Genomic DNA, 81,326 nt, shown 5'->3' with positions numbered 1-81,326 from the left:
CTACACTGACCGGTGCTCACAGGTGAGGAATTTCAACGAGCACACCTGGGGACGTTCGATGAGCGCAATCACGACAGGATGTCGCTGACCGTGTCGGTGTCGGCCAGCAGTGTGAGAACCATGTCTTGACCTAGCAGGGCCCAAATGTCGTAGAACTGCCGTCCGATCCGCGGCAACCCTTGCACGGTGGCGCGGCGGTCCGGGTCGACCACAAAGTTGTTGACCCGGAACAGTTTTTCTATCAACGTGCGGCCCGGGTGCAAGACTGTGACTTCGAATGGAGTCAAGTCCTCCCAATCGCCGTCAATCAACCCCTGCAGCACCCGAGACAACAGAGACTCCACAGTGGCGCTCACCGCGGGCCTGGGGCCACCGGACTGACCCAGCTCGATGAGAACCGATGTCGGGTCGGCAAGCCCTACGGCACTGTTGCTGTAGCCCAACGGCAGTTCGAGATGAGCATGGCTGTGCAACGTCCCGAGGTCTCCACCCGATTCCCGCCCTGTGCATTGACCGCCTGTGGTGGACGCCGCGGTTTCCAGCATGGTCTTAAGTGCCTTCTTGGCGGTTCGCTTCGACGAATATTCACCAACCACCAACAGATCAAGGTCTTCGGAGAACCGTTCGATTATCCGCAGCTTTTCCAGGCTGGTTCCGCCCTTGAACACGACCTCTTCGGCGTGGCTGGCCATTACCGTGCGTAGCACTTCGCAGATCCAGTAGTCCTTCTCCACAGCCAGCGGCTGTACCCCCAGGCGTTCTGCGGCTGCAGCGATTGTCGCGGTGAATACTTCGGGATCTTCAGCGCGCCACAATGACACAGTCAGGCAGCCAAACCTGCCAAGGCTCGCGCCTCGGTGCGCGGGTCGGCGGCGGGCACCTTCTCGGCCAATTCCACCAGACCGGCCTGGGTCAGCAGGTGGCGCAGCCGGGCCCGCGCCGAGGCTGGCTCAGTTTCACTGGCCCCAGCCAGCCGTGAGGCATCGATACCGCCTGAGCTAATCAGCTCCTGGAGCCTACTCATGGCTTCCTGCGGTCCAGTCTCGATGACGCGGTCCCACCCGTCGAGCACTTCCAGTGCAGCCACCTCAGTCTGGCTCAGTGCGTAATCGGCGCGGCCGCGGCGAGCCGCCCGGTTCACGAACCGCAGGGTGCCGGCATCGGTTGGTGGGCGGGCCGGCACGGCGTACTCGGCCCAACGGGGAATCTGGGTGGACAGCCTCAGCGCGTTTGCGGCCGACAACCCGGCCGGCCCGATACCTGGCTGGCCGGTCAACTGTGCGGCCAGGGCCGCCGGTGACGGCGGCGCCATACCCAGCGGCGTCTTGGTTCCGCGCCAGTACAGGCCCTTGCGGATATGTCGCAGCTCCCCGTGCTGCACAAGATCGGCGAGCAGATGCTGGGTAGTTGAGTCCGGCGCGTCAATGTCAGCCCTCTTCCAGAACCGGTTACGGGAATTCAGCACGGCGCTGCGGGCAGCCTGGGCGCCACGGCGGTCGTAATGAGTGGGCATCGACATTCACCTCCTTCTCTTGCAACTTCTCTGCAAGACAATACGAGAATCTTCCTATTCCCGCACCTACACGCACTCTCACCTGTGCAAATCGGGCGAATATTGTCGCCGCCACCGGCGCTTGGGTCGCCGCCATCACAAGTCGTAAGGCAGTCCCGGCCGCGTTGGTGCTCATCGCTTTCGTGCCGTTTGCGCCGCTGACACTGTTCGCGCTCGGGCTCGCGTTTTAGTTAATCTCCAGGTGCCGCGCGATTTCGGTGCCGATGCGCGCTCGGGGTTTGGTCGGTGCGGCGGCGGTTGGACAGGAAACGCTGATCGCACAACTCACAGTCGCCGCGCTGCACGATTCACCGATGAACCAGGCGAAAATCTGGCTGGCCGTCCGTCCAGTAGCGGCAGCGAGCTCAGGATTCACTGGGAACAGCGCCGGGAGTGTCCCGGTAGCGGCGAAGCAGAAATCACGCCGATGACCGCGGAGATCGAGATGCCCAACCGGTGGGGACGACGGCTGCGCTACGCCTTCGCCGTCGTGCTTTTGATGATGGCTTTGATCGGATTTAAAGAGGGCCTGCAGTGGTACTGGGCTGTCATCGGCGCTTGCGCGGCCGCTGGATTCGCCACGCTTGGCAGGCAGATTTTCCGCCCGGGCGTTAGTCGGACGACCAATGAGATCGTCTGCCGCTACATTCCCTACTACGAGGGCAACGCATTCTTTTTGACGATCTTGCTTCCGCTGATTGCGATTGCGGCCATCGCTGCGGGATATGCACCAGGCAACCCAGTGTGGCTACGGGTAGCAGGAATCGCCTTACTCGCGCTTACGCCACTGTTTGTCTATTCCACGGTACGAATGTGGCGGCGATGTCTTCTCCGGATTAGTCAGTCGGCACTGACAGTCCGGTTGGCCGTCCCGGGTGATGGTGAGATAACTGAGATCCGGCGTGAGCATGTTCAGTCAATCGCTCCCAAAACGAGTCCGAACGGAGTGAGCGGCACACGAGCGCTGCAAGTTGAGCTTGCTTACCGTCCAGGCGGTTCGAGTGAAGTCACCAAAACGGTAATGCTCGGCCCGCAGTTCACCGTAGAGCCAATCAACCTTCTGAACGCGCTCGTGGCATGGAAAGACGGCGGAAAGGACTCGACCGAGTTGTTGGATCGTATAGAGCAGTTCCTTCGCAGTCGCCGCCCAACGGTAGGTGTGTGACTGAGTTGCTGGAAATAGTTCCCGCCGAATGATATTCGGCGATAGCTAGGAAACTGACGGCTGGCAGCGAACGGGCCCGTTAGTTCTCCGTCGCCTCGGTAATGGCGCCAACAACGGCGCAGACGCCACTCCGCGCAGCGCTAACCCACATCACCGTCGGTGATGTTGCGCTCTGACTGGCCGTGGTGCTCACCCGGCCTCGCCGAGGCCGAGTATTGGCGGCGGAAGCCATTCGGTACGACCGTCTTTGCCGGTCCGGGTCCGCCAGCCTTTACTGGTCAACAGTCGATGGCAGGGTTGGCAGGCCAGGGTCAGTTCGTCGATGTTCGTCTGCCCACCGTCCGCCCAATCTCGGTCACGGTGGTGGACCTGACACCAGGAGGCCGGCGCTGTGCAACCCGGCCGGGTGCAGCCGCCTTCCATGCCGAAGAGCGCGAGGCGTTGCCCGGCTGACGCAATTCGCTTGGTACGGCCCAGGTATAGCGGCACGTTGGTGTGCGAGTCGTAGATGCACAGGTAGTGATACGCGTGGCTGGCCACCCGAAGCACGTCTTCCATATGCAGCATGCTGCCGTCTCCGGTGATCGCCCAGCCCTCACCAGACATCATCTGGTCGAGCGTGGCGGTGACCACCAACGTGGTGGGCAATCCCCGATGCTGACCCAGCTGCCCCGAGGCCAGGAGCGCGCGGCACATCGCCTTCAACGCATCGTGATTCCGCTGCGCCGTGGTGCGCACATCCCGCTTGACCGCGTCCTCGTCGGGTTCGCCGTCGACACAGGGATTTTCATCGTCCGGATTGCATTTACCGGGCGCCGCCCAGTTGGAGTTGACTGCCATCAAGTACGCGCGGCACTCCGGGTCGACGAATCCGCTGACCTCACTCAAACCATCGGCGTCCTGCTCACCGATTCGTATGCCGCGACGACGTCCCCGAATTTTGTCTTTGGGCTCCGGTCCGTCCTGATCGATCGTCATCGACAGCCGATTCGCGACCTGCTTCAGATCATCGGGCGTGAGCCTGGTCGCCGCGTCGCCCAACGTCTCCTCGGCCTTGTCCCGAGCTGCGGCGCTGACACCGGCGGGCAACTTCTTGAAGAACTTCCGGATCACCCGGGCATGTTCGACACCGATGGCGCCGCGAGACTGGGCGGCTGCGGTGACCGGCAGCTTTGGCGGCAGCGGCTCGCCCGTCATGGCGCAACGCGGTCCGAAGGCTTCGGCATCGTCGAGGCGAGCCTGCGCCTCGGAGGTGCTGATCCGCAGCGTGTTCACCAAGATGTCGCGAATCGAGTTGCCGCACGCCGTCTTGGCAGTGATCTCCGTGGCCATCCTGGCGACGATCGCGTGGTTCACCGCGGCTTGAGCACGCGCCAAACGTTCCCGCCGGCTGGCGACCCAATGCAGGTCGGTGAGGGTGAGCACGTCGTGGGAGGACGCGGCGATCTTGGCCCCCAGCGCCTCATAAGCCTCGTAGTCCGCCAGTAGTTGCTGGCGATCCAACGGTGCGTACTTCATGTATCGAACATTAGTTCGAAGGTCCGACAAGTTTCGCGGTTGCGTTCCGAAATCTGCGACGAATGAGGTATCAGTACATTCCAGTGGCCAAAGTGGTCAAAGTTTTTCAGCCGGTCCGCTGCAAGACCGCACCGCAACGAATCGCGCCCGCCGACGACGGATCCCGGATTCGCCGGACCACGACGCCGAGCGTGGCGAATTCTGCTGACGCGCTGCCAATCCCCCGATACCGATGACGGGTTGCGCCGCGCGCAGTCATGCCATCTACACCCGAGACATCGATATGGGCAAATTTGCGCCGAAGCAAACGGGCGTTGCTAAAGTGTGCGGACCATTGTCAGCTGCGTCACATCCAGAAGGCGGCACGCTTGATATCACAGCCCACTCCTCCCCGTCTGTCCATGGCCAAGACCGCTGCCACCACGGCAGCGGTCATTGCTACTACGGCCGCGCTGACCGCCGGGCTCGCATCCAGCGCGCCCGAGGCGCTCGCGGCCCACAACCGCAGTGCGCAAGCCGATGTCGAGCTGGTCGCCCTGTCGGACGACATCGGCAAGATCCCCGACATCGTCGGGCTCTACGGAGTAGGCCCGGTCTTCTGGACTGCCCAACTCCTGGGACTCACCCCCGAGAACGTGATCAAAGCGGCCGGCGGCTTGACCGGCAACACCGAGTTGGCCTCGGCCGTCATCTCGCTGCTCGACGTCTTGGACGCGATCTCGCCGGTTACGGCCGGCGTCAAGGGCCCGATGCCCGACGACGTCTACGGCGCGGTGAACGGGTTGAAGTACTCCTTCACCGGACTCGCCGACATGCTCGGCCTGGGTAATGACGCCATATCGAAGGGATTCCTCGACTGGGTGGTCGATATAGCCCCCGTCCTGAATCAGCGTCGCGACATCATCCTGTCCGAAAGCCTCGGCGGGCTGACCACCTCGCTGGCCTACCGCGACATGATCAACGCGGTGCAGTCCGACGACCCAGACTGGGGCGTCGGGGTAACCGGCCAATGGCTCATCATGGTGAACAATGTCAGCCGACCCGGTGGCGGATTGCTTGCCCTGGCAACACCTTTGACGAACCTGTTCGGGCTGAACCTCACGACTCCGGACGCCAGCAGCTACACCAACGCCGACATGACGAAGGTGCTCAACACCTCGATCCTCGACGTCACCTGGGCCTACAACCCCCTCTCGGATGTCCCCACCACGCTGAACCCGCTGGCGTGGGCCAACTCCGCGGCGGCCGGGGTGTTCCTCACCTATCTCCTGCCCGACGCGGGCAACAACATCGTCGACCACGTCCTGCCACAGTTGGGCACCGGCATTCTCGACGGCGTCAAGGTGATGATCGACCCCACCGGCGGTCAAGGCCTAGGGATGATTCCCGGTATCGGCCAGTGGTTGCGTAACGTGAACTTCCTCGACTTCCCCGGCAACGCCACCTACATCACCTATGACTCGGGCAATCTCCCGTTGCTCGAACCGTTCCGGATGGCCCCGCATCTGTTGAATCTGCTTCCAGGCGTTCATATCCCGACGCCGTTGACCGACAGCGTGGAAGATGCGTTGCGCATGATGGTGAACATGGGTTACCAGGATGTCGATCCCGACACCTTGGAGCGCACGTTCGACGAGGCCAGCGACCAGGCGTATCTGTGGCATTCTCCGCTGAACGCGACGCAGCAGCTGGCTGCCAACCAGACAATCTTCAATGCCCTGGTCGACGGCATTCAGGCCAATGCGCTGAACCCGGAGGCCTGGACCCCGGAGCTTCCGGGCGCGGACTTCAAGCCCATCGTGCAGAACGCGGTAGCGGTGGCGCTCGCCAAGGCAGTGAACGACGCCATCGACGCGATCCAGCAGAACGCCACCGACCCGATGTTCGACGCGGTGGAGAAGGGCCTGGCGCCGGTCACGACGGCACTCGACGGTGTCAACGCACAGATTGAGTCCGCCATCGACAGCGCGCTGAAGGTCAATGGCACCACGACCAACAGGCAGGCCATCACGTCGGTTCCGTCCACCGGCAGCCAGGCGCGCACCCTGAGCATCGAGGCGCCGATGGCACAGGCTGATGCGCCTGCCGTGGAGCAGGATTCGTCGGCAGACATCAAGACGGACATCAAGACGGACATCAAGGCGGACATCAAGCAGCTGTCGGAGGCTCCCAAGGCCGCCCCCAAACCGGCCAAGCCCCGTCACGCCGCCGACGCCCGCGATGCGCTGAAGAAGTCGGTGCAGGAGACCGTCGCCAAGGCGACGGGGACAGAGGCGACGGGCACCCAGGCCGACGGCACGAGCGCCGACAGCACGGACACCGATACCAAGAAGGCCGACACGAAGAAGCCCAACCGCAAGAAGCCCGACAACACCAAGAAGCGGACCATGAAGAAAGCCTCCAAACACGCGGCCGCGTAATCGCTGACAGTGCCGGGGCCGCCTCGGTAGCGTGGCGATATGCCACGCACTGTGCTCGTCACCGGGGCGACCGGCACGCTCGGCCACCATGTGGTGCCTGAGGCGACGGAGGCCGGCCATCACGTCCGCGCGTTGAGCCGTCGGGACCGGGTGGGTTACACGGGTGTGCATTGGCACCAGGCCGACTTGCTGAAGCCCGACACGTTGGACGCCGCTCTCGACGGGGTGGATGTCGTGGTCCATTGCGCCACCCAAGCCACCGGCACCAAGGACATCAGGGCGGCTCGGAATCTGATCGAGGCGGTGCGGCGCCGGGGCGTCGGGCATCTCGTCTATATCTCGATCGTGGGGATCGAGGACATTCCGCTGCCCTACTACAAGACGAAGTTGCGGGTCGAGCAGGCGCTGGCGTCGTCGGGTATCGGGCACACGATTTTGCGCGCCACCCAGTTCCACGAGCTAATCGAAAAGATGTTCTCGGCGCAGCGGTTCTCCCCGGTGTTGTGGGCGCTTCGCGGTGTCAGTTTTCAGCCGATCGACACCCGTGATGTGGCGTCGCGTTTGGTGTCGTTGATCGATGCAGAGCCGGCCGGGCGGGTGCCCGACATCGGTGGACCGAGTGTGCACAGTCACCCGGATTTGGGACGGATGTATCTATCAGCACACAACAGCCATCGGCGGGTGGCAAGGTTCACCATCCCCGGCCGTATTGTCGCGGGTTACAGGTCGGGAGCCAATCTGACCCGGGAAAATGCGGTTGAGGGCACGTCGTTCGAGGACTATCTGGCCGCGGCGGGGTAGCTCGGAGGCGTCGGGGCGGGTTCACCGTCGCAACCGTGGCGACACAGTTCGGCCACCGGTGTTGCATGTGACAGCGATCGTCGTAGGCTCAACAGCGATGAGCACTTCAGCGCCGCAGGGCCGGTCGATGCGCGCTGCCGACACCGACCGCATTCAGGTGGCGCAGCTGCTCACTGATGCCGCTGCCGCGGGTCGCCTGCCGATGGACCTGTATGAGGACAGGCTGGCAAAGGCTTATGCCGCGGAAACCTATGACGATCTGGCTCGGCTCAGCCGCGATCTTCCCGGCGCGGTGAACTGTTCGGCCGGCACCTGTCGCCCGGCACCTTCAACCCTGCTGCTGGCGATCATGAGTGGGTTCGAGCGCCGCGGCCGCTGGAACGTCCCGAAGAAGTTGACGACGTTCGCGTTGTTCGGTGGCGGCGTGGTCGATCTGCGTTACGCCGATTTCACCGCGCCCGACGTCGAGGTCCGCACCTATTCGATTTTCGGCGGCCAGACGATCCTGGTGCCGCCGGAGGTGAACGTCGATCTGCATGGCGTGGGCGTGATGGGAAATTTCGATCAGAGCGTCAACGGCGAGGGCACGGCTGGGGCGCCGCGTGTACACGTCCGCGGTTTCTCGCTGTGGGGCAGTGTCAGCGTCAAGCGCAAGAAGCGCCGCAACCAGATCGACTAAATCTCGCGATTCCACGTATTCGGTAGCAGTGGCTCGAGCTCGATGACGGTGCCGTCCACCGAGTTCGTCCCGTCCTGTTCGACGAGTCCGGCCGCACCTGCCGTGCCGACGCTGCCGGTCCCACTGAACCCCATCCACCCCGCGCCCCGGTCAGATGTCCTTACCCCGCACCCCAGTTGCTCGTCCGGCGGTGCCGCGGGTTCGGGATCGACGGTGACGTTCATGTCCATGAAGCGCGGGGCTGGGTTCTTGGCGCGTCCGCGCCGACGGCGACGAGCGCGCGCAGGTGAATGTGCCGACGCGGCCGCGACACTGCCGGCGGCGGGCACCAGGGCCGGGCTGCCGTCCTTGGCGGTGGGGCTGAAGCCGGCGTCGGGTGGTTCGTCGCCGGCGGTCAGGACGGCGTAGTTCAGGGCAGCTGCCGGTGCGGCGGGTGCGGGCGCAGCCGTCGTCGCCGATACCGCAGACGGTGCGGCGGCGCCGGCCCCGCTCACCGGCGCGGACATCCCGGCCAGTACGGGTGGCTGCTGGCGGTGCTCGGCGGGCAGTGTCCGGTTGGCGGGTTGTTGTTCGGGTTGGCCGGGCTGGTCGATCGCCGGCTGCTCGATGCCCAGCGGTATCGCCAGGCCGATCGAGGCGAGGCTCAGGCCAACCGCGGTCCCCCACAGCGGGCTGGTCAGCGCCGCGTAGATCGGGACGTTCAGCGATTCGTAGGCGGCGAACAGCCCCCCGTTGACGAGCAGGGCGAGCAGCGAGGCCGGGTTCGGGTTGGCGACGAAATCCTGCAGGGCCTTGATCGCCTCGCCGAGAAAGGGGAAGCCGTCGATGGCACCGGTGTCCCCCGCGCCGGTCTCGGGGCTGGCGCTCTGCCCGCCGGCCTCGCCACCTGGGGCCAGGATCGGCGGCGCGGCCTGGGTGGCGGGTACCGCATCGAGCGCAACGGCGGACTGGGCTTGGTACAGCCCCATGGTGGTGGCCGCCTGAATCCACATGCGCGCGTAGTCGGCTTCGTTGAGGGCGATCGGGATCGTGTTCAGGCCAAAGAAATTCGTCGCGACGAGCGCGGCATGGGTGATGTGGTTGGCGGAAAGTTCTGCCAGTGGTGGCATCTCGACCATCGCGCTGAGGTAGGCCGCGGCGGCGGCCTCGTGTTGCGCGGCTGCTGCTGCGCCGTCGGCACTGGTCTGTGACAGCCAGGCCAGGTAGGGAACGTGGGCGGCGACGTAGCGTTCGGCGCTGGGGCCTTCCCATGCGCCGGCCTGCACCGTGTCGAGCACGGCCGCGAGTTCGGTGGCCGCCGAGGCATATTCGTTGCTCAGCACATGCCAGGCACCGGCTGCGGCCAGCATGTCGCCGGGGCCCGGCCCACTACTCAGCAGCGTCGAATGCACTTCGGGTGGCAGCGCCATCCAGATCGGCGTCACGGCCGGCCCCGCTGCGTGTGCGCTTCGGCGATCACCTCATCCAACGGCTTGCCCGGCGACGCTGCCGACACGATGCCCTGCACCACGGTGGTGATCAACATCGCGAAGTATTCGTCGTCGGTGAGAACCCAGCGCCGTTCGTAGGCCGTGCCGAGTTCTCCCAGACCGGCCAGCACTTCGTGGGCGGCTTCGTGTTCGGTGAGGAAGCCGGCGTCGTCGTTGGCGGTGCGGCGGCGCTCGTCGGCGGCGACCAGGCTGAGTGTCAGCCTGGCGACGGCACCCAGAATCGTCACCGCAGCGTCTGTCGAGTAGCTGCGCCGCCCGAGTGCGTCGACCTGATCGCTGATCAGCCGCGCGCTGCTCTCCCCGCGGGGAAACAGCACCAGCATGTATGCCGCCAGGCCGGGGTGGGCGGCGACGAACTGTCGCATCTGCACGGCGAACGACACCAGGAACGCGGCGGCGTCCTGCTGCGGGTCGTCGGCGATGCGCAGATCGTCCAGCAGCCGCTCACCGACGAGACGTTCGAGTTCCCAGCGGCCGTCCACATGGCGGTACAGCGCCGCGGTGGACACCCCGAGTTTGGTGGCGACGGCACTGATCCGTAGTTGGTCCATCCCGAGTTCACAGCCGGCGCGCACGATGTCATCTCGTGTGATCAAGCTGGGCCGGCCCACTGGCCGCGACGATCCTGGCACCCATCACTCCCTGGTCAACGATTTGTGACTATGCATCACTAATTAGGCGTCAGGTTAGCCGACCATGGGTCGGAGCGGGGAACTACGTCGTCTTATCGAGCGCCGAAGCGCTGATCAGCGCGGACGAGCCGGATGATCTCGTCGGCGATCACCTGCGGTTCGGTGACTGGAATGGTGTGCCCGGAGTGCTGGGCGACGACATGGCGACCGTGTGGGGACTGCGCCGCGCGATGGGCGTGGGCGGCATTCGCCTGCGCCCGAACCTCCTCGGGCATGCCGTCGCGGGCCAGCGCGAGCGCGCCGGAGATCACCGTGGTGACCGGTATGTCCCCGGTGTCGGGCGGCGCGGTCTTGAACGCCTCGACCTCGTCGAGGTAGCTGCGGGCCTGACGCGCCTGGGTCTGAATCACGCTGGGCGCAAACGCTTCCCGGCGCAAGTCATCCCGAACGTCGTCGGCGGGCGCGGCGGCCAGCAGCGAGCCGTACAGGAATCGGAGCAGGCCGAGCCGGGCGAGGACCTTCCCGACGCGCAACGCCACTTTTTCGTTGCGACGGAACTGCGCACTGAAGACGACGTCGGCCGCCTCGTCGATCGGATCCACCAGAACCAGACCGGCCACCAGCTGCGGCCGTCGTGACGCGGCCAGTCTCACGACAGGCCCGCCGCCACTGTGGCCGACGAGAATGATGGGCCCCGGGCTGAAATGGTCGAGCAGATCGACGAGGTCGTCGGTCATCCGCGCGACAGTCCGGGCGACGGGGTCGGGTTCTGAACGACCAAGCCCCGCACGGTCATACACGACGGCGCGGGCGACGGGTGCGACCAGCACCTGCACCGCAGCCCAGTAGGAGCGGGTGGAGCCCGCCCCACCCTCGAACACCACGGCAGCGGGATTGTCGGGGTCAGGGCCGGGCAACACCTGCGCGTAGAGCCGGCGGCCATCGCGGGTGGGCACCCATTCGGGAGCGCCCTGGGTGTGCGGCCCGGGGTTACCGCTCACTGCCGAGCCGGAACAGGTTGAGCTTGTAGCCCTTGATGACAGACGGCACGAGCCGGGCCATCAACGGCAGGCCGTGGCGGTAGCGCGCCGGCCAGGTCTTGGCGACTTCGGGTTGCGGCTGAGCGAATGTGCGGGTTTCGATCAGGTGCAGGCCCCAGCTTTCGAGCTCCCGCGGGGTATCGCAGATCCATTGCATCCGAGCGGTCACCGGCTTCATCACCCCGTTGCGGTCTTGGTTGCGCACCATCAGCGTGCCTCCGGTGTCGAACGTGATGAGCGAACCCGCGAAGCGATCAGCCAGCTGGGCCACGACGGTACGCGCCTGCTCCTCGGCCAGATACAGCAGCACGGCCTCGCTGACGAACAGATACGGCGGCGGCGAAGCGGCCACCGCGTCGAACCAGTCGGTGTCCAGGACCGAACCGGCCAGCATGGTGTACCGGTCCTGATCGGCAAAGAATTTGCGGCGCAAGGCGATCGAGTCGGGCAGGTCGATGTCGAACCAGTGCACCCGGCCGTTGTCGACCCGGTCGAACCGGGTGTTCAAACCGGTGCCGAGCTCGACGACGGTGCCGTCGGGGTGGTCGCCGAGGAAGCGCCGCACCCAACCGTCGAAGATGGCGGTTCGAAGCACCGAGCCCGGCAGTGACATTCCCTTGAACCGGGTGAAGTCGTAGTCGATGGAGTTGACGAGTTCCACGGCGCGCGCATCGTTGAGTACGGGCCGACGTGCCCGGGCATCGTTCGCCCGGCCGAGTAGTGGGATCAACAACGTCTCTTGCACTTCGCCGAGATCAGGCTGAATCTTGTTCACCCGCAACACCCCCACGTTTTGAATTAGGCTACCCTAAGTTCGGCGGTGGCGGTCGCCTCGCGTTCGGCTACTGCTCGGCGGTCTCCACGACGCCCTTGATCCGCTCCAGGGTCTTGCGCATGTCGCGGACGTTGCGGCGACGACGCAGTTGGCCACCCAGCAGCGAGAACAGGGTGGTGAACGGGCCCGGTGCCATCCAGAACGATTCGGTGACGTCGGTGTCGGTGCCCACCGGCGTCAATCGGTAGTGCCAGTTGTTGACCACCCGATCGCCGACCAGGACGGCAAAGCCGAACTCCCGTCCGGGCTCGCACGCGGTCACCTCGCACGTGGTCCAGTAGGTCGGGCCCATCTCGTTTCGCTTGACGTGCCCGCGAAACCGCGCTCCGAGGGCCGGACCGGTGGCACCGCCGAGCCACTCGGCCTCCATCACCTCGGGTGAAAACTTTCCGGTGTTGCGGACATCGGCGATGAGATCCCAGATGCGTTCCGCCGGTGCGGACATCCGCACGGTGACTGAACCTTCCATGGCCATGGTGTCTGCCTCCCCGAGTTGGATAGAACGCCTGCGCGTCATCCCACAAACTAGAGGGTGCGGCCGCCGCTGAACAACCTTCCCACGACCTGCACTCTGTTGCCCCGGACGCATGGTCGTGAGAACACAACGGCCCCCACCGTTTTGGAGGGGGCCGTTGTGGTGAAGTCAGGCGCTACTTGTCTTTGCCGCCTTTGTGGTCCTTGCGGTCCTTGTGCCCCTTGTCGGACTTGCTCCCGGTGTCCGACTTGCTGCCCGAGCTTGCGTTGCTGCCCGAGCTGGCATTGCTGCCGCTGGAACCAGTGGAGCCCGCGTTGCTGCCGGTGGAGCTGGAACCGCTATCGCCGGCTGCGGTGCTGCCGGCGGCTTTGGCGTCCGCGTTCGCGCCGGCCTTGGGCGTGGCCTTGAAGGCCTTCCTGAGGTCGTCGGTGGCCTTCTCGACGAACTTCTCGCCGGTGGTCTGCTTGCGCTGAGCACGCGGCTTGGGGGTGAACTTGTTGGCTTTCCCACTGGTGACTCCGGTGGCGTCAGTGTCAGTGTCAGTGTCAGTCGATTCGGTACCGCCGGACGTCTCTTCGGCCTGACCGGACTTCTCTTCCGCCTGGCCGGATTCCTCTTGCGGCGCAGGCTCTTTGACGTCCGCGCCAGCTTCGGGATCTTCAGACGCCGCGGGTTCTTCGGCAGCCTCAGCCGGCTCCTCGACCGTGGCCGTGGGCTTCAGATCCAGTTTCAGGTTCGCCAGCTTGGAAAGCTCGGCCTTGGCAGCCTCGCGCTCTGTGATCTCGGCGGCCAGTGCGCCGATCTCGGAGCTGCCCTCGGTCTTGTCGACCGTGGTGCCGTCTTCAGCGGCCTGAGCGTCCTCGGCGTTGAGATCGAGGTTGATGAGCCTGCTCAGTGCGGTGGGCAACGCCTTGCTGGCCGAGGCCAGTGTGGCGGTGCTCTTGGCGGAAGCCGTGTCCTCGGTGCCTTCTTCGCCTTCCTCGGGGTCGGTCTCCGGGTCCTCGGCCCCGATACCGGACGCCGCTTCGATCACACGGTCGATGACGTATTTGATGACGCCGTCGATTCCCTGGTCGTAGTTCCCGGCGCCGGAGAAGAAGATGGTCGTCGCGTTGGCCAAGTCGGTGCCGACCAGCGGGACGCCGGCAGCTACTGCGCTTGCGAGAGCGCCGACTAATGGGATCCAGTTCTGTGACAGATACTGCGCCGTGGCCAACCCTTGCGAAACAGCACCATCAGCTCCACCGGTGAGCTCGGAAACGACGACCTGGACGGTCTCTTCGATGCCCAACTCATAGAAATACGGGTTGACGTTGTTGTACAGGAACGAAGCGGCATCGGAGAGCAGCGGAATCCCCGTGTTGATGGCCTCGTCCAGGATCTGGTCGCTCACGTAGTAAGCGAGCCCGACAGCCCCGTCACGGTAGATATCTCCCCAGATGGGACCGCCGCTATCGTAAACAGGTTCGTCATCCTCGCCGTTGATCTGTACGAGGTCATCGCCGTCGGCGATGTAGATGGGTTCGGTACCGGCGATCGGCACCCCGTTCTCGTCCAACTGGGCGTAGAGGGCGTTTCCGTCCTCATCCAGCGCCCGCGAGTACAGGGTGTTACCTTCCTCGTCCTGCCCGTTTTCCACATACAGCTCGAACCAGCCGTAGTTGTCGCCGTAGTACGGGTCGTACGTGCTGCCGACGATGCCGCCCCAGCCATCTGTCCTGAAGAAGATGTCGAGCATGGTTTGCAGGTGGGTTTGGGGATCGACATCGCTGATCCCCAGCAGCTTCAGCTCTTTGACAGTGACCGCCCGCTTCGGCGCGACTGCACTGACGTCACTGGCCGCCACCGTGATGTCCGGCGGCGTCATCAGTCCCGGGGTCGCCGCGATGATGGCACCAGCGCTCGCGAGTGCGACGCCAGTGGTGAGGAGCGGACGGACTGCCATTGGGCATGACCCCTTATCTTCGAGCGTGAGCTGGGCCCCGGAGAACCCGTGCCGTTACCGGCGGACAACCTGAAAAGTCCTTGAGAAGGGTAAAGCCCGGCCGGATCGCCCGCAAGCTGTAGCGAAGCCGGATCGAGCCCGTCGACCTACCCGTTCGACCCTCATTTCGGCACCAACTGACGCCAAATTTTTCGACGCAAAACAAGGAATTCCGCAGCGGTGCCCGGTCAGCTAATTTCGAATACCGTCGCCGCCGAGGCCACCAGGCGCAAAGCTGCCGGTTGACGGCCGCGGAAACCGTCGCGTGGCCGCCCGACCCTCGGGCCCGGCACACTCGCGCCCACAGCCTGGTCGCCTCGTGCCAGACCCGGCGGCGGATCGGCCATAACCCTAGGTCGGCCCACACATTGCACACGTCGGCGGTCCGGCCGCGCACGACCGCTCCGACCCCGGCGTCGGGGTGGCCCGCGGTGACGTCGATGCCTCGGCGGGGCCCGCCGAGGCCCGTTGGGCGTTGCGTGGAACTTTGCCCCGCAAAAGCCGCTCTGCGCCGCCTCGGATTCCGTCCGCGATATCGAAAAAGTGCGGCATGGGAAATGCGACGAACAAACCTCGACTTACGAAGTAGTCAATAATCCCTGGTCAGGGGCCTGAGCGAACATCAGCAAGGCCCCAAAACCTGAGGGGAACCTGAATATTCATCCAATCGCACACCGGCCGGCCGTCATGGTGTTCCAGGCGCGTCTCACTTGTCGCCGTCGGCTCCCTTGGCTCCGTCGCTACCCGCTCCGTCCGACCCGGCGCCTTTGTCGGCGCCGGTGGCATGGTTGACGGCCTTCTCCAGGTTCTTCAAAAACCTGCTGCCGTTGGTCTCACCCTTCTGCCTGCCGTTGTCGAACAGGACGGGTGGCGAGACCTTGTTGCCACCGGCGGTGTCCACGCCGCGCTCGTCGCTCTCGTCGGACTTCTCCTCGGCCACCTTTTCTTTGACCCGGCTCCACGGCTTGACGTGGGGCTTCGCCGGCTCGCGCGACTCCGGCGACTCCGCTGCGACCGGCTCGTCAACCGGGAGGTCGTCGACTGCGGGGACCTGCTCGGCGCCACGTTCGACGGTGGCGTCGAGCCGGCTTTGATCCTGCACCTCGGGCTCCTCGACGGGCTTCTCCGCCACCGGGGCCCGGAACTTCCGCACGGGCAGGTCCAGCTGCACCGTCGGCAGGTTCAGCAGCCTGCCGGGCCGCGGCAGGTCGACGGAAGCCGGATCGGAGGTCGTCGCCGGCCGCGCCTCGGTTTCCGGCTCGGCGTTGAGTTCGGCCTGGGCCAGGAGCATCGTCGGGCTGCTGTTGTCGAGCGGATTGATCAGGTTCGGCACCGGATCGGGCGTGCCCTGCGCGATGGCATCCACCACATAGGTGAATGCCGCGTAGATGCCGGTGTTGTCGCCGTATTCGAAGAAGAACGCTTTCGTGAGGCCGTAGGCGTAGCCGTCCTCCGGCAGGTTGTCGAGCAGGAGATTGCCGACGAGTTGCGTCGCGCCACCCTCGAAGAAGTCGTCGACGCGCTTGGTGAGGTCCAGTCGGCCCGTCGGGTCGATGGCATCGATCACCACGGCGACGGCACGCACGGCCTGATGCGCGAGCTCGGTGAAGCCGCCCTCGAAGAAGATGTTGTCCACATCGCCCAACGGCAAGATGTTGTCGCTGAGGTAGTACGCCAGCCCGGTGAACCCCTTCTGGCACACCGCGCCTTCAGCCGTGCAGTCGCCGGGCCCGCCGTCGCCGGGGAACCACAGCCCGCCATAGCCCTGGGTGAAGGCCTGCCAAGCGCCCTGCAGTGACAGCGCCAGCAGATCGATCTGCTGTTGCGTCAGCCTCGGCGCCGTAGCCGGCGCGGCGACCTTGACCTCGTCGCGCGGTACGAACAGCGCGGGCGTCGCCACCACGAGCGCCCCGGCGCTCAGCAGTGCGGCACCCGTGGTGACAAACGGACGTACAGCCATGTCCCAGCCCCTTGACAATAAGGAGAAACGGCCCATTCTGAGCATCCGCGCCACACTGCGCGGCGACTTAGAAACTGCTGAGAATGCTATGGCGACATTTGGCCGGCCGCAACCGATAAAAGCTGAATATTCGGCAGCCCGAGCGGCAACGCACAACCAATTGTATTGATACATAACCGCAGTTCAGCGGCCATCCTATTGACAACGCAATGACCCCCGTAATTACTTTCATAGATGTCAATAATCGCTGTCGCGGCCCAACCTATTGCCAATGCAAAGAATGCGGCCGGTTATTGCCTGGGAAAGAATTTCCTCAATTGTCACGTGAATGTGAACTGCGTTGCGGCGAGCCCGCCGCCGAGGACCGCAACTTCCCGGCCCGCGGCCCCGTCCCGCCGTCCCGTGGCCCCGACGCCCGGTGCGAATCCGACTGATCCCGGCCCAGGGCTTTCGGGCTGAAGTTCGGGCCCGTACGCAGCGCCGGGCGGGAGGCCGGCGCGACCGCACGTACCGACGAGCGTGCCGGCGCCTCGACCGGCTCCGGCTCCACGGCGGCCTCGCGCACCGATGCCCGCTCCGAGGTCGCCGCCGAGCCGCCCTGACGCAGAATGTCGGCGCCCTCCTGCAACCCGGCGGTGAAGTCGTGGACGAACCGCTGCGTCTCCTGCGCCGTCGGGATCAGCCGGGCCGGCGCGTAGTTCTGCGGGTTGGCCAGTGGATCGTTGTCCGGATACCCGTAGTCGACGACGGCGCGCAACGCCGGGGTGGCGGCGTCGGCCAGCAGGTTGCCCGGCTCCCCCAGCGCCCGCAGCGGCGCGACCAGCGGCAGATCCGCGGACTCGTACCCGACGTAAGTGGTGTCGTCGACCTTGCTGATCCGCACCGTGCCGGTGGCGGTCTGGCGCACGATGGTCCCGCCGGCGGCCAGCTCGTCCTGGCAGGCGGCATCGCAGTCGCGCACATTGCCCTGCGCGTCGACGGGGAAATCCAGGCTGTCCTGGTTGAGCCTGCGCTCGAAGTACGCCATCAACGAGTTGGCCATCGCGGGTGCATTCCACAGGTAGGCCGGGATGTTGGAGTTGATGTCGTACTCATAGACGACGTTGACCACCGGCACCCCCGGATCCGTCGGCGTCGGGATCGGATTCACCCCGATCAGCCCGAAAACCGGTAGCCGCGTACCGAATCCGCCGTTGGGGCTCGCGACGTTGTTGTCGAGCACATACAACGAGGGTTGCGCGACCACCGGATCGTGGGTCAGCTTCGCGTAACTCAGCAACAGGCTCACATTGGCCGCGCCCCACCCTGAGGACAGCACCACGTTGTCCTCGGAGCCGTGCTCCTCGAGCGCCTGATACACCCCGAACGGACCGGTGAAGAAGTTCGCGACCACCGGCTCGTCCTGCCCCTGCCGATACAGCCCGCCGTAGAAGTCGGCGACCCCGTCGCCGGTCGGGTTCGTCGAACTCGCGCCGATGACGAGCGCCGACAGTTGCACCGCGGCGACCGGTTGGGTCACCCCCAACGCCGCCACCATCGCCAACGCCATCCCGCCCAGGAAGGATGTCGACAGCGCGTGCGTGCGTCTGCGTGGTGCCAGTGCCGGTGCCATTGCCCCGCCTCTCAGCCGGTCCGAATGAGCAGAAGCTACCGGACCGCCAAACGCCGACGTCAGCAAATACCCGATCAGCGCGGCATCGCGATGCGCAACCCGGCCAACATCACCTGGACGTCGGCCATGTACGTCGGGTTGCTGGGCACGGTGGTCTGCGCCATCGCGATCACGTTCCACACCCTCGATCCGAGCGGCACCATCACTGTCACCGCCGTCACGTAGATCGTCTTTCCGCGATCGTCGTCAGGCGGAATCGTGTAGCTGGCCATGATCGCCGGGAACTCACAGATCTCGGCCCGCTCCTGCGTGAGCTTCTGTCCGCCAGAGCTTTCCAGGCCCTTGATGCTGTCGGCCAACAACTCCCTGGGTGTGCGGTCGCCGTCGGTGACGTCCCCCGTCGACAGCGATACCACCGGATTCGTCACGCCGTCGCCGAGAGCTGTGTTGCGCAACATCAGTTTGACCACGCCCTTGGCCGCCTCGGGCACCGGATCCCAGCCCGGCGGTTGCGCAACGCGCACCCGCGGCTGACCGGGCTCGCTGCCAGGGACCTCGATCCACTGATCGGCATGCAGTTGCTCGCACGATTGGGGTTTGTACGCCGGCGCTCCCGATGACTCTGCCGAGTGCCCCGGCTCGAACCCGGCCGTCGCGGAGCCGTCTACCAGCTGCGTGCAGCCGCTGAGCGTCAGCCCGGCCGCCACCACGACCACCTGCGCAACTCGCCCCGTCCCCATCGCTGATTGAGACTACGCGGCCGTTTCTGCGCCGAGCGTGACGCGGGGGTCGCTGCACCACGTCGTCAACGACATCTGCGTCACTGTCGATGTGGATGCCCTGCCAACCCAGCCGCTGCAGCACCGTCGCACTCGGAGCTGAGCGCGGAAGTCAGCGGCGACGGGAGTGCAGGTAGTCGCCGACCACCGCGGCGCCCAGCCCGTCGAGATCAGGCACCACGACCCGGCCCTGCACGCGACGGGCCACCTGATCGATGAACCGGGCCAGCCCAGGATCCGAGCCCAGCCGGAAGATCGTCACCTGCGCACCGAGCCGGGCCACCTCGTCGAAACCGCGCACGGTGTGGGCGATGGTGCGTGGGTGCGGGGGGTAATCAAAGAAGACTTCACTTCCATGCCCATCGCCGAAGTCTTCCAGGTGGGCGGTGGGCTCACCGTCGGTCACCACCAGCACAACCGGCTGGGCATTGGGATGACGACGCAGATGCCGGGTCGCCAGCGCCAGCGCGTGGTGCAGGTTGGTGCCCTGCTCGTACACGCCCTCCAACGCGGTCAGCTCGCCCGCGGACACGGTGCGGGCATACCGGCCAAAGGCAATGATCTGCAACTCATCTGAGCGGAACCGGGTGCTCACCAGATGATTGAGCGCCAGCGCCGTCCGCTTCATCGGCAGCCAGCGATTCTCCATCACCATCGAGAACGACGTGTCCACCAGCAGCGCCACACACGCCTGGGTACGGGTCTCGGTTTCGGAGATCTCGACGTCTTCCACCGCGAACCGGATGGGTCGCTCGGCGACTCCGGTGCCGGCCTGCCGCAGCACCGCGTTGGTGACGGTGCGGGTGACGTTCCACGGCTCGGTGTCGCCGAACTGCCACGGCCGCGTCGCGCCGGTCAACTCCCCGGCCGCGCCGGCCCGACGGGTGTCCCGCTCGCCGTGGCGCCCCGAAAGCTGTTGCGCCACATCCCGCAAGGCCGTCTGCCCGAGCTGCCGCATGGCCTTGGGCGACAGCCGCCACTGCCCGTCCGAGCCACGGTCGATGAAACCCTGGTTCACCAGCGCCTTCTCCAGCTCGGCCAGGGTGCGAGCATCGATCGCGGCATCGTCGCCGAGCTGCCGGGCCAACGCCTCCAGGTCGACGTCGTCCATCGACGCCCCGGAATAGCTCTGCGACAACGCGTCGGCCAGCTGCTCCAACTCGGCGATGTCGGACAGGGCCTGCGCGCCCTCCCCCATGCCCAGCGGATCGCCACCCGAGAACCGCTCGGAACCAGACCAATCCTCACCGGGCCGGGCGGCCTGCAGGTGTGAATCGAGCCGGTTCAGCGCGTTCATCAACGACGGTGAACCAAAAGCCTGCTGCGCCAGCGAATCCAGCTCGGCACGCTGCTCGGCCGACAAGCTGTTGCGGAACCGCTGTGCGGCCGCGGCCCGCTGGGCCAGGGAATCCAGCAGCTCGTCGATGTTCTGCGGGTTCTCCGGGAAGAACTCGCCGTGCTTGTCCATGAACTGTTGGAAGTCTTCGGCCGTATCTTTCCCTTGGGCGTGCTTGTCCAACAGGTCATTGAGGTCGTCGAGCATGTCGTTGACCCGCTGCCGGTCCTCGTCGGTGGCGTTCTCCAACGCCTCCTTCATCCCGGCGAACCGCTGGTCCAGCATCTCCCGGCCCAGCAGATCCTTGATCTGTTCGTACTTCTGCCGCGCCTCGGGACTGCGCCAGTCGTAGTCGGCGAGTTCCTGAACGGCCTTGGCCGGCGACGGCGAGAGCGCCTCCATCTGCAGCTCGCCGAACCGCGCGTCGTCGTCGAGCGCACGGGCCAACTCCTTGCGCTCGGCCAGCACCGCCTCGTCGAGCAGCTTCTTGATCTCCTGCAACGTGCCGTCAAGGTTGTGCTGCTGCAACAACTCCCGGCGCTTCCGGTTGGCCTCGGCGGCCAGCCGGTCGGTGCCGCGCATGCCCTCGGTGCCGCGACGCATCAGCTCGGACAACGCGCGGCGCGGCGAGCTGCCCTCCATGACGCTCTGGCCGATCTGCTCGAGTGCGTCGCGCAGATCGATCGGAGGTGCCAGCGGGTCCGGGCCACCGGTGTATCGCGAATACCGCGAGGTGTGCCCGTGTCCCCGACCGGGATCAGCCATATACCGTCTCGCCCTCCCCAGACTGCTTGTCCACCCGCTTGGCCAGATACAGCGCCTCCAAGGCCAATTCGATCGCGGCGGCCCGCTCACCGACCGACGTCGCGCCCACCCGGGAAGCCAGCGTCTCGATGACCGGCAGATCGGGCAGGGCGGCCAGCACATCCTTGGCCGACACCCGCTCACCGGTGGTCACCGGGGAACCTTCCTCGATCGCGGTCACCAGCGGGCCGACGTCGATGCCGCCCAGCAGCCGCTGGGCCGTGTCGGCGGTGGCGCGGCGCAGCAGATGCTCCAGCACCGCCTGCTCGCGTCCCTCCTCACCGGTCTCGAACTCCAACTTGCCGCGCAGCACGTCGATCACGGTGCCCAGGTCGACCACCCGGGCCACCGGATCGTCCTCACCCAGGATCGCCGAGCGGTGCCGCGCCGAGGCCGCCACCGTTTCGGCCGCCGCGATGGCGAACCGCGCGGACACACCCGAGCGTTGATCGATCGAATTCGATTCACGCAGATTGCGGGCGAACCGGGCCAGCACGCCGAGCAGATAATCCGGGACCTCGGCGGCCAATTGGGCTTCCTGGCGGATCACCCCCACCTCGTCGTCGATCTCCAACGGGTAGTGGGTGCGGATCTCGGCACCGAACCGGTCCTTGAGCGGGGTGATGATCCGGCCGCGGTTGGTGTAGTCCTCGGGGTTGGCGCTGGCGACGACGAGCACGTCCAGCGGCAGCCGCAGGGTGTACCCGCGGACCTGGATGTCGCGCTCCTCCATCACGTTGAGCATCGACACCTGGATCCGCTCGGCCAGATCGGGCAGCTCGTTGACCGCCACGATGCCGCGGTGTGCCCGCGGGATCAGCCCGTAGGCGATGGTTTCCGGATCCCCCAGGCTGCGGCCCTCGGCCACCTTGATCGGATCGATGTCGCCGACCAGATCGGCCACGCTGGTGTCCGGGGTGGCCAGCTTCTCGGTGTAGCGCTCGCTGCGGTGGCGCCACTCGATCGGCAGATCCTCACCGGAGTCGGCGGCCCGGCGGATCGACTCCGGGGTGATCGGGCTGTACGGGTGTTCGCCCAACTCGGACCCGGCGATCACCGGCGTCCACTCGTCGAGCAGCCCGATCAACGCGCGCAACAGGCGCGTCTTGCCCTGGCCCCGCTCGCCGAGCAGTACCACGTCGTGCCCGGCGATCAGGGCGCGCTCCAGCTGCGGGATCACGGTGTCGGAAAAGCCCAGGATGCCCGGCCACACGTCACGGCGGTCGGCCAGAGCAGCCAGCACGTTCTCCCGAATTTCGGCTTTGACGCCCCGCTCACGATGGCCGGAGGCGCGTAGCTCACCGACGGTACGAGGCAGATCGCCGGGGGCGGGCGGCCGGCGACCATCGTTTTTGGGTTGGCTCACCACTCCACGCTACGACTGAACGCGCCGTGGCACATCGCCACCCGCCCTATTGGGACCCCGCCACGATGCCGCCGCAACGCCGCCACGAGGGCGGTACAGCCCGGCTTAGTCGTGGTCCCGGCTCCGAGACCGGTAGTCTGCGGGCCATGCCGTTGGCTAGCGGTCAGGAATTTGCAGGGTTCACCATCGTGCGGTTGGTGGGCACTGGAGGCATGGGCGAGGTCTATCTGGCGTCCCACCCGCGGTTACCCCGCGAGGACGCTCTCAAAGTGCTGCCCATCAGCGTCAGCTCGGATGATGAATTCCGGCAGCGGTTCATCCGCGAGGCTGACATGGCGGCCACGCTGTGGCATCCGCACATCGTCGGCGTGCACGACCGTGGCGAGTTCGAGGGCCGGCTGTGGATCTCGATGGACTACGTCGACGGGCACGACGCCGCGAAGCTGCTGCACGATCAGTACCCGTCGGGGATGCCTGCCGAAGACGTCGTCGAGATCGTCGCCGCCGTCGGCGACGCGCTGGACTACGCGCACCAGCGCAAGCTGCTGCACCGCGACGTCAAACCCGCCAACATCCTGCTCACCAGCAAACAAGGCGCCAAGCGCCGCATCATGCTCACCGACTTCGGTATCGCGCGCCGCGCCGACGAGGTCAACGGGCTCACCTCGACCAACATCACCGTGGGGTCGATGTCCTACACCGCGCCCGAACAGCTGATGGGCCAGCCGCTCGACGGCCGGGCCGACCAGTACTCGCTGGCCGCCACCGCCTACCGGCTGTTCACCGGTGCCCCACCGTTCGCGCACAGCAATCCGGCCGTGGTGATCAGCCACCACCTGAACTCCCCGCCACCCAAGCTCGCTGCCACGAAACCCGAACTCGCCGTTTTCGATTCGGTGATGGCCAAGGCCCTGGCGAAAGATCCCAAGGACCGCTTCGACACCTGCCACGACTTCGCCGTCGCACTGGCCGAGGCAGCCACCGGCACCACCCCCGAGGTGCGCACACCGGCGCCCGCTCACGAGCCGGCGCCGCCCACCACCCCGCTGATCATCCCGAAACCGGTGAACCCCCCGCCGGCGCCGCCCAAGCCGCCCACGCCTCCCCCGCCGTCACCGTCGACGTCGCGCCCGGCGCCGCCGTCGGAGCCGCCGGTGTACACGTCCTCGTGGGCCGGCAACGAGACCTCGTCCCACAAGCCCGTCGCGAACCCGGCGTCGCTCAACCAGCCGGGCCTGGGTGGACCGGGCGCACCCGGCGGGCCCGGCGGGTTGCCACAGACCAACTTCGGGCCGCCGCCGTTGCCGCGCAACCCGGTGCCGAAGAAGCCGGCCGACCGCAAGAAGCCCATCATGATCGCGGCGGCCATCGGCGCCGTGATCCTGCTCGTCGGCGGCATCACCCTGGCGGTCGGCTCAGGCGACGAGAACAACGAGGCCGGCGCCGAGACCACCTCCGCGGCGGCAGCCAACGACGAGACCTCCACATCGGCCAAAGCGCCGGTGCACGCCTTCACCATCGCCGACTACATCAAGCAGAGCGGCATCGTCGAAACACCGGTGCACCGAGGTGATCCGGGCGCCCCGATGTTCACCATGCCGACTCCCCCGGGATGGATCGACGCCGGGACCCGCACGCCGGCCTGGGCCTACAACGCGATCGTCAACGACCCGGTCAACCCCGCCGACCCACCATCGATCGTCTCCCTGATCTCGAAGCTGACCGGCGACGTCGACCCGAACAAGCTGCTGGAGTACGCCCCCAGCGAGCTGCAGAACCTGGCCGACTACAAGCCCAGCGGGGACGTGTCCCGAGGCAACATCAGCGGGTTCCCCTCGGTGCATCTGAGCGGCACCTACGCCAAGGGCAAGCAGCGCCGCGCGATCAGCCAGACCACCGTGGCGGTTCCGGCGCCGGGCAGCGTATACGTGCTGCAGATCAACTCCGACGCCATCGAGCGTGACAAGGGCGTGCTGGCCGACGCCAACAAGGTCATCGCAGATCAGGCGGCGATCAACCTGCCCTGAGCGCGACTTCAGGTACCCAGTACCCTGAGTATCGTGAATTCGCTCGATTGGCGCAGTCGGCCGGCCACTGTGCACTTCGGTCCCGCATCCGTGCAGTCCAGAGCACTCGGCATCGCCACGTCGCTCACCCTGCGTCCACTGCTCGGTCTGCTGACCCTGATCGGCATGGCCATCAACCGCGTCGCACCCGCACTGCTGCAGCGCGCCCGCCTCGATGTCATCGATCGGCCGCTGCGCTCCATCAAGCCGCTGCCGGGCACCGAAGTGACCCCCGTGGCGCTGCCCAACTGCCCGGCTGAGTGGGTGATCGCTCCCGAGGCCCGCGATTCCGACCGGGTGATCGTCTACCTGCACGGGTCGGCACTGGTGACCCTGGGGCTGAACTCCCACCGGCGTTTCGTGTCGAAGCTGTCGGCCGGCACCGGGGCACGCGTGCTCAACGTCGGCTACCGCCTGGCCCCGCAAGCCGACATCGATGACGCGGTCGCCGACGGCCTCGACGGGTACCGCCTGGCGTTGTCGCTCGGGTATTCCGCGGATCAGATTGTCCTGGCCGGCGATTCGGCCGGCGGGTTGATGGCGGCGGACACCGCGCTGGCCGCCCGCGACGCCGGGCTGCCGGTGCCCGCCGGACAAGTGCTGCTCTCACCACTGACCTCGTCCGACATGGACCTGAAATACCGTGCCCTGCAAGAACATCGCGATGTGATGTTCCCGTTCATGACGGTGAAGTTCATCTACGACGTGTTCGCCACGGTCAACGGCACCCGGCCCACACCGGTGATGCCGCCCGAGGCCGACCTGCACGGGCTCGGGCCGTTCCTGCTGCAGGTCGGCACCCACGAGATGCTGCTCAACGATGCCTTCGCGCTGGCCGACAAGCTCAAGGCCGCCGGCGTGCCGGTGTGGGTCCAGGTGTGGGACCGGGCGATGCACATGTTCCAGCTGAGCTTCGACATCAACCCCGATGCACGGCACGCGGTCGACGAGATCACGTCATTCGTCGGGTTTGTGACGGCAGAAGTCGAGGACGAGGCGACCGCTTAGCGGGTTCGGGCGGTGTCGCGTGGCTGCCCCGCCGCTTGGACGTGGCTGCCCCGCCGCTTTCTACGCTAGGGCTGTGACGGCCGCAGGATCACGACCCTGAGGTGGAAAACGGCGAACCACCCCGGCGGGCAAAGGCTTCGCGAACCCGGTGCAGGATGAACGCCTTGCTGTGTTCGACCACGACGCGGATGTCGATCCAGCCCTCACGTTCGATGAGCTCACCCCGGCCGATGTCGTGCACAACACGCGGACGATTCGTCGCGTGGTGCTTGCCTTCATAATCCAGGCCCACCTTGACGTCGTCATACCCCATGTCGAGGAACGCCTCGTTGAAGCCGTCGGTCACGCGAATCTGCGTGCGCGGCCGTCGAAAACCCGCATCGATGAGCAACAGCCGCAGCCAGGTCTCCCTCGGCGATTGCCCACCGGGATCCATCAAATCAAGTGCTGTTCGGGCACTTCGTATTCCACGTAGCCCGCGATATCGGCCCGCCAATTCGAGAACCGGACCGGCTTCGACGCCGGTGGCGATGGCCAGCGCGTCGAGGTGTGCGACGGCCGCGTCACGCGGAAGAAAACGTGCGAGGTCAAGCGCCGTGCGCAGCGGTGTGGTGACGCTGAAATCGCCGATCTGGCAAACCTCGTCGGGCCTGATGCGTTCCTCACGCACGATGATGCCGGGCCGGCGACGCCCGTGTTCGGTGATCAGCTCAATCGGGATGTCGTCGTCAACCCACTCCGCGCCATGAAGGGCCGCGGCGGCCCGGCCGGCGATGATCCCGCGCCTGCCGGTCCACAGCCACGCGGCCAAGGTGTTTGACTTCAGGTTTCGGGTGGCACCGTTAGGCAGGTAGACGCGTGGATGCGCCGAGGTGTATCGCCATCGCAGCTGCGCTCGAGTGAGACTGCCCGCCGCGAGCGCCTCGGGCCCGATGAAAGGGATGCTCATGGGCTGACGATCAACGCCACGACCGACGGATCACCGGCCCCGGCAAGCAGCTGCGCCCCAGGCTGTGGATGAAATTCACCCTGTGGATCTATGCCACGCAGCGCCAGCGCTGCCAGTGCTACGCCGATTTCTACCCAAGGGTCGCTGCACCACGCGATCAACGACCCACACGTAGAAAACGGCGTGAGGGCAAGCTGCGCAGCAGCCCCGAGCAACTAGTGCGCGAAATGCCGTGCACCGGTGAGGTACAACGAGATACCCGCGGCTTCGGCAGCTGCGGTCACCTCAGCGTCACGCACCGATCCACCCGGATGCACGATCGCCTTGACGCCCGCGTTCGTCAGGGTCTCCAGCCCATCGGGGAACGGGAAGAACGCATCGGAGGCCGCGACAGCGCCCGCCACGCGATCGCCGGCACGCTGCACGGCCAGGCCGGCGGCGTCGACACGATTCACCTGTCCCATCCCGACGCCCACGGTGGCACCGTCCTTGGCGACCACGATCGCGTTGGACTTCACCGCGCGGCACGCCCGCCAGGCGAACACCAGATCGCTCAGCGTCTGCGGGTCGGCCGGCTCGCCGGTGGCCAGTGTCCAATTGGCCGGATCGTCGCCCTCGGCGTCCAGCGCGTCGCGCTGCTGCAGCAGCACCCCGCCACTGATCTGGCGCATCTCGATGCCACCCACCAACGGCTCCGAGGCCACCAGGATGCGGATGTTCTTCTTGCGGGCCAACACTTCCACGGCACCGGCCTCATACGCCGGGGCGATGATCACCTCGGTGAAGATGTCGGCCACGGTCTCGGCCATCTCGACGCTGACCTCGGTGTTGGACGCGATCACTCCGCCGAACGCGCTCAGCGGGTCGCACTCGTGGGCCTTGCGATGCGCGTCAGCCACCGATTCCGCCGAGATGGCGATGCCACATGGGTTGGCGTGCTTGATGATCGCCACGCAGATCTCTTCGTGGTCGAACGCCGCCCGCCACGCCGCGTCGGCATCGGTGTAGTTGTTGTAGGACATCTCCTTGCCGTGCAGCTGCTCGGCCTGGGCCAGCCCGGGCCACGCGGAATCGTCGCGGTACACCGCGGCCTGCTGATGTGGGTTCTCGCCGTAGCGCAGCACCGCGCTGCGATGCCAGGTACCGCCGAACCACGCGGGCAGGGGCTGTGCGGGCTGTTCCGGCGCCAGCGTCGACCCCATCCAGGACGCCACGGCCACGTCGTACTCGGCGGTGTGCCGGAAAGCCAACGACGCCAACTTCTTCCGCTCCTCGAGCGTGAAGCCGCCGGCCCGCACCGCGGCCAGCACCCCGTCATAGCCCAGCGGATCGACCACCACGGCCACGCTCGGATGGTTCTTCGCGGCGGCACGCACCATCGAGGGCCCGCCGATGTCGATCTGCTCGACGCACTCGTCCACCGACGCCCCCGACTCCACGGTCTCGGAGAACGGGTAGAGGTTCACCACCACCAGCTCGAAGGCCTCGACCTCGAGCTCGGCCAGCGCCGCAACGTGTTCGGGCTTGCGGGTGTCGGCCAGCAGCCCAGCGTGTACCCGCGGGTGCAGGGTCTTGACCCGGCCGTCGAGCACCTCCGGGAAGCCCGTCACATCCTCGACGGGGGTCACCGGAACACCGGTGGCGGCAATGGTTTTCGCAGTCGAACCGGTGGAGACGATCGCCACGCCGGCCTCGTGCAGGCCCCGCGCCAGATCGGCCAGGCCGGTCTTGTCGTAGACACTGATCAGCGCCCGCCGGATCGGTTTCTTCTCGCTCACGCTGCCATCCTCAACATCCGAAGGTTGCCTTTCGTCCCGTCCAGGTCACGCCGCGGGTTGCCAGCGCGGCCAACACATCGACCAGCAGTCGTCGTTCGACCACCTTGATGCGTTCGTGCAAAGTCTCTTCGATGTCATCATCGAGCACCTCGATGGCCTGTTGGGCCAGAATCGGTCCGGTGTCCACCCCGGAATCCACCAGATGCACCGTGCAACCGGTCACCCGCACGCCGTAGGCCAGCGCGTCGGGCACCGCATGCGCCCCCGGGAACGCGGGCAGCAACGCCGGGTGGGTGTTGACCACCCGGCCGGGAAAGCGGGAAAGGAACTGGCCGCCCAGAATTTTCATGAACCCGGCCGAGACGACGAGATCCGGCCGATGTTCGGCGGTGGCCGCGGTGACGGCGGCGTCCCAGGCGTCGCGGTCGGGGTGGTCGCCCAGCCGCACCGTGTACGACGGCACCCCGGCGGCCGACGCGATCTCCAGCGCGGCACAGTCACGGTCGGTTCCGACCGCCACCACCCGGGCGGGATAGTCGTCGACGGCGGCGGCCAGTAGCGAGGCGAGCAACGAGCCTGTCCCCGAAGCCAGCACTACCAGCCGTGCCGGTGCACTCGGAGGCACTTGTAGCGGTTGCTGCACGCGCAGCAGCCTAGTCGTCCGCGCGGCGCGGCTGATCGCCGGTCGCCGGGTGGCCGGGGATGTCGTCGACGATGAAGTGATCCTCGGGATCCTCGTCGAGGTCGTCATGGGGCCGAGCGCTGGGCTCGTACACCGTTTCCTGCACGTCGTCGTACTCGACGTAGCCGTCGACATAATCGTCGGGTTCAGCTTCCTCCGTGTCGGGTTCCTCGGCCTCCTCGGCCGTCCACGACACCAACGGTTCCTCGGGCTCGACGTCGGATTCCGGTTCCGGTTCGGGCTCCGGCTGGGCTTTCGGCGCCACCGGTGCAGGCGGGGTCACCGGACGCGGTTTGCGGGTCAGGCCGCCGGACATGGCGACCGTCAGCCCGCCGATCCCGGCGAACCACAGGAACACCGCAGGCGCGAACGTCGCCTGGTCCACCCCGACCTCACCGAAATTGCCCAACCGGCCGCCGCCGGCGTGCCCGGCCAGCGCCATCGTCGCCGCCGCCAGCACCGAGGCCACCAGCAACTTCCCGGTGGCCGCACCGACCGGCAGCGGACGTCGCGCACACTGCTGGCCCAGCGCCACCGCCGAGGCCGCCCCCACGATCAGCAGCGCCACCCAGATCGGGCCCAGCGGCGGCGCCGGCACCGCGGCCAGCACCGGCACCGCGGGGATGTCGCCGCCGAACACCGTGAACGAACTGAAGGTGGCCAGCCCGACGTGGGCACTGGAGCCCACCGCCATGGCGCAGGTGCCCACGATCACGTTGGGGATGTAGAGCATCGACAGCAGCGTCAGGCTGAGCTGGCCGAACAGACTGTCGGTGATCGCGAACAGATCGTGCATCGTGCCCCAGTGCACCACCAGCGACAACGCCGTCACCGCACCGGAAAGCCCGAACAGGGCCAGCACCCCGGCAGCCGCAGCGCGGATCGCGTCGGGCAACCAATCGGGCAGCGGCGAGGCCGCGAGTGTGCGTCTGCCCACCTTCGAGCCGACGCCGATCGCCGCGCCGATCACGTGCACCGCCAGCACGCTGCAGAACGCCCGCAGCGCACTCGGGGTCTGCAGTTCACCGATCACCGAAGCCGCATCGTGAATGACGGCCAGCAGGATGGCGGCCACCAGGATCGGCCCGCCAAGTGCAGAGGCCACCACCCAGCGCGTGACGAACCAGGACGAGTTGGGTGTGGTGGCCGCGGCTGTGGTGCGCGCGGTGCCCCAGATCATCGCCAGCACCGGCAGCAGCGGCATCACGCCCAGTTCAGCGCCGCCGATGGATACCGGCACCTGGTGCACGCCCAGCCACATGCTGGCGATCGCGCCGAGCGCGCCGGTCATATCGCTGTTGGCGATCAGCAGCTGCAACAACACAACCGCGGCGATGATCACCAGCGCTACGACCGACGGCCCGAACGCGACCCTGAGCAATTCACGTGCCTGGCGGGTGCCGACTGGCCGGTTACTCACGTGCTGGGCTGCTCCTCGCAATGATCGCGCGTACGCACCGAAGCGCACGCGCCGATCAGCTTACGACGGCGCAGGGCCAGATTGCTGTGAAGACGACTGCTGTGCCTGCGGCTGTGCCGGCGTCGAGGGGTTCGACTGCTGCGGCTGACCGTAGGTCGGGTAGCCGGTCGGAGGCGTCGGCGGGCCGCTCGGCTGCTGACCCTGCTGACCCTGCGGGGCCTGCACCGGGTAACCACCGGTGCCCGGCGCGCCGGTGTAACCGCCGTACTGCGACGGGTAGCCGGGGCGCTGCTGGTAGGGCTGGCCGCCCTGCGGCTGCTGCTGCTGGCCGTAGTACTGCGACGGGCCACCGTACTGACCGCCGTACTGCTGCTGCTCGAACTGCGGCTTGGGCGCCGGAGGCGTGATGACGCCGGCGTCGAACAGCAGCGCGGTGATCGCGGCACCGGCCTGGACCAGGGTCAAGACCAGGATGAGGTAGAAGCCCCACTCCAGCACCGAGCTGAGCTCGACCGTGAAGTACACCGCCGACAGGAACGAGAACGTCGAGACCACCGCGACGATCGCCGTCCAGTTCTTCTGCTTGGGCAGCAGGGCGACACCGGCCAGCAGACCGGCCAGCACGGACGCGTCGATGGTCCAGCCCGTCGGGTCCCCGGCGACCTGCGAGCCACCCAGGTCCAGCAGCGGGGCGAACCGGGTCAGGTAGACCAGCAGACCGGCAGCGGCCACCACCCCGAGCAAGATCGTGGACAGGTTGTTCGCGCCGGGCGCCGCCGGAGCCGGGGCGGCCGGGATCTGAGCCGGGGCAGCCTTGGCGAACTGCTGAGTCGCATCGAACTGCGAACCCGACTGCGGTGCGGGCGGGGGGTATCCGGGGTTACTGGGCGGGTAGGTCATGACCTCTCCTGTGCTATCGAGCTTCGCGACGTGTCACGCAGGCATGAATACCGACCACGTGAGCGATTCGAGCTTCCACGCTAGCGCACCCGGCAGAGTGCTGGGCGCGCGTGCTTGGTGTCAGGACGGTCTCAAGCTGATACCAACACGGAGTTATCGGTGGAATCCGTTTCCGCAGCCTCGATTTCGCGAACAAGCGGTAACACCTTGGCGCCGAAGTATTCGATCTCCTCTTGGAAATGCAGGAATCCGCCGAGGATCAGATCGACGCCACGTTTGCGGTATGCGGCAATGCTTTCGGCGATCCGCTCGGGAGTGCCGATCAACTGGGTGCGGAAGCCGTCGTTGTACTGCACCAGATCTTCGAAACTCGAATCGGCCCACATGCCTTTCTTGTCACCGGTGGAATTCCCGGCCTGTTGCACCGCGTTGCGGAAACCCGCTACCGCGGGTTTGTTGGCCTTGGCGACGATCTCTTTGAGCGCCTCCTTTGCCTCTTGTTCGGTGTCGCGGGCGATGATGAAGCCGTTGAGCCCGAACTTGACCTCGCGGTTGGCGGCGCGGGCGTGCTCACGCACCTCCACGACCTGCTCGGTGAGGCCGTCGAAATCTTTGCCGTTGGAGAAGTACCAGTCGGCGTGGTAGCCGCCATTGCGGCGGGCCGCGCTGGAATTGCCGCCCTGGAACAGCTCAGGGTTGGGGCGTTCCGGGGTGTTGAGCGGTTTGGGTTTGAGGGTGAAATCGTGGATGCGGTAGAAGTCGCCGCGGAAATCCACGTCGTCCTCCGTCCAGATCTTGCGCAACACCTGCAGGAATTCCGCGCTGCGCCGGTAGCGCTCGTCATGCTCGAGCCACGGTTCGCCCAGGTGGGTGAATTCGTCTTTGAACCATCCGGAGACGACGTTGACCGCGAACCGGCCATTGCTGAGGTGGTCGGCGGTGGCGCCCAGTTTGGCCAGCACCGCCGGTTGCCACAGACCCGGGTGAACCGCGGCGATGACTTTGAGCCGCTCGGTCGCCAGCAATAGCGCCAGGCTGAAACTGGTGGATTCATGCTGGTATTCCGCGCCATAACTGGCCTCGTAGCGAACCTGGCTCAGCGCATATTCGAAGCCGTTGTTCTCCGCGGTCCGGGCCAGCTTCTTGTTGTATTCGTAGTTCCAGTCGGTGCGCTGCTCGATATCGCTGGTGACCAGGCCACCGCTGACGTTGGGCACCCAGTAGGCGAACTTGACGTGATCGGCGATGCGTTCAGTGGACATGCCGGTGATCCCAGCAAACGCCGCGGCGCCCGTCGCGGGTATCGCTCGCGGTGAAGTTTTCTTCCGGCCGGCACGCTAACGAGACGGTCCGTCTTGCCACCGCGACTGAAACACGTTCTAATTCTGGGCATGGACTATGGGCTCGTTCTCTTCACCAGTGACCGCGGCATCGCCCCGGCCAAGGCCGCCAAACTCGCCGACGATCACGGCTTCACGACGTTCTACGTGCCCGAGCACACGCACATCCCGATCAAGCGCGAGGCCGCTCACCCCACCACCGGTGACGAATCCCTGCCCGACGACCGCTACATGCGCACGCTCGATCCCTGGGTGTCGCTGGGCACCGCATGCGCCGTGACCTCCCGCGTGCGGCTGTCGACGGCCGTGGCGCTGCCCGTCGAACACGATCCGATCACCCTGGCCAAATCCATCGCCACCCTGGACCACCTGTCCGGCGGACGTGTGTCATTGGGCGTCGGATTCGGTTGGAACACCGACGAACTCGCCGATCACAACGTGCCACCCGGCCGGCGTCGCACCATGCTGCGCGAATACCTGGAAGCCATGCGCGCGCTGTGGACCGAGGAAGAAGCCTCATACGAAGGCGAATTCGTGAACTTCGGGCCGTCCTGGGCCTGGCCCAAGCCGGTGCAGTCACACATCCCGGTACTGGTGGGCGCGGCCGGCACCGAGAAGAACTTCAAGTGGATCGCCAAGTCCGCCGACGGCTGGATCACCACGCCGCGCGACTTCAACATCGACGAGCCGGTCAAGCTGCTGCAGGACACCTGGGCCGCCGCCGGACGCTCGGGCGCTCCCCAGATCGTGGCGCTGGACTTCAAGCCGGACCCCGAAAAGCTGGCGCACTGGCGCGAACTGGGCGTCACCGAGGTGTTGTTCGGGCTGCCCGACAAGTCTGAGTCCGAGGTAGCCGGATACGTGGAGCGGCTCGCGGGCAAGCTGGCCTCGCTGGTTTAGTCCTTAGTCTTTCTGCGCCGAGACCGACGCCAGGGTCGTAAAAGTTCGCCCGCACCGACCCTGGCGTCGATCTCGCGGTTGATGTGACACGGGTGGCCGCCGCCTCCATTCCAGGCGAACGGCATGCCAGCCCGTGCCTTTTGCCGGCTTAGCATCTTCAAACCGCCATAGACTGACGACACCCGTTGGTGCTTTCAGGAGGTGGCCGGGTGTCGATCATGATGATCCGTTCACAAGACCCTCAGGCGGTTGTCGACGGGGGCCGCGAGCTTCAGGGCAAGGCCAAAACACTCGACTCCCTTATTGGTTCACAGGTCGCTGCGGTCCATGACCTAGAGCAACACTGGAAGGGCGAGGCGGCCAACGCCGCACGCGGTCACGCCTACCGAAATATTCAGCGACAGCACCGCTTGCACGAGATTGTCGACGCGCTTGCAACCGCAATGCTCAGCGGCGGTCAGGCACTTGTCACGCTCCGTCAAGTCCTACTGAACTGGGTAAGCACACTGTCCCAGATTTTCAATATCGCCGACGACGGCGTTGTCACCCCACGTCCGCCGATGACCGGTGCAGGGTGGGCAAATACCGCTGCCACTTTCACAGCATGTACCCAAAGCATGATCAAGGCTTTCCTCACCCAGGACGAGCAACTCGCCAAGAGCCTCGAAGCCATCGCCCGCGGCGATGTTCCCGACAACGACCCCAGACGCGCACCGGGGTTCGGACCAGGGATCGATCCAGACGGTTTCAATAACAGCCAATTCGAGTTCCAACAGACGATGGCAGGGTCGGGTGACCCACTGACCGGCGAGGGCGGCGTAGGTGTGCCGAATACCGACCTCTCCATCATGGGGATGACTCCTGACGGTCGCCTCTTCACGATACAAGGGGATACCGGCACGGGGATGAATCCCGACACAAACGGCGGCCCGGGTCCCCGCCCAGACGAAGGCGGTCACAACAGCATCATCTACTGGAAGATGGACGAGACGGGAAAATGGGTCCAGGACGAAGTGGTGAAGGACCCCTTTCCGCCTCAAAGTGACCCTGACGGTAGGGAAGATATCTCAACAATCCCAACGTCGACCTTCAACACCGCTGACGGCACCATGTACGCCTCGGTTATGAATGTCCATCACTGGAACGGACCTCCTGGCCAACGCCCACCTGGAGAAAGTGGCTGGGCGACAAGAAGTTCTGAACTGTGGAAGTCGATTGATAATGGCAAGACGTGGGAAAAAACCAACGTTACTTGGCCTAACGACTCCAGCTATTCCAATCCGTTCCAAGTGCAGAGCTTCGCCCCCGCAGACGACGGCTACGTATACGCCTACGGAACTCAAGATGGCCGAACCAACGACGGACTGCACGTGGCACGAGTGCCCGAGCAGTACGTCACCGACTCATCGAAGTACGAATACTGGAACGGAAAGGAGTTCAGCGCGGGTCAGGATCCCAACAGCAGTCCCCCGGTCATCAAGACTCCGCCGGGAGTCAGCGGCATCGGAGAACCCAGTGTCCATTTCTATGAGAACAAGGTACTGGTGACATTCAACGACGAGAATGGCGGCGTCTTCACAAGCTCTTCGACGACCGGTACGACTGGATGGTCGGTGCCCACCGAGGTGATCCGCCAGCCAGGAACTTACGGCGCCTTCCAGTCCCCATTTTCAGGCGGTGATTCGATCGACGCGACGTTGTCACTTTGGAATCCCTACGGAACCTCTCTATATCAAATCGAGAATGAAGACACCAAGAATCTGGGAGCGTATTGATGTATACGAGGGTGTTGATTGCATTTCTCGCGTTGGTCAGCGTCGTACCACTGACAGGATGCTCAGGCCCCACCTCCACTGCACCACTCGCACCGCCGACATCTCCGTCGGAATCGCCGTCCCAACCAGTCCCAGCTAGTGTCGATTTCCCCGACATGAGCACATTTGAGCCCGCCGCTCACAACACGTATTTCCGTGGCGGACAGAACTATTCAGGCTATGGGTTCCGGGCGCCGAATGGCCAGACGTGTTCATCGAATGACTATCCCGCCCCTCGGTACGCGAGGATTCAGTGCTGGGGGCCGCGTCCTGACAAGGGTCCCGGCACTTGGCTTGTGACAGCTGAACGGCAGTCCCCCGCAACAATCCGACAGCTGACCGCCGCGACCGATTCTCAAGCAGTACCGCCGCCCGACCTACCCGAACGGCATGTGCTGCAGTATCCGAAAGATGACCTCGTGTGCGGCGTCGACCACGAGATGACGGCATGCCGGGTGGGCGAGCATGGGTTTGTGTTGACCCCGGATCGCACCACGCTCTTCTGAGCATGCCCGAGCCACCTGAACGGGTTGCGCTACGCCAACGTCGCGGTGTTCCGCTTCTCGCTGGATTCGACGACGATCTTCGCGCCCAGCGGCTCGCCGTCGGTCAGCAACGCCACCAGCGCGTCGTCGGTGGTCGTCGCCAAGAAGCGGCTGCCATCAGAATCCAGCCGGCCGACGATAATGCCGGTGCGCGGCGTCCAGTCGTAGCGCACCGTGTAGGTCTCGATGGTGGCTGCGCCGTCGGCCTTTTCGGCAATCGCGACGCGCTCTTGCGCATTGAACTCTCCCTGCAGGGCGGCGCTGTTGTCAGGCACCCAGTCGGCGGGCTCGGTGGAGTAGATGCCGACCGAGTATTTGCTCGCGATACCGCCGTTGCCGCCGACGAGCGCGAATTGCCCTGGCTTGTCCCGCATCTCGTTGACGGCTTCGGCGATGCCATGCATCGAGTAGTTGTTGCCGGGGCCGCCGAAGAATGGCAGTCCACCGGTGAGCGTCAGGCCGCGTTCGTCGTCGGGGGCCAAACCGGTGCCGTCACAGATGTTGAACACCGGGAAGGGGAAGCAGCTGTAGAGGTCGAAGGCCGCGACGTCGTCGAGGCCGATGCCGGCGACCCGCAGCGCCTCGTTCACCGCGATCACCGCGGCATCGCTGTAACCGAGTTCGGCACGCTCGAGCAGCTTGATTTCTTTCATATCCGCATGCCCGCGCAGGTACACCCACTTCTCCTCGGGCACACCGAGTTTCTGCGCGGACTCGACCGACATCAACAGCACAGCCGCACCCTGGTTGACCTGATCGCGCGCCACCATCATGCGCGGGTACGGGTCACAGATCATCCGGTTGCTCTCGGTGACGGTGGCCAGCTCCTCGGCTGAACGCTCCACCGGCGACGACGAGTACGGGTTCTTGGCCGCAACTTTCGAGAACGGGGCGAACAGCTCGGCCATCCTTGAGCGGTAATCGCCGACGGACAATCCCAGCCGCGCCCGACGCGCGTTCTCCAACAGGCCGTACTGCACCGGGGCGCCGATCAGCCCGTGCTTGATGGTGTACTCGTCGAAGATCCCGTCGTAGCCGTAGCCGCGGTCCTCCAGCTGACCGTCGATGGTCTCGGAATGGTCTGGCTTGTCCTCGCGCTTGGCGAAGTGGCGCAGCGTGGAGGTGTTCTCCGAGCCGAACAGCAGCACCACCTCAGCGTCGCCGGCCGCGATGGCGCCGGCGAACTCGGTGGCCAGGTGCTGGGGGCTCTGCCCGCCGATGACCTCGAGGATGGCGCGGGCCGGCTCGGCGCCGACGTTGCGTGCCACCGAGCGCGGGTAGTTGTTGGAGATTCCCAGCGTGGCCGACTGCGGGCCGGAGATCTCGAACTGGCGGGTACCTGCCACGGTGTCGATGGCCGCCGCCACAGCGGCAGCGTCGGCCCCGCAATCGTGCAGGGCGGCCTTGGCGGCCTCGGTGGCCAGCTCTACCGAGGACATCCCGCGATAGCCATCGAGATCGATGCGTTCGGTGAACTGTCCGACGCCGACGATGACGGGGGTGCGCGGGTCAACCATGGCAATCTCCTTGACGGGTGTTAATTCGCGAGGCTAACCGATCGGGGTTTCGCTCGTGAAATCGGTGCCGAGCTGCCGTCATCAGCGGCATTACTGTTGATGCGTGACGCAGCCCTTGAGAGTGGATACCGCGGCACTCACTCACGAATGGCAGCCGCCGGCCGATCGACCGCCGGAAAAGCCACGAGGAAGACGCCGAGGAATCGGCTCAGCCTGCATCGACGCCGACCACAGGCACGGCTTTGTCCTGCAACCATCGGGCAGTTGGACCTTCTGATGCGTCTCGCCTCGGCCCTCGCCGCCGCGGTATTGATGTCGACGCTACCTTCGTGCGCCACAACACTTGATGGGCAGGCGATTTCGGGGCCACGCTCGTACCCTTCTCCCCCGCCTGGCGTCTTCCCGGACCTCGACCCGTTCCACACCGCCGACCTCGCGGCCTACACCACCACCAATTGGCACCACGACACCCAGGTCACGTTCAAAGCCGGCGATATCACCTGCCTGGCCAATGTGTACGGCCAAACCACCGGAGTCGACGGTCTGGGCATGATCGACTGCCGCGCCGCGCAGCTGCCTGGGTTTCCCAGCGACGCCGGTGGCCAAGACCTGCCGGGGAAGGCACCGGCGTGGGACACCGTGGTCCAATCCGTGAGCGAAACTTCCGACGGTGGCTTCGAATTCACCTATGCCCGCGGCAGCCTGTGGGACAAGGACCACGAACCTCGTGAACTGGCCGCAGGCCAGAAGCTTGTGGTCAACGACTCCGGTTGCGCCGCCGGCGACGATTTCATCGCCTGCCACACCGCCTATCGCCACGGTTTCGTCATCTCACCCCGTGGGAGCTGGGCTTTCTAGTCCCTGGCGTGTCGCCGTTTCCTACGCCCGGGTTGTTCGACTCGTCGCAGAGCAGCCCAGGTGTGGAAAGCGACAAACGAAAATGGCTCTCACCAGCAGCACTTGACGGTCCTGTCACTTAGTGACACATTGGAGCTGTCACTAAGTGACAATTTCTGGAGGTGAGGGCCATCGGCGAAAAGCAGGATCAGGCACGGCTTGCGGTGTCACGGCACGCCTGCAAGCTGTTCTGGGAGCGCGGCGTCGCAGGCACCAGCGGTGACGACATCGCCGCCGCCGCAGGGCTTTCCACCCGCACCATCTGGCGCTACTTCCGCGCCAAGGAGAGCTGCGTCGAACCCGTGCTGGCCAAGTCCGCAGACCGCTTCATCGACATCCTCAACCGCTGGCCGCCTGAGCTCTCGTTGGCTGAACATCTTGCCGCCGACGGCATTTCACATCCGTTGGCACCCCAAGACGTCCAGGACGAGATCAGCGCGATGCGGATCGCCACCATGACCGCGTCCGAGCCCGCCCTGCGCACGGCGTACCTCATGGTGCACGACCGGATGGAGCAGGGCTTCATCCCGGTGATCGCCGATCGACTGGGCCTGCCCGCAACAGATCTCACCGTTCGACTGTGCGCGGCCGCCGTCACCGGAGCGTTCCGCGTGGTCGACGAGGACGTCAGCACCGCAGTGATCGTCGACGGCAAGAAAGTCACCGAAGAGCAGGCACTCGCATTGATCGACCGTGCCATCCGCGACGCCACCAACGGCCGGTTGGGCGGCCCCGTCGAACCCCAATGAACACCACGATAGGAGCGATATGGCCCTGCCCGAACTGATCTCGGTCGAAGAGTTCTTCCGCCCGCCCGAACGCACGGCCGCCAAGATCTCCCCCGACGGCACCAGGATCGCCTATCTGGCGCCGTGGAAGAACCGCCTCAACGTCTGGGTTCAGGATCTGGCCGGTGACGCCTCACCACGGTGCGTCACCGCGGACGAAACCCGCAGTGTCTACATCTATTACTGGACCGACAACCCGCGCTGGCTGCTCTATCTGCAGGACACCGGCGGCGACGAGAACTGGCATGTCTACCGCGTCGACCTGGACAATCCGGACACCCCCGCGGTCGATCTCACCCCGTTCCCGGGGTGCCGCACCGAACTCGGCCTGCCCAAGGGCCGCCCCGGCAAGGCCATCGTCCAGATCAACAACCGCACACCGGAACTGTTCGACGCCTACGAACTCGACATCGCCACCGGGGAACTCACACTGCTCGCGCAGAACCCGGGCAACGTGATCAGTTGGCTTTCCAGCCGAACCGGTGAGCTGTTCAGCTCGACGATGACGACCGACGGCGATGTGGAACTCTCACAATGGGATTCGTCGGCCAACTCGCTGCGCACGATCACCACCTTCGACGGCACCGACTATCCGCTGGGCATTTTTCCGATCACCGTCACCCCCGACGGCAGCGGTATCTGGCTGGGCGCCAACACCGGTACCGACCGCAGCCGCCTGGTCCGTATCGACGTGGCCACCGGCGCCGAGACCGAGGTGGACAGCCACCCGACGTTCGACCTGGCCGCGCAGATGGTGCTGCCGTCACCATTGATCCTCAGCGAGCGCACCGGCGAACTCATCGGCGCCCGCTACTACGGGGAACGGCAGGTGATCCATGCCCTGGACCCCGATTTCGCTGCGGTACTGGAGAATCTGACCAAACTGTCCGACGGCGACCTCGCCGGCATCTCGTCTGACGACAGTGGACAACGCTGGGTGGTCAACTTCACCCACGACCGCGATCCCGCCGTCGCCTATCTCTATGACCACGCCACCGGGGAAAGCCGGATGCTGTTCCGGCCATATCCGAATCTGAATTCAGATTCACTTGCACCGATGACCCCGGTGACCATCACCGCACGCGATGGATTGGAACTGCAGTCGTATCTGGCCCTGCCCGTCGGCATCGAACCGACCAACTTGCCCATGGTGCTGCTGGTGCACGGCGGCCCGTGGTCGCGTGATGTCTGGTCATTCCAGCCCGACGTGCAGATGCTGGCCAACCGCGGATATGCCGTGCTACAGGTCAACTTTCGCGGCTCCACCGGCTTCGGCAAGGCATTCACCAAGGCCGCGATCGGTGAGTTCGCCGGCAAGATGCACGACGACCTGATCGACGCGGTGGACTGGGCAGTCAAGCAGGGCTACGCCGACCGCGACAAGGTGGCGATCTTCGGCGGCTCCTACGGCGGCTATGCCGCACTGGTCGGGGTCACCTTCACCCCGGACGTCTTCGCCGCGGCGATCGACTACGTGGGCATCTCCAGCTTGGCCAACTTCATGCGCACACTGCCGAACGTCGCGCGGCCCTTCCTGGCCACCAATTGGCACCTGTACGTCGGCGATCACAACGATCCGGCGCAGGAGGCCGACATGCTGGCCCGCTCCCCGATCACGCGCGTCGACCAGATCCGCACTCCACTACTGGTGATCCAGGGCGCCAACGACTCTCGCGTCGTCCAAGCCGAATCCGACAACCTCGTGGAGGCGCTCCGGGTGCGCGGCGTCGAAGTCGAATACCTGGTCAAGGAGGACGAAGGCCACGGATTTCTCAACCCGGACAACCAGATTGACATGTACCACGCCGTCGAGCGGTTCCTGGCCGAGCATCTGGGTGGTCGCGTTTAACTGCCCAGCAGAGGGAAACCCCCCTACTTCACGGGAAATAGGGGGGTTTCGCGTCTGCTCGCGGGGAACCTGGGGAACTAGCTGAGCAGCTCCCGGGCCAGCTTGGCGGTCTCGGACGGCGTCTTGCCGACCTTCACCCCGGCAGCCTCGAGGGCTTCCTTCTTGGCCGCGGCGGTGCCCGACGAGCCCGACACGATGGCGCCGGCGTGGCCCATGGTCTTGCCCTCCGGAGCGGTGAAGCCCGCGACGTAGCCGACAACCGGCTTGGTCACGTTGGCCTTGATGTAGTCGGCGGCACGCTCTTCGGCGTCGCCACCGATCTCACCGATCATCACGATGATCTTGGTTTCGGGATCCTTCTCGAACGCCTCGATGGCGTCGATGTGGGTGGTGCCGATGACCGGGTCGCCGCCGATGCCGATGGCGGTCGAGAAGCCGAGATCGCGCAGCTCGTACATCATCTGGTAGGTCAGGGTGCCCGACTTCGACACCAGGCCGATCGGGCCCTTGCCGGTGATGTTGTTCGGCGTGATGCCGACCAGCGACTCACCGGGGGTGATGATGCCCGGGCAGTTCGGCCCGATGATGCGGGTCTTCTGACCCTTGTCGACGTTGTAGGCCCAGGCATAAGCGCTGTCCTGCACCGGGATTCCCTCGGTGATGACCACCAGCAGCGGGATCTCGGCGTCGATGGCCTCGATGATGGCATCCTTGGAGAAGGCCGGCGGCACGAAGGCGATCGACACGTCGGCGCCGGTCTCCTTCATGGCCTCGGCCACCGATGCGAACACCGGCAGCTCGATGTCGTTGCCGTCCTTGTCCTTGTGGCTGACCTTGGTGCCGGCCTTGCGCGCGTTCACGCCACCGACGACCTGGGTGCCGGCCTTGAGCATCAGAGCGGTGTGCTTGGTGCCCTCACCGCCGGTGATGCCCTGGACGATGACCTTGCTGTCTTTGTTCAGAAAAATCGACATGGCAAGTCTCCCTTACTTATTGGCCAGCTCGGCGGCCTTGTCGGCACCGGCGTCCATCGTCTCGGCCTGGATCACCAGGGGGTGGTTGGCCTCGGCCAGGATGCGACGGCCCTCTTCGACGTTGTTGCCGTCCAGCCGGACGACCAGCGGCTTGTTGGCCTCGTCACCGAGGATCTGCAGCGCCTGGACGATGCCGTTGGCCACCGCGTCACAGGCGGTGATGCCACCGAACACGTTGACGAACACGCTCTTGACCTGGCTGTCGTTGAGGATGACGTCCAGACCGTTGGCCATCACCTCGGCCGAGGCGCCGCCACCGATGTCGAGGAAGTTGGCCGGCTTGACGCCACCGTGCTTCTCGCCGGCGTAGGCGACGACGTCCAGCGTCGACATGACCAGCCCGGCACCGTTACCGATGATGCCGACCGCGCCGTCGAGCTTGACGTAGTTGAGGTCGTTCTCCTTGGCCTTGAGCTCGAGCGGATCAGTCGCGTCCTTGTCCTCGAACTCGGCGTGGCCGGGCTGACGGAAGTCGGCGTTGGCGTCGAGGGTGACCTTGCCGTCGAGAGCAAGAATCTGATCGTCGGGCGTGCGCACCAGCGGGTTGACCTCAACCAGGGTGGCGTCCTCCTTGACGAACACCTCCCACAGCTTCTGGATGGTCACCGCGGCGGCGTCGAGCACCTCGGCGGGCAGGTGGCCCTTCTCGGCGATCTCACGCGCGAAGGCCAGATCGACACCCTTGACGGCGTCGACGGGCACCTTGGCCAGCCGCTCGGGCTTGGTGGCGGCCACTTCCTCGATCTCCATGCCGCCCTCAACCGAGCACATGGCGAGGTAGGTGCGGTTGGCCCGATCGAGCAAGAAGGAGATGTAGTACTCCTCGGCGATGTCGCTCGCCTCGGCCACCAGCAACTTTTTGACGATGTGACCCTTGATGTCGAGACCGAGGATGTTGGTCGCGTGGGTGAAGGCGTCGTCAGGGGTGGCGGCGTACTTCACGCCACCGGCCTTGCCGCGGCCGCCGACCTTGACCTGAGCCTTGATCATCACGGGCTTGCCGATTTCGGTGGCGATGGCCTTGGCATCTTCTGCCGAGTCGGTCACGCGGCCCGGGGTTGTGGGGACGTTGTGCTTGGCGAACAGCTCTTTCGCCTGATATTCGAAGAGATCCATGTGCTTCCTAGATAGGCGTTGCTCTGTCTGCTTGGCTTCGAACACGCGTCGAAGCTGCCCGGACCGGGTACCTCTGACGGGCCCGCTGGAACTTTATCCACCGGGGAGTGAGGGATCGGCACCGCCTCCTGCTGTTGTGGCAGATCTCACCGCCTATCGCAGGTGATACGGATCACATTCTTACCCGGAATAGACGCATAAGTTGCCACCATCATTGGGGTTTGGTTAACGTGCCTCTGGTCCAGATAACGTTCAGGTCACGACGAAGAAGGATTCCCGGGTCTTGCCGCAGCACCGTTCGTCCACAGCTCCGCGAGGGGTGCCGGCGAACGCACGTGAGCGCAGGCCGGCACTTTCCGCTGACGAGCTCGACGCCGCGGAAGTCACCGACATCATCCCGTTCAGCGCTTTCGAGGAGTTCGACGAGCCGTCTGAACGGGAGTCCAGCGTTATCTATGCCCCCGAGCTCGACGATCTAAACGACATCGACGACGACGCTCCGCTGCGCCTGGCCGTGCCGTCCCGCTTCCGCCCCGATGCCGGCAGCGAGCGCAGCTCCTCGCGCGCCTACCGCGACAGCCACACCGATGTGAGCGACGGCGTCGCCGCAACCGACGTGATCAACCTGACCGGCCGTCGCGGCGCCCACCGCAAGGAGGTCGCTGGGGCCGTCAAGAGCCGCCTGATGATCGCCGCCATGGCCGCCGGCGCCACTGCCGCCGGCGCCTACTCGCTGGGGACGGGCACCGAACCCCAGGCCGATGACACGATCCTGGCGTCGGAGGGCCCCCAGATCGAAGGTGCGTCCGTCACCGGCTCGGTGGACGGCATGCAGATCGTCTCGGTCACCCCGGACGCCGACACCTCGGTGCATGCCGAAGAGATCACCAAGGCCGCCGCCTTCGCCCAGGAACGCGCCGAGCGCGAGGCCCGGCTGTCGCGCCCGCTGTTCGTGATGCCGACCAAGGGTTACGTCTGGACCTCGAACTACGGCTACCGCTGGGGGGTCCTGCACGCCGGTATCGACCTGGCAAGCCCGATCGGCACCCCGATCGTGGCGGTCTCCGACGGGGTGGTCATCGCCGCGGGGCCGACGGCCGGCTACGGCGCCTGGGTGAAACTGCGTCACGCCGACGGCACCGTCACGCTCTACGGCCATATCAACACCTGGCTGGTCAGTGTGGGCGACCGGGTGATGGCCGGAGACCAGATCGCCACCGTGGGCAACCGTGGCTACTCCACCGGTCCCCACCTGCACCTCGAGGTGCTGACGAACGGCACCAACCGCATCGATCCGGTGCCGTGGCTGGCCAAGCGGGGGTTGAACGTCGGCAGCTATGTTGGCTGAGTGAGCGACGAGTCACCAGCCGATCACCCAGAAGACGACGACCACACCCGCATCATCCGGCGCCAGCCGCAAGAGCCGATTTCCCGCCCGTCCCCTGTCGTGGACGACACCAAGACCAGCATCATCCGGCGTCATCCCACCGGCGCCATTCCCAGCGCAGGTGGCGCAGAGCCGCAGACCAGCCTGATCTCGGGCCTCACCGACAGCGACGACGCTGCCACGAGCTATGTGCCCCGTGCGCGGCCCACCGTCATCCCCCGTACCTCGACGAGCGTCACCCCGCGCACGGCGGTCGTGGCCGCGACCATGGCCATCCTCAGCGGCTGGGCCACCGGAGTCATCGCCACCGATCTGATCGCCGGGTGGTGGCGCACCGACCAATTGTTCTGCGTGGCCATCGGATTCCTGACCGCGATCTCGGCTGCAGCAACCATCGGCGGGCTCATCGCATTGTTGCTGCGCCGGCGGACCGGGCGGCTGCTGGTCATCGTCGGAGCGGTCATCGGGCTGTTGATCTTCGGCAGCCTGTTCCTCGCCGGGGCCAGCGTGCATCCCGTCGTGTACGCGATGCCGGTGCTGCCAGTGGCCGCCATCGCGTTCACCGTGTTGCCCTCGACGGGCCGCTGGACCGCGCGGAGGCATCTTCCGGCCGGATCGCGGTTTCCGTAGTTTCGTCGCCCCCGGTAAGTCACAGAAGCCCCAGTGGTCACGGCCGCCGGACCCCCAGTCGGGCACCACGACACCAGCCCCGCGGGCCGTGGCTACCGACACAGATGTGACTGCTGGCCATTCGCCAACGCGGCCCGGGCGCTCGTACCCCCCGCATCCAGATCAGCCTGAGCCAAACCGTCGACCCGAAATCGGGTTGCGGCGTCTACTGGGGCCCATTCGGGTGTGCCCACGCCCTGACGCCGTCGGAAGGCTCACCTCATGTTCAACCGCTTGCTGCGCACCGCTTTTGCGCTGACCCTGATCACCACCGCGATCTCCTGCAGCCACGACGACGGTGCCGACGGCTACACCCTGCGGATCGGGGCGACCTCGGTGACCGGGACGCCCGCCGGTTCACTGGGCTGGGGCGATCGCCAGGGCATCCTCGCCGAGCAGCTGAAATCCGCTGGGGTGAGCAAGATCGAATACTCCTTCTTCCAATCCGGCAGCGACGTCGCCTCGGCCCTGTTCGCCGGCGCGATCGACGTGGCGGCCATCGGCGACAACCCTGCCCTGCGGGCCCGTAGCCGTGATCCCAAAGTCGTTCTGCTGTCCCTTGATTCGATCAACGGCGACAATCAGCTGATCGGCACCAAGGGCGGCCCGACCGATATCCGGGGCCTGATCGGCAAGACCATCACCGCCCCACAGGGCACCATCCGGGACCGCACCGCCCGCCAGCTCATCGAGGCCGCCGGGCTCACCGGCCAGATCCAGGTGCGCGACGTGCCGACACCCGAATCGATCGCCGGCCTGAGCTCGGGTCAGATCGACGCCACCATCGTGGGAGGGGCCAGCGCGGTCGAATTGCAGGAGAAGGGTTTTCCGGTCATCGACAGCCTGGCCCGGCACGGCTTCGGCAGCACCGGCGCCAACATCGCACTGTCGTCGTTCACCGAGGCCCACCCGGGCTTCCGGGAAGCCTGGCAACAGGCCGTCACCGCAGTCAACCGCGACATCACCGAGAACTACGACGACTATCTGCGCTGGGTCGCCGACACCGACGGCACCAAGTTCGAGTACGTGCAAAAGTCGACCCGGGTAGAGGAATTCAACACCGAACCGTTCCCCGACGCCGGCCTCGCCCAACTCCAGGCCGCCTACGACTTCCTCAACGCCGACGGGTCGTTCGACCACGAGTACTCGGTGCGGGAATGGGCCGGGGCCAAGCCGTGACCGTCGTCGCCGAACTCTCCCGCGCACCCGAGTTGGTCGAGGTCGCCGACCGTGCCGGTCGGCGAAAAGGACTGTGGGAGCTGCTTCCCCGCCCGCTACGCCGCCTGATGGGGCCCGCCCTGATCCTGGCGGCGTGGACCATCGGATCGGGCACCGGGCTGCTCAACACCGACTTGTTCCCACCCCCGGCGCACGTGGCGGCAACCGCGTGGCGGCTGCTCGGCGACGGTCAGCTCGCCACCCACGTCGGTGCGTCGGGGGTGCGGGTGCTCACCGGTACGGTGCTGGGCATCCTCATCGGCGTGGTGCTGGCCGTGGCGGCCGGACTCACCCGCACCGGCGAGGACCTACTCGACTGGACGATGCAGATCCTCAAGGCCGTACCGAATTTCGCGCTCACTCCGCTGCTGATCATCTGGATGGGCATCGGGGAAGGCCCGAAGATCGTGTTGATCACCACCGGCGTCGCGATCGCCATCTACATCAACACGTACTCCGGGATCCGCGGGGTGGACCGCCAACTCGTGGAGATGGCCCAGACCTTGGAAGCTCGGCGGACCACCCTCGTCACCCAGGTGATCCTGCCCGGGGCGCTGCCAAATTTCCTGGTGGGCCTGCGACTCGGGCTCTCCAGTGCCTGGCTGAGCCTGATCTTCGCCGAGATGATCAACACCACCGAAGGCATCGGCTACCTGATGTCACGGGCGCAGACCAACCTGCAGTTCGACGTCTCGCTGCTGGTCATCGTCATCTACGCGGTCGCCGGGTTGCTGTCCTACACACTCGTGCGGGTGTTGGAGCGGCTGCTGCTGTCCTGGCGCAACGGCTTCGAGGGTGTCTCGTGACCTCGGTGCAGGTGCACGGTCTGGGCAAGGTGTTCGGCGACCAGCAGGTCCTCGAAGATCTCGAATTACACATCGGCGACGGCGAGTTCGTCGCGATGCTGGGGCGGTCCGGCTCCGGCAAGAGCACCCTGCTGCGTGTGCTGGCCGGCCTCGACGATCAGGTCACCGGCTCGGTGCTGGTGCCACGCTCGCGGGCGGTGGTGTTCCAGAACCCGCGGCTGTTGCCGTGGCGTCGCGCCCTGGCCAACGTGACGTTCGCACTGCCCGACGCCGGTCCCGACGCCCCCGACCGCACCGCACGCGGACGCGCCGCCCTCGCCGAAGTGGGTTTGGCGGACAAACTCACAGCGTGGCCGCTGTCGCTGTCCGGCGGTGAGGCACAACGCGTTTCGCTGGCCCGCGCCCTGGTGCGCGAGCCCGACCTGTTGTTGCTCGACGAGCCGTTCGGCGCGCTCGACGCGCTGACCCGGCTCAAGATGTACGGGCTGCTGCACGAGCTGTGGTCACGCCGACGCATGGCCGTCCTGCACGTCACCCACGACGTCGACGAGGCGATCCTGCTGGCCGACCGGGTGGTGGTGCTCTCGGACGGGCGGGTCTCCCTGGACCGCCGCGTCGAGCTTCCGTTCCCCCGCAGCCGCAGCGACGACGGTTTCGACGAGCTGCGCCGCATCCTGCTCGCCGAGCTCGGCGTCCGAGAGGAAGTAGGCCATGACCGCTCCCGCTGACACTGCCACGCTGAGCACCGATGTCCTGGTCATCGGTGGCGGACCGGCCGCCACCTGGGCGGCCATCTCGGCTGCCGAATCCGGGGCCCGGGTCACCCTGGTGGACAAGGGGTACTGCGGTACCAGCGGCGCGACCGCCGCGGGGGGCAACAACCTGTGGGCGATCGGCCCCGGACCCCGCCGCGAGGACGCGGTGCGCGAGCGCGAGCTGGCCGCGGGCCGGATCACCGACTCGGACTGGATGTTTCGCGTGTTGGCCACCGCATGGGACCGACTCGAGCAGCTCTCCGAGTGGGGTTACCCGTTCCCGGTGGACGCCGAGGGCCGGGAGCTGCGCAGCAGCCTGCAAGGCCCGGAGTACATGCGCCGCATGCGGCGCAAGGCCCACCGCAGCGGGGTACGCATCCTCGATCACCACCCGGCGCTGGAGCTGACCGCCGATGCCGACGGAGTCATCGACGGCGCCACCGGCATCGCCCGCCAGGACGGTGGGCGGGCATGGCGGATCAGCGCGGGTGCCGTCGTACTGGCCACCGGCGGAACCGCCTTCCTGTCCGGCACGTTCGGCACCAACGTCAACACCGGCGACGGGCTGCTGATGGCCGCCGAACACGGGGCAGCGCTGTCCGGGATGGAGTTCTGCACCGCCTACGCGCTGGCCCCCGAATGGGGCGTGCACACCAAAGGCCGAATGCTGCAGTGGGGCAGCTTCTACGACGAGCACGGACATCCGTTCACCACCCAGCGCGGTCTGAGCGGACGTCAGGATGCCCAGCGGGCGCTGACCCGCGGCGAGCGGGTGTTCGTCCGGCTGGACCGCGCACCCGAGCACATCCGCCAGACCATGCGCGATGCCCAGCCGAACTACTTTCTGCCGCTGGACAAGGCCGGGATCGACCCGTTCAGCACCGCCTACCCGGTGCGGATGGTCTACGAAGGGTCAGTGCGCGGCACCGGTGGACTGCGGCTCGTCGGAGCCGACTGTGCAACAACGGTTCCCGGCCTGTACGCGGCCGGCGATACCGCCACCCGCGAGCTGATCACCGGGTCACTGTCCGGCGGCGGCAGCCGCAACGGATCCTGGGCGATCGCCTCGGGCACCTTCGCCGGCCGCGGCGCTGCGGAGTTCAGCCGGCGCCGGCCGGGGCGCCACGCGGAAGCCACGGCGTCGCTGCGGCTTTCCCGGTCCGGCGCACCCACCGTCGAGGAGGTCGTGGCCGCCGCGCAGGCGCACGTCCTGCCGCCACTGCGCAGCTACCTGAAATCCGAAGACCGGCTGCGTGAATCCGCTGCCGCCTTGGAGACGCTGTGGCGCGAGGTGTCCGACGGACTGGCCCCGGTGCCCGAACGCGACGTCTACAAGCAGCGCCAGGCGGTGGCCATGGTGGCCGCAGCCCGCTGGATCACCGCGGCGTCGTTGGCCCGGCCCGAAACCCGCGGCCTGCACCGCCGCGAGGACCAGCCCGACGCCGATCACCGCTACGAGCACCGCATCCTGGTCGGCGGTCTCGACGCGGTCTGGACCGGTCCTGACCCCGTTGCCCCGCAACTGATTTCCTCGGAGGCCGTGGCGTGATCGAGATCGTCAGCGACACCGCCTGCATCAGCTGCGACCTCTGCGTCACGGTGTGCCCCACCGACGTGTTCGACCGGGGCGCCGACGGGCTGCCAGTCATCGCCCGCCAATCCGACTGCCAGACCTGCTTCATGTGCGAGGCCTACTGCCCCACCGATGCGCTCTACGTCTCCCCGGTCTCGGTGCCTGTCGGCGCGGACAGCCCGCATGCCTCCGAGGCCGCGGTCCGGCAGGCCGGCCTGCTCGGCGGCTACCGGGAGATGGTCGGCTGGGGCCGAGGCCGGATCCCCGGATCCCGGCTGGACCAGAACCCGGTACTGACCGCGATCCCGCCGCTGGCCGAGCCCCGGCTGGGTGAACCCGCGCCCCTGGCTGATTCGCCGTGGAACCACAGCCGCTCGGAGCCGGCGCCCAAATCGACGTGAGGGTCGTTGATCCTGACGATTCACGACCCTGAGGTCGATCTCGGGGGTTCGCTTTCCGCCCTGCGGCCGGGAACACGACGCTGGTGCGAGCCTCAGAGCTTCTGAACCGGGGCGTGATTGTGCATCAGCTTGACCCGCCCCGCACTGCCGAAGTCGATCAGTGACATCGCCGATTCGCCCACACCCGAGACCTCCTCGACACGGCCTAGGCCGTACTTGTCGTGGGTGACCCGGTCCCCGGGCTCCAGCGTGATCACCGGGCGGTTGCGCGCCGGTGCAGGCCGTGACGGCGACGGGCGCGGGGACCCATACCGGCCGGCATTCCCGATCGGGGCGCTCAGCGACGACGACGGAGCCTCGACACGCCGCCAATTGATCAGGTCCTCCGGAATCTCGCGCAGGAACCGCGATTCCGGGTTGAGCATCGGCTGCCCCCACGACGAGCGCACCTTTGCCCGGCTCAAATAGAGCCGCTTACGAGCACGGGTGATGCCCACATAGGCCAGCCGCCGCTCCTCGGACAGCTCGCCCGGATCACCCAGCGCCCGCATGTGCGGGAACATGCCGTCCTCCCACCCGGTGACGAACACCGCCGGGAACTCCAGCCCCTTGGCGGTGTGCAACGTCATCATCGTCACCACCCCGGCGCCGTCCTCGGGGATCTCGTCGGCGTCGGCGACCAGCGACACCCGCTCCAGGAACTGGGCCAGCACCCCGGTGTCAGGAATGTCCTCGTCGACCGGCTCGTCTTCGGCAAGGGCTTGGGCATTGGCCAGGTCGGTGCTGAATTCGTGTGCGACGCTGACCAATTCGTTGAGGTTGTCCAACCGGGCCAGGTCCTGCGGATCGCTGGAGGCCTCCAACTCGCGGCGGTAACCGGTGCGCTCCAGCACGGCCTCCACCAGATCCCCCAGCTCGTCGTCGAGCTTGCCGCGCAGCCCGTCGAGCATCTGCACGAAGCTCGCGATGGCCTTCTCCGAGCGGGAGTTCAGCATCGGCACCCGCCCTTCGGCGGCGGCCTGCAACGCGTCGTTGAAACTGCAGCCGGTGTTCTCCGCGTACACCGCCACACAGGCCTCGGCCCGGTCCCCGATCCCGCGGCGCGGGGTGTTGAGGATGCGGCGCATGCTCACCGCGTCACCCGGATTGTCCAGCACCCGAAGATAGGCGACGATGTCACGGATCTCGCGGCGCTCGTAAAAGCGGACTCCGCCTACCACTTTGTAGGGGATTCCCGCGCGGATGAACACCTCCTCCAGTGCCCGCGAGGAGTTGTTGGTGCGGTAGAACACCGCGACGTCCGAATATTTCAGGCCCGCGCTGTCGGCCAGGGCGTCGATCTCCTCGGCCACGAAGCGGGCCTCGTCGTGCTCATTGTCGGCCACATAGCCGACGATCAACTCGCCCTCGCCTTCCTCGGTCCACAGCCGCTTCTCGCGCCGGCCCGTGTTGCGTGAGATCACCGAGTTGGCCGCGTTCAGAATGGTCTGGGTGGAGCGGTAGTTCTGCTCCAGCAGGATCGTCGTCGCGTCCGGGTAATCGCGCTCGAAGTCCTCGATGTTGCGGATCGTCGCCCCGCGGAACGCGTAGATCGACTGATCGGCGTCACCCACCACACACAGCTCCGACGGGCCCACCCCGTCGGACTCATCGAGATGGTGGCCCACCAGCTCGCGCACCAACACGTACTGCGCGTGGTTGGTGTCCTGGTACTCGTCGACCAGGATGTGGCGGAACCGGCGCCGGTAGTACTGGGCGATGTTGGGGAAGGCCTGCAGGATGCCGACCGTCTCCCCGATCAGATCGTCGAAGTCCAGCGCATTGGCCGCGCGCAGCCGGCGCTGGTACTCGCCGTAGACCTGCGCGACGATGCCGGCCATCTCCTCGGCGGCCTCCGACGCCTCGGCCGCCGCCTGCTCCGGGCCGATCAGCTCGTTCTTCAGGTTCGAGATCCCGTTGGCCAGCAGCCGCGGCGAATACCGCTTGGTGTCCAGCCCCATGTCCTTGCCGATCATCATCAGCAGACGCCGGGAATCGTCGGAGTCGTAGATCGAGAAGTTGGAGTTCAGCCCCGGCACCAGCGAGGCCTGGTTACGCAGGATCCGCACACACGTGGAATGGAACGTCGACACCCACATGCTGCGGGCCCTGGGACCCACCAGCTCCACCACCCGCTCACGCATCTCGGCGGCCGCCTTGTTGGTGAACGTGATGGCCAGGATCTGCCCCACCCCGACCTCCCGCGCCGCCAGCAGATAGGCGATACGCCTGGTCAGCACGGCTGTCTTACCCGAGCCGGCGCCCGCCACGATCAGCAGCGGCGACCCCTCGTGCAGCACCGCCTGCCGCTGCTGGGGGTTCAGCCCGTCCAGAAGGTGGTCGATCTCGTCGGTGGCCGCGCCGTCGGCCGCGGGGAAGGTGGGAGTGATGCTCATATTGCCCCCAAACCTACCGCTGACCGGTGACAGTTTTGCGCTGGCACGGGCAGGCCTGCGACGATCAGGCGGTGCCTGAGATCGATGACCTGCGTCGCGAGATCGACGAACTTGACGCCACCATCCTTGCCGCGATCCAGCGGCGCACCGAGGTCTCCAAGGAGATCGGCAAAGCCCGGATGGCCTCGGGAGGCACCCGGCTGGTGCACAACCGCGAGATGAAGGTCATCGAGCGTTACAGCGTGCTCGGACCGGAAGGCAAAGACCTGGCCATCCTGCTGCTCCAACTCGGCCGCGGCCGGTTGGGCCACTAGAGCACCGGGTCACTTGCGTTTCGGCGCCTTGAGCGAGTCCAACAGCCACGGCGTCAACCACTTGACCGCCTCAGACGTCGGATGCACGCCGTCGCTGCGCAGCCTGACCCCGTTGATCTTCGCGGTGTACTTGCCGCTGGGGTTGAGCTTGGCGTTGAAATCCAGCACCGACACATTCGGCCGGCGCGCAGCGGCCTTGCGCAACATGGAGTTCCAGGCCTGCACCCGGCCCGGCTGATCCTCGGGGTAGAGCGTCCCGTCGGGCCGTTCCCCGCGCCGGTTGTACAGCGCCGTGGTCGCCACCACCCGCGCCCCCGTCGAACTGAGAATGTCCAGCGCCCGTTTCAGCTCACCTTCGAGGTACGCGTCGTAGGCATCGTTGCCGATGTGGGTCCAGCGCCCGCGCCAGGTGCGGTCCACCGTCTCCCAGCGACCGATGACCAGCAGCACCGTGTCCGGGCGGTCGTGGCCGATGCGCTGCGCCCACCGCTCCGGCCAGGAATCGCACTCCGGCTTCTGGTTGAGCGTCTCACCGGCCGACCGGTACGGACCGCCGCGGGCGATGCCGCAGCCGATCGTCGTGTAGTCGCTGAAGTGGAAGCCCGGCGTATCCGGCAGGTACCGCAGCATCGTCCAGGCCACCGAGTCACCGAACACCGCGACGGTCTGGGTGCCGGGCGCCAGCCGCGACGGTGGCGACCCCAGCGCGACCGGCCGCTCGGCGCCCACGTCCTGTTCCAACGCGGCCGCCGCCATCACCTCCGGGCCACCGGGCTGGGTCGGGGGGCCGACCGGCACCACCGTCGTGGTCACCACCGCGGCGGTGGCCACCGTGGCCGCGGCCAGCCGCAGCATCGGCACGTGCTGGGGACGCCAGTGCCGCACCGGTTGTTCGATCGCCCACCATGACACCCACGACACCGCGATCGTCACCGCGCACCGAAGCGCGAGCAGCGCCCAGCCGGACAGGCCGGTCCGCTCGCCGTTGAGGATCAGAAAGATCGGCCAGTGCCAGAGGTAGACGCCGTAGGAGATGACGCCGAGCGTGACCAACGGAAACCAGCCCAGCGCGCGCGCCACGTAACCGTCCTGGTCCATCGCGACGGGGGCCACCACGAGCACCGCACCCAAGGCCACCACGATCAGCAACCCGTGCCGGAACTCCTCGACGCTGCCGGTGGCCAGATGCGCGGCCACGGCCAGCACCGCAACCCCGATCACCGGCAGGATCCAGGCGACCCAACGGCGCCACCTGGCCCGGATCAGGGTGCCCGAGACCGTCAGCGCCGACCAGTCCCGCACCAGCAGGGCCGCGGCGGCCGCGCCGATCAGCAGCGCCTGGGCCCGGGTGTCGGTGCCGAAGTACACGCGGTTGAGCCGGCCGGGATCACCGGACATCAGGATCGACGCGGCCGCCGAACTCAGGACGCCCAGCACCGCGAGCCCGAACACCACCCCCCGCACCGCGCCGACCGAACGCCGCCGCACCAGCAGCGCCGCGGCCAGCACCAGCAGCGGCCAGATCACGTAGTACTGCTCCTCGACCGCCAGCGACCAGGTGTGCTGCAACGGCGAGGGCGTGTCGCCCTGGCTGAAGTAATCGGTATCCGCGGCGACGAACACCCAGTTCGCCATCCAGAAGAACGCCCCGACCGCATCCTCGCGCAGCGTGCTCACGGCATCGGAGGGGAACAGCGGGCGGGCGATCACCACGGCCAACGTCATCAACACCATCGCCGGCAACAACCGCTTGGCCCGACGGATCCAGAATCCCTTGAGGTCGATGCGCTCGGTGCGGCGGAACTCGTCGATCAGCAGCGACGTGATCAGGAATCCGCTGAGCACGAAGAAGACGTCGACGCCGATGAAGCCGCCGGCCACCCCCGGCACCCCGCCGTGGCCGGCCAACACCAGGGCCACCGCGATGGCCCGGACCCCGTCGAGCGCGGGAATGTCACGCCGGACCGAGGCGCGCCGACGCCGACTGGCAGCACGGACCGGCGCCGCAGTCACGTCATGCCCTCCCGTCTTGGCTTCCCGAGCCCCCGAGTTTAGGGGGAGTCGGGCAGTGAATCGGGAAGGCGCGCAGGGCCGACGGCCCACAAGCCCACTAAGGAGTCAGCGCAATGTATTTCGTGTCGAGGTACTCCTCGATGCCCTCCGAGCCGCCCTCCCGGCCGAAGCCGGACTCCTTGATGCCGCCGAACGGTGCGGCCGCATCCGAGATGACGCCACGGTTGATCCCCACCATGCCGGACTCGATGCCCTCGGCCACCCGCAGTGCCCGGTCCAGGGACTGGGTGTAAACGTAGGCCGCCAAGCCGTATTCGGTGTCGTTGGCGGCGGACACCCCTTCGTCCTCGGTGTCGAACCCGGTGATGGGGGCGACCGGTCCGAACACCTCCTCTTTGAGGATGCGGGCATCGGCGGGCACGTCGGTCAGCACGGTGGCCGGGTAGAAGTTGCCCGGCCCGCCGGGCGCGACGCCGCCGACGGCGACCGTCGCACCGCGCGACACCGCGTCGGAGACCAGCTCGGTGACGGTGGAGACCTGCTTGGAATTGATCAGCGGACCCAACGTGGACGACGGGTCGATGCCCTTGCCGAGGGTGAACTCGCTCATCCGCTTGACGAGTTTGTCGGTGAACTCCTCGCGCACCGAGTTGGCCACGTGGAATCGGTTGGCCGCCGTGCAGGCCTCGCCGCCGTTGCGCATCTTGGCCAGGATCGCGCCGTCGACCGCCGCATCGATGTCGGCGTCGTCGAACACGATGAACGGGGCGTTGCCGCCGAGCTCCATCGAGGTGCGCAGCAGCTTGTCCGCGGACTGCTTCACCAGGGCCTTGCCCACCCCGGTGGAGCCGGTGAACGTCAGCTTGCGCAGCCGGCCGTCGTCGATCAGGGCGCCGCTCACCGGACCGGGATTGCTCGTCGGCAGCACCGAGAGCACGCCCTTGGGCAGGCCGGCCTCGTCCATCAGCTTGGCGAGCAGCAGCATCGTCAGCGGCGTCTCCTGCGCGGGTTTGACGATCATGGTGCAGCCCGCGGCGAATGCCGGGCCCATCTTGCGGGTGCCCATCGCCAACGGGAAGTTCCACGGCGTGATGGCGTAACACGGGCCGACGGCCTGCTTGGTGACCAGGATGCGGCCGGTGCCGGCCGGGGCCGGGGTGAAGCGCCCTTCGATACGCACCGCCTCTTCGGAGAACCAGCGGAAGAACTCGGCGCCGTAGGCCACTTCGCCCTTGCTCTCGGCGAGCACCTTGCCCATCTCCAGGGTCATCAGGGCGGCGATGTCGTCGGCGCGTTCGGTGATCTTCTCGAACACCGAACGCAGGATCTCACCGCGTTTGCGCGGCGCGGTCGCCGCCCATTCGCCCTGCACGGCGCAGGCGGCGTCCAGGGCCGCGGTGGCGTCGGCGGCGGTGGCGTCGGCCACCGTGGCCAACACCTGATCGTCGCTGGGATCGAGCACGTTGAACGTCGACGCGGCCTGGCGTTCCTCGCCACCGATCCACAGTCCTTTGGGCACGGATGAAATCACGTCGTCAATGGCCATACATCCATCATGTACACCTTTGAGTCGAGCGCCACACTAAGGTCAGCGGAATGAGTGCTGACATCACCGCAACCCCCGCCTGGCAGGCTTTGTCGAAGCACTACGACGAGATCGGTGACGTTCATCTGACGGAGCTGTTCGCGCAGGATCCGGAGCGCGGAACCGAGTTGGTGCTCACCGTCGGGGATCTGTACATCGATTACAGCAAGCACCGCGTCACCCGCAAGACGCTGGAACTGTTGGTCGAGTTGGCCCGCACCGCCGGGCTGGAGGCCCGCCGCGACGCGATGTTCGCCGGTGAGCACATCAACACCTCCGAGGACCGCGCGGTGCTGCACACCGCGCTGCGGTTGCCGGCCGACGCGTCGTTGAGCGTGGACGGCCAGGACGTGGTGGCCGACGTGCACGCGGTGCTGGACCGGATGGGTGAGTTCACCGACCGGCTGCGCAGTGGTGACTGGACCGGTGCCACCGGTGAGCGGATCAAAACCGTGGTCAACATCGGCATCGGCGGCTCGGATCTGGGTCCGGTGATGGTGTACGACGCGCTGCGCCACTACGCCGACGCCGGTATCGGCGCCCGCTTCGTGTCCAACGTCGACCCCGCCGACCTGGTGGCGACACTGGCCGATTTGGATCCCGCCACAACGCTTTTCATCGTCGCGTCCAAGACCTTCTCCACCCTGGAGACGCTGACCAACGCGACCGCCGCACGCCGCTGGCTGGTCGACGCGCTCGGCGGCGACGCGGTCGCCAAGCACTTCGTGGCGGTGTCCACCAACGCCAAGCTGGTCGCCGAGTTCGGCATCGACACCGACAACATGTTCGGGTTCTGGGATTGGGTCGGCGGCCGGTACTCGGTGGACTCGGCGATCGGGCTGTCGGTGATGGCGGTGATCGGACGTGAGCGGTTCGCAGAGTTCCTCGCCGGTTTCCATCTGGTCGACGAGCACTTCCGCACCGCGCCGCTGTCGGAGAATGCGCCGGCGCTGCTGGGGCTGATCGGGCTGTGGTACTCGAATTTCTTTGGTGCGCAGTCGCGTGCGGTGCTGCCCTACTCCAACGACCTGTCCCGGTTCGCCGCCTACCTGCAGCAGCTGACGATGGAGTCCAACGGAAAATCGGTCCGGGCCGACGGCACCGCCGTCAGCACCGATACCGGTGAGATCTTCTGGGGCGAGCCGGGAACCAACGGCCAGCACGCCTTCTATCAGCTGCTGCACCAGGGCACCCGGCTGGTGCCTGCCGACTTCATCGGGTTCGCCCAGCCGACCGACGATCTGCCCACGGCCGACGGCACCGGCAGCATGCACGACCTGCTGATGAGCAACTTCTTCGCCCAGACCCAGGTGCTGGCTTTCGGCAAGACCGCCGAAGCCATCGCCGCCGAGTTGCCGGCGGGAACGTCCGCCGAAGTTGTCCCACACAAAGTGATGCCCGGAAACCGACCGACGACGTCAATCCTGGGGACCAGGTTGACGCCGTCGGTGGTGGGCCAGCTCATCGCCCTCTACGAACACCAGGTGTTCACCGAGGGAGTTGTGTGGGGGATTGACTCCTTCGATCAATGGGGCGTCGAGCTGGGCAAGACCCAGGCCAAGGCACTGCTGCCGGTGCTCACCGAGGCGGATTCACCGGCCCCGCAGTCCGATTCGTCGACCGATGCGCTCGTTCGGCACTACCGTGCGGAGCGCGGTCGGTCAGCCTGAGAGCTTACGGCGCGGGGATCGTCGCGCAGCCCACGTTCGGGATGCACCCGCTGGCACCGCCCGGGCCGGCCGTGCCGCCGGGACCACCCGGAATGGCGCCGGTGGCGCCGCCAGGTCCGGCCGTGCCGCCCGGGCCGCCGGGAATCTCACCCGTGGCACCACCCGGACCGGCCGCGCCTCCGGGTCCGCCCGGGATCACGCCAGACGCACCACCGGGGCCGGCGGTTCCGCCAGGACCACCGGGAATGGCGCCTGTCGCGCCACCCGGGCCGGCGGTGCCGATGTCAGCACACGGCGTGCCGTCGGCATTGACGCACGGCGGCGGCGGTGGCGGATCCGCCATCGCAACCGGGCCGAGTGCAACCGCCCCAGCCGCCGCGCCTGCAAAGAACATCGAGGCAATCAGTTTTGAGGTCATGGGCAGAGGACTACCCAGGTTTGCCGGGCCCTGAAACCCCGCTGTGAACGCGACCTCACGAACGGGCGCCTGGCAGCCTGCCGCCGACCTGGGCGTGTCGCGTGCGGACCTGGGCGTGTCGCGCGGAGAAATGGTGTGCCGATCTGCCCGCCTATGCGCGACTTTTGAGCGACAATCGCCTCACAGGTTTACATGCGACTCGTCGGCCCCAAGGCTCATCAATACTTGCGTCACATGAGGTCCGTTCAGCCTCATACGCAACAGATTTCGGGTTGTCCACCTGTCAGCGACAGTGTCGCTGACAGGTGGACACTGGGCTGCTGAGACGTGCGGGGCCTGAGGTGCCAGAGTGGCAAGACGCGCCGATCATTCTGGGGTGGCCGAGGCCCATGGTGTTGGTGTGGCGATTGTCGCTGAAAAGTCGCTAACAGTCGGGCACAACGACCACCACTCCGAAATCTGGGGCAGCTGTGACCAGTGTGACTAGGCGAATCGCTTGGTGTACTTCGGCGGCAGTAACCGCATGACCTGGGTCAGCGGCGCCCACGGCCAGCGGGGCACCACGGCCCGGCCCTTTTCCTTCTCGATGGCCTCGACCATCGCGCGCACGCCGGTTTCGTTGTCGACCATGAGCATCGTGGTCGCCGACTTCGCCGTCATCTCCGACTCGATGTAGCCCGGCTCGATCACGGTCACCCGGATCGGCCCCTTGTCGTACTCGGCGCGCAGCGACTCACCCAGCGAGGTCATCCCGGCCTTCGACGCACAGTAGGCGGCCTTACCGCCGGGTACCCCGGTGTTGCCCAGCACCGACGAGATCAGCACCAGGTGACCGCTGCCCGACTTCTTGAACATCTCCAGTGCGGTTTCGATCTGCACCAGCCCGGCGATCAGGTTGGTCTCGATGGTCGCCTTGTTCGCCCACGGCTTGCCCTCGCCCAACGGCCAGCCCTTGCCGATTCCCGCGTTGACGATCACCCGGTCGATACCGCCGAGTTCCTCGGACAGCTCACCGAACACCCGCGGCACCGCCTCGTGATCGTTGACGTCCAGCGCGGCGACCGCGATCTTGATGTACGGATGCCGATCGGCCAGTTCGGCCTTGAGCTCGTCGAGCCGATCGGTGCGGCGGGCACACAGCGCCAGGTCACGGCCCTTGGCCGCGAATTGGCGGGCCATGCCCGCGCCCAGTCCGGAGCTGGCACCGGTGATGAGGATCTTCTGACGGGTCATCGCAGCAGGATAACCGAGTTAGACAACTGTCAAAAATGCGGACCACTACTTGAGCAGACGCGACATCCGGCGGTCGGCCAGCACCTTGCCGCCGGTCTGACACGTCGGGCAGTACTGGAACGACTTGTCCGCGAACGACACCTCCCGCACCGTGTCACCACACACCGGACACGGCAGCCCGGTGCGGGCGTGCACCCGCAGCCCAGACCGCTTCTCCCCCTTGAGCGTCGCGGCCTGCTGACCCACCGAACGCGTCACCGCATCGGTGAGCACCGAGATCATCGCGTCGTGCAGGGCCGAAAGCTGGGCGTCGGTCAGCTTGCCCGCGGTGGCGAACGGCGAGAGCTTGGCCACGTGCAGGATCTCGTCGCTGTAGGCGTTGCCGATCCCCGCGATCACCTTCTGGTCGGTGATCACCGTCTTGATCCGTCCACTCTGGCCGGCCAGCACCTCCGCCAGCCCCGAAGCATCCAGCGACAGCGCATCCGGGCCGAGTGCGGCAATCTGCGGCACGTCGAGCGGATCGCCGACCACCCACACCGCCAACCGTTTCTGGGTGCCGGCCTCGGTCAGGTCGAAACCCTGGCCTTCCCCAAGGTGTACCCGCAGGGCGATCGGCCCCTTGCCCGGCTTGAGCGGCGTCGTCGCCAACTTGTCCGACCAACGCAACCACCCCGCCCGGGACAGGTGCGTGATCAGATGCCATGGACCAACCTCCAGACCCAGGTACTTGCCCCAGCGCTCGGCGCCGGTGACGGTCTGGCCATGCAAAGCGGTGATCGGCGGATCGAAAGTCTTGAGCACCGACAACGCCGCGACGTCGATCCGGCTGACGATCCGACCCACGGCGTGCCGACGCAGGTAATCGGCCAGTGCCTCGACCTCGGGCAGTTCGGGCATGGCTCCAGTGTGTCAGCCGAACGCCGCGCATGCTGTAGACATGTCCGACCGGCCTGCGCCCAGACCGACCAGCAGTCCAATACGGCAGATCTTCGTGATCAACAGCGTGCCGCGGCGCTGGCCATTCGCGCTGCGGGCCGGAATCTGCATGGCGGTACCGGTTCTGATCGGCTGGGCCGCCGGTGACACCGCCGCCGGCCTGATCGCCACGATCGGCGGCTTCACCTCGCTGTACGGCAGCGGCCGCCCCTATCTCAACCGCGGCGCCTATCTGGGAGTCGTCGCGGTGTCGTTCGCCGCCGCGGTGGCACTGGGCGATTGGGCCGCCCGATCGGTGTGGCTCGGCGTGGTGGTCGTGACCGCGATCGCGATGGTGGCCGTCTTCGTCTGCCGCGCGCTCTCGGTCGGGCCACCCGGCGCCTACATGTTCGTGTTGGCCTGCGCGGCAGGCACCGGCGCCCCGGGCACCGCCCACCTGAGCCCCGGTCACATGGCGGCATTGGTGTTGGCCGGCGGCGCCTTCGCCTGGTGCGCCCACATGGCCGGGGCCCTGGTGCAACCGCGCGGACCCGAGAAGGCCGCCGTGGCCGCGGCCGCCACGGCGGTCGCCAGCTACATCGACAGCATCGGTGGCGAACCCGCCACCGAGGCCGACAACCGGCATCGTGCCGCCCTGCTGCTGCACACCGCCTGGGTGACACTGGTGACGTTCCAGCCGGTGCAGCCCGCCCCGGACCGGGCGCTGTATCGCCTGCGGATCGTGAACCGCCGGCTGCATGCGTTGTTCGCCGCCGCGATGCGCGCGGCCGACGCCGGAAGCCCGCCACCGCCCGACGGCGCCGCCATGGCCCGCCACCTCGCCACGGTGCCCGCCGATGCCATCACCGACGAGCATGGCGCCGAAGGGGTTCCGCTCGGCCGGCCCAGCGCGGTGCAGCTGCTGCGTAGCGCCCTGACCCCCGGCTCGGTGTCGCTGCAACTGGCGCTCCGGGTCGGCATCGCGGTGGCGATCTCGGGCGCCATCGCCGGGCCGATCTCACAAGCGTTGACGATGGACCACGCCTATTGGGCAATGGCCGCCGCGGTCCTGATGCTGCACCAGGGCTTCGACTGGCTACGGACCGTGGTGCGCAGCATCGAACGCGCCCTGGGCACCTGGCTCGGGCTGGGCCTGGCCGGGGCCATCCTGGCGCTGCACCCCCAGGGGGTGTGGCTGGCCGTGACCATCGGGGTGCTGCAGTTCGTCATCGAGATGTACGTGGTGCGCAATTACACACTGGCGGTCGTGTTCATCACGCCCGCAGCCCTCACGATCGCCTCGGGCGGGACCGCCGTGGCCAACCTCGGCGAAATCTTGCTGGCCCGCGGTCTGGACACCCTGATCGGTTGCGCAGTGGCGCTTTTCGTGTATTGGTCCACGCAGCGGCTGCGACGGCCCACCGGACTGTCCGCGGCGATCACCGCCGCGCTCGACGCCGTCACCGCCACGGTCGATCACCTCGGCACCGGTGCGGCCACCACCGCGGCCGCCCGCGTCGACCGCCGGGACCTGCAGCTCCGCGCGATGGCGTTGCTGCCCGCCTACGACACCGAGATCGGCGGATCGGCCACGCAACGCGTTGCGGCCGAACGCATGTGGCCGACGGTGGTGACCGCCGAACAACTCGCCTACCGCGCGCTGGCGGCCTGCTGGGCGCTCGAGCACGACGGCGACACCGCGGCCGCCCGTGACACCGCCGCCGCCCTGCGCGAGCAGGCCGGTGCGCTACGCGAGGTTCTTGACGAACGACAGTAGCCAGCTCACCAGCGACAGCACGATGGCCGCCCAGATCGCCGTCCACCAGAACTGGTCGATGTGCAGACCCCAGCCGGTGGTGTTGTCGGTGATCCAGGACGTGATCCACAGCATCAGGGCATTGATCACGATGTGGATCAGGCCCAGCGTGAGGATGTACAGCGGAATCGACAGGATCTGCACGATCGGCTTGATGACCGCGTTGACCAGACCGAAGATCACCGCGACGACGAAGATGATGCCGACCCGCGCGATGGCCGAATCACCGCCGATGAAACCGATTCCCGGCACCACGAGAGTGACCACCCAGAGTGCGAATCCGGTTACCGCAGCGCGCAGGAGAAATGAGCTCATGGGTGATCAGTCTGCCGAGCGCAGCAGGTATGTGTCCATGATCCAGCCGTGGCGTGTTCGGGCTTCGGTACGCGCAGCAACGATTTCGTCGCCGACTTCACCGACCGTGCCCGCGTAGAGCAACTCGTCCGGCGTGCCGAGATAGGCGCCCCACCAGATCCGGGTCTGCGGCGGGCACTGCTGGAACGAACAGTCCGCGTCGAGCATCACCACGGCGCTGCCGGACAAGCCGCGCTCCCGCAACTGACGCCCGGTGGTGATCAGCACCGGTTCGCCGACGTCGTTGAGCGGGATGCGATGACGCGCGGTCAAGACCTGGATCGCGGTGATGCCCGGGATGACGTCGTAGGTGAACTCGACGTGTTCGGCCACCCGGTCCAGGACACGCAGCGTGCTGTCATACAGCGACGGGTCACCCCAGGCCAGGAAGGCCCCGGTGCCGTCCGGCCCGAGCTCGGTCTCGATGGCCTGGGCCCAGATCCGGGCGCGCTCGGCGTGCCAGTCCGCCACCACCTGGCGATAGCCCGTCGCGTCATCGGCCGCCGCCCGCGGTGGATCCACCAATTCGACGAACCGGTAGCCGGGCTCGGTGATAAAACGGTCGCAGATCAGCTTGCGCACCGCGACCAGGTCATCGGTGTCGGTGCCGCGGCGCGGGCCCTTGTCCATCGCGAAGAACACCTGGGTGTCGTTGAGCGCGGAAATGGCCTGGACTGTGACGAAGTCAGGGTCACCGGCCCCGATTCCGATGACGTGGATGCGACGCACAGACGAAGGTTAACCGAACCGAAACCGGGTACCCGAAGTATCCGATACCCGGGGTATTGACATCACCCATTGTCGGTACCTAACGTCGAAACAGGGGGAACCGCAACGAAGGGACGTCAACGGTGACAGCTTCGGTCAGACCCACGGCGAGTTCGCGGGACGCATTCTCCGAGCGCCTACTCAAGGGCTCGGTGCGTAAGTCCTACGCGCCCGTCGTCGACATCGACTGGGCTGCACCACTGGATCCGGACAAGTTCTTCCTGCCGCCGCGGATCGTGTCGCTGTACGGAACGCCGCTGTGGGACAGCATGTCCCGCGCCGAACAGATCGAGCTGTCCCGCCAAGAGCTGGCCAACACGCTCTCGGCCGGCATCTGGTTCGAGAACATCCTCAACCAGTCGCTGCTGCGCAAGATGATGCACCAGGACCCGACGTCGGCGTCCACGCACTACGAGCTCACCGAACTCGGCGACGAGACCCGCCACATGGTGATGTTCGGCAAGGCCATCGACAAGATGGACGCCAAGCCGGTGCGTCCGCGGCTCTACCAGCGCATGATCATCAACACGCTGCCGTTCTTCTTCCGCGGCTCGGTGCTATGGGTGGCCGCGCTCGTCGGCGAGGAGATCTTCGACTCGCTGCAGCGCCAGATGATGGACGACCCCGAGTTGCAGCCGATGGTCCAGCGGCTCATGCGCATCCACGTCACCGAGGAAGCCCGCCACATCCAGTTCGCCCGCGACGGCCTGCGTAAGCGCATCCCGTCGATGCCCTGGTACAAACGAGTCTGGGTGGCCAACCTCAACGGCGTCGGCGGCTACTTCTTCCGCTACCTGTTCACCAACAAGGTGCAGTACGCCCGCGTCGGCCTCGATGCCCGCGCCGCCCGCCGGATGGCCCGAGCCAGTGCGCACCGTCGCGAGGTGCAGATCTCCGGATTCGCCCCGCTGGCCGCGTTTCTCGAAGAGGTCGGGTTGATGGGTCGGATCGGACGCCGGATGTGGCGCCGCGCCGGGTTCCTGCCGGCCCGCACCCCGCGGGCCCTGACCGCCGGAGCTGCCGAGGCCGGTGCCGACCTCACCGAAGAGGTGTACGACGGGTTCGCCGTCCTCGACAACGGTGACCAGGACCGCCGGGTGCACGTACGGCTGACCGGACACCTCGACCCGATCGACGGCCGGTTCCATTGGCGCGGAACAATTCTCGATGCCCCGGAGGCTGTCACGCCGGGGCCGGTGCGGATCAGCATCGGCACCCGCACCGTCGACGCCCGCATCACCGAGCGCACCTCGCAGGGCACGCACTCGATCGCCGGTGTCGGGGAACCGCCGTTCGAGTTGGACGGCGCCGGCACGTCCGACGTCAGCGTCGCAGGCTGAGCAGTGATCGCCCGATCGGCCCCACCGAACTAGAACACGTTCTAGTGTGTACGGCATGCGGTTCACCTATGCCGAAGCCATGACCGATCCCACCTACTACATCCCGTTGGCCCAGGCCGCCGAGGCGGCGGGCTACCACGCGATGACGATTGCCGACAGCGTCGCCTACCCGTTCGAATCCGACTCGAAGTACCCGTACACCCCGGACGGCAACCGGGAGTTCCTGGACGGCAAGGCATTTGTCGAAGCCGTCGTGCTGGCCTCGGCACTGTGTGCCGCCACCACAACGCTCCATTTCAACTTCTTCGTGCTCAAGCTGCCGATCCGGCCCCCGGCCCTGGTGGCCAAACAGGTCGGCTCGCTCAACGCCCTGTTCGACAACCGGCTGGGGCTCGGCGTGGGCACCAGCCCGTGGCCCGAGGACTACGAGTTGATGGGCGTGCCGTTCGCGCGACGCGGCAAGCGGATGGACGAGTGCATCGACATCATCCGCGGGCTGACCAGTGGGGACTACTTCGAGTACCACGGCGAGTTCTACGACATCCCCAAGACCAAGATGACGCCGGCACCGTCGAAACCGGTGTCGATCCTCGTCGGCGGGCACGCCGAGGCCGCCCTGCGCCGGGCCGCGCGCAACGACGGCTGGATGCACGGCGGCGGCAGTCCCGAGGAGCTCGACCAGCTGCTGACCCGGCTCAATCAGATCCGAGAAGAGGAAGGCCGGACCGACGATTTCCAAATCCACGTGATCTCCGGCGACGCCTTCACCCTCGACGGCATCAAGCGCCTGGAGGACAAGGGCGTCACCGATGTGATCGTCGGCTTCCGGCTGCCCTACATCATGGGTGACGACACCGAGCCGCTCGACCGCAAGATCCGCCACCTGGAGAAGTTCGCCGAGAACGTCATCGCCAAGGTATAGCCGCTGCCCTTCGCGGGCCTTACCTTCGCCGCGCCGTTTTCTGCGCCTGGGTCGTGCCCCGCGAAGATCAACAGCCCCGGTGTGGAAAGCGGCGGGCTGAACCGGCGGTTCGATCAAGTTTGAGGGAACACAGCCCGCCCCGTTAGCGTTGCACCCGCCGTTCTCGCCAACGCTGTCCGAGAGCTCCAGTCCACGACCCCTCGGAAAGCCTGCGAATGACGACTTCCCTCGACCGTGCCCGCGCCATCGTCGCGCCCGACCCCATGGTGCGCATCCTCGCGGTGTTCGCCCTGGCCCTCGGCGGCTTCGGCATCGGCACCACCGAATTCGTCGCGATGGGCCTGCTGCCCGACATCGCCGCCGGCTTCGGCATCACCGAGCCGACCGCGGGCCACGTCATCTCCGCCTACGCGCTGGGCGTCGTCGTCGGTGCGCCGGTGATCGCCGCGCTCACTGCCCGTTGGCCCCGCAAAGCGCTGCTGCTCACCCTGATGGCGGTCTTCACTCTCGGCAACGTGGCCAGCATGCTGGCGCCGAGCTACCCGACCCTGGTGATCGCCCGGTTCGTCGCCGGCCTGCCCCACGGCGCGTTCTTCGGGATCGCCGCGCTGGCCGCCGCTCACCTGATGGGTCCGCAGAACCGGGCCAAGGCGGTGGCCTATGTGCTGTGCGGCCTGACGGTGGCGACCGTGCTCGGGGTGCCGCTGGCCTCCTGGCTGGGCCAGGCGCTGGGTTGGCGCAGCGCGTTCGGCCTGGTGGTGGTCATCGGCCTGGCCACGCTCACCGCGTTGTGGCGGTGGCTGCCCGACCATCTCCGCGCTATGCCCGTCACCAGTCCGCTCACCGAACTCGGCGCCCTGCGCCGCCCCCAGGTGTGGCTGGCTGTGCTGGTCGGCATGATCGGCTTCGGCGGCATGTTCGCGGTCTACACCTACATCAGCACCACGATGACCGACGTCACCGGGCTGCCCCGGGCACTGGTCCCGGTGGCGCTCATGGTGTTCGGCCTCGGCATGGTGGCCGGCAATCTGATCGGTGGCCGACTGGCCGACATCTCGGTGGTGCGGGCGCTCTATCTCGCGCTGGGTGCCCTGGCCGTGCTGCTGGCGGCGTTCTCGCTGGGGGCACACAGCCCGTGGACCGCGCTGCCGCTGTTGTTCGGGGTCGGCGTGGCCGGCTCGGCCGTGGGCCCGGCGCTGCAGACCCGGCTCATGGACGTCGCGCACGATGCGCAGACGTTGGCCGCCGCGCTGAACCACTCCGCACTCAACATCGGTAACGCCACCGGCGCCTGGGTGGGCGGCCTGGTGATCGCAGCCGGGTTCGGCTACACCGCCCCGGCCCTTGCCGGGGCACTGCTGGCGGTCGCGGGCCTGCTGGTGTTCACCGTCTCGGTGCTACTGCAGCGGACCAAGACCCGGTGAGGATTCCGCGATGATGTGGACAGCGGCTTCTTCGGCCGAGGCCGCGCCGCCGTCGATGCCGACATCGGTGCCGACCAATTCGGCTTCCTCGTCGGGCCCGAATCCGGCGTCAGGGGCGACCAGCCGCCCCGAGCGCTGAGCACCGACCTCGTCGTCGCCGGCCTGTTCGTCCGGATCCTCGGTGGCGTCGAGCTGCAATGCCGGGTCAGGTTCCTCCTCGGCCAACTGCTCATCGAGAGTCGGGTGCTCCCGCGGTTCACGCCACCGTTCCGGAGGCGAGTATCCCTCGTCGAGCAGGTCGTCGACGCCCCGGTCGATCAGGGCGTCCTCCTGAGTCAACTGATCGTCTTCGTCGACGCTGTAGTCGTCGGAACCGCTCATGGTTCAACGATGGCACAGGTTGCGGCCGCCCGTCATGGGCAAGCACCGACTGGTACCCACCTGAGCGCAACCTGAGAAAAAATCACGAAAAGCGGAATTTTCTGCCCGACTCTCCGATTGGCATAAATAGGTGCGCCAATTCGACAACGCGGTTTCACGGCGCCGGGATCGAAGGGTTGGAAAAATGAAGTCGTATATTGTCGCCACAATTGCCGCCGGCACCCTCACCGCCGGATCACTGCTCGTCGGCGTCGCCGCTGCCGCCCCCACCGCCCAGTCGGCCGAACAGACCGTCAAGAGCCTGCAGACCAGCGGTTATCACGTCATCGTCAATCGCACCGGGGCCGCGCCACTGTCGGACTGCACCGTGCTGGGCGTGCGCCAGGGACAGACCCACGCCACCCACGATTCGCGGGGCGGCAGTTCTATCAATACCACGGTGATTTCGCAAACAATTTATGTCGACGTGGCATGCTGAGTTCGGGAATAAAAATGGCTGCATATTGGCTCGAGCAGCCGGGACGAAATCACGGTCGGCGAACATCGCCGTGGGTTGTCGGTGGGGCGGCGTAGGTTGTCGAACATGAGTTCGATATTAGAAGCCGAGCGCACGGTGGTCGGTGAGGCACTCGACCATCTGCACGCCGCATGCAAAGAAATCGACGCGCTGTCGGTGCACGCACTGACACGGTCCGACCTCCAAGAGGTGTTGAGTCAGCTCGATGCCGGCGAGAGACGGTTGGCCGCCGTCCAGCAACGCCTGCTCGGGCGGATGGTCGCATCCGACAGCGTCTCGCCACCCCGGTTCGACCCGGTCGGAGTCCTGGCCAGGAGGCTGCGGATTTCGCCCGCCGAGGCCCAGCGCCGGATCGCGGAGGCCAGTCAACCTTCCGGCTGACATCCACCCGGAGTTCGACAGCGGTAGGGGTTGGGTGCCCGAATCGTCGTGGCATTCGACATCACGCCCGCCGCCGCCCAACACGACCTGGCCCGACGTACCCACGAGTTCGCCGAGCAGGTCGTGCGCCCGGTTGCCGCCGACTACGACCACCGCCAGGAATTCCCGTGGCCGGTGCTCGAAGAAGCGGCGGAGCGCGGCTTCTACAACCCGCTGTTCTATCGCGATCTGATCGGTGACCCGAGCGGACTGTCCCTCCCGATGTTCATGGAGGAACTGTTCTGGGGTTGCGCGGGGATCGGCCTGGCGGTCGTGATGCCCGCGCTGGCGCTCTCGGCGATCGGTCAAGCCGCCTCACCCGAACAGATGCTGCAGTGGGCACCCGAATGCTTCGGCACCCCGGGCGATCTGAAACTCGCGGCGCTGGCGATCTCCGAACCCGAGGGCGGCAGCGATGTGCGGAACCTCCGCACATATGCCGTTCGCGACGGGTCCGGACCCGACGCGGACTGGATCATCAACGGCCACAAGATGTGGATCGGGAACGGCGGTATCGCCAATGTGCACGTGGTCAACGCGGTCGTCGACAAAGAACTCGGCCACAAGGGCCAGGCGCTGTTCATCGTGGAAGGCGGCACCCCCGGGCTGGAGATGGTGCGCAAACTCGACAAGCTCGGCTGCCGGGCGTCACATACCGCCGAGCTGACGTTCGACAACGTCCGGGTACCGGCCGGCAATCTGCTCGGCGGCCACGAGAAACTCGAGCACAAGCTGTCCCGGGCCCGTGAGGCCGTCGAAGGGGGCACACATTCCGGCTCCGCCACGCTCGGCACCTTCGAGCAGACCCGGCCGATGGTGGCCGCGCAGGCGCTCGGAATCGCCAGGGCAGCATTGGAATACGCCACGGAGTACGCCAACCGGCGGGTGGCCTTCGGCGCACCGATCGTCGACAACCAGGGCATCGCGTTTCCGCTCGCCGATCTGGCCACGCAGATCGACGCGGCCCGGCTGCTCACCTGGCGGGCGTCCTGGATGGCCGCCACCGGTGTGCCGTTCGAGCGTGGTGAGGGGTCGATGTCCAAGCTGGCCGCCAGCGAGGTGGCCGTCCGGGCCACCGAGCAGGCCATCCAGACCATGGGCGGCTGGGGCTACATCACCGAGCATCCGGTGGAGAAGTGGTACCGGGATGCCAAGCTGTACACCATCTTTGAGGGCACCAGCGAGATTCAACGCATCGTCATCGCCCATGCCCTCGGGGCCGCCGACGGCAGACCTCCGTTGCACGTCGACCTGGAGCCCTCGGGCGGGCCGTTGAACCGGTGGTTCGGTCGCGGCACGCCGCTGCGGACGCGAGTGGCCGGCGCCGCACTGTCGGCCAAGGACCACGTACCGGAACCGGCCATGCGGTTGGCGATGAAAGTGTTGCGTCCGCCCCGGAAGTGAGATGCGTTCCGCTCGTGTCGCACCGTCGACGGCTCGATGCGGTTGCCTATCCTCATCGGGTGACCGACCCCGTGATCATCCACACCGACGGCGGCTGCCGGCCTAACCCGGGCCCCGGCGGCTGGGGCGCGGTGCTGCGTCATCGCGAGCACGTTCGGGAGTTGTACGGCGGAGAACCCGGAATGACAAGTAACAACCGGATGGAACTGACTGCGCCCATCATGGCGCTGGAGGCATTGACCCGCCCGGTGGTGGTACATCTGCACACCGACAGCACCTATGTGCGCAACGGCATCACCAAGTGGGTGCTCGGCTGGGAACGCAACGGGTGGCTGACCGCCGCGAAACAGCCGGTGAAGAACGTCGACCTGTGGCAGCGACTGCAGGCCGCCTGCCTGCGGCACCAGGTCGAGTGGTTCTGGGTGAAAGGGCATTCAGGAGTCGCGGACAACGAACTGGCCGACGTGCTGGCGACTCGGGGGATGCGCGAAGCGCTCGGCGCGTCACCAGTCGCGTAGCCGGTTCAGGGGCCGAGCAACGCCAGGGGCACCACGGCGATACCGTCGGGTCTGCGGTAGGCGAACTCTCCGGTTGTCACCACCACGCTTGTGGCGAGGCGATCTCCGACCTGACCACGGAGCCAGTGGAGATGCCGTACGTCCCGGTCGGTGACCGTTGCTGCCCGCCGGATCGTCGTCGACAGATGGACGAGATTCCATTTAACAAATGGTCGGGTTCCCGTCATGCAATCAGACGGAAGCAATGCACCTGCCGACTCGAGTCGGATTCCTCTCCGGTGCGTAGCGTCCTATTCCCACACCACCTCGTCCGGCGTCTTGTCCGTCCGCAGACCGCGCCAACTGGGTTGGCGCAGCCGGTGATCGGACGTGCGCTCGCTGTAGCGCACCTCGCCCACCAATTCCGGACGCACGAACGTCACCCCTCTGGCGTCGAGCTTCGGCAACGGCTGGCCGAAGGGCGACTCCTCGGTGTGCAGCGGTGCCAGCATCTTCTTCAACTTGGCCAGCTCCTTCTCGGTGAATCCGGTGCCTACCCGCCCGGCGAACTGCAGGCCATCGGGGCCGGGCACCCCGAGCAGCAGCGCGCCGATGCCGCTGCTGCGCCCGCCCTCGCCCTGCCGCCACCCGCCGATCACCACCTCCTGGGTGTTCCAGAACTTGTCCTTGATCCACGACGCCGAACGCCGCCCCGGCTGATACGTCGAGTCGCGCTTCTTGGCCACCACGCCCTCGAACCGGTTCTCCCGCGCGTGCTCCATCGCTTCGGGACCGTCCCCGTCCAGCGGTTCGGGGACAATCAGCCCGCCACCGGAAGCCAACGCGTCCAAGATCTTTCGCCGGTCCGAGTACTTCGCACGCAACAACGACCGGCCGTCGAGCCACAGGATGTCGAAGGCCCAGAACTCGACCCGGGTGGAACGGGCCCGGTTCTGCATCTCGCTGAAACTCGGCACCCCGGACTCGTCGAGGGCCACCGCCTCGCCGTCGAGCACCACGTGGTGGTCGGCCAGATCAGCGGCGATCGCCTGCAATTGCGGGTATTCGGCGGTGACGTCGCGGCCGCGGCGGGACCGCAGCCGCAGCTGCCCGTGATCGGCCTCCAGCAGCAGCCGGTACCCGTCCCATTTGCCCTCGAAAGCCCATGGGCCGGCGGTGAGTTTGGCCACCGACCCCTCGGTGGCCAACATGGGCGCGAAATCCTTGGGGTCGGGTTGTGCCGACTTCTGATCTTTCATCCGGTGCGCCAGCCAGTTCTTGCCGTCGGTCTGGATCAGCGCGTAGCGGCCCTCGATCTTGTCGCCGTGCAACGTGACGATCACTTCGCCGCCCTTGTCCGGCCCGTCCGGGGCGTTGTCGTTGAACTTCTCGGTCTCATAGGTGCCGGTGTCCCAGATGATCACCTTGCCGCCGCCGTACTCCCCTTTCGGGATCTCGCCGTGAAACGTCAGGTACTCCAAGGGGTGGTCTTCGGTATGCACGGCAAGGTGATTCACCGACGTGGTCTCGGGCAGGTTCTTGGGCACCGCCCAGCTGACCAGTACACCGTCGCGTTCCAGCCGGAAGTCGTAGTGCAGCCGGCGGGCGCGATGTTCCTGGATGACGAACGCGGTGTTGTCACCGGTCGTCGGCGAGTGCTTCGGCACCGGCTCGGGAGTCTTGGCCGCGTCGCGCATGCTGCGGTAGGTGGTGAGTTTGTCGGCCACCGGCGCATCCCGATCCAATCCGGCCAGCAGGTCTCCGTGCTCGGAAACCCGTTGCAGCACTTCATCGAATCGCAGGTGGCGCAGACCCGGGTCGCCGATCTCGTCCCAGGTGCGGGGCGCGGCCACCGTCGGATACTCCCGGCCGCGCAGCGAATACGGCGCGATCGTGGTCTTGGCGGCGTTGTTCTGGCTCCAGTCCAGGAACACCTTGCCAGACCGCAGGCTGCGGGTCATGGTGGCGGTGACCAGCTTCGGCATCGACTGTTCCAGCTGCACGGCCACCCGCTTGGCCAGTACCGAGGCGCCGCGCGAGGTGATCGGTTCGGTCAGCGGCACATACAGGTGCAGGCCCTTGCTGCCGCTGGTGAGCGGATACGTCGTCAACCCGATGTCGCCCATGAGGTCGCGCACCGCCTGCGCCACCTCGCACAGTTGGCGCATGGTGACGCCCTCACCGGGATCGAGGTCGAACACGATGCGGGTGGCCGGCCCCTGGCCGCCGTCGGGGTCGAAGCGCCATTGCGGCACATGCACTTCGAGGGCGGCCTGCTGGGCGATCCAGGCCAGGCCCTCGCGGGTGTCGATGATCGGGTACGTGGTGGTCCCGGACTTGTGCACGATTTTCCCGCGGTCCAGCCAGTCCGGTGCCGAGGACGCCAGTTGCTTCTCGAAGAACGACGTCTGCTCGACTCCGTTGGGCCAGCGTTTCCGGGTCACCGGGCGGCCCGCGATGTGCGGCAGCATCACCTCGGCGATGCTCAGGTAATAGTCGAAGACCTCGGCTTTCGCGGTGCCGGAGGCGGGATAGAGCACCTTGTCGGGATTCGTCAGCCGAACCCGCTCATAGCGCTCCACGACGCCCCTCCATGGGGAAAACGTATACCCACATCCTCGGACAGCGACCCCATCCGCATGTGAGCATGGGCCAATGTCGCTGAACAGTGCGCTCCTTCGCTCGGCCCTGGCCGTATCCCTGACCGCAGCGGCCCTTTTCACCGGCCGGGCCCCGGCCGCCTCGGCCGAACCGTGTCCGGACGTCGAACTGGTCTTCGCCCGCGGTACCGGTGAGCCGCCCGGGATCGGCCGCGTGGGCCAGGCCCTGGCCGACCAGCTCGGTCCCCGGATCGCACCACGCAGCCTGGGCGTGTACGCGGTCAACTACCCGGCCGGGATCAACTTCCTGACCACCGCCGACGGTGCGAACGACGCGGCCGGGCACATCGCCTGGATGGCCGACCAGTGTCCGGGCACCCGGGTGGTGCTCGGCGGGTTCTCGCAGGGCGCCGCGGCGGTGTCGATGCTCGCCGGTGTGCCGCCGATCGGTGACCGGATCGGCTTGATCGGCTCGGCGCCTGCCCTGCCGCCCCCCAGCGCCGACCGGGTGGCCGCGGTCGCGGTGTTCGGCAACCCCGGCAACCGGTTTGGCACCCCGCTGTCGGGAACCGGGCAGTTCGCCGGGCGGACCATCGACCTGTGCAGTCCCGGCGACCCGATCTGTGTGCAGGGCGGGCGCCTGCGTGCGGCACACAGTGCCTATGAGCTTCCGCCGTATCCCGATCAGGCCGCCGGTTTCGTCGCCGGACACCTCTAGCCGCCTACGATGAGAAGGTGACCCGTATGAGCCGGGCCTTGGTGATCGGGGAGGCCCTGATCGACACCGTCTCCCGGGACGGCACGATCATCGGCGAACACGTCGGCGGCAGCCCTCTCAATGTGGCGGTGGGTCTGGGCCGGCTGGGCCGCGGCGTCGACTTCCTGACCCACATCGCCGATGACGACGGCGGCCGGCACATCATCGACTATTTGGAAAGTGCTGGAGTACAGCTGGTTTCGGGCAGCACCAGCGCCCGGCGGACACCGACGGCCGCGGCCGTCCTGGACGCCTCGGGATCAGCCCACTACACCTTCGACATCGACTGGCAACTGTCCGGCACCCCCGAGGTCGCCACCCCGCTGCTGGTGCACACCGGTTCGATCGCTGCGGTGCTGGAGCCGGGATGCCGCGCCACGGCGGCCCTGCTGGATGCCTACCGGATGTCGGCGACGATCACGTTCGATCCCAATGTCCGGCCCGATGTGGTGCACGACGACGACACCGCCCGCGGCCGCATCGACCGCCTCGTCGAACGTGCCGACCTGGTCAAAACCTCTCGCGAAGACCTGCGCTGGATCGACCCCCGGCACACGCCCGAGCAGATCGCCCGCGCCTGGCTGGAGGCCGGTCCGTCCATCGTCGTCGTGACGTTGGGTGAGCAAGGGGCGTTCGCGGTGTGCCGGGCCGGTTCGGTGTCGGTTCCGGCGCGGCCAGTGCAGGTGGTGGACACCGTCGGCGCCGGCGATGCCTTCATGACCGGGTTGATCGATGGGCTGTGGTCGCTGGATCTGCTGGGCGCCGATCACCGCCAGGCGTTGGCCGCCATCGACACCGGCGCGCTGGAGGGCGTGTTGCAGATCGCGACGACGGCATCGGCGTTGACGGTGGCACGTGTCGGCGCCGACCTGCCCGATCGAGCGGCGTTGAGCGCCGGGACCTGAAAAGTGCCCCCCTGATCGAGGTTCAGGGGGGCACTCCTCAGCCGAGGTGGCTATTCCTTGCCGCCAGCGCCCTTCGCCCGCGTCTGCGACTTGGACTTGGTGGCATGCGTCTTCTTCGACTTGTCACTGAACTTCTTCGCCGGCTTCGGCGTGGCTGCGGCCCGCTCCCCGCCGGTGGTGTCGTTGTCGGCCCTGAGGGATGTGACGGCCGGACGCTTCTTGACGACGTTCTGCTCGGAGGCGGCCGGTGTCTCCTCGGCGATGTCTTTGACGACGGTGCCGGCAACATCGTCGGCGGCAACACTGGTGGCAGCCACGGCGACCCGGCTTGTCGCACCGGCCTGGGGCCGCGCGATCTCGCCGGTGTCGACGGTGATCGTCCGGGCATTCAGGTCCGGTGCCGCGGCGACCGACGCCGAGGGGGCGGGGGTCAGTGCGGGCGGCTTGATCGCGTCGGCGATGGCCTGACGTACCTTGAGCAGGCCGGCGGCCAGGCCGCCGTCGTCGGCACTGCCCAGAATTCCGCCGGTGCCCAGCTCGGCGCTGCCATTGAGAACCGTGTTGACCATGTCTGACGGGAAGCTGATCACGGCATTGGCCACGGCTTCGAGATCACCGGCTTGGATGCCGTCATAGATCTTCTGTGCCGTGAGTCCGATCTGCGCGACGGGTGAGATCGCGGTGAGCAGGACGGGCAGCCCCAGCCCGATCAGTGTGTCGAAACTGACCAACTCGCCGACCACCGCAGCCGCATTGAGGAACGGATTCTGCAGGACCGCAGTGACATCCGGCAGCTGCACGATCGCCCCGAATGCCCCGGCCAGCACCGGCGTGAGGAAGGCCGTCGCGATTGCGGGCACGCCGGACGCGAGGTCTCCGGCGAGGATCTGCTCAACCGCGGACTGGAGCGCGTCCGGGACGTTACCCACCGACTCGACGAAACCCGAGCCGAAGCTCGTGACGAAGGACGTCAGCACCTGCGCACTGATCAACTGGTTGTTGGCGATACTGCCGGCGATCGGTGCGGGATTCGCCAGCACCGTGTCTGCCAGTGTGCCCACGTTGTCGATCGTGGTCGCGAAGACCTCGGTCCACAGTTGAAGCGGATTCACCAGCGCATTCAGCTCGACCGGCACCGACGATGTGGGCACGGCCGCCACCTGGACATCCGGTGGCAGCGGCTGGACAGGCCCCACCGCGATGGCGCCGGCACCGACGAGTGCGACGCCGGCCATCAGATATGAACGAGCAACTGCTTCCATGTTGATCCCCTTATGAGGTGGATGGATGGGCGCCCGGGCAAAGCTGAAGCTACCTGAGAAATACCTGAAAAAAATTCATCTTCGCGTCGTGGCGACCCAAGTCAGTTGACAGTGCCGTCAATCTGCAATCACGGCTTCCCAGAAAACTCCCAGTTCAGATGGGTAATTTATTTGCAATGGCCAACATCTGGCAGTGGCAGACTTGTTGAGAGCGAAAATATTACCGACGTTAATTACTTTCGCTGTCGAAAATGAATTCTTCTCAACCCCCGTTCGATCGGGGTCCAGCAACGGCAATACCGCCGGCACCCATGCCGGTGGGCCATACTGGCCCTATGCGATCCATCTGGAAGGGTTCGATCGCCTTCGGCCTGGTGAACGTGCCGGTCAAGGTCTACAGCGCGACCGAGGACCACGACATCAAGCTCCATCAGGTCCACGCCAAGGACAACGGGCGCATCCGCTACAAGCGGGTGTGCGAAGTGTGCGGCGAAGTCGTCGAATTCCGCGACATCAACAAGGCCTTCGAATCCGACGACGGACAGATGGTGGTGATCACCGACGAGGACATCGCCACGCTGCCCGAAGAACGCAGCCGCGAGATCGAAGTCGTCGAGTTCATCCCGGCCGATCAGCTCGATCCCCTGATGTACGACAAGAGCTATTTCCTGGAACCCGACTCCAAGTCCTCGAAATCCTATGTGTTGCTTGCCAGAACACTGGCCGACACCGAGCGGGTGGCCATCGTGCACTTCTCGTTGCGCAACAAGACCCGGTTGGCGGCGTTGCGGGTCAAGGACTTCAGCAAGCGCAACGTCATGGTGATCCACACCCTGCTGTGGCCCGACGAGATCCGCGATCCGGATTTCCCGGTGCTGGACAAGGAAGTCGAGATCAAGCCGGCCGAGTTGAAGATGGCCGGGCAGGTCGTCGAATCCATGACCGACGATTTCAAGCCGGACCAGTTCCGTGACGACTACCAGGAGCAGCTCCACGAGCTGGTGCAGGCAAAACTCGAAGGCGGAGAAGCATTCTCGGTCGAAGAGCAGCCCACCGAGCTCGACGAGACCGAGGACGTGTCCGATCTGCTGGCCAAACTCGAGGCGAGCGTGAAGGCCCGCGGTGGCGCGAAGGAGCCGGCCAAGAAGGAGCCGGCCAAGAAGGAGCCGGCCAAGAAAGCACCGGCGAAGAAGGCGGCCAAAAAGGCTCCGGCGAAAAAGGCAGCCGCCAAGAAGTAGCTCAGCGGCGGCAATCCAGATCCACGTACACCGTGGTGTACTGCAGATTCTGGCCGGGGTTGAACGACGTGATCCCTGCCGCGCCCACCGGTATCTGCGGTCCGGTGACCGAACGTCCTTGGCGCACAGCGCTTACCGTGCAGTCGTCGACGGCCTTGGTGCCGACCTTGCTCAAGATCACCCGGTATCCCTGGCCCTGCAATTCGCTGATCGTCTGACTCGGCGATGTCTCGGTGGGGGCCGCGCCGGCCGGCGTGGCCAACACCGTTCCGAGGCCGCACATTCCGGCCCCGAAGGCGAGCACACCGGCTACGTTCCGTTTCTGTTTCACTTGGGTTCAGCCTTTCGGTCTCGTGCGCAGTGGCTAAACCCTAAGCAGCCGAATTCCCCACTCCGACATACTCATATCGAACCCACACCGGTTAATAACCAGTGAATATCGATGAAACACGCCGTTTACACAGGGCGCCTCGGAGCCCGCGTCAGGCCCGCACGTCGACGCGCAAGGCCTCGTGTTCGTCGAGCATGCGGCGCAGTGCGGCATCCATCGGATGCGCGGCCTCGAGGTCGTGGCTGCAGCGACGATCCACCGCGACCGCGGTTCCCGCGTGCAGCGGCATGTGCTCGATCTGGTCGACGAGTTCATCGAACATCAGGTGCGGAGTCGCCAGGTAGTACAGGCCCTGGTGCGCACCGCCGAACCGAGCGCCGTACATCAGGCCGCATTGGGTGAAGACGAACAGCTCCGACGCCGGATGACCGGGGTGGCCCAGCTCTTCCTCACTCCACACCTCGGCCGCCAGTCGGGCCGGGGCCAGCCGGTCCTGCACGTCGTCGGTACAGGCGAGCAGGCGGTGGACGAGCACGGCGGCCATCGACGGGTACTGGTCGACCGCCCGCGGAAAGTACTGCGCGAAAGCCTCGCCGAAGAAGTCATATCGCTGTTGGGTCATCCTGGCTCCCCACGTTGAGCTGACCCTTCAATTGTGCGCCTGCCCGCGCCGCCGGGGACAGGCTTTGGCGGAGCAGGTTCGAGCCGCAGGCGCGACTAGAACGTGTGTCAGAAAACCGCCCATTCGGCCGTACCGCACTGCTAGCGTGGCGCCGAACAAGGGAACGGAGCGTAGGTGATTCTCGACAAATTCCGATTGGACGACAAGGTTGCGATCGTGACCGGGGCGGGCCGCGGGCTGGGCGCGGCCACCGCGCTGGCCTTCGCGGAGGCCGGTGCCGATGTACTGATCTCGGCCCGCACCCAAGACCAGCTCGACGAGGTGGCCGGGCAGATCGCCGCCACCGGCCGGCGGGCGCACGTCGTCGCCGCAGATCTGGCGCATCCCGAGGCCACCGCCGAACTCGCCGCCGCCGCGGTGGAGGCGTTCGGGAAGCTCGACATCGTGGTGAACAACGTCGGCGGCACCATGCCCGCGCCGCTGCTGAACACCTCCACCAAGGATCTGCGCGACGCCTTCACGTTCAACGTGTCGACCGCGCATGCCCTGACCTGTGCGGCGGTGCCGCTGATGCTGGAGCACTCCGGCGGCGGCAGCGTCATCAACATCACCTCCACCGTCGGCCGCCTGGCCGGGCGCGGGTTCGCCGCGTACGGCACCGCGAAGGCCGCCCTCGCGCACTACACCCGGCTGTCGGCCCTGGACCTGTGCCCACGCATCCGCGTCAACGCCATCGCGCCCGGCTCGATCCTCACCTCGGCACTGGACATCGTGGCGTCCAACGACGCGCTGCGCGAGCCCATGGAGCAGGCCACCCCGCTGCGTCGGCTCGGCGACCCGACCGACATCGCCGCCGCGGCCGTGTACCTGGCCTCCCCCGCCGGCAGCTACCTCACCGGCAAGGTTCTCGAGGTCGACGGTGGCCTCAACATGCCCAACCTCGACCTGCCCATCCCCGACCTCTGAGGAGAACCGTGACCATTCGCGTAGCCGCCATCGGCACCGGAAACGTCGGCAAGCACGCGCTGGCGCAGCTCATCACCAATCCGGATTACGACCTCACCGGCGTGTGGGTGTCCTCGTCGGCCAAGGCCGGCAAGGACGCCGGAGAGCTTGCCGGGCTTGACGTTTCGACGGGGATCCGGGCCACCGACGATCTCGACGCGATCCTGGCCGACAAACCGGACTGCGTGGTCTACACCGCGCTGGCCGACAACCGGCTGCCCGAGGCTCTGGAGGATTACCGGCGCATCCTGGCCGCCGGGATCAACGTGGTGGCCAGCTCCGCGGTGTTCCTGCAGTACCCGTGGCAGGTGCTGCCGGCCGAGCTGATCGAGCCGATCGAGACCGCGGCCGCCACCGGCGGTGCCACCCTCTTCGTCAACGGCATCGACCCCGGTTTCGCCAATGACCTTCTGCCCCTTGCCCTTGCCGGTGCGTGCCAGAGCATCGAGCAGATCCGGTGCATGGAGATCGTCGACTACGCGACCTATGACAGCGCGGCGGTGATGTTCGATGTGATGGGCTTCGGCAAGCCGCTCGACGAGACCCCGATGCTGCTGCAGCCCGGCGTGCTGAGCCTGGCCTGGGGGTCGGTGGTGCGCCAGCTGGCCGCCGGTCTGGGCATCGAACTCGACGAGGTGACAGAGGAACACACGCGGGTGCCGGCGCCGGAGGACTTCGACATCGCAGCCGGTCACATCCCCGCGGGCAGTGCTGCGGCGCTGCGGTTCGAGGTGCGTGGCATGCGTGACGGCAGGCCGGTCGTGGTGCTCGAACACGTGACCCGGTTGCGCGACGACCTGTGTCCCGACTGGCCGCAGCCGGCGCAGGAGGGCGGCTCCTATCGCGTCGTGGTGACCGGCGAACCGTGCTACACGCTGGATCTGCGCCTGAGCAGTCCGAACGGCGATCACAACCATGCGGGCCTGGTGGCGACGGCGGCGCGGGTGGTCAACGCCATCGGAGCGGTGGTGGACGCCAAGCCGGGTATCGTGACCACGCTCGATCTACCATTGATCACCGGCCGAGGTCTGTACGCTGCCGGGTGAACGCATCGCGGGAAGGATCGTCGTCATGAAACTTCGCCTCACCACCCTTGCCGGCTGCCTCATGGTCGGTGGCGCCTCGGCCGCGATCGCCCTGGCCCCGCTGGCGGCGGCAGAGCCCAGTGCCCCGACCGAGCCACGCCTGCTGCCGCAGTGCCAGGTGACCGGCGGCAGTTCCGTCGAAGGCGGGCAGACCACCGAATGCGAGTCGCCGGGCAATGTCCAGATCGACGCCACGCCGCCGCAGCCCGGTTACGGCATGTTCCCGTGGGACGACGAATTCTTCGTCCTCTGATCACGGTGAAGCTCGCCACCGGCGCGGTCGTGCTGGCCGGCGCGTGGGCTTTGGCCTGCGCACCGGCGGCCGCGGCGGATCCGCAGTGCACGGACGTCGGTGGCGCGACCCGGTGCTCGAACCCGGGCAATGTGCAGATCAACGCCACCCCCACCCAACGTGGTCCGTACCTGCCGTACGGCTGCGATCCGGCCTACGCCGCGCTGTGTTACGACAACATCCCGGGCATCGCCATCGACATCGGTGGGCGCGACCATGACGGTGGTGGCGGACGCCACCCCCGTCGGCAGTAGCTCAGCCGAGAGGTTTCGGCTAGCCTAACTTTTCTATTCGCTTAACCGGATGGAGAGTTGGGGCAGTTGTTGGAGGACACCAGGGCGCGGGTGACGCCGAGTTGGCTGCTGCTCGGGCCGGCCTTCGTTGCCGCGATCGCCTACGTCGACCCGGGCAATGTGGCCGCCAACGTCAGCGCCGGCGCCCAGTTCGGCTACCTCCTGGTCTGGGTGATCGTGGTGGCCAACGTGATGGCCGGGCTGGTGCAGTACCTCTCGGCCAAGCTCGGGTTGGTCACCGGCCGCTCACTACCCGAGGTGGTCGCCGACCACACCAGCACCCCGACCCGGATCGCTTACTGGCTGCAGGCCGAATTGGTGGCGGTGGCAACCGATCTCGCCGAAGTGGTGGGCGGCGCGATCGCCCTGCACCTGCTGTTCGATCTACCCCTGCTGCTGGGCGGGGCGATCACCGGAGTGGTGTCCCTGCTGCTGCTGAGTCTGCAGAACCGCCGGGGCCAGCGGGTTTTCGAACGGGTGATCACCGGGCTGCTGCTGGTCATCGCGATCGGTTTCCTGACCAGTTTGTTCGTCGAGCCGCCCCCGGCCGCCGAGGTCGCCGCGGGACTGATCCCCCGATTCGACGGCGCCGAAAGCCTGTTGCTGGCCGCGGCGATGCTCGGCGCCACCGTGATGCCCCACGCCGT

General features: G+C 66.6%; 72 protein-coding genes (1 of these 72 only partly in view). 36 read left to right on the top strand and 36 right to left on the bottom strand.

Annotated features, from left to right (window positions below; all coding sequences use genetic code 11):
- Window positions 1–68 precede the first annotated feature (68 nt).
- Window positions 69–821, bottom strand: a complete 753-nt coding sequence (locus tag FR943_RS06675; RefSeq protein ID WP_217155563.1) for a nucleotidyl transferase AbiEii/AbiGii toxin family protein — start codon at window positions 819–821, stop codon at window positions 69–71.
- A 2-nt stretch (window positions 822–823) separates the two neighbouring features.
- Window positions 824–1,513 carry a hypothetical protein gene (locus FR943_RS06670; protein WP_246584881.1) on the bottom strand — a complete coding sequence of 230 codons (690 nt, stop codon included), beginning with the start codon at window positions 1,511–1,513 and terminating at the stop codon, window positions 824–826.
- Window positions 1,514–1,997: 484 nt separating this feature from the next.
- Between FR943_RS06670 and FR943_RS06665 the strand changes: the two genes are divergently transcribed.
- A complete protein-coding gene (locus tag FR943_RS06665; RefSeq protein WP_217155579.1) occupies window positions 1,998–2,717 on the top strand; it encodes a hypothetical protein in 720 nt (239 codons plus the stop codon).
- Window positions 2,718–2,906: 189 nt separating this feature from the next.
- On the opposite strand, the gene FR943_RS06660 is transcribed toward FR943_RS06665, so the two are convergent.
- Window positions 2,907–4,235 (bottom strand): HNH endonuclease signature motif containing protein, encoded by a 1,329-nt coding sequence (locus tag FR943_RS06660; protein ID WP_217155561.1) that lies wholly within the window; start codon window positions 4,233–4,235, stop codon window positions 2,907–2,909.
- A gap of 401 nt (window positions 4,236–4,636) precedes the next feature.
- Here FR943_RS06660 and FR943_RS06655 point away from each other — a divergent pair, with 401 nt between their 5' ends.
- From FR943_RS06655 to FR943_RS06645, 3 genes are all read left to right on the top strand, one after another.
- The gene (locus tag FR943_RS06655; RefSeq protein WP_246584879.1) at window positions 4,637–6,655 is read left to right on the top strand and encodes an alpha/beta hydrolase family protein; all 2,019 of its coding nucleotides are present in this window, start codon (window positions 4,637–4,639) and stop codon (window positions 6,653–6,655) included.
- A gap of 39 nt (window positions 6,656–6,694) precedes the next feature.
- Window positions 6,695–7,456: an SDR family oxidoreductase gene (locus tag FR943_RS06650; RefSeq protein ID WP_217155560.1), complete on the top strand. Its 762-nt coding sequence runs from the start codon at window positions 6,695–6,697 to the stop codon at window positions 7,454–7,456.
- Between the two features lie 97 nt (window positions 7,457–7,553).
- Entirely contained in the window at window positions 7,554–8,135 is a 582-nt protein-coding gene (locus FR943_RS06645; protein ID WP_217155559.1) for a DUF1707 SHOCT-like domain-containing protein, read from the top strand.
- Here FR943_RS06645 and FR943_RS06640 read toward each other — a convergent pair.
- From FR943_RS06640 to FR943_RS06590, 11 genes are all read right to left on the bottom strand, one after another.
- Window positions 8,132–9,559 (bottom strand): PPE domain-containing protein, encoded by a 1,428-nt coding sequence (locus FR943_RS06640; protein WP_217155558.1) that lies wholly within the window; start codon window positions 9,557–9,559, stop codon window positions 8,132–8,134. The genes FR943_RS06645 and FR943_RS06640 overlap by 4 nt on opposite strands.
- A complete protein-coding gene (locus FR943_RS06635) occupies window positions 9,556–10,200 on the bottom strand; it encodes a TetR/AcrR family transcriptional regulator (protein WP_217155557.1) in 645 nt (214 codons plus the stop codon). Before FR943_RS06635 ends, FR943_RS06640 begins: the two co-directional genes overlap by 4 nt.
- A gap of 149 nt (window positions 10,201–10,349) precedes the next feature.
- On the bottom strand, window positions 10,350–11,258 hold the full coding sequence (locus FR943_RS06630; RefSeq protein ID WP_308170484.1) for an alpha/beta fold hydrolase: 909 nt from the start codon (window positions 11,256–11,258) through the stop codon (window positions 10,350–10,352).
- Window positions 11,248–12,072: a class I SAM-dependent methyltransferase gene (locus FR943_RS06625; RefSeq protein WP_217155556.1), complete on the bottom strand. Its 825-nt coding sequence runs from the start codon at window positions 12,070–12,072 to the stop codon at window positions 11,248–11,250. Before FR943_RS06625 ends, FR943_RS06630 begins: the two co-directional genes overlap by 11 nt.
- 67 nt (window positions 12,073–12,139) lie before the next feature.
- Window positions 12,140–12,601 (bottom strand): SRPBCC family protein, encoded by a 462-nt coding sequence (locus FR943_RS06620; RefSeq protein ID WP_217155576.1) that lies wholly within the window; start codon window positions 12,599–12,601, stop codon window positions 12,140–12,142.
- Window positions 12,602–12,782: 181 nt separating this feature from the next.
- A complete protein-coding gene (locus FR943_RS06615; RefSeq protein ID WP_217155555.1) occupies window positions 12,783–14,552 on the bottom strand; it encodes a hypothetical protein in 1,770 nt (589 codons plus the stop codon).
- A 745-nt stretch (window positions 14,553–15,297) separates the two neighbouring features.
- A complete protein-coding gene (locus tag FR943_RS06610; protein WP_217155554.1) occupies window positions 15,298–16,551 on the bottom strand; it encodes a hypothetical protein in 1,254 nt (417 codons plus the stop codon).
- 313 nt (window positions 16,552–16,864) lie between these two features.
- A complete protein-coding gene (locus tag FR943_RS06605; RefSeq protein WP_217155553.1) occupies window positions 16,865–18,163 on the bottom strand; it encodes a PE-PPE domain-containing protein in 1,299 nt (432 codons plus the stop codon).
- A 74-nt stretch (window positions 18,164–18,237) separates the two neighbouring features.
- Window positions 18,238–18,903, bottom strand: coding sequence for an LpqN/LpqT family lipoprotein (locus tag FR943_RS06600; protein WP_217155552.1), 666 nt, complete (start codon window positions 18,901–18,903; stop codon window positions 18,238–18,240).
- A gap of 151 nt (window positions 18,904–19,054) precedes the next feature.
- On the bottom strand, window positions 19,055–21,043 hold the full coding sequence (locus FR943_RS06595; RefSeq protein WP_217155551.1) for a vWA domain-containing protein: 1,989 nt from the start codon (window positions 21,041–21,043) through the stop codon (window positions 19,055–19,057).
- Window positions 21,036–22,451 (bottom strand): sigma 54-interacting transcriptional regulator, encoded by a 1,416-nt coding sequence (locus tag FR943_RS06590; RefSeq protein WP_372448085.1) that lies wholly within the window; start codon window positions 22,449–22,451, stop codon window positions 21,036–21,038. Before FR943_RS06590 ends, FR943_RS06595 begins: the two co-directional genes overlap by 8 nt.
- 143 nt (window positions 22,452–22,594) lie before the next feature.
- Here FR943_RS06590 and FR943_RS26840 point away from each other — a divergent pair, with 143 nt between their 5' ends.
- Both FR943_RS26840 and FR943_RS06580 read left to right on the top strand, forming a co-directional pair.
- On the top strand, window positions 22,595–24,475 hold the full coding sequence (locus tag FR943_RS26840; protein WP_217155549.1) for an LpqN/LpqT family lipoprotein: 1,881 nt from the start codon (window positions 22,595–22,597) through the stop codon (window positions 24,473–24,475).
- A gap of 33 nt (window positions 24,476–24,508) precedes the next feature.
- Entirely contained in the window at window positions 24,509–25,522 is a 1,014-nt protein-coding gene (locus FR943_RS06580; protein WP_217155548.1) for an alpha/beta hydrolase, read from the top strand.
- An 88-nt stretch (window positions 25,523–25,610) separates the two neighbouring features.
- Here FR943_RS06580 and FR943_RS06575 read toward each other — a convergent pair whose 3' ends face one another.
- From FR943_RS06575 to sfnG, 6 genes are all read right to left on the bottom strand, one after another.
- Entirely contained in the window at window positions 25,611–26,471 is an 861-nt protein-coding gene (locus FR943_RS06575; RefSeq protein ID WP_217155547.1) for a type IV toxin-antitoxin system AbiEi family antitoxin, read from the bottom strand.
- A 215-nt stretch (window positions 26,472–26,686) separates the two neighbouring features.
- A complete protein-coding gene (purH, locus tag FR943_RS06570; RefSeq protein ID WP_217155546.1) occupies window positions 26,687–28,249 on the bottom strand; it encodes a bifunctional phosphoribosylaminoimidazolecarboxamide formyltransferase/IMP cyclohydrolase in 1,563 nt (520 codons plus the stop codon).
- 10 nt (window positions 28,250–28,259) lie between these two features.
- The gene (gene purN / locus FR943_RS06565) at window positions 28,260–28,892 is read right to left on the bottom strand and encodes a phosphoribosylglycinamide formyltransferase (protein WP_217155545.1); all 633 of its coding nucleotides are present in this window, start codon (window positions 28,890–28,892) and stop codon (window positions 28,260–28,262) included.
- 10 nt (window positions 28,893–28,902) lie between these two features.
- Window positions 28,903–30,351 (bottom strand): cell division protein PerM, encoded by a 1,449-nt coding sequence (locus tag FR943_RS06560; protein ID WP_217155544.1) that lies wholly within the window; start codon window positions 30,349–30,351, stop codon window positions 28,903–28,905.
- Window positions 30,352–30,411: 60 nt separating this feature from the next.
- On the bottom strand, window positions 30,412–31,251 hold the full coding sequence (locus tag FR943_RS06555) for a DUF5336 domain-containing protein (protein ID WP_217155543.1): 840 nt from the start codon (window positions 31,249–31,251) through the stop codon (window positions 30,412–30,414).
- A 131-nt stretch (window positions 31,252–31,382) separates the two neighbouring features.
- Entirely contained in the window at window positions 31,383–32,513 is a 1,131-nt protein-coding gene (sfnG, locus tag FR943_RS06550; protein WP_217155542.1) for a dimethylsulfone monooxygenase SfnG, read from the bottom strand.
- A 129-nt stretch (window positions 32,514–32,642) separates the two neighbouring features.
- Between sfnG and FR943_RS06545 the strand changes: the two genes are divergently transcribed.
- Together FR943_RS06545 and FR943_RS06540 are read left to right on the top strand one after the other, a co-directional pair.
- On the top strand, window positions 32,643–33,491 hold the full coding sequence (locus FR943_RS06545) for an LLM class F420-dependent oxidoreductase (RefSeq protein WP_217155541.1): 849 nt from the start codon (window positions 32,643–32,645) through the stop codon (window positions 33,489–33,491).
- Window positions 33,492–33,709: 218 nt separating this feature from the next.
- Window positions 33,710–35,266 carry a DUF4185 domain-containing protein gene (locus FR943_RS06540; protein ID WP_246584891.1) on the top strand — a complete coding sequence of 519 codons (1,557 nt, stop codon included), beginning with the start codon at window positions 33,710–33,712 and terminating at the stop codon, window positions 35,264–35,266.
- A 574-nt stretch (window positions 35,267–35,840) separates the two neighbouring features.
- Here the strand turns inward: FR943_RS06540 and FR943_RS06535 are convergent.
- Window positions 35,841–37,367 carry an acetyl-CoA acetyltransferase gene (locus FR943_RS06535; RefSeq protein ID WP_217155539.1) on the bottom strand — a complete coding sequence of 509 codons (1,527 nt, stop codon included), beginning with the start codon at window positions 37,365–37,367 and terminating at the stop codon, window positions 35,841–35,843.
- A 264-nt stretch (window positions 37,368–37,631) separates the two neighbouring features.
- On the opposite strand from FR943_RS06535, the gene FR943_RS06530 reads away from it, so the two are divergent.
- From FR943_RS06530 to FR943_RS06520, 3 genes are all read left to right on the top strand, one after another.
- The gene (locus tag FR943_RS06530; protein WP_217155538.1) at window positions 37,632–38,225 is read left to right on the top strand and encodes a hypothetical protein; all 594 of its coding nucleotides are present in this window, start codon (window positions 37,632–37,634) and stop codon (window positions 38,223–38,225) included.
- Window positions 38,226–38,395: 170 nt separating this feature from the next.
- Complete coding sequence (locus tag FR943_RS06525) at window positions 38,396–39,013, top strand: TetR/AcrR family transcriptional regulator (protein ID WP_217155575.1); 618 nt, start codon at window positions 38,396–38,398, stop codon at window positions 39,011–39,013.
- Between the two features lie 19 nt (window positions 39,014–39,032).
- On the top strand, window positions 39,033–40,901 hold the full coding sequence (locus FR943_RS06520) for a S9 family peptidase (protein ID WP_217155537.1): 1,869 nt from the start codon (window positions 39,033–39,035) through the stop codon (window positions 40,899–40,901).
- A gap of 77 nt (window positions 40,902–40,978) precedes the next feature.
- On the opposite strand, the gene sucD is transcribed toward FR943_RS06520, so the two are convergent.
- Together sucD and sucC are read right to left on the bottom strand one after the other, a co-directional pair.
- Window positions 40,979–41,875, bottom strand: coding sequence for a succinate--CoA ligase subunit alpha (sucD, locus tag FR943_RS06515; RefSeq protein WP_217155536.1), 897 nt, complete (start codon window positions 41,873–41,875; stop codon window positions 40,979–40,981).
- Between the two features lie 12 nt (window positions 41,876–41,887).
- Window positions 41,888–43,051: an ADP-forming succinate--CoA ligase subunit beta gene (sucC, locus tag FR943_RS06510; RefSeq protein WP_217155535.1), complete on the bottom strand. Its 1,164-nt coding sequence runs from the start codon at window positions 43,049–43,051 to the stop codon at window positions 41,888–41,890.
- 283 nt (window positions 43,052–43,334) lie between these two features.
- Here sucC and FR943_RS06505 point away from each other — a divergent pair, with 283 nt between their 5' ends.
- From FR943_RS06505 to FR943_RS06475, 7 genes are all read left to right on the top strand, one after another.
- Window positions 43,335–44,399 carry a M23 family metallopeptidase gene (locus FR943_RS06505; RefSeq protein ID WP_217155534.1) on the top strand — a complete coding sequence of 355 codons (1,065 nt, stop codon included), beginning with the start codon at window positions 43,335–43,337 and terminating at the stop codon, window positions 44,397–44,399.
- On the top strand, window positions 44,400–45,068 hold the full coding sequence (locus FR943_RS06500) for a hypothetical protein (RefSeq protein WP_217155533.1): 669 nt from the start codon (window positions 44,400–44,402) through the stop codon (window positions 45,066–45,068).
- 261 nt (window positions 45,069–45,329) lie between these two features.
- Window positions 45,330–46,286, top strand: coding sequence for an ABC transporter substrate-binding protein (locus FR943_RS06495; protein WP_217155532.1), 957 nt, complete (start codon window positions 45,330–45,332; stop codon window positions 46,284–46,286).
- The gene (locus tag FR943_RS06490) at window positions 46,265–47,131 is read left to right on the top strand and encodes an ABC transporter permease (RefSeq protein WP_217155531.1); all 867 of its coding nucleotides are present in this window, start codon (window positions 46,265–46,267) and stop codon (window positions 47,129–47,131) included. Before FR943_RS06495 ends, FR943_RS06490 begins: the two co-directional genes overlap by 22 nt.
- The gene (locus FR943_RS06485) at window positions 47,128–47,859 is read left to right on the top strand and encodes an ABC transporter ATP-binding protein (RefSeq protein WP_217155530.1); all 732 of its coding nucleotides are present in this window, start codon (window positions 47,128–47,130) and stop codon (window positions 47,857–47,859) included. Before FR943_RS06490 ends, FR943_RS06485 begins: the two co-directional genes overlap by 4 nt.
- Entirely contained in the window at window positions 47,843–49,435 is a 1,593-nt protein-coding gene (locus FR943_RS06480; RefSeq protein WP_217155529.1) for an FAD-dependent oxidoreductase, read from the top strand. The genes FR943_RS06485 and FR943_RS06480 overlap by 17 nt, the downstream gene beginning before the upstream one ends.
- On the top strand, window positions 49,432–49,860 hold the full coding sequence (locus FR943_RS06475) for a 4Fe-4S binding protein (protein WP_217155528.1): 429 nt from the start codon (window positions 49,432–49,434) through the stop codon (window positions 49,858–49,860). The genes FR943_RS06480 and FR943_RS06475 overlap by 4 nt, the downstream gene beginning before the upstream one ends.
- 92 nt (window positions 49,861–49,952) lie before the next feature.
- On the opposite strand, the gene pcrA is transcribed toward FR943_RS06475, so the two are convergent.
- The gene (pcrA, locus tag FR943_RS06470) at window positions 49,953–52,295 is read right to left on the bottom strand and encodes a DNA helicase PcrA (protein WP_217155527.1); all 2,343 of its coding nucleotides are present in this window, start codon (window positions 52,293–52,295) and stop codon (window positions 49,953–49,955) included.
- A 26-nt stretch (window positions 52,296–52,321) separates the two neighbouring features.
- Between pcrA and FR943_RS06465 the strand changes: the two genes are divergently transcribed.
- Complete coding sequence (locus tag FR943_RS06465; protein ID WP_308170482.1) at window positions 52,322–52,609, top strand: chorismate mutase; 288 nt, start codon at window positions 52,322–52,324, stop codon at window positions 52,607–52,609.
- A 9-nt stretch (window positions 52,610–52,618) separates the two neighbouring features.
- On the opposite strand, the gene FR943_RS06460 is transcribed toward FR943_RS06465, so the two are convergent.
- A complete protein-coding gene (locus FR943_RS06460; protein ID WP_217155526.1) occupies window positions 52,619–54,622 on the bottom strand; it encodes an acyltransferase family protein in 2,004 nt (667 codons plus the stop codon).
- Between the two features lie 97 nt (window positions 54,623–54,719).
- Window positions 54,720–56,168, bottom strand: coding sequence for an NAD-dependent succinate-semialdehyde dehydrogenase (locus FR943_RS06455; RefSeq protein ID WP_217155525.1), 1,449 nt, complete (start codon window positions 56,166–56,168; stop codon window positions 54,720–54,722).
- A gap of 50 nt (window positions 56,169–56,218) precedes the next feature.
- On the opposite strand from FR943_RS06455, the gene pgi reads away from it, so the two are divergent.
- Window positions 56,219–57,877, top strand: a complete 1,659-nt coding sequence (pgi, locus tag FR943_RS06450) for a glucose-6-phosphate isomerase (RefSeq protein WP_217155524.1) — start codon at window positions 56,219–56,221, stop codon at window positions 57,875–57,877.
- Between the two features lie 4 nt (window positions 57,878–57,881).
- On the opposite strand, the gene FR943_RS06445 is transcribed toward pgi, so the two are convergent.
- From FR943_RS06445 to FR943_RS06435, 3 genes are all read right to left on the bottom strand, one after another.
- On the bottom strand, window positions 57,882–58,271 hold the full coding sequence (locus FR943_RS06445) for a hypothetical protein (RefSeq protein ID WP_372448086.1): 390 nt from the start codon (window positions 58,269–58,271) through the stop codon (window positions 57,882–57,884).
- 507 nt (window positions 58,272–58,778) lie between these two features.
- A complete protein-coding gene (locus FR943_RS06440) occupies window positions 58,779–59,528 on the bottom strand; it encodes an SDR family oxidoreductase (RefSeq protein WP_217155522.1) in 750 nt (249 codons plus the stop codon).
- A 45-nt stretch (window positions 59,529–59,573) separates the two neighbouring features.
- Window positions 59,574–60,428: an Fpg/Nei family DNA glycosylase gene (locus FR943_RS06435; protein ID WP_217155521.1), complete on the bottom strand. Its 855-nt coding sequence runs from the start codon at window positions 60,426–60,428 to the stop codon at window positions 59,574–59,576.
- Window positions 60,429–60,468: 40 nt separating this feature from the next.
- Between FR943_RS06435 and FR943_RS06430 the strand changes: the two genes are divergently transcribed.
- Window positions 60,469–62,223, top strand: a complete 1,755-nt coding sequence (locus tag FR943_RS06430) for an FUSC family protein (RefSeq protein WP_217155520.1) — start codon at window positions 60,469–60,471, stop codon at window positions 62,221–62,223.
- On the opposite strand, the gene FR943_RS06425 is transcribed toward FR943_RS06430, so the two are convergent.
- Together FR943_RS06425 and cobF are read right to left on the bottom strand one after the other, a co-directional pair.
- Window positions 62,194–62,577 (bottom strand): phage holin family protein, encoded by a 384-nt coding sequence (locus tag FR943_RS06425; protein ID WP_217155519.1) that lies wholly within the window; start codon window positions 62,575–62,577, stop codon window positions 62,194–62,196. The genes FR943_RS06430 and FR943_RS06425 overlap by 30 nt on opposite strands.
- Window positions 62,578–62,583: 6 nt before the next feature.
- Window positions 62,584–63,345 carry a precorrin-6A synthase (deacetylating) gene (gene cobF / locus FR943_RS06420; protein WP_217155518.1) on the bottom strand — a complete coding sequence of 254 codons (762 nt, stop codon included), beginning with the start codon at window positions 63,343–63,345 and terminating at the stop codon, window positions 62,584–62,586.
- Window positions 63,346–63,467: 122 nt separating this feature from the next.
- On the opposite strand from cobF, the gene FR943_RS06415 reads away from it, so the two are divergent.
- From FR943_RS06415 to FR943_RS06405, 3 genes are all read left to right on the top strand, one after another.
- Window positions 63,468–64,724, top strand: coding sequence for a diiron oxygenase (locus FR943_RS06415; protein WP_217155517.1), 1,257 nt, complete (start codon window positions 63,468–63,470; stop codon window positions 64,722–64,724).
- Window positions 64,725–64,779: 55 nt separating this feature from the next.
- Window positions 64,780–65,646 (top strand): LLM class flavin-dependent oxidoreductase, encoded by an 867-nt coding sequence (locus tag FR943_RS06410; RefSeq protein WP_217155516.1) that lies wholly within the window; start codon window positions 64,780–64,782, stop codon window positions 65,644–65,646.
- A gap of 215 nt (window positions 65,647–65,861) precedes the next feature.
- Window positions 65,862–67,070, top strand: coding sequence for an MFS transporter (locus tag FR943_RS06405; RefSeq protein WP_217155515.1), 1,209 nt, complete (start codon window positions 65,862–65,864; stop codon window positions 67,068–67,070).
- Here FR943_RS06405 and FR943_RS06400 read toward each other — a convergent pair.
- Window positions 67,044–67,451 carry a DUF5709 domain-containing protein gene (locus FR943_RS06400; protein ID WP_217155514.1) on the bottom strand — a complete coding sequence of 136 codons (408 nt, stop codon included), beginning with the start codon at window positions 67,449–67,451 and terminating at the stop codon, window positions 67,044–67,046. The two genes, FR943_RS06405 and FR943_RS06400, sit on opposite strands and share 27 nt — an antisense overlap.
- 130 nt (window positions 67,452–67,581) lie before the next feature.
- On the opposite strand from FR943_RS06400, the gene FR943_RS06395 reads away from it, so the two are divergent.
- The 4 genes from FR943_RS06395 (at window position 67,582) to rnhA (ending at window position 70,310) form a co-directional block, all read left to right on the top strand.
- Window positions 67,582–67,929: a hypothetical protein gene (locus FR943_RS06395; RefSeq protein ID WP_308170481.1), complete on the top strand. Its 348-nt coding sequence runs from the start codon at window positions 67,582–67,584 to the stop codon at window positions 67,927–67,929.
- Between the two features lie 105 nt (window positions 67,930–68,034).
- Complete coding sequence (locus tag FR943_RS06390) at window positions 68,035–68,349, top strand: DUF222 domain-containing protein (protein WP_217155513.1); 315 nt, start codon at window positions 68,035–68,037, stop codon at window positions 68,347–68,349.
- A 48-nt stretch (window positions 68,350–68,397) separates the two neighbouring features.
- Entirely contained in the window at window positions 68,398–69,792 is a 1,395-nt protein-coding gene (locus tag FR943_RS06385; protein ID WP_217155512.1) for an acyl-CoA dehydrogenase family protein, read from the top strand.
- Window positions 69,793–69,851: 59 nt separating this feature from the next.
- Window positions 69,852–70,310 (top strand): ribonuclease HI, encoded by a 459-nt coding sequence (gene rnhA, locus FR943_RS06380; RefSeq protein WP_217155511.1) that lies wholly within the window; start codon window positions 69,852–69,854, stop codon window positions 70,308–70,310.
- 290 nt (window positions 70,311–70,600) lie between these two features.
- Here the strand turns inward: rnhA and FR943_RS06375 are convergent, their stop codons facing one another.
- Entirely contained in the window at window positions 70,601–72,871 is a 2,271-nt protein-coding gene (locus FR943_RS06375; RefSeq protein ID WP_217155510.1) for an ATP-dependent DNA ligase, read from the bottom strand.
- A 73-nt stretch (window positions 72,872–72,944) separates the two neighbouring features.
- Between FR943_RS06375 and FR943_RS06370 the strand changes: the two genes are divergently transcribed.
- Together FR943_RS06370 and FR943_RS06365 are read left to right on the top strand one after the other, a co-directional pair.
- Window positions 72,945–73,607 carry a cutinase family protein gene (locus tag FR943_RS06370; protein ID WP_217155509.1) on the top strand — a complete coding sequence of 221 codons (663 nt, stop codon included), beginning with the start codon at window positions 72,945–72,947 and terminating at the stop codon, window positions 73,605–73,607.
- 26 nt (window positions 73,608–73,633) lie between these two features.
- Window positions 73,634–74,551 carry a carbohydrate kinase family protein gene (locus FR943_RS06365; protein WP_217155572.1) on the top strand — a complete coding sequence of 306 codons (918 nt, stop codon included), beginning with the start codon at window positions 73,634–73,636 and terminating at the stop codon, window positions 74,549–74,551.
- Between the two features lie 50 nt (window positions 74,552–74,601).
- Here FR943_RS06365 and FR943_RS06360 read toward each other — a convergent pair whose 3' ends face one another.
- Window positions 74,602–75,813 carry a hypothetical protein gene (locus FR943_RS06360; RefSeq protein ID WP_246584878.1) on the bottom strand — a complete coding sequence of 404 codons (1,212 nt, stop codon included), beginning with the start codon at window positions 75,811–75,813 and terminating at the stop codon, window positions 74,602–74,604.
- Between the two features lie 335 nt (window positions 75,814–76,148).
- Between FR943_RS06360 and ku the strand changes: the two genes are divergently transcribed.
- Window positions 76,149–77,051: a non-homologous end joining protein Ku gene (gene ku / locus FR943_RS06355; protein ID WP_217155508.1), complete on the top strand. Its 903-nt coding sequence runs from the start codon at window positions 76,149–76,151 to the stop codon at window positions 77,049–77,051.
- A 1-nt stretch (window position 77,052) separates the two neighbouring features.
- Here the strand turns inward: ku and FR943_RS06350 are convergent, their stop codons facing one another.
- Both FR943_RS06350 and FR943_RS06345 read right to left on the bottom strand, forming a co-directional pair.
- The gene (locus FR943_RS06350) at window positions 77,053–77,382 is read right to left on the bottom strand and encodes a hypothetical protein (protein WP_308170480.1); all 330 of its coding nucleotides are present in this window, start codon (window positions 77,380–77,382) and stop codon (window positions 77,053–77,055) included.
- A 151-nt stretch (window positions 77,383–77,533) separates the two neighbouring features.
- The gene (locus FR943_RS06345) at window positions 77,534–78,004 is read right to left on the bottom strand and encodes a glucose-6-phosphate dehydrogenase (protein WP_217155507.1); all 471 of its coding nucleotides are present in this window, start codon (window positions 78,002–78,004) and stop codon (window positions 77,534–77,536) included.
- Between the two features lie 174 nt (window positions 78,005–78,178).
- On the opposite strand from FR943_RS06345, the gene FR943_RS06340 reads away from it, so the two are divergent.
- From FR943_RS06340 to FR943_RS06320, 5 genes are all read left to right on the top strand, one after another.
- On the top strand, window positions 78,179–78,970 hold the full coding sequence (locus tag FR943_RS06340; protein ID WP_217155506.1) for an SDR family oxidoreductase: 792 nt from the start codon (window positions 78,179–78,181) through the stop codon (window positions 78,968–78,970).
- Window positions 78,971–78,978: 8 nt separating this feature from the next.
- Window positions 78,979–80,055 carry an NAD(P)H-dependent amine dehydrogenase family protein gene (locus tag FR943_RS06335; RefSeq protein ID WP_217155505.1) on the top strand — a complete coding sequence of 359 codons (1,077 nt, stop codon included), beginning with the start codon at window positions 78,979–78,981 and terminating at the stop codon, window positions 80,053–80,055.
- Window positions 80,056–80,080: 25 nt separating this feature from the next.
- On the top strand, window positions 80,081–80,347 hold the full coding sequence (locus FR943_RS06330; RefSeq protein ID WP_217155504.1) for a hypothetical protein: 267 nt from the start codon (window positions 80,081–80,083) through the stop codon (window positions 80,345–80,347).
- 5 nt (window positions 80,348–80,352) lie between these two features.
- Complete coding sequence (locus FR943_RS06325) at window positions 80,353–80,640, top strand: hypothetical protein (RefSeq protein WP_308170479.1); 288 nt, start codon at window positions 80,353–80,355, stop codon at window positions 80,638–80,640.
- Between the two features lie 66 nt (window positions 80,641–80,706).
- On the top strand, window positions 80,707–81,326 hold the 5' portion of the coding sequence (locus tag FR943_RS06320) for an Nramp family divalent metal transporter (RefSeq protein ID WP_217155568.1). 607 nt of this gene lie beyond the right edge of the window; the window shows 620 of its 1,227 coding nt (coding positions 1–620); the start codon lies at window positions 80,707–80,709; the stop codon falls past the right edge of the window.

This window comes from [Mycobacterium] fortunisiensis (assembly GCF_019050325.1).
Taxonomy (GTDB): domain Bacteria; phylum Actinomycetota; class Actinomycetes; order Mycobacteriales; family Mycobacteriaceae; genus Mycobacterium; species Mycobacterium fortunisiensis.
The sequence above is the reverse complement of the archived record's forward strand: the minus strand, read 5'-3'. Positions and strand labels throughout refer to the sequence as shown.

Excerpts from the sequence above, each read along its gene's own strand:
- FR943_RS06670 (WP_246584881.1), bottom strand. The coding sequence starts at position 1,513 with ATGCCCACTCATTACGACCGCCGTGGCGCCCAGGCTGCCCGCAGCGCC.
- FR943_RS06665 (WP_217155579.1), top strand. The coding sequence starts at position 1,998 with ATGCCCAACCGGTGGGGACGACGGCTGCGCTACGCCTTCGCCGTCGTG.
- FR943_RS06660 (WP_217155561.1), bottom strand. The coding sequence starts at position 4,235 with ATGAAGTACGCACCGTTGGATCGCCAGCAACTACTGGCGGACTACGAG.
- FR943_RS06655 (WP_246584879.1), top strand. The coding sequence starts at position 4,637 with ATGGCCAAGACCGCTGCCACCACGGCAGCGGTCATTGCTACTACGGCC.
- FR943_RS06650 (WP_217155560.1), top strand. The coding sequence starts at position 6,695 with ATGCCACGCACTGTGCTCGTCACCGGGGCGACCGGCACGCTCGGCCAC.
- FR943_RS06645 (WP_217155559.1), top strand. The coding sequence starts at position 7,554 with ATGAGCACTTCAGCGCCGCAGGGCCGGTCGATGCGCGCTGCCGACACC.
- FR943_RS06620 (WP_217155576.1), bottom strand. The coding sequence starts at position 12,601 with ATGGAAGGTTCAGTCACCGTGCGGATGTCCGCACCGGCGGAACGCATC.
- FR943_RS06615 (WP_217155555.1), bottom strand. The coding sequence starts at position 14,552 with ATGGCAGTCCGTCCGCTCCTCACCACTGGCGTCGCACTCGCGAGCGCT.
- FR943_RS06610 (WP_217155554.1), bottom strand. The coding sequence starts at position 16,551 with ATGGCTGTACGTCCGTTTGTCACCACGGGTGCCGCACTGCTGAGCGCC.
- FR943_RS06605 (WP_217155553.1), bottom strand. The coding sequence starts at position 18,163 with ATGGCACCGGCACTGGCACCACGCAGACGCACGCACGCGCTGTCGACA.
- FR943_RS06600 (WP_217155552.1), bottom strand. The coding sequence starts at position 18,903 with ATGGGGACGGGGCGAGTTGCGCAGGTGGTCGTGGTGGCGGCCGGGCTG.
- FR943_RS06595 (WP_217155551.1), bottom strand. The coding sequence starts at position 21,043 with ATGGCTGATCCCGGTCGGGGACACGGGCACACCTCGCGGTATTCGCGA.
- FR943_RS26840 (WP_217155549.1), top strand. The coding sequence starts at position 22,595 with ATGCCGTTGGCTAGCGGTCAGGAATTTGCAGGGTTCACCATCGTGCGG.
- FR943_RS06575 (WP_217155547.1), bottom strand. The coding sequence starts at position 26,471 with ATGAGCATCCCTTTCATCGGGCCCGAGGCGCTCGCGGCGGGCAGTCTC.
- FR943_RS06555 (WP_217155543.1), bottom strand. The coding sequence starts at position 31,251 with ATGACCTACCCGCCCAGTAACCCCGGATACCCCCCGCCCGCACCGCAG.
- sfnG (WP_217155542.1), bottom strand. The coding sequence starts at position 32,513 with ATGTCCACTGAACGCATCGCCGATCACGTCAAGTTCGCCTACTGGGTG.
- FR943_RS06545 (WP_217155541.1), top strand. The coding sequence starts at position 32,643 with ATGGACTATGGGCTCGTTCTCTTCACCAGTGACCGCGGCATCGCCCCG.
- FR943_RS06540 (WP_246584891.1), top strand. The coding sequence starts at position 33,710 with ATGATGATCCGTTCACAAGACCCTCAGGCGGTTGTCGACGGGGGCCGC.
- FR943_RS06535 (WP_217155539.1), bottom strand. The coding sequence starts at position 37,367 with ATGGTTGACCCGCGCACCCCCGTCATCGTCGGCGTCGGACAGTTCACC.
- FR943_RS06520 (WP_217155537.1), top strand. The coding sequence starts at position 39,033 with ATGGCCCTGCCCGAACTGATCTCGGTCGAAGAGTTCTTCCGCCCGCCC.
- sucD (WP_217155536.1), bottom strand. The coding sequence starts at position 41,875 with ATGTCGATTTTTCTGAACAAAGACAGCAAGGTCATCGTCCAGGGCATC.
- sucC (WP_217155535.1), bottom strand. The coding sequence starts at position 43,051 with ATGGATCTCTTCGAATATCAGGCGAAAGAGCTGTTCGCCAAGCACAAC.
- FR943_RS06495 (WP_217155532.1), top strand. The coding sequence starts at position 45,330 with ATGTTCAACCGCTTGCTGCGCACCGCTTTTGCGCTGACCCTGATCACC.
- FR943_RS06490 (WP_217155531.1), top strand. The coding sequence starts at position 46,265 with ATGGGCCGGGGCCAAGCCGTGACCGTCGTCGCCGAACTCTCCCGCGCA.
- FR943_RS06480 (WP_217155529.1), top strand. The coding sequence starts at position 47,843 with ATGACCGCTCCCGCTGACACTGCCACGCTGAGCACCGATGTCCTGGTC.
- pcrA (WP_217155527.1), bottom strand. The coding sequence starts at position 52,295 with ATGAGCATCACTCCCACCTTCCCCGCGGCCGACGGCGCGGCCACCGAC.
- FR943_RS06455 (WP_217155525.1), bottom strand. The coding sequence starts at position 56,168 with ATGGCCATTGACGACGTGATTTCATCCGTGCCCAAAGGACTGTGGATC.
- pgi (WP_217155524.1), top strand. The coding sequence starts at position 56,219 with ATGAGTGCTGACATCACCGCAACCCCCGCCTGGCAGGCTTTGTCGAAG.
- FR943_RS06445 (WP_372448086.1), bottom strand. The coding sequence starts at position 58,271 with ATGTTCTTTGCAGGCGCGGCGGCTGGGGCGGTTGCACTCGGCCCGGTT.
- FR943_RS06440 (WP_217155522.1), bottom strand. The coding sequence starts at position 59,528 with ATGACCCGTCAGAAGATCCTCATCACCGGTGCCAGCTCCGGACTGGGC.
- FR943_RS06435 (WP_217155521.1), bottom strand. The coding sequence starts at position 60,428 with ATGCCCGAACTGCCCGAGGTCGAGGCACTGGCCGATTACCTGCGTCGG.
- FR943_RS06430 (WP_217155520.1), top strand. The coding sequence starts at position 60,469 with ATGTCCGACCGGCCTGCGCCCAGACCGACCAGCAGTCCAATACGGCAG.
- FR943_RS06425 (WP_217155519.1), bottom strand. The coding sequence starts at position 62,577 with ATGAGCTCATTTCTCCTGCGCGCTGCGGTAACCGGATTCGCACTCTGG.
- FR943_RS06410 (WP_217155516.1), top strand. The coding sequence starts at position 64,780 with ATGCGGTTCACCTATGCCGAAGCCATGACCGATCCCACCTACTACATC.
- FR943_RS06405 (WP_217155515.1), top strand. The coding sequence starts at position 65,862 with ATGACGACTTCCCTCGACCGTGCCCGCGCCATCGTCGCGCCCGACCCC.
- FR943_RS06400 (WP_217155514.1), bottom strand. The coding sequence starts at position 67,451 with ATGAGCGGTTCCGACGACTACAGCGTCGACGAAGACGATCAGTTGACT.
- FR943_RS06390 (WP_217155513.1), top strand. The coding sequence starts at position 68,035 with ATGAGTTCGATATTAGAAGCCGAGCGCACGGTGGTCGGTGAGGCACTC.
- FR943_RS06370 (WP_217155509.1), top strand. The coding sequence starts at position 72,945 with ATGTCGCTGAACAGTGCGCTCCTTCGCTCGGCCCTGGCCGTATCCCTG.
- FR943_RS06365 (WP_217155572.1), top strand. The coding sequence starts at position 73,634 with ATGAGCCGGGCCTTGGTGATCGGGGAGGCCCTGATCGACACCGTCTCC.
- FR943_RS06360 (WP_246584878.1), bottom strand. The coding sequence starts at position 75,813 with ATGGAAGCAGTTGCTCGTTCATATCTGATGGCCGGCGTCGCACTCGTC.
- ku (WP_217155508.1), top strand. The coding sequence starts at position 76,149 with ATGCGATCCATCTGGAAGGGTTCGATCGCCTTCGGCCTGGTGAACGTG.
- FR943_RS06345 (WP_217155507.1), bottom strand. The coding sequence starts at position 78,004 with ATGACCCAACAGCGATATGACTTCTTCGGCGAGGCTTTCGCGCAGTAC.
- FR943_RS06330 (WP_217155504.1), top strand. The coding sequence starts at position 80,081 with ATGAAACTTCGCCTCACCACCCTTGCCGGCTGCCTCATGGTCGGTGGC.